Origin of the sequence: Polyangium sp. y55x31, from assembly GCF_029946505.1 — a bacterium.
In the GTDB taxonomy this organism is placed as follows: domain Bacteria; phylum Myxococcota_A; class Polyangia; order Polyangiales; family Polyangiaceae; genus Polyangium.
Map to the genome: position 1 here is coordinate 1 of NZ_JARZHG010000012.1, position 115,343 is coordinate 115,343.

Annotated in this window: 84 protein-coding genes and 1 pseudogene (1 of these 85 running past the window's edge); 43 read left to right on the top strand and 42 right to left on the bottom strand. The window is 66.9% G+C overall.

The window, feature by feature from the left end:
* Nucleotides 1-122: 122 nt before the first annotated feature.
* The 3 genes from QHF84_RS21540 to QHF84_RS21550 form a co-directional block, all read right to left on the bottom strand.
* Complete coding sequence (locus QHF84_RS21540) at nt 123-3,026, bottom strand: hypothetical protein (protein ID WP_281315234.1); 2,904 nt, start codon at nt 3,024-3,026, stop codon at nt 123-125.
* A 182-nt stretch (nt 3,027-3,208) separates the two neighbouring features.
* Nucleotides 3,209-8,305: an AAA family ATPase gene (locus tag QHF84_RS21545; RefSeq protein ID WP_281315235.1), complete on the bottom strand. Its 5,097-nt coding sequence runs from the start codon at nt 8,303-8,305 to the stop codon at nt 3,209-3,211.
* 218 nt (nt 8,306-8,523) lie between these two features.
* Nucleotides 8,524-11,226: a hypothetical protein gene (locus QHF84_RS21550; protein ID WP_281315456.1), complete on the bottom strand. Its 2,703-nt coding sequence runs from the start codon at nt 11,224-11,226 to the stop codon at nt 8,524-8,526.
* Between the two features lie 694 nt (nt 11,227-11,920).
* Between QHF84_RS21550 and QHF84_RS21555 the strand changes: the two genes are divergently transcribed.
* Entirely contained in the window at nt 11,921-12,781 is an 861-nt protein-coding gene (locus tag QHF84_RS21555; protein ID WP_281315236.1) for a metallophosphoesterase, read from the top strand.
* Between the two features lie 194 nt (nt 12,782-12,975).
* On the opposite strand, the gene QHF84_RS50245 is transcribed toward QHF84_RS21555, so the two are convergent.
* The 3 genes and pseudogenes from QHF84_RS50245 to QHF84_RS21565 all read right to left on the bottom strand — a co-directional run bounded on the left by QHF84_RS50245 (nt 12,976) and on the right by QHF84_RS21565 (nt 15,325).
* The gene (locus QHF84_RS50245; protein WP_348652870.1) at nt 12,976-13,548 is read right to left on the bottom strand and encodes a cupin domain-containing protein; all 573 of its coding nucleotides are present in this window, start codon (nt 13,546-13,548) and stop codon (nt 12,976-12,978) included.
* Between the two features lie 12 nt (nt 13,549-13,560).
* A pseudogene (locus tag QHF84_RS50250) lies at nt 13,561-14,160 on the bottom strand (N-acetyltransferase family protein); the annotation flags it as partial.
* Nucleotides 14,078-15,325 carry a hypothetical protein gene (locus tag QHF84_RS21565; protein ID WP_281315238.1) on the bottom strand — a complete coding sequence of 416 codons (1,248 nt, stop codon included), beginning with the start codon at nt 15,323-15,325 and terminating at the stop codon, nt 14,078-14,080. The gene QHF84_RS21565 and the pseudogene QHF84_RS50250, both read right to left, overlap by 83 nt.
* A 399-nt stretch (nt 15,326-15,724) precedes the next feature.
* Between QHF84_RS21565 and QHF84_RS21570 the strand changes: the two genes are divergently transcribed.
* Nucleotides 15,725-16,675, top strand: a complete 951-nt coding sequence (locus tag QHF84_RS21570; RefSeq protein ID WP_281315239.1) for a hypothetical protein — start codon at nt 15,725-15,727, stop codon at nt 16,673-16,675.
* 16 nt (nt 16,676-16,691) lie between these two features.
* On the opposite strand, the gene QHF84_RS21575 is transcribed toward QHF84_RS21570, so the two are convergent.
* From QHF84_RS21575 to QHF84_RS21585, 3 genes are read right to left on the bottom strand one after another with little or no spacing between them, the layout of a single operon-like run.
* Nucleotides 16,692-17,489: a LytTR family DNA-binding domain-containing protein gene (locus QHF84_RS21575; protein ID WP_281315240.1), complete on the bottom strand. Its 798-nt coding sequence runs from the start codon at nt 17,487-17,489 to the stop codon at nt 16,692-16,694.
* A gap of 30 nt (nt 17,490-17,519) precedes the next feature.
* Nucleotides 17,520-18,494, bottom strand: a complete 975-nt coding sequence (locus tag QHF84_RS21580; RefSeq protein ID WP_281315241.1) for a hypothetical protein — start codon at nt 18,492-18,494, stop codon at nt 17,520-17,522.
* Nucleotides 18,491-21,103, bottom strand: coding sequence for a TonB family protein (locus tag QHF84_RS21585; RefSeq protein ID WP_281315242.1), 2,613 nt, complete (start codon nt 21,101-21,103; stop codon nt 18,491-18,493). The genes QHF84_RS21580 and QHF84_RS21585 overlap by 4 nt, the downstream gene beginning before the upstream one ends.
* Before the next feature lie 286 nt (nt 21,104-21,389).
* On the opposite strand from QHF84_RS21585, the gene QHF84_RS21590 reads away from it, so the two are divergent.
* Genes QHF84_RS21590 through QHF84_RS21600 form a run of 3 tightly spaced genes read left to right on the top strand, consistent with a single transcriptional unit; the run spans nt 21,390 to nt 23,517 of the window.
* On the top strand, nt 21,390-22,196 hold the full coding sequence (locus tag QHF84_RS21590) for a MotA/TolQ/ExbB proton channel family protein (RefSeq protein WP_281315243.1): 807 nt from the start codon (nt 21,390-21,392) through the stop codon (nt 22,194-22,196).
* Nucleotides 22,196-22,645 (top strand): biopolymer transporter ExbD, encoded by a 450-nt coding sequence (locus QHF84_RS21595; protein WP_281315244.1) that lies wholly within the window; start codon nt 22,196-22,198, stop codon nt 22,643-22,645. The genes QHF84_RS21590 and QHF84_RS21595 overlap by 1 nt, the downstream gene beginning before the upstream one ends.
* A gap of 11 nt (nt 22,646-22,656) precedes the next feature.
* Nucleotides 22,657-23,517: an energy transducer TonB gene (locus tag QHF84_RS21600; protein ID WP_281315245.1), complete on the top strand. Its 861-nt coding sequence runs from the start codon at nt 22,657-22,659 to the stop codon at nt 23,515-23,517.
* 12 nt (nt 23,518-23,529) lie between these two features.
* Here QHF84_RS21600 and QHF84_RS21605 read toward each other — a convergent pair whose 3' ends face one another.
* From QHF84_RS21605 to QHF84_RS21640, 8 genes are all read right to left on the bottom strand, one after another.
* Entirely contained in the window at nt 23,530-26,046 is a 2,517-nt protein-coding gene (locus QHF84_RS21605) for an MMPL family transporter (RefSeq protein WP_281315246.1), read from the bottom strand.
* Entirely contained in the window at nt 26,030-27,298 is a 1,269-nt protein-coding gene (locus QHF84_RS21610; protein ID WP_281315247.1) for a GtrA family protein, read from the bottom strand. Before QHF84_RS21610 ends, QHF84_RS21605 begins: the two co-directional genes overlap by 17 nt.
* On the bottom strand, nt 27,295-28,224 hold the full coding sequence (locus tag QHF84_RS21615; protein ID WP_281315248.1) for a phosphatase PAP2 family protein: 930 nt from the start codon (nt 28,222-28,224) through the stop codon (nt 27,295-27,297). The genes QHF84_RS21610 and QHF84_RS21615 overlap by 4 nt, the downstream gene beginning before the upstream one ends.
* A gap of 20 nt (nt 28,225-28,244) precedes the next feature.
* On the bottom strand, nt 28,245-29,561 hold the full coding sequence (locus QHF84_RS21620; protein ID WP_281315249.1) for an inositol-3-phosphate synthase: 1,317 nt from the start codon (nt 29,559-29,561) through the stop codon (nt 28,245-28,247).
* Between the two features lie 271 nt (nt 29,562-29,832).
* Nucleotides 29,833-31,029, bottom strand: a complete 1,197-nt coding sequence (locus tag QHF84_RS21625) for a FecR domain-containing protein (RefSeq protein WP_281315250.1) — start codon at nt 31,027-31,029, stop codon at nt 29,833-29,835.
* Complete coding sequence (locus QHF84_RS21630) at nt 31,026-31,607, bottom strand: RNA polymerase sigma factor (RefSeq protein ID WP_281315251.1); 582 nt, start codon at nt 31,605-31,607, stop codon at nt 31,026-31,028. The genes QHF84_RS21625 and QHF84_RS21630 overlap by 4 nt, the downstream gene beginning before the upstream one ends.
* Nucleotides 31,604-32,491 carry a hypothetical protein gene (locus tag QHF84_RS21635; RefSeq protein WP_281315252.1) on the bottom strand — a complete coding sequence of 296 codons (888 nt, stop codon included), beginning with the start codon at nt 32,489-32,491 and terminating at the stop codon, nt 31,604-31,606. The genes QHF84_RS21630 and QHF84_RS21635 overlap by 4 nt, the downstream gene beginning before the upstream one ends.
* A 78-nt stretch (nt 32,492-32,569) precedes the next feature.
* Nucleotides 32,570-32,722 (bottom strand): hypothetical protein, encoded by a 153-nt coding sequence (locus QHF84_RS21640; protein ID WP_281315253.1) that lies wholly within the window; start codon nt 32,720-32,722, stop codon nt 32,570-32,572.
* A 123-nt stretch (nt 32,723-32,845) separates the two neighbouring features.
* Here QHF84_RS21640 and QHF84_RS21645 point away from each other — a divergent pair, with 123 nt between their 5' ends.
* The 3 genes from QHF84_RS21645 to QHF84_RS21655 all read left to right on the top strand — a co-directional run bounded on the left by QHF84_RS21645 (nt 32,846) and on the right by QHF84_RS21655 (nt 36,835).
* Nucleotides 32,846-34,042: an STAS domain-containing protein gene (locus tag QHF84_RS21645; RefSeq protein ID WP_281315254.1), complete on the top strand. Its 1,197-nt coding sequence runs from the start codon at nt 32,846-32,848 to the stop codon at nt 34,040-34,042.
* A gap of 402 nt (nt 34,043-34,444) precedes the next feature.
* Complete coding sequence (locus tag QHF84_RS21650; protein ID WP_281315255.1) at nt 34,445-34,837, top strand: hypothetical protein; 393 nt, start codon at nt 34,445-34,447, stop codon at nt 34,835-34,837.
* Nucleotides 34,838-36,835, top strand: coding sequence for an SMI1/KNR4 family protein (locus tag QHF84_RS21655; protein ID WP_281315256.1), 1,998 nt, complete (start codon nt 34,838-34,840; stop codon nt 36,833-36,835). It abuts the gene before it with no gap.
* Between the two features lie 54 nt (nt 36,836-36,889).
* Here QHF84_RS21655 and QHF84_RS21660 read toward each other — a convergent pair whose 3' ends face one another.
* Nucleotides 36,890-37,432, bottom strand: coding sequence for a PadR family transcriptional regulator (locus tag QHF84_RS21660; RefSeq protein WP_281315257.1), 543 nt, complete (start codon nt 37,430-37,432; stop codon nt 36,890-36,892).
* A gap of 86 nt (nt 37,433-37,518) precedes the next feature.
* On the opposite strand from QHF84_RS21660, the gene QHF84_RS21665 reads away from it, so the two are divergent.
* Both QHF84_RS21665 and QHF84_RS21670 read left to right on the top strand, forming a co-directional pair.
* Entirely contained in the window at nt 37,519-39,045 is a 1,527-nt protein-coding gene (locus tag QHF84_RS21665; protein WP_281315258.1) for a nitrilase-related carbon-nitrogen hydrolase, read from the top strand.
* Between the two features lie 187 nt (nt 39,046-39,232).
* Nucleotides 39,233-43,888 carry a protein kinase gene (locus QHF84_RS21670; RefSeq protein WP_281315259.1) on the top strand — a complete coding sequence of 1,552 codons (4,656 nt, stop codon included), beginning with the start codon at nt 39,233-39,235 and terminating at the stop codon, nt 43,886-43,888.
* A 13-nt stretch (nt 43,889-43,901) separates the two neighbouring features.
* Here the strand turns inward: QHF84_RS21670 and QHF84_RS21675 are convergent, their stop codons facing one another.
* The gene (locus tag QHF84_RS21675) at nt 43,902-44,267 is read right to left on the bottom strand and encodes a thioredoxin domain-containing protein (protein WP_281315260.1); all 366 of its coding nucleotides are present in this window, start codon (nt 44,265-44,267) and stop codon (nt 43,902-43,904) included.
* A gap of 98 nt (nt 44,268-44,365) precedes the next feature.
* On the opposite strand from QHF84_RS21675, the gene QHF84_RS21680 reads away from it, so the two are divergent.
* Nucleotides 44,366-44,926 (top strand): sigma-70 family RNA polymerase sigma factor, encoded by a 561-nt coding sequence (locus tag QHF84_RS21680; RefSeq protein ID WP_281315261.1) that lies wholly within the window; start codon nt 44,366-44,368, stop codon nt 44,924-44,926.
* 73 nt (nt 44,927-44,999) lie between these two features.
* Nucleotides 45,000-45,812 (top strand): hypothetical protein, encoded by an 813-nt coding sequence (locus QHF84_RS21685; RefSeq protein ID WP_281315262.1) that lies wholly within the window; start codon nt 45,000-45,002, stop codon nt 45,810-45,812.
* 43 nt (nt 45,813-45,855) lie between these two features.
* Here the strand turns inward: QHF84_RS21685 and QHF84_RS21690 are convergent, their stop codons facing one another.
* Nucleotides 45,856-46,284 (bottom strand): hypothetical protein, encoded by a 429-nt coding sequence (locus QHF84_RS21690; protein ID WP_281315263.1) that lies wholly within the window; start codon nt 46,282-46,284, stop codon nt 45,856-45,858.
* A gap of 178 nt (nt 46,285-46,462) precedes the next feature.
* Here QHF84_RS21690 and QHF84_RS21695 point away from each other — a divergent pair, with 178 nt between their 5' ends.
* Nucleotides 46,463-47,482: a shewanella-like protein phosphatase gene (locus QHF84_RS21695; protein WP_281315264.1), complete on the top strand. Its 1,020-nt coding sequence runs from the start codon at nt 46,463-46,465 to the stop codon at nt 47,480-47,482.
* Nucleotides 47,483-47,663: 181 nt separating this feature from the next.
* Here the strand turns inward: QHF84_RS21695 and QHF84_RS21700 are convergent, their stop codons facing one another.
* The 3 genes from QHF84_RS21700 to QHF84_RS21710 all read right to left on the bottom strand — a co-directional run bounded on the left by QHF84_RS21700 (nt 47,664) and on the right by QHF84_RS21710 (nt 52,055).
* Complete coding sequence (locus QHF84_RS21700) at nt 47,664-48,383, bottom strand: hypothetical protein (protein ID WP_281315265.1); 720 nt, start codon at nt 48,381-48,383, stop codon at nt 47,664-47,666.
* A gap of 421 nt (nt 48,384-48,804) precedes the next feature.
* A complete protein-coding gene (locus QHF84_RS21705) occupies nt 48,805-49,464 on the bottom strand; it encodes a response regulator transcription factor (RefSeq protein WP_281315266.1) in 660 nt (219 codons plus the stop codon).
* A complete protein-coding gene (locus tag QHF84_RS21710; protein WP_281315267.1) occupies nt 49,461-52,055 on the bottom strand; it encodes a PAS domain S-box protein in 2,595 nt (864 codons plus the stop codon). The genes QHF84_RS21705 and QHF84_RS21710 overlap by 4 nt, the downstream gene beginning before the upstream one ends.
* A 265-nt stretch (nt 52,056-52,320) precedes the next feature.
* Between QHF84_RS21710 and QHF84_RS21715 the strand changes: the two genes are divergently transcribed.
* The 5 genes from QHF84_RS21715 (at nt 52,321) to QHF84_RS21735 (ending at nt 56,904) form a co-directional block, all read left to right on the top strand.
* On the top strand, nt 52,321-52,788 hold the full coding sequence (locus QHF84_RS21715) for a DoxX family protein (RefSeq protein ID WP_281315268.1): 468 nt from the start codon (nt 52,321-52,323) through the stop codon (nt 52,786-52,788).
* A 206-nt stretch (nt 52,789-52,994) separates the two neighbouring features.
* A complete protein-coding gene (locus QHF84_RS21720) occupies nt 52,995-53,672 on the top strand; it encodes a hydrolase (RefSeq protein WP_281315269.1) in 678 nt (225 codons plus the stop codon).
* Between the two features lie 10 nt (nt 53,673-53,682).
* The gene (locus tag QHF84_RS21725; protein WP_281315270.1) at nt 53,683-54,234 is read left to right on the top strand and encodes a hypothetical protein; all 552 of its coding nucleotides are present in this window, start codon (nt 53,683-53,685) and stop codon (nt 54,232-54,234) included.
* Nucleotides 54,231-56,069 carry an amidohydrolase gene (locus QHF84_RS21730; RefSeq protein ID WP_281315271.1) on the top strand — a complete coding sequence of 613 codons (1,839 nt, stop codon included), beginning with the start codon at nt 54,231-54,233 and terminating at the stop codon, nt 56,067-56,069. Before QHF84_RS21725 ends, QHF84_RS21730 begins: the two co-directional genes overlap by 4 nt.
* 13 nt (nt 56,070-56,082) lie before the next feature.
* Nucleotides 56,083-56,904 (top strand): alpha/beta hydrolase, encoded by an 822-nt coding sequence (locus QHF84_RS21735; RefSeq protein ID WP_281315272.1) that lies wholly within the window; start codon nt 56,083-56,085, stop codon nt 56,902-56,904.
* A 9-nt stretch (nt 56,905-56,913) separates the two neighbouring features.
* On the opposite strand, the gene QHF84_RS21740 is transcribed toward QHF84_RS21735, so the two are convergent.
* Entirely contained in the window at nt 56,914-57,864 is a 951-nt protein-coding gene (locus QHF84_RS21740) for a Hint domain-containing protein (protein ID WP_281315273.1), read from the bottom strand.
* Between the two features lie 283 nt (nt 57,865-58,147).
* Here QHF84_RS21740 and QHF84_RS21745 point away from each other — a divergent pair, with 283 nt between their 5' ends.
* Nucleotides 58,148-60,493 carry a hypothetical protein gene (locus QHF84_RS21745; RefSeq protein ID WP_281315274.1) on the top strand — a complete coding sequence of 782 codons (2,346 nt, stop codon included), beginning with the start codon at nt 58,148-58,150 and terminating at the stop codon, nt 60,491-60,493.
* A 51-nt stretch (nt 60,494-60,544) separates the two neighbouring features.
* Here the strand turns inward: QHF84_RS21745 and QHF84_RS21750 are convergent, their stop codons facing one another.
* Both QHF84_RS21750 and QHF84_RS21755 read right to left on the bottom strand, forming a co-directional pair.
* Nucleotides 60,545-61,378 (bottom strand): hypothetical protein, encoded by an 834-nt coding sequence (locus QHF84_RS21750; RefSeq protein WP_281315275.1) that lies wholly within the window; start codon nt 61,376-61,378, stop codon nt 60,545-60,547.
* A gap of 350 nt (nt 61,379-61,728) precedes the next feature.
* Complete coding sequence (locus tag QHF84_RS21755; protein ID WP_281315276.1) at nt 61,729-62,082, bottom strand: DUF5684 domain-containing protein; 354 nt, start codon at nt 62,080-62,082, stop codon at nt 61,729-61,731.
* Between the two features lie 268 nt (nt 62,083-62,350).
* On the opposite strand from QHF84_RS21755, the gene QHF84_RS21760 reads away from it, so the two are divergent.
* The 3 genes from QHF84_RS21760 to QHF84_RS21770 are packed head-to-tail and all read left to right on the top strand — an operon-like array spanning nt 62,351 to nt 69,584.
* On the top strand, nt 62,351-65,977 hold the full coding sequence (locus QHF84_RS21760) for a hypothetical protein (RefSeq protein WP_281315277.1): 3,627 nt from the start codon (nt 62,351-62,353) through the stop codon (nt 65,975-65,977).
* On the top strand, nt 65,974-68,790 hold the full coding sequence (locus QHF84_RS21765; RefSeq protein WP_281315278.1) for a CHAT domain-containing protein: 2,817 nt from the start codon (nt 65,974-65,976) through the stop codon (nt 68,788-68,790). Before QHF84_RS21760 ends, QHF84_RS21765 begins: the two co-directional genes overlap by 4 nt.
* Nucleotides 68,787-69,584 carry a caspase family protein gene (locus QHF84_RS21770; RefSeq protein WP_281315279.1) on the top strand — a complete coding sequence of 266 codons (798 nt, stop codon included), beginning with the start codon at nt 68,787-68,789 and terminating at the stop codon, nt 69,582-69,584. Before QHF84_RS21765 ends, QHF84_RS21770 begins: the two co-directional genes overlap by 4 nt.
* Before the next feature lie 41 nt (nt 69,585-69,625).
* On the opposite strand, the gene QHF84_RS21775 is transcribed toward QHF84_RS21770, so the two are convergent.
* From QHF84_RS21775 to QHF84_RS21790, 4 genes are all read right to left on the bottom strand, one after another.
* Entirely contained in the window at nt 69,626-70,501 is an 876-nt protein-coding gene (locus tag QHF84_RS21775; protein ID WP_281315280.1) for an ATP-grasp domain-containing protein, read from the bottom strand.
* A 211-nt stretch (nt 70,502-70,712) separates the two neighbouring features.
* A complete protein-coding gene (locus QHF84_RS21780) occupies nt 70,713-71,681 on the bottom strand; it encodes an NAD(P)H-binding protein (RefSeq protein WP_281315281.1) in 969 nt (322 codons plus the stop codon).
* 31 nt (nt 71,682-71,712) lie between these two features.
* Complete coding sequence (locus tag QHF84_RS21785; RefSeq protein ID WP_281315282.1) at nt 71,713-72,807, bottom strand: 3-oxoacyl-ACP synthase III family protein; 1,095 nt, start codon at nt 72,805-72,807, stop codon at nt 71,713-71,715.
* 5 nt (nt 72,808-72,812) lie between these two features.
* Nucleotides 72,813-74,462: a thiamine pyrophosphate-binding protein gene (locus tag QHF84_RS21790; protein ID WP_281315283.1), complete on the bottom strand. Its 1,650-nt coding sequence runs from the start codon at nt 74,460-74,462 to the stop codon at nt 72,813-72,815.
* Between the two features lie 405 nt (nt 74,463-74,867).
* Between QHF84_RS21790 and QHF84_RS21795 the strand changes: the two genes are divergently transcribed.
* From QHF84_RS21795 to QHF84_RS21805, 3 genes are read left to right on the top strand one after another with little or no spacing between them, the layout of a single operon-like run.
* A complete protein-coding gene (locus QHF84_RS21795) occupies nt 74,868-75,758 on the top strand; it encodes an alpha/beta hydrolase (protein ID WP_281315284.1) in 891 nt (296 codons plus the stop codon).
* A gap of 24 nt (nt 75,759-75,782) precedes the next feature.
* Complete coding sequence (locus QHF84_RS21800; RefSeq protein WP_281315285.1) at nt 75,783-76,502, top strand: SDR family oxidoreductase; 720 nt, start codon at nt 75,783-75,785, stop codon at nt 76,500-76,502.
* Between the two features lie 25 nt (nt 76,503-76,527).
* Entirely contained in the window at nt 76,528-76,758 is a 231-nt protein-coding gene (locus QHF84_RS21805; RefSeq protein WP_281315286.1) for a 4-oxalocrotonate tautomerase family protein, read from the top strand.
* Between the two features lie 55 nt (nt 76,759-76,813).
* On the opposite strand, the gene QHF84_RS21810 is transcribed toward QHF84_RS21805, so the two are convergent.
* Nucleotides 76,814-77,740: a LysR family transcriptional regulator gene (locus QHF84_RS21810; RefSeq protein WP_281315287.1), complete on the bottom strand. Its 927-nt coding sequence runs from the start codon at nt 77,738-77,740 to the stop codon at nt 76,814-76,816.
* A 282-nt stretch (nt 77,741-78,022) separates the two neighbouring features.
* Here QHF84_RS21810 and QHF84_RS21815 point away from each other — a divergent pair, with 282 nt between their 5' ends.
* The 5 genes from QHF84_RS21815 (at nt 78,023) to QHF84_RS21835 (ending at nt 86,986) form a co-directional block, all read left to right on the top strand.
* Nucleotides 78,023-78,619 (top strand): hypothetical protein, encoded by a 597-nt coding sequence (locus QHF84_RS21815; RefSeq protein ID WP_281315288.1) that lies wholly within the window; start codon nt 78,023-78,025, stop codon nt 78,617-78,619.
* Nucleotides 78,620-78,630: 11 nt separating this feature from the next.
* Nucleotides 78,631-78,789, top strand: coding sequence for a hypothetical protein (locus QHF84_RS21820; RefSeq protein ID WP_281315289.1), 159 nt, complete (start codon nt 78,631-78,633; stop codon nt 78,787-78,789).
* A gap of 65 nt (nt 78,790-78,854) precedes the next feature.
* Nucleotides 78,855-79,676 (top strand): class I SAM-dependent methyltransferase, encoded by an 822-nt coding sequence (locus QHF84_RS21825; RefSeq protein WP_281315290.1) that lies wholly within the window; start codon nt 78,855-78,857, stop codon nt 79,674-79,676.
* A 442-nt stretch (nt 79,677-80,118) separates the two neighbouring features.
* Nucleotides 80,119-82,044 (top strand): glycosyl hydrolase family 8, encoded by a 1,926-nt coding sequence (locus QHF84_RS21830; RefSeq protein WP_281315291.1) that lies wholly within the window; start codon nt 80,119-80,121, stop codon nt 82,042-82,044.
* A gap of 178 nt (nt 82,045-82,222) precedes the next feature.
* On the top strand, nt 82,223-86,986 hold the full coding sequence (locus QHF84_RS21835; RefSeq protein WP_281315292.1) for a pentapeptide repeat-containing protein: 4,764 nt from the start codon (nt 82,223-82,225) through the stop codon (nt 86,984-86,986).
* An 11-nt stretch (nt 86,987-86,997) separates the two neighbouring features.
* On the opposite strand, the gene QHF84_RS21840 is transcribed toward QHF84_RS21835, so the two are convergent.
* From QHF84_RS21840 to QHF84_RS21850, 3 genes are all read right to left on the bottom strand, one after another.
* Entirely contained in the window at nt 86,998-88,683 is a 1,686-nt protein-coding gene (locus QHF84_RS21840) for a hypothetical protein (RefSeq protein ID WP_281315293.1), read from the bottom strand.
* A 121-nt stretch (nt 88,684-88,804) separates the two neighbouring features.
* Nucleotides 88,805-89,575, bottom strand: a complete 771-nt coding sequence (locus QHF84_RS21845; protein WP_281315294.1) for a hypothetical protein — start codon at nt 89,573-89,575, stop codon at nt 88,805-88,807.
* A 202-nt stretch (nt 89,576-89,777) separates the two neighbouring features.
* Nucleotides 89,778-91,466 (bottom strand): sigma-54 dependent transcriptional regulator, encoded by a 1,689-nt coding sequence (locus QHF84_RS21850; RefSeq protein ID WP_281315295.1) that lies wholly within the window; start codon nt 91,464-91,466, stop codon nt 89,778-89,780.
* Between the two features lie 235 nt (nt 91,467-91,701).
* Between QHF84_RS21850 and QHF84_RS21855 the strand changes: the two genes are divergently transcribed.
* Complete coding sequence (locus QHF84_RS21855; protein ID WP_281315296.1) at nt 91,702-92,205, top strand: hypothetical protein; 504 nt, start codon at nt 91,702-91,704, stop codon at nt 92,203-92,205.
* 13 nt (nt 92,206-92,218) lie between these two features.
* Here QHF84_RS21855 and QHF84_RS21860 read toward each other — a convergent pair whose 3' ends face one another.
* Nucleotides 92,219-94,234: a caspase family protein gene (locus QHF84_RS21860; RefSeq protein WP_281315297.1), complete on the bottom strand. Its 2,016-nt coding sequence runs from the start codon at nt 94,232-94,234 to the stop codon at nt 92,219-92,221.
* 237 nt (nt 94,235-94,471) lie between these two features.
* On the opposite strand from QHF84_RS21860, the gene QHF84_RS21865 reads away from it, so the two are divergent.
* Nucleotides 94,472-95,125, top strand: a complete 654-nt coding sequence (locus QHF84_RS21865) for a hypothetical protein (RefSeq protein WP_281315298.1) — start codon at nt 94,472-94,474, stop codon at nt 95,123-95,125.
* A 45-nt stretch (nt 95,126-95,170) separates the two neighbouring features.
* Nucleotides 95,171-98,380: a serine/threonine-protein kinase gene (locus QHF84_RS21870; RefSeq protein ID WP_281315299.1), complete on the top strand. Its 3,210-nt coding sequence runs from the start codon at nt 95,171-95,173 to the stop codon at nt 98,378-98,380.
* Here QHF84_RS21870 and QHF84_RS21875 read toward each other — a convergent pair.
* The 3 genes from QHF84_RS21875 to QHF84_RS21885 form a co-directional block, all read right to left on the bottom strand.
* A complete protein-coding gene (locus tag QHF84_RS21875; protein ID WP_281315300.1) occupies nt 98,375-99,637 on the bottom strand; it encodes a PAS domain-containing protein in 1,263 nt (420 codons plus the stop codon). The two genes, QHF84_RS21870 and QHF84_RS21875, sit on opposite strands and share 6 nt — an antisense overlap.
* Nucleotides 99,638-99,786: 149 nt before the next feature.
* Nucleotides 99,787-100,404 carry a hypothetical protein gene (locus tag QHF84_RS21880; RefSeq protein WP_281315301.1) on the bottom strand — a complete coding sequence of 206 codons (618 nt, stop codon included), beginning with the start codon at nt 100,402-100,404 and terminating at the stop codon, nt 99,787-99,789.
* Between the two features lie 84 nt (nt 100,405-100,488).
* Nucleotides 100,489-101,706, bottom strand: coding sequence for an MFS transporter (locus tag QHF84_RS21885; protein WP_281315302.1), 1,218 nt, complete (start codon nt 101,704-101,706; stop codon nt 100,489-100,491).
* A gap of 96 nt (nt 101,707-101,802) precedes the next feature.
* Here QHF84_RS21885 and QHF84_RS21890 point away from each other — a divergent pair, with 96 nt between their 5' ends.
* From QHF84_RS21890 to QHF84_RS21910, 5 genes are all read left to right on the top strand, one after another.
* Nucleotides 101,803-102,723 (top strand): LysR family transcriptional regulator, encoded by a 921-nt coding sequence (locus QHF84_RS21890; RefSeq protein ID WP_281315303.1) that lies wholly within the window; start codon nt 101,803-101,805, stop codon nt 102,721-102,723.
* 211 nt (nt 102,724-102,934) lie between these two features.
* Nucleotides 102,935-103,387, top strand: a complete 453-nt coding sequence (locus QHF84_RS21895; RefSeq protein ID WP_281315304.1) for an NADAR family protein — start codon at nt 102,935-102,937, stop codon at nt 103,385-103,387.
* 152 nt (nt 103,388-103,539) lie between these two features.
* Nucleotides 103,540-104,853, top strand: coding sequence for a hypothetical protein (locus tag QHF84_RS21900; RefSeq protein WP_281315305.1), 1,314 nt, complete (start codon nt 103,540-103,542; stop codon nt 104,851-104,853).
* A 128-nt stretch (nt 104,854-104,981) separates the two neighbouring features.
* Nucleotides 104,982-106,280 (top strand): DUF2403 domain-containing lipoprotein, encoded by a 1,299-nt coding sequence (locus QHF84_RS21905; RefSeq protein ID WP_281315457.1) that lies wholly within the window; start codon nt 104,982-104,984, stop codon nt 106,278-106,280.
* Nucleotides 106,281-106,353: 73 nt separating this feature from the next.
* Nucleotides 106,354-107,343 carry a glycoside hydrolase family protein gene (locus QHF84_RS21910; RefSeq protein WP_281315306.1) on the top strand — a complete coding sequence of 330 codons (990 nt, stop codon included), beginning with the start codon at nt 106,354-106,356 and terminating at the stop codon, nt 107,341-107,343.
* An 18-nt stretch (nt 107,344-107,361) separates the two neighbouring features.
* Here the strand turns inward: QHF84_RS21910 and QHF84_RS21915 are convergent, their stop codons facing one another.
* On the bottom strand, nt 107,362-108,210 hold the full coding sequence (locus QHF84_RS21915; RefSeq protein WP_281315307.1) for a DUF5050 domain-containing protein: 849 nt from the start codon (nt 108,208-108,210) through the stop codon (nt 107,362-107,364).
* Between the two features lie 277 nt (nt 108,211-108,487).
* Nucleotides 108,488-108,835, bottom strand: coding sequence for a hypothetical protein (locus tag QHF84_RS21920; protein WP_281315308.1), 348 nt, complete (start codon nt 108,833-108,835; stop codon nt 108,488-108,490).
* Nucleotides 108,836-108,972: 137 nt separating this feature from the next.
* Between QHF84_RS21920 and QHF84_RS21925 the strand changes: the two genes are divergently transcribed.
* On the top strand, nt 108,973-109,977 hold the full coding sequence (locus tag QHF84_RS21925) for an LLM class flavin-dependent oxidoreductase (protein ID WP_281315309.1): 1,005 nt from the start codon (nt 108,973-108,975) through the stop codon (nt 109,975-109,977).
* A 5-nt stretch (nt 109,978-109,982) separates the two neighbouring features.
* Here QHF84_RS21925 and QHF84_RS21930 read toward each other — a convergent pair whose 3' ends face one another.
* Nucleotides 109,983-110,615 (bottom strand): hypothetical protein, encoded by a 633-nt coding sequence (locus QHF84_RS21930; RefSeq protein WP_281315310.1) that lies wholly within the window; start codon nt 110,613-110,615, stop codon nt 109,983-109,985.
* A gap of 108 nt (nt 110,616-110,723) precedes the next feature.
* Between QHF84_RS21930 and QHF84_RS21935 the strand changes: the two genes are divergently transcribed.
* Nucleotides 110,724-111,701, top strand: a complete 978-nt coding sequence (locus QHF84_RS21935; protein ID WP_281315311.1) for a DUF4423 domain-containing protein — start codon at nt 110,724-110,726, stop codon at nt 111,699-111,701.
* A 61-nt stretch (nt 111,702-111,762) separates the two neighbouring features.
* Here QHF84_RS21935 and QHF84_RS21940 read toward each other — a convergent pair whose 3' ends face one another.
* Nucleotides 111,763-112,842: an aldo/keto reductase gene (locus QHF84_RS21940; protein WP_281315312.1), complete on the bottom strand. Its 1,080-nt coding sequence runs from the start codon at nt 112,840-112,842 to the stop codon at nt 111,763-111,765.
* 112 nt (nt 112,843-112,954) lie between these two features.
* On the opposite strand from QHF84_RS21940, the gene QHF84_RS21945 reads away from it, so the two are divergent.
* From QHF84_RS21945 to QHF84_RS21955, 3 genes are all read left to right on the top strand, one after another.
* Nucleotides 112,955-113,383: a MarR family transcriptional regulator gene (locus QHF84_RS21945; protein ID WP_281315313.1), complete on the top strand. Its 429-nt coding sequence runs from the start codon at nt 112,955-112,957 to the stop codon at nt 113,381-113,383.
* 97 nt (nt 113,384-113,480) lie between these two features.
* Nucleotides 113,481-114,569 (top strand): isoaspartyl peptidase/L-asparaginase, encoded by a 1,089-nt coding sequence (locus QHF84_RS21950; RefSeq protein WP_281315314.1) that lies wholly within the window; start codon nt 113,481-113,483, stop codon nt 114,567-114,569.
* 82 nt (nt 114,570-114,651) lie between these two features.
* Nucleotides 114,652-115,343: the 5' portion of a hypothetical protein gene (locus tag QHF84_RS21955; protein WP_281315315.1), read on the top strand. 304 nt of this gene lie beyond the right edge of the window; the window shows 692 of its 996 coding nt (coding positions 1-692); the start codon lies at nt 114,652-114,654; its stop codon lies beyond the right edge, outside the window.

Here is a 115,343-nt window from a genome sequence, read left to right on the forward strand (position 1 = left end):
CACCTGCATATGTCGTCAGCAATCAAAAATGTACCGACGACTGGACCGAGCCTCGTTCGATTGATCCTACAAAGTGGGATGTTGGAGCCGATGGACCTACTCGACGGTTTATGAGATGAGTTCTAGCCTCGGCGCGCGCGACGGCGTCGCAGCGGGCGTAGGAGGAGCAGCAATCCGGCGAGCGGCCATGCCGTGCGGGGCCCATCGCCGGCCTGGCGGCATCCGCAACTGCCGTCCTCCTGAATCGCGCCGCCGGCGCCGCCGCCCGACGAGGTTGTGCTGCTCGAAGACGACGTCACGTTGGTACCGCCGGATCCAGCCGATCCTCCTGCGCCGCCCGACCCTCCCAGGCCACCGGTGCCACCCGCGCCGCCGGAGCCGCCATTGCCACCGGCGCCGCCGGAGCCGCCGGAGCCGCCATTGCCACCCGAGCCGCCCGCTCCGCCGTTACCACCCGAGCCGCCGGCTCCGCCATTGCCACCGGCGCCGCCCGCTCCGCCATTGCCACCCGAGCCGCCGGCTCCGCCCGCGCCACCCGCGCCACCTGCACCCGTCGGGTCATTCATGCAGGCGCCGGCAACGCACATCCCGCCCGTGCAGGGCGTGCCGTCCGGCTTGGCAGGATTCGAGCACATGCCGCTCGCGGGAGCGCACGTGCCCGGAAGATGGCATTCGTCGAGCGGCTCGCACGAGACGGGGGACATTCCCGTGCAGACCCCGCTCGCGCACGCGTCCGTCTGCGTGCACGCATTGCCATCGTTGCACGCGCTGCCGTCCGCCTTCGTCGGATTCGAGCACACGCCCGTGGCCGGGTTGCACATGCCTGGCAGATGGCACGGGGACGCCGCCTGGCAAATCACGGCATTGGACCCGACGCAGGCGCCGGCCTGGCACGTATCGGTCTGCGAGCACGCATTGCCGTCGTCGCACGTGGCGCCGTCGGGTTTGGCGGGGTTACTGCACAAGCCGGTGGCGGGGTTGCACGTGCCGGGCTGGTGGCAGGTGTCGAGCGCGGCGCAAACCACCGGATTCGCGCCGGTGCACGCGCCGGCCTGGCACGTATCGGCCTGCGTGCAGGGATTCCCGTCATTGCAGGCGGCCCCGTTCGGCTGGGCCGCGTCCGCCGGACACGTGGTGGCGCTGCCATTGCAGGTCTCGGGGGCGTCACACGCCGACACGGCCGCCCGGCACGTCGTGCCCGCCGCGACCGGGGAGCAGATTCCCTGCGCGCCCGGGACGTTGCATGCCTGGCAATCGCCGGCGACGCCGAAGCCGCAGGACGTATCACAGCAATAGCCGTCGACACAGAGCCCGTTCGGGCAATTCGCCGCGGCAGCGCACGGGACGGGGTTCACCAGGGTGAAGATCTCGGCGCTCGTGGTGTAGCTCGTATTGGGCGGGCTCCCACCGGCCACGAGCACGCCGCCGCTCTGCAGCAACGTCGCCGTGTGGTAGCTCCGGCCGACGTTCATCGAGGCGGTCGTGCTCCACGCGCCGATGTTCGGATCGTAAAGCTCGGCGCTGGCCTTGCCGGCGGCGGCGGTGCCACCGCCCGCGACGAGGACCTTGCCGCCCGGCAGGAGCGCCATGGTCGGCGCGGCGCGGCCGAAGGCCATGGAGCCCGTGAGCGTCCACGAATTGGTGGCCGGATTGTACAGCTCGCAAAACGCGGTATAGCTCGACGTGCCGCAGGTGATCACATTACCATTGTCGAGGCGCACGGCATCGTTGAAAGAATGCGGCACGTTGAGCATGCCCGCGGAGCTCCAGGCATTCGTGGCCGGATCGTAGAGCTCCGCGTTCTGCGTGCCCGTGCCCGAGCCGCCGATGGCGAGGACCTTGCCGTTCGCCAGCGTGACGAGCGCAAACGACGCGCGCGAGTCGACCATCGAGGGGCCCGTCGTCCAGGTATTCGCGACCGGGTCGTAGATCTCGGTGGCCTTCTCGTTCATGGAGTAATAGCCGCCGACGGCGAGGACGCGACCATCGCCGAGGAGCGCCGCGCGGTGCGTCATGCGGTCCATTTTCATCGGCGGTGTCGCGGAAAACGTGCCCGTCGCGGGATTGTAGACTTCGCCGCCCGCGGAGCTGACCTCCCAGAGGCCGCCGGCGATGAGGACCCGGCCATCGGCGAGCCTCGTCGACGTATGGCCGAGGCGCGCCGCGATCATGGAGCCCGTGAAGCTCCAGAGGTTCGCCACAGGGTCGTAAAGCTCCGCGAACTTGGTGGGCAGGTTGCCGGTCGTATACCCGCCGGTGACGAGGACCTTGCCATTCGTGAGCAAGGTGGCCGCGTGGCTGTCGCGCGGGGTGTTCATCGGCGCGACGGTGGTCCACGCCGGATCCACGAAGAGCGCAGCGCCCGGCGGGGCTTTGCCTTCCAGGTGGAGCGCGATCGTCGCGCCGTCGAGCGAGAGGCGCACGCCGACCGGCGTCCCGCCCTCCGCGAAAGCGCGCGGCGCCGTGACGTGCAGGCGCGCGCGGCCCCGCTCATCGAAAAAGTGAATTCCCGAGGCGTCCTGCCGCGCCGTCCCCCCGTCCACGCGCCAGACCGCGAGCGGCACGCCCTCCTGCGCGTGGTCGGCTTCGAGCGCGAGCCACTCCTCCACCCCGGCCGCGCTCCGCGCCCATAACGACGCGCCGCCGCGGCGCGGATATGCCACGGCCGCGTCGACCCCAAATGCGCGGCCCGTGATCCCTTCCTCGCGCACCACGACCTCGAAGCCGTCTTGCGTGCGAAAGTGCACCGCGGCTTCGCCTTCGCGTGGCAGCGTGACGTCCAAATCGTCCCATGTTCCGAGGGACCTCGGCGGCAACCGGCGATACCCGTCCTCGCCGGCCTCGAACGGGGCGGCCGAGAGCACCTCCCGGGCCTGCTCGGGAAACCGCGCTTCGAGCTTCTCGCGGAGCGGCGCGGCCTCCGCTTCGACGCCCTCACCGGAAACCTCGTTCGCCTGCGGTAGCGGGCCGCCTTCATCGCAGGCCGTGGCGAGCGCGCAAAGCGCGATCCCGGACCAGGGCCTCATCCAACGTGCTTTCGTCGTTCGTGTCAGCATTCCATCCTCGTACGGCAGCGTCCCCCCGTCTGGTCTGCGGGGAAGCTACATGGATGGTCGCGACAACGAAAGCCCTTCGCGTGGGAGCCCGATTTCGATGGGTTCCCGGGACGCCGGTCGACGAGGTCTGCGCTCTGCCCGTCGCGGCGTGGTCACCGCCCCCGGAGCCGCGGCGCAGGGGCAGCGGCCGTCGTGCCGCGGACGCGCCGGAGAGCGTATTCCATTCCGCCCTGGAGGGTGCTCATGGTCACGAAGGACCGCAGATCGACGTCGAGCGAAATGAGCGTCTGTGCGGTCCGAGGACCGATGCCCGTGATGAGCGTCTCCGCGCCGAGGAGCCGCAGCGCGGAAGCGACGTCGATGAGCATTCGCGCGGTATGGGTATCGACGTCCTTCATCCCCGTGACGTCGAGGATGACCACGCGCGCGCCCTGGCGCTGGGCGCCATCGAGCGCGACGGCGAGGACCTGCGCGGCGCGCTCGCCATCCACGGTGCCGATGAGGGGCATGACGACGATCTCGCGGGTAATGGGCAAGAGCGGCGTCGACAGCTCCGCGAGCCTATCACGCTGCGCCGCGATGATCTGCGCCTGGAGCGCCTCGCGTTGCTCCTCGACGACGCGGCGCTGGGAGAGCTCGGTCTCGAGGCGGGTATTGGCATCCGTGAGGTCACGATTGAGGAACCTGAGCTCCTCCGTCCTGCGCGCGACCTCGAGCTCGAGCCGCTCATTGGCGCGTTTGACCTCTTCATTGGCGGCACGCGAGCTCTCGAGGAGCCTGGCGATTTCAATGGCGATCGCGGCCTGCGAGGAAAGCAGGGCGAGGAGCTCGACGCGCGCCTCGTTGAAGACGCCGGCGATGGCGCGATTCTCCAGGTAAAGCACGCCGCTCAGCCTGCCTTGGTGCAGGAGCGGCAGGCACAAGATCGATCGTGGATTCTCACGGACGATGTACGGATCGTCCGCGAAGCGCGCGGCGCTCTCCCTGTCGTCGAGGAGCACGGCCTCCTGTGTACGTGACACATAAAGGATGATGCTCCTGGCGCACTCGGCGGCGCCGTCGAGCGGCTCCCCCTCGCCGGTGTCTATGGTCCTGCTCCCTTCCCCGAGCCTCGCGACGATCACGAATTGCCCGTCTCGCGCGAGGATCAAAGCACCTCGCTCGGCGCCCGCGTTGCTGAGGACGAGGTTGGCGAGGCGATCGATGACCTTTGCGAGGTCGGTCTCGCTTGCGATCTCCTGCGCGGCGCGGACGACGAGCGCGGCGTCGCGGAGGGTGCCGGCGCCCGTCTTGCTGAGGAGGGTCCTGCCGAGCTCCGTGAGGCCGGCTGTATTCGTCGTCCCCGTGCTCGACCTCGAACGCGAAACCTCGCGGAGAGAGGGCCAGACGTGCGCGGACTCCGATTCGAGCGAGGCGGCCTTGAGGGGAGCGCCCCAATGCAGGTATGCCCGGTAGGCATTCCGCATGTAGGCGCCCGCGCCCGTGGTGATGCCGGTGCTCAGGAAAAACTTCGCGAAGAGCTCATTGGCCATCGCCTCGAAGTGGGGGGCCTTGTGCTCCTGGCAAAGCGCGATTGCGCTCTCGTAACGCTGCATCGCGCCGGCGACATCGCCTTGTGCCCGCGCCTCCTCGGCGTCGACGAGCGCCTTCAGATGCGCGAAGCTCTTCGGGGACCACCCCGCGAGATCAGCGATCTCTGCCCTGTATCTCGTGAAGAGCTCCTTGCGCCGCGCCGCTTCCTTCGGCTCCTCGGCCGGCGGCAGGACGAGGAGCAGGAGCGCCCGGAAGAAGGAATGGATCTTCGGTTGAATCGTCCCGCCGCCGAACATCAAGGCACGCTCGGCGATCTCCGACGCCTCCCAGGCCTCCGCGTGTTTTCCGTGCACGAGGAGGACGAACGATTTCAACACGCCATAGTGGACATTCGTGCTGCTGGGCTGCTGGCTTTGCAGATCACGGACGAACTTGTCCTCGTCGAAGTTGTCGTCGCTGAACGACGTCGCGTCCCGCGTCTTGCCTGCGAGGCAAGCGATGGCCTGCCGAACGGCGGTCATGGCGGCGTTGTTGCGCGGGATCTTGGTGCGCCGGACGATCGCCAGGTTCTTTTCGGCGAGGTCCAGGACATCGTCGATCTGATCTCCGGCAAAGAGGTTTGCCATCGTCCCGAGGAAGCAGGCGACGCCGAGCATATGAAGCTCGCCGGTCTCCAGGCAGCGTTGCCGCGTGACGGCGAACATCTCCCCCACCTGGCGCATCGGATAACGCATGTGCGCGCAACTGCTCGCGGCGAAGCCGAGCCTCGCGGCCTGCAAGGCGCTCGGGAATTTCGCGTTGATCGCCTCTGCCAATTTGCAGAAAGCCATCCCCTCGTCGACGCGCCCGCGGATCGCCGCGAGCATGTAGCCGACGCAGCTATACGGCAGCGCGACGAGCTCGGTATGACCGTGCACGAGGGCGACGTTGACCGCCCTGAGATTGATGATGGAGAACGCGATCGCGCCGAGGTGGTGCGAGCCGTCGGCGATGGAGTCGAGGATCGACAGGACCGCGCCGATCACGGGGTCTTTCACCTCCGGCGCGTCGATCACGTCCTCGATGCGGCGTCCGCGCAGGTTGGTCGTCACCTGGGCGAGCTCCGCCATCATCATCTGCGGCGACGTGATCTCTTCCATCCGCAGCGGGTGTCCGAGCAGCCCCAGCGTATCCAGGCCGATCTTGACGCCCTCGCCGAATTGCCCGTGGGACATCCGGCTGTATACGCGCTCCCTCTGGATCGCTGCCCGCTCGATGTCGGTCTTCACCCGATGCATGAGCTCCGCGAAGACGGCCTCGGCGCGTTCGGCGTCGCCGCCCAGATATGCACATTGCCCCGCGAGCATGTGCAATTCGAGGCACAGATCATAACGATCGTGCCAATCCTCGTCGCGGAGCAGGCCGATGCCGGCGCGCGCATACGCGGCAGACGCGTGGTAGGCCGTGGACGCCTTGGCTTTTTGGGCGGCCCGCAGGTCGAGCGCCGCGAGGTCGACCCGCTCGGCATGATCCTCCATGCAGGCGGCGCCGATGTTGAGGTGGTGGACGAGCTTGAGGAGATGCTCGTCCAGGGACGACCCTTGAATGTGCCGCTGGAGGAGGCGCCCGATGCCGAGGTGGATCGTCTCTCGCTGCTCGGGCGGGAGGAGAAGATATGCAGCTTGATGGACGCGATCGTGGACGAATCGATAACGGACGTCGAAGCGCGCCGCCGCGTCGCCCGCCTCCGAGCCGCCGAGCCCGACTTCGAGGTACCTGTAGTCACCGTCCAGAGAGACGATGAGCCCGGCCTTCATCGCCTCCCAAATCGCGGCGAGGACATCGTTCGGGGGCTTGTTCGCGACGATGGCCAAGAGCCCATAATCGAACGAATGGCCAATACATGCCGCCAGCACGAGCACCTGCTGCGTCGCCGCCGGGAGCTCCTGCATGCTTTGGATGAGCAGATCGACGACGTTGTCCGTCACGTTCGCCGCGCGGATGGTGTCGACCTCCCATGACCACGCGCCCGTGGATGGGTCGAAGCGGAGGAGGTTCCGTTCGTTCAGCGTGACCAGGAATTGATGCGCGAAAAACGGGTTCCCGTGCGTCTTTTCGTAGACCAGCTCGGCCAAGCTCTCGACCTCGTCGGGCCGGCTCGTGAGCGTGTCGGCGACGAGGTGATGCAACGTCTCACGATCGAGCGGCCCGAGCCGAATGTCGGTGGCCCGGAAGCCGATCTTGCCGAGCTCCCCGACGAGCGAGAGGAGCGGATGGCCCGGCTCGACCTCGTTGTCCCTGTAGGCGCCGATGATCAGCAGGTGCCGGCTGAACGCGTCCGTCAGCAGAATGTGCAAGAGCCGGCGCGAGGCCGGGTCGAGCCATTGAAGGTCATCGAGGAAGAGGACGACGGGGTGCGCCGCGCTCGCGAAGACGTGCAAAAAGTCGAGGAGCGTCAGCTCGAAGCGATTCTTGGCCTGATCCGGCGGCAGGTCCTGCACTTTGGGCAGGTCGCCGACGACGAGCGCGAGCTCCGGCACGAGCTCGGTGAGCAGCGCGCCGTTACCTTTGAGCGCGGAGAGGAGGTCCTCTTTCCATCGCGCGAGCGCCGAGGGTGGCTCCGTCAGGATCTCGCGCATCAATTCCCGGAACGCAGATACGACCGGCGCGAGCGGTACATCGCGGGAGAGCTGATCGAATTTGCCCGAAATGAAATAGCCGCCGTGCCGCGTGATGGTCCTGTGAATCTCACGGACCAGCGCCGACTTGCCGATGCCGGAATAACCCGAGACCAGGACGAGCTCCGGGCCGCGCTGGCGGGCGCGCTCGAACGCCTGGAGGAGCGCCTCGATATCGCGCTCTCGGCCGTACAGGCGCTGCGCGCGCCGCAGCTCGGGCGCCCTGTCCTTCGTGTACAGAGGGAATGCCGCGACGGAGCCGCGCTCCCTCCACTGCCGGAGGCATTCGGCGAGGTCGAACGCGAGGCCCGCGTCGCTCTGGTACCTCTCCTCGGGCGTCTTCGCGAGGAGCTTCATGACGATATCCGAGAGCGGCGCGGGCACGGACGGAGACATCTCGCGCGGCGGCACCGGGTTCCGCGTCAAGTGGGCCTGAATGACGTCCTCGACCTCGCCGTCCGGGAAAGGCACATGGCCGACGAGCATCTCGTACAGAATCACGCCGAGCGAATAGAGGTCCGACCGCGCGTCGACCGCGCGGTTCATGCGACCCGTTTGCTCGGGTGACACATAAAGAGGCGTGCCCTCCAGCGAGCGCGCGCTCGCCGGCGCGTTGAGCTCGCGAGAGATGCGCGCCGAGATGCCGAAATCGATGAGAAAAACCCTCGAGGTGGACATGTCCACCAGGATGTTCCTCGGCGTGATGTCCTTGTGGATGACGCGCCGCTCGTGGATCGCCGCGAGCGCGTTGCATATCGATATCGCGAGGACGAGGACGGTATCGATCGCGAGCTTCCCTCCCTCGAGGATCTCGCGCAGCGTCGGGTAGCCGATGTCCGCCATCACGAGGCGCAGGCCGCGCCCGTGCTCCTCCAGCGCGAGCGCTCTGGGTGTGTCGTCGAGCCCGAGCTCGCGCAGGATCATGAATTCGCGCCGCAGCCGGGCGAGCTCTCGCGCGCTCGGATAGTCGTTCTTCGTCTGCTTCAGGATGACATGCGCCGCTGTGTCGGCTTTCCGCGCCCGATACACGAACGTTTCGGCGCCTTCATAGACGGGCACCACGGAGGTATAGCCGTCGAAAGCATCGGCTGCTGAGGCGGGGAAAGTGGACGGCGCAACCATGTTGCCTCCTCGGAGGAGCTTAGCTTTAAGGAAAGACCCTACCCGAGATGGGGGCGCCTTTGCAAGGGTTCTTTCTACCTGAAATTACGCGCATTCATGCATGTCCAGCATACCACCTCACCGGTGGATGACCGGACGGGCGGCGGCGCGCAGGGTCATTCGTCGCCGTCCCGGGTGCCGTCCTCGTCCCGGTCGATAGCAATTCGCTCACCGGTTCCAGGGGGCGCGCACGTGAACGTCAGCTCGCGCTGGAAGAATTGTGCCAGGTTCAGCAGCGCGCTCTTCGAGATCGTTCCGATCGACTGGTAGCTCGACGTGAACTCATTCGCGCCCACATACAGGAAGCCGATCTCGTGCAGCGCGAAACGGGTCTTTCCGACGAGGTCACATTCGCCAACATCGGCGCGTGATACGAGGAGATCGAGGCGCGCCTTCGCGGCGGCGCTGTTCTGGTTCGTGACGGTGACCTGCTGCCCGACGATCGGCGCCAGGTTGCTGTCGAAGGCCAAGAGGAATTGCTCGACCTGCCTGCGCACCGGGTCGCCTGCCCCCGGAGGGCTCTCGTCGAAGCCGTTGGGGGAAACGGGGGGGCTGTTGGGGAACGATGTCAGATTATCGAACCCGCGTGAGTTCATGAAGCGGAAGATCGTGTCCTCCGATCCATCGTTCGTGAAGCCGAATCCACGCACCTGATCGCCCATGTGCTCGTTGTTCTTGGCGAAGATGTTCGGCACCTGGGCCATGCCGAACATACCGACCTTCTGGTACAGGTTGCGGAGGTGCGGAACCTTCAGGCTTTGCGGCTGCTCGTTGACGACGTATCCGCCGCCGGTGCCAAAAAATCCCGGAATGGGTTCGCCGAACTCGGCATTTGCGGTCGGGTCGAGCCTGTGGCACGTCTCGCAGGTGCCGGAGAGGGCCCCGCCCACCGTGAAGAACTGATCACGCCCCGCTTGCTGGTCCGGCGTGAGCGAGTTGTCGAGGTTTCGAATCGGGTTCGGGGGGTACATGATCTGGAGAGCGAAATCCGCGAACGCCTCCATGTCGTCCTCGGGGATCGGCTCGCTGCGGCCGAGCAAATCGACGAACCCGGCCTGGAATTGGCGGAACGCCTCACGTTCATCGAACGTCCCATCATTTGGCTGCGCGCTCGGCTCGGCGTTGCCTCCGGTGCGATCGCCTCGCCAATGCATGGGGCCATGGTTCGCCATTCCGCGGAGGCTCTGCGTCGTCATCGGCCCCTTCATCGCGGAGAAACCATCAAACGTGGTGAAGAACTTCGGGAACGGACTGGCGATCGGTCCCGGCATGTCGCCGTCCATGATATCCGGGTTGCCGAGATTCCAGGCGAGGCTATCCATGTCGCCGAAGACGTGGCAGCTCGCGCAGGACGCCTCCCCGTTCGCTGAGCTGAAGCGGGCGTCGTACAGGAATTGCCGGCCTTCGACGACGCTCGGAGGCTCGGGGCTGTAGAGCGGGACGCGGCCGGTGACGGTTTTCGTCGTCGTGTTGACGATGGCGATCGAATTGTCGAACCGCGTGAGCACGTAGAGCCGCTTTCTGTACTCGTCGAGGACGAGGCCCGTCGGGCCGACGGGCTCGTCGCCGTCGTCGAGGACGATATGATTCGCGGCGCTCGGAGTGAATGTGTCGTTCTCGAGCGCGGCCGTATCGAAGACGCCGATCTTGCTCGAACCGAGCGCCGCGACGTAGAGCTTCGAGCCATTGCTCGTGATGGCCATCCCTACCGGCGTCGACAGGCTCTTGTCATTCACGGCGTTGGGCACCGACGCGCAGCAGGAATCATAATCGATGTGCTTGTTGAGGTGGCGCGGCGTGGCCGTGCCATTCGATAACACGGAGATACGGGCTTCATGCAGGTGACCGCGGACCGTCGAGCCGGTGAACGTCCCCGGCCCCTCGAACCGCTGGAGGTTGTTCGCCTCGGTATTCGTGACGTAAACCTTCCCGTTCGCGGGGTTGACGATCATGTTGAAGAGGACCGTGCCCACGCCGGTATAATAACCCGCGGTCCCGGCGAGCTGCGCAGGAGGGTTCGCCATGGCGTCGATGACGAAGACGTCCTTGTCGGGGAGGGAGAGCTTGACGGCTGCATCCCAGGGTTTCCCGCTCTCGTCCACCCAGTGATTGCCGTCGTATTTGACGATCAACGCGGTGGGCGGCTGGGGTTCGCCGCTGGCATTGGTGTGCGGCAACGGCATCCCGCCGTTGGCAAGGACGAGGTTCCTATGAATGCTCGTGGTGCGATTGCCCGTGTGGAAACCGGCCGCGTAAACACGTCGCCCGTCCGGGCTCACCGCGAGCGCCCGTGGCGTGTCCGCAAAAAGACGGATGATGTTGAGAGGAGCGCCCCCGAGCGAGCTCGACCCCGGATTCGCCGCGTCGAACACCCAAACATCCGCGCGTCCAATGCCGGGCGTCGTGAGCTGGGGATCAAAAGGAGCGTTTTGGCCGCGGTGGGCCGTGGTGATGAACGCCCGGCTGCGGCTCGGGCCGCCGAACACGATGTCGCGAGGCTCGTCGCCGACGAGCAGCGTACGGACGACACGCGGCGCGAAGGGGGCGGAGACATCCACCACGCTCACGCTGTCAGACAGATGATTGACCACCCAAACCTCGTCGTCGTTGCGCGCCGCGACAGCGACAGGCTCGAGCCCAACCGTTACAGACCCGATATGCAGCAACCCCGAGGGCGTGACATGGAACACCTCGAGCCGGTTGTCAGGGGTGTTCACGGCATAGAGCCGCTGGCCGTTTTGGGAGAGCGCGAGAGGCCGAACTTGGCCGCTTTCAAAAAGTGTGTAGGACGCAGCGCTGGCAGAGCCCACGGACGACATCGCGCCGGAAAGGGCTGCCGCGAAGGCGAGGCAGGTTTTGGTGCGGCGACGTTGCGCCGGCGTGATGACGGCGTGATCGAGCCCAGAGCCATGGGGCTCCCGCACGTTGCGGTCGGTAGACATATCTCCCCTTTCGGCGATGAAGCAATCGCCCAAATTCGGACGATAAATTTCTGCGAGATCGACGCAGCGGAGGTCACCGATTGGTCCACGTCAACGGACCATCGCTCTCTCCTGCCGGTCGGCCGGGGTCACCTATGTGTGCATGTATAAACTACCTGGTCCGTCTGAATTTTCAAGCATCTTTTGTGGGCTGCGTGCACACATAATGGGGACCGACGACGAAGATTCGACGTCAGCGTTGGCACAAGTCTTTCACGGGGCCTGCGTGGTCGCGGAGCGTCAAGAAGAACAAACCGCCTTTTCGGCACGCGTCCCTCGAGCCCGCCCTGCGCCTTCCCTGCCCCATCCGCCTATCGCCCGCGCGAGTCCGCTGGATCACCGGACACCCTCGGGGGGCCCGGCGCTCGTCGTGTCCCGTGAGAGCGCAAGAGGCCGGACGATCCACGCGGCTTCACGACACGCGTCGTCTCGATCCCGTCGCCCGCCCGAGCGAATCCCGTCACGGTCTCCTCGCCAGCGATTTACCCGGGATTCGCAAGTTCGTCGCCGAGCGCCTGCATCATGCCCGGGCATGACATCACGTAGGTTGGTTCATCTCTCCGATTTGCACCTGGGCTCGTCGACGGCCGGCGCCGAGCGCGCCGCGGCGCTCGTGCGTCGCCTCGAGTCCGACGGCATCGATCACGTCGTGGTCACGGGGGATCTCACCCACCAGGGCGAGCACGCCGAGGCGCGACGTTTCCAGGAGGTCTTCGCGCCGCTCCTCCGAAAAGGCCGCGTCACGTTCATCCCCGGCAACCATGATCGCACGGGGGAAGATGCAGGCGGCGAATGGATGCAAGGCCGGCGCGTTCGCGTCGAGGAGCGGCCCGGTCTCTACCTCGTATGCGTGGACTCCACCGCTCCCCACAATCGCTCGTACTTCCAGACGCATGGCGAGCTGTCGCGAGGCGTCCTCATGGAAGTGGACGCGGCGCTCGATGACGCCCCCTCGGGCGCCCTGGTCGCGGTGCTCCTCCACCACCACGTCCTGCCGCTGCCCGAGGATAGCCCGCTCGAATGGCTCATCGCTCGCCTCGGATCCCCCGTCATGGCGGAGCTCTCGCTCGGCGCCGAGCTCGTCGAGCGCATCCGCGGCCGCTCGGACCTCGTGCTCCACGGCCACCGGCACACGCCCCGCGCCTTCGACCTGAGCCGCGCGGGCGAGCGCGGGCTCTGCATCTTCAATGCGGGCAGCTCCACGGAGTTCGGCGGGTACCGCGTCTTCGAGCACGAGAATGGCCGGCTCTCCGGCCGACCGTCCTTTTGCAGCGTGATCCCCCGGGCCGCGACGCGGTTCGTGACGGACAACATGTTCCCCGCGCTCCAGCACCTCGCGCGAAACCTCTACCCGAGCGATTGCCGCGGCAAGGTCGTCCGAGCTGGTGTTTGACGTGCCGGCGCGCGCCCGGCCCTTCGACGGGCGTGTGATTGCAATGAAACCACGTCGCCCTCCAATCGTCGCACGGAGGGTCTATGTCGACCACGACGCGCTCCAGTCATACTTCGCAGCCCACTCCCCCGTGAGCCCGCCCGCGCTCGACCGGATCACCGCGTTGCCTTTATCTCCCCGGCGGGCGCTCACCTCTATTCGGTGCCCGCCCGCCGGCGCCGTAATGCGTCCGGCATTCCGTCGTGGGGGCCGAGCTCGCGCCGAGGGACATCGTGCCATGCGTATTCCCCGACCTCCGCATTTCTCGCCGGATGGAGGGGGTACACGATGCGGTTCCAGCGCTTGTTCGCCTCGCCCACGACCAGAAGCCTCACCACCTCCTCGGTGTTGTTGATGAACGTGTGGGCGATGCCCGTGCCTGCGGGAAACCCGACGGCATCACCGGGCTCGAGGGGGAACAGGTGCCCATCGATCCAAACGTCGGGCCGCCCCTCGATGACGTAGGCAAACTCCTCCTCGTCGCTCTCCGCGTGTGGCCACGACGTGCGTCGCCCCGGCGGAAGCTCTTCGTGATGAATGCCGATGCGCGTCAACCCCACCGCGCGCCCAAGCGGGGATCCAATGCTGAGGAGTTCGTCGCTGCCCGGATAGTGCGAATCATCGGCGCTGCGAACTTCGCGCTGGTGCTTGATGAAAGCGGGGCGCTGTCCGGGCACGACCGAAAGCTGGCCGGCGCGGCCCTCGTCCTGGTCGAGCGCCTTTTCCATCCACACCGAGCTGATGCGTCGCCCGCGCTTGATTGCGTACTCGTCGAAGACGCCGATGGTGCGGAAGCCCAGCCGACCGTGGAGGGCGATGGAGGCCGGGTTTGGCAGGGCAATACCTGCGACCGCGCGGTGTAGCCCTTCGGTGCGGAGCGCGACGAAGAGCGCCTCGTAAAGCGCGCGCCCCACGCCATGGCTGCGGGCGTCGGGGGCCACGTACACGCTCGTCTCGACGGTCTCGCGGAAAGCCGGATGCTCGCGGTAGCGGCTGCTGTAGGCGCAGCCGAGGATCCGACCTGCCGCATCCTCGGCGACCAGGAGCCGATAGGGGCCCGTCTCGCGGTACGTCTCGAACCAGGCCCGCCGCTCCTCGACCTGGTACGGCTGCTCGTCGAACGTGGCGAAGGACTCGCGGATGTAATGATTGAAGATCTCTACGAGCGATTGGAGATCCGCAGGGCGTGCGGGTCGGAGGATGGCCGTCGACATGGCCTGCGTAGGTAACATGCCGGCCCGCGAGGGGCGAGGACGATCACTCCGCGACGCAGGGCATCGCGCGGAGGATACGGACGGCGTTGCTCTTCGTGCCCCTCGCGGCGAAGGCGACGCTGCCATCGGGGTAGGCGCGGAAGGCCTGGTAGCGATTGCCGAGTACGCCGGCGTCGAGAACGGCGCTCACCGCTTCGCCGGTCGTCGCGCTCAGGACCTGGACGAACATCTTTCGATTTCCGTCGTAGGGGATGAGATCCCCCAAGGCGGTCGAGGTCTCCCAGCCGGCGAGGAGGTATTTGTCGCCGTAGTTCGCGAGGTAGGGCGCGCGTGCGTTCTCCCCGGTCTTCCCGGCGATCACGAAGTCTTTGTCGGCCGTCCCGCCGTTGAAATGCAGGAGGTGGACCTCGGCGAAGCCGTTGGCGAGGGCGGGCTGGCCGTCTTGACGGTCGCTCGTCATGGCCCAGTAACCGCCGCTGGGATCGAGGGCGATGTCACTCAAATTCGAGTACGCGAGGTCGATCGGCTTGATCGTGGAGACCGCCGGGGCGTAGGCGATGCGGTTGTTGTTGTCGGTTTTGCAGATCGTGACGTATTTCTTCGCGCCCGGATCCCAGGTGATGCGCTCGTATCCGCTATGGCTGCAACCCCAATCGAACCCGCCCGAGATGAGCTCTCCGGTCGGGGAGACGACCTTCATGCGATCGCCTTGGTGGATATTGATGCAGCCGCCTTGCGAGACGCTGATCGCCGCGCCGAAATAGCCGGCGAAGTTCGTACCGTCCGAGGCGATGCGGCCGTGATGCGCGTACCACCAGATCATGAAGACGTCGGGGCCGGTCTTCCCGGTCGAATAGGGAGGCAGGGCCGCGCTCGAGCTCGTGAGCTTCGTCGCCCAGGACTCGCTGATGCCATCGAAACGCACCATGTACATGTCGTGGCAGGCCACGGGCGGGTTTGGCGGGGTACCGCAGAGGTTCGTCGGCTCGCCGCAGTTGAGCGTCCCGCCTCCCTGGGCGTCGCGCGTGAGGAGCAGGACGCCGCCTTTGTCATCGGCGTAGAGATCGCCGAAATCGTGGGCGTCGATATCGACGAGGTCACCGACGAGCTTGTCGCTCACGTCGAGCTCGGCGACGTGGACCTTCTTGTCGGTCCCCATGAAGGCGAGGCGGGAGCCTCCGGAGGGTTTGGGGGAAATCGCGAGAGGGCGTAGATTTACCTCGTCTTCGTTCTGGTCGATGGCGATGGGGAGCTCGATGTCGGTGATGGTCAGCGTCGGAGTGCTGCACATGCCTTGCGCTGGGTTTCCGGTCGTGCCTCCGCCGGAGCCCGAAGAGCTCGAAGAGCTTGAAGAGGTCCCACCTGTGCCCGAGCTGCTCGAGCTTCCCCCTCCACCGGAGCCATTGCCAGCGCTGCCGCCGCTCGGATCGCCGGGGTTGTTTTCGCCGCCGCAGGCGACGACGAGCGCGAGGGGCAGGGCAAGGAGGAAAGTGGTGGCCGTGAGGGGACGTGCGTGAAAAGAATTTTTCGCTTTCATAGAAGAAGTATCACTTTCAGGGCTTCGAGGGACGAGCCGAAGGCGCGGAGGAAGGATAACCCGCGCCCACACAGAAAGACTCTAGCCGAACGCGTCGGCCAGGTCGCGCGCCTCATGATTGACATGCTGTTCGATGGCGCCGACCATGGGCGCATGATGAGGCGTATCTTGTGCATGGTGCTGTTCGTCGGGGGGCTCGTCCACTGCTCGGCGGGCGAAAACGGGACGACCGGGCCCGGAGGGCAAGGGAGCGGTGCGGGGGGCTCGAACGCGGGCGGAAGCGGTGGCATGAACGCGGGCGGCGGCGGCATGGGAGGCGAAGGAGGCTTCGTCTTTCCGAGCGGCTCGGGGGGCGCGGGCGGGTCATGCACGCCGGCGAGCGCAGTCGAGACGATGTGCGACGGCAAGGACGACGATTGTAATGGTCGCATCGACGACGTGGACGTCGGAAAGGACGGGATCTGCGATTGCTTGCGGATCGGCATCGTCGGCAGCCCGGGGAGCAATCCCTCCTCGAACTTTCAAGCGTGGCTCGCGGCGCGAGGCACGAGCGTGGAGCGGACGCACCAGACGCCCGCGGAGGTCTTCGATGCGGCGTTCCTCGACAAGTACGACGTCATCATCTTCGATAGGCTGGCGCGGACGTACACGGCCGAGGAAGCGAGCGCGCTCGCGGCGTGGGTGGAGACGCGGGGCGGGTTCGTTTCGATGACGGGATATACCGACGCGGACCCTGATTTCTACACGAACACGCTGCTCGCCCCGTTTGGGCTCGCGTATCAGCCCGGTCTGCACTCCGAGCCAGTGACGATGTTCGCGGCGCATCCAGTGACAGCGGGGCTCTCGTCGGTGACGTTCCTCGGCGGATACTTGGTCCAGGACCTCGGCGGGAGCGGCGGCACGAGCGAGGTGATCGGGAGCATCGCGGCGGGGCCCGTGGCGTTCGCGCACGAGCGAGGAAAAGGCCGGGCCGTGGTGTGGGGCGACGAGTGGATCGAGTACGACAGCGAATGGCAATCGCTGCCCGAGATCGAGCAGCTCTGGGTCAACATCATCGCGTGGCTCGGGCCTCAGGATAGCTGCCAGGTGACCGTGCCGAAATGACGGCTCGACGGGGCGATCAGATGCGGCGGAGTCCGGTCGCGCTGGCGAGCAACATCTCGCGCACGGCCTGGGCGCGCTCGCGCGCGACGGGCACGCATACGCCGCGCCGCTCGAGGCCGATGCCCACGCCGACGAAGACCCGCGTCTCTCCCCCGTCCCGCTCGAGCTCTTTGATGTGAGCCGCATTCACGAGCCAGTTGCGGTGGACACGTGTGAGCGCACGGCCGAACGAGGCCTCGATCGCCGATAAGGATAGGTCGAGGTCGAACGTGCCGTGCGCCGTGTGCACCGAAGTGAGCCGGTCGGCCGCCTCGAAGGCCCAGACCTCGTTCTGTTCGAGGAACACGAGGCTTCGTCCGCGGCGCGCGACGATCCGGAGCGGGCTCTGGGGCACGACGAGGCGGCGCCGGGCGGCGAGGCGACGCAGGCATTGCTCGACGCGCTCCTCGGTGAATGGCTTCAAGAGGTAATCGTCGACGCCGAGCTCGAATGCCTCGATCGCATGCTCTTTGAACGCCGTCGCCAGCACGAACATCGGCCGCCGCGGGTTTCGCGCCGAAGCCCGGACGAGATCCAGCCCGGTCTCGTCGTCCCCCTCGAGCGCGATGTCGACGAAGACGACGTCCACTTCGAGCCCGGCGGGAGCCGGCTGCAAGGCCTGGCGCGCCTCGCCGACGCTCGCGACCGCGCCGACGACCTCGGCGAGGTGCGAGCCTTCGAGCAGCTCGACGAGGTAATTACGCGCGGGCCACTCGTCCTCCACGACGAGCACGCGAAATCGAAAGGAATCGACGGTCCCGGAGAGATCGTTCATCGGGCCACCTCGGGGTAGAGAGCGAGCCCTTCATCGGACATGGATTGGGACTTCGAGCCAGGTGATCCCTCCGCGGTTGTCGCGGACCACCGCAAAAAGCACCTCCTCGCCCGCGGCGAGGGGGGCCCGAAGGTCGGCGACCGTCGTCCCTACTTTGCCGCTCTCCGGATCGTAGAGTAGGCGCGTGGAGTTCACCTGCCCTCCCGTGATGTAGTAATCGACCAGGACCCTCTCCTTGCCCATCTTGCCCTCCGCCGTGAAATAGCTGGGGTCCGGCTCCTGGCTCGCTTCGGGGACCGAGATGTCGAGCGGCTTCGCGGGGCATTGCTCGATCTCCGGCATCGCGCAGCGATCCATCGTGATGCCGTCGCTCGGATCGACGGTTTTACCGTCGAAGGTGAGGTGATCGATCACGGGATTGGAATTCGGAAGCATGGGGAAGACGAAGACGCGCGAGAACGCGAACATGAAGTCTTCGGGGCCGAGCTCCTTTTGCTCCGCATCGAAACAGCCGAAAGGGACGGCCTGCGGACCTCTTCCACGTGCGCCGACGTACTCCACGTGCCCGGCGCACGCCATGTTGAAGACGACGAGGGTTTTGTAGAAGGGGGCGCTCCCGGGTCCGGGTGGCCCCGGCATTCCCAGCAGGTCCTCGGGCACTTCGAGCGAAAACGACGTCCCCTCCTTCAGGTGCGGCGTGAGGTCTTCGCCGCGCGGGAACGCGCTCGCAAAGGCGGGATAACATTCGTAAGGCGCGCCCTCCGGCGGATCGGTGCAGACCGTCGGGATCCAGAACATCCGCATGGGCTGCGCCTTCTCCTTTCGGCCATCGAAAGCGAGCACATCGAGGTTCACCATGTCCCCAGGCGTCGCGTAAGGTTTGTCGGCGCGCGTCGCGAGGATACGCACGCTCGACACCTCGTTCTCCGGAGCGAATTCGGGAAAATTGCAGCCCGTCGCCCCGAGCAACCCGATAGCCCCAACGATCCAAGCGTTCTTCTTCATAACTCCCCACGAAGCCCCAGGCTCGGTAGGATGGGCAAGCCGCTCACGTACGACGACTGGGTGTAGTCGTAGTTATAGGTGATCCCCTCGGGGTTCTGGTGGTTGTAGACGTTCTGGATATCGATGTAGGCCGAGAGCTTCCACGAATCGAAGGTCCACGTCTTGTCGAAGCGCACATCGAGCTGGTGGAAGAGCGGGAGCCGCGCGCCGTACGGCGGAGACGCGGTCGCGGCCTGAAAACTGCCGGTCGTCGCGTCATAGGCGCCGCGCGTCGTGGGTGTATAAGGGTTCCCCGAGACGAGGCGGAAACGCGCGCCGAGTCGATACCCACGACCGAAATTGTAGCTCGCGATCGTCGTGAGGACGTGCGTCTGATCATACTGGGAAAGGGCAGACGGCTCCGTCGGCTCGGGGCGGCGCTCGCTCCTCGACAGGGTGTAGGCGATCCATCCGAAGAAGCGCTCGTCGGACTTGTAGCGCAAAAGCCACTCGGTGCCGTAGACGGCCCCCGCCCCGGCGTTCCCTGCCCCGTCCGAAACCAGCCTGTCGAGCTGCTTGTAGAACGCGTTCACGGAGAGCTCCACGCGGGGGCCGAATTCCTGCTCGAATCCGACGTCGTAATGAATGGATCGGTTCGACTTCAGGCCCTCCTGGCCGAAGACGGGATCCGTTTCGAGCGGCCCCGGCGGCTGATAAAAGATGCCGGCGCCCGCCTTGAGCGCCGTGCGGGGGGAGCCGCTCGTCAACTCCTGGCGCAAATTCAAGCGTGGAGAGATGTCCCAGCTCTGGGTCGAGCTCGTGTAATCCAAGCGGAGCCCCGGCACGATACGCATGCCCCGCCAAGGCATGATTTCCCATTCCGTGTACATGCCGCCGAAGAGGCGCTTCCCGGATTGGGTCGTCTCGAGCGGTACGTCCTCGGGTCCGCCCGCGGGGACCCCGGGCGGGCGGGGACGCGGAAAGCGGATGTGCAGGTCGTAGGGGCTGTAAATCATGTCGATGCCGACGTTCGCGCGGACGGATCGCATGACCTTCTGCGAGACCTCGGCGCGCCCGCTGATCGGGAGCTCGGTCGTCGTGAAGCCGAGGGCGCCGAAGCCGATGTCCACCGAGTCCTGCCCGACGGCGGCCGTGACTTTGAGCTCCGTGCTGTCCGTGAGCTTGTGCTCGTAGCGGGCCTGGAGGCGCCAGAAACTCGTATGGGTGCCGATGCCGCTGAAGCTCGTGGCGCCGGCGTTCGGGTTCTCATTGAAGATCTCGAGGCCGTCATCGGACCCGAAAAACAGAAGGCGCAGCGACGCCTTCTGACCGAAGTCCTTTTTGAGCATGACCTGGTAGTCGTAATAACGCGGCGCCGTCGACACGCCCGCGCCGGCGGCCGTGAGGACGGGGCCGAGCCAGCCGTCGAACCACGAGCGGCGGCCAGCGATCAAAAAGGTCACGCCCGTCTTCGGAATCGTCCCCTCGACGAGGAGGCGCGCGTCGATGAGATCGAGCTGCGCCATGCCGTGCAGCCGCCCGTCCTTCTTGGGATCACGGATCCCGACATCGACCATGCCGCCCATCCCGCGCCCATACATCGCGCTGTAGTTCGAGGGATAAAAATTGATCTTGTCGAGCGCCTCCGTCGGCACCACGGAGCTCAGGCCGCCGAAATGGTAGACGATGGGCACGGGTGTGCCGTCGACATAGGTGGTCGTGTCCTGCGGCGCGGACCCGCGAACGATGAGCTGGCCACCGAACGGAGGCGGGCGCGCGACGCCGGGGAGGTTTTGCAGCGACCGCAGCGCATCCCCGTTCGTCCCCGGAATGAGCGCGATTTCTTCCCTCTTGAGCGTGCGTTTCGTGACCTCGCGGGGCGGGCGCTCCCCGCGGACGACGATCTCCTGGACCGGCGGCTCGTCTTCGCTTTCGCTTGCGGCGCCGTTCTCCGCGGGGGCCTTCCGGGGCAAGAGCCTCAATACGACGTGGGTCTCTTCCCCGGGGGTGAGCTCTTCGTCCGCGGATTGGGGTTCATACCCTGGCGCAGATACGACGATGTGCGTCGGGCCGCCCATCACGTTCTCGAGGGTCCAGGACCCGTCTGCGGCCGTCTGCGTCGTGTGCTCGGCGCCGTCGGCGGTCCGCACCGTGATGCTCGCGGGGGCGATCGGCGAGCCTGCCGTCTGGTGCTCGACACGTCCTGTGAGCTTCGGCGGCGGGGGCACGAAGGCATAACGGAATTTGATGCGGGCCGGGATGTTCTTGTCATTGCGCCGGGCCGGTTCGAAGACGAGTTTTTCGGCCGCGGCGACGGCGGCCTCGTCGAATCCGTGGCCTTGGGGTGCTTCGACGGTCGCCTTCCGGACCGCCCCGGATGCGTCGATCTCGAGGATCAGGACGACCGTGACTTCCGCGAAAAACCGCTCTTTGAGCGCTTGATCCGGATATTTCACGCCGGGATCGGTCACGAGCCGCGGCGGGACGACGACCGGTTGCGGCGCGGCGGCGCCGGTCGCGGCGGGCGGCTCGTCGGGCGCCCCTGCGAGCGCATCCCGTGATGCCAGGGACGTCAGGAGGAAAACGGCGGCGGCGCCGCGCCGAAGTGGATGGTCGGAAAGATGTGCCAAGGTTCTCGGTGCAAAGATGCACGCGTGGCCGGCGCGTGGGGCTTCGATCCGACGAGCCGTCGGATCCCTCCGACGAAAACCTTCCCCTGGACCACGAGCGCCATGGGCCCCGCGCCTCGCGAGCGCCACGGCCCGAGCGCGGTGAGCGAAGGCGTTTCGTCCTCCGACGGAGGCCGCTCGTCGGAGGTATCCCGCGGCTCGTCGGATGCACGTCGCGCGGGAACGGCGAGCCGGCATATGGAAAGGCCGGGGCGAAAAGCATCGGCAGGGAAAGGCTTGACGGAAGATGAATCTCATCGAGTGGCTGCAGCGCATCATGGTCGGCTTCGGCGCTGCCTGGGTCATGTGGCTCATGATCGGCCTCAGCGTGGTGAGCGTCGCGATCATCGTCGAACGCACGTGGTTTTTCTGGTCCCTGCGCGACAATGTCGTGGTGCTCGCGCGTGATCTGCGCGGCGCCCTGCTCGACTCGATCGAGTCCGCGCAGAAGCGCATGGCCGCGTCGCCCTCCGCCGAAGCAGCGGTCGTGAGCGCGGGGCTCGTCGAGGCGCATCGCGGGCCGAAGGCCGCGGAGGAAGCCATGGCGGGCGCGCTCGCGCTGCAACGCATGAAGCTCGAAAGGCGCCTCGCCTACCTCGGCACGCTCGGCAACAACGCCCCGTTCATCGGCCTTTTCGGCACCGTCATCGGCGTCGTCGGCGCATTCGACGCGCTCGGCAAGGCCGCCGAGACACCGATGGCGCAGGCAGCTTCCGCGGCGATGGCCCCGCAGCAGGTCATGTCGAGTATTGCCGAAGCGCTCGTCGCCACGGCCGTCGGTCTCGCGGTCGCCATTCCGGCGGTCGCCGCGAACAACGTTTTTCAGCGGGTCATCAAGTCTACGATCGCGAATACCGATGCGCTGACGCGCGTGCTGCTCGCGCACCTGCACGGCGAAAAGGAAGGCGCGCTCGAGGAGGCGGTCTCTGACATCGCCCTCGCCGTGGCCGCGGAGAAGTCCGAGGCGAAACCGGCGAAGACGAATGGCGCGCAGAGCAAGAAGGCGGCGACGAAGGACGTGGACGAGGAAGAGTCCAGCGAGGAGAATGGCTGATGGCCGCTTCGAGCTCGAACAACGAGGACAACATGGTCGAGGGGATCAACGTCACCCCCCTCGTCGACATCACCCTCGTGCTCCTCATCATCTTCATGGTGACGGCGAAGATCATCGTATCGCAAGCCGTGCCGCTCGACCTGCCGAAGGCGGCGCCGGGGCAAGACGTGCAGATGGTCTTCAGCGTCGAGCTCCGCGCGAACGGGGACATGGTCGTCGACGGCAAGAAGCTGCCGAACGACGAAGCCGCGCTCCCGCTCGCAAAGGAGGCGCAAGCCAAGACGCCGGATCTACGCGCCGTCATCCGCGCCGAGTCGGCGGTGCAACACGGGCGCGTGATCCACGCGCTCGATCTGCTCAAGCGCGTGGGCATCACGAAAATCGCATTCGGGGTGACGCCCGTCGCAGCCGACGACGGCAAACCGCCGCCCGTCCCCGCGACCCCATGAGGTGAAAAACGATGAGCTCGGTGGCAGGTAAGTTCGAGCTGGAGGGTGGTGATCCCCTCGCGCATGTGGTTCGTCTCGGCCATCGTGCAGGGCAAACGGGTATGGGGATCGGCCTCGTGTTTGCCCTGACGTCCCACGTGTCGGTGCTGGCCGTGATGCCGCTCTTCGACACGGAAGGCGCCGCCTTCGAGGAGAGCCATGTCGAATACGACATCGCTCTGCCGCCCGAAGAAAAGGAAGAGCCGCGGCCCGAGGAAAAACCGCCGGAGCCTGCACCTGAACCCGAAGCCCCGCCATCTCCAGCGCCGGTGCTCAAGGAGAATACCCCGACGAAGGCGCCCAATCCCGAGTCGCCGCCCCCACCCTCGCAAGCGGCAAAGGTGCTCACGCAGGAGCCCGATCCGGAAGAACCCGTCGACATGACGGGGCAAGGGTTCGTCACGGGCAATGGCGCGGGGCCCGGCTACGGAATGGTGTCAGCCGCGGGGACGGCCTCGGCACCGACGTACAACAAGGGCGCTTCGCTCGACGGCAAGGAAGGCGGCAAAGGAACGGGGCCCGTGACGCCGCCGGCACCGCAAGGGCCCGATTTATCGAAGCCGCCAGGCCTCGCCGGCAGTTCCGCGTGGGATTGTCCTTTCCCGCCCGAGGCCGACGCGGAGCAGATCGATCAGGCCGTCGTGTCGATCGTCGTCACCGTGCGGGCCGACGGCTCGCCGCAATCCGTCAATGTGGTGAGCGATCCGGGGCACGGCTTTGGCCGCGCCGCACGCCTTTGCGCACTTTCGCGCAGGTACACGCCCGCGCTCGATCGATCGGGCACGCCGAGGGTCGCCGCGACGCCGCCGATCCGCGTGCGGTTCACGCGGTAGGCGCCGCGGCGATCAGGACTCGGCTTGGGGGGGCGGCACCGGCGAGGGCTCGGATGGGCGTTCGGCGGCGGTGGCGCCGCGGGAGCGCGCCTTCCATGCGGGGAGAAGAGCGAGCAAGGCCGGAAGCAGCACCACGCACGCGACGAGGTTCACGCCGAGGCCGAGCAGCGAAAGCTTGCCAACGCTGGCGAGGCCTGGGTGCGTGGCCAGCGCGAGCACGCCGAAGCCAAAGCCGTCCGTGAGAATGGCGCCGGTGACGTCCCAGCCCGTGTGTTGCCACACTTTTTCGAGCGGCTCGCCCGCGTCCACACGCGCGAGCAGATGCGCGCCGTCGTCCACGCCAATTCCGAGGAGGATCGGCAGCACGATCATGTTCAAGTAGTTCAGCTCGGCGCCAATGACGGGGAGCAGCGCAATCGTCACCGCAAGGCAGAGCAGGGCCGGCCCGAGCGCGAGCAGCGCGAGCCGGAGACGACCAAGAGTGAGGTACAGCACAAGGAAGACGAGCACGCCGGTGGTCGCGAGGATGCGCGGTGCGTCGCGCTCGATGGTCTCGAGCATGTCGGCGAGCACCATCGTCTCGCCTGCGGCCGCGCGCACCTCGCCACCGGGCAGCTCGATGCGGCGGAGCTGCGAGGCGAGACGCCTGATCGCGGCGGCGTCGCCCATGCTCACCGTGGGGTAGAGCAGCACGAAGTGCACGGGGTCTTCGCCCGGCTTGGGCTCGAAGGTATGGCGCAGCGCGGACGGGAGGTCGGCGGGGCCGAAGGGCTCGGCCGCGGCCATACGCTGGAGGCGTTCGAGCCGGCCACGCGCGTCGGCGTCGAGGCTCTCGGGGCGGATCCGGGAGGTGATCTTGGCGATCTCGCGCAGGAGCGGGCGCTTCGCGTCCTGGCCTTCCGGGAGCAGGTCGGCGCGCGTGGCGATGAGGCCGATGGTGGCGGCTCCGCCGAGCGCGGCCATGCGCGCGCGCACGGCGGAGGAGACCTCGCGCGCCTCGGCCTCGCTGCGGGCGAGCACCACGAGCGGGGTCTGCGAGCGGCCGAGCAGCGCGTTCACCTCGCGGTCGCGGCGGAAGCTCGGGAGGTCGGCGTCGTCGAGGTGGGAGAAGTCGGCGTCGAAGCGGGCGCGGGGGAGCTGGGTGAGCGCGAGGGCGGACGCGGCGACGAGGCCCCAGAAGAGCGCGGGCGCCGCGCGGCGCATGAAGCGCACGCCGGGAAGCGCCACGCCGGCGCGCACGGGCGACAGGCGCGGGGCATGGCGCGCGAGCACGCCGAGCAACGCGGGGAGAAGCGTCAGGTAGGCGAGCAGGACGAGGAGCGTGCCCAGCGCGGCGAGCAGGCCGAACTCGCGGAAGGCGCGGAAGTCCGTCCAGGTGAGGCAGCCGAACGCCGCGGCGGTGGTGAGCGCGGCAGCGAGCGAGACGCGGCCCGCATCGCCGAAGGCGCGACGGATCGCCTCTTCCTCGGCCGCGCCGGCGCGACGCTCCTCCTCGTAACGGCCGAGGAGGTGGACGCCGTGGTCCATGCCGATGCCGACCAGGATGGCGCCGATGAACGCCGTGAGGATGTTGAGCGTCCCGAAGAGCGCGCCCGCGGCCCCGTACGCCAGCGCGAGGCCCGCGTAGAGCGGCGCGAGCACCAGGGCGATGGCGAGCAGGCGCCGGAAATGGAAGGCGAGGTAGGCGATGACCAGGCCGAGCGCGAGCGCGGAGGTCAGCGCGAGGTCGCGCCCGAGCACCGCCTGCAGGTCGACACGTTTCGGGTACCGGCCGGTGAGCTCGACGCGGAGGTCGGGCGCGTAGGCGGAGGGCTCTGCCTCCTGGAGCACGCGCTTCACGTCGGCGACGACCTGCTTCGCGAAGGTGAGGTCGGAGGCCAGCCGGGTCGGGCGGACGAGGATGGCCAGGGTCCGGCCGGTCTCGTCCTCGTGGTACGACCCGCGCCGCGCGCCGCCGTTGTCCTCGAGGCGCTTCTTGTACTTGGCTTCGAGGTCCGCGACGTCGACCGGGGGCGGCTGCTCGTCGTCGAGGTCGAGGTAGGAGCGCTCGATCTCCCAGCGCTGGCGCGCGGCGAGGCGATCCCGGAGCGCCGTGAGGTCGGGCTGGTCGGCGAAGTAGAGGGCGCGGTCTTCGAAAAACTCCGCCGGGAAGCGGTGGTCGACGTACTGCACCGTTTCGAGTTTTTCGAGGCGGGGCGCGATCTCGTCCGCGAAGCGTCGGCGCGTGGCCTGATCCCCGCCCTCGACCAGGAGCACCACGTACCCGACCCCGCCGAAGCGCGCCCGCAGCGCCTCGATGCCCTGCACGCTCGGGTAACTCGGCGGCAGGAGCTGGGTGATGTCGGGGTCGAGCTTGAGCTTCCCGGCGGACCAGGTGCCGAGCGCGGCGGCGAGGGCGACCAGCACGATGGCGAGGGCGGCGTGTCGAAACGCGGCGACCGCCACGCGCGCGAGGGCGGCGCGGATGGCGGCGGGCACGGAGCCGAGGCGCGCGTCCCCGTCCCCGTCGTGATCAGGCGCGGCTGACATCACGCTCCCTCGGGTCGCTCAGGGGGACCTCGTCGGTCGCGTCGTTCGCGGCGGGCGTAACCGGGAACACGTGGTTGCGCAGCAGCGGGTAGTTCCAGGTCGCGAAGACGACGAGGCGCGTGAGGGCCCAGGCGAGGCGGTCGTCCATGGCGGGCAAGAGGAGGAGCACGGCGACGCCGCCGGCATTGAGGGCGGCGCTCGAACCGGAGACGAACACGAAGCGCGCGGCCTGGCTGGTCCGCGGGCCCGCCTCGGCCTCGAAGGCCCACGCGCGCGAGAGCGTGAAGGCCACGACCCCACCCGCCACGCAACCCGCGCCCGTGGCGAGCGGCGGCGGCGCGCCGGTCCCGATCACGAGCACCTGCACCACCACGAAGTCGAGCGCCGTGGCGAGCGCGCTCACGGCGATGGCGCGTGGCAGCGCGCGGCGATCGTCGCGGGGCAGCTTGCCGCCGAGCGAGCGGACGAGGAAGGCGAGCCGCTGGAACGCGGTCGCGTGCGAGGTGAGCGCGATGAGGGTGACGCCGGCGGCCGCGATCCAGTGCGGCGGGCGCGGATCCTCCGGCGAGACGACGGCCTCCAGGATGGGACTGAGCGCGACCGAGAGGCCAAGCACCAGGATACGCTCGGCGCGCTGCATGAAGCCCACGTCCTTCATCTGGGCGCCGAGCGCCTCGCCGCGGGCGCGCACGTACGGGACGAAGAGCGAGCCGGTGAGCGCGAACAAGCACGGCAAGAGCACCCAGCTCTCGCGGTAATACCAGGCGAGGCCCACGAGCACGGCCGACTCGCAGTAACGATCGAGCACCGAGTCGAGCGCGGCGCCGCTCGGCGAAGCCTGCCCGGTGGCGCGCGCCACCCGCCCGTCGAGGTAATCGAGCGCGCCCGCGCTGACGTAAAGCCAACCACCGAGCGCGAAGCGTCCCGCCGCGATGGCGACCCCCCCGCCCGCCGCGAGGCCCACCGCCAGCGTGGTGATGGCGTTCGGAGGCACCCCCGCGGCGGCGAGCCCCTGCCAGAGCGGGCGCATCAGCCAGGCGAAGAAGTGGCGCGCGCGCGCGGTCGTCAGCCCGCCGAGCCCGCGGCCGTCGGCCTCCTCGTCGTGGAAGCGGCCAAAGGCCAGGGTGCGCACGGCATAAGCGGCGAGGCCGATCAGCACGTACGCAATGAGCAGCAGCGCAGGCGCGGCCGCGGTCCAGATGCGCTCTGCGGCCGAGAGGCTGCCGGTGAGCAAGTCGGAGAGCGGGTTCATACCGAGACCTCCGGGGAGGCGCCGTCCTTGCTCGGCGCCGGATCGAGCCGCGCGCGTTGCGCGAGGAGGACCGCGCGATCGGCGGCGAGGGCCACCGCGGCGCCGGCGAGGATGTCGAGGATGTAATGGTGCCGGAGGTACATGGCGGAAAACGCCATGACCGCGGCCCAGAGAGCGGTGAACACGCGCAGTCGGCCGCCGAGCGACCAGGTGGCGAGCGCGGGCAACACCGCATACCCCACGTGAAGCGAGGGCATGGCCCCGAATACGTTGGAGCTGCGGGCATAAAATGCGTGGAAGACGTTCACGCCGAACAGGGCGTCGAAACGCGCTCCCCCGGCGGGATTCGAGGGCGCGTCGAGCACGGCGGGACCTGCGCCGTAGAGATCGACGTACCAGGGCGGCGCCGCGGGCCAGACGATCCAGATCATCCAGCCGAGCAGGCTCGCCGCCGCGAAGCCCCACGAAAGCCGCTGCATGCGCTCTTGATCGCGAAAATACAGGTATGCCCCGACCGCGAAGACCTGGATCAGGTAGAGGAGGTAAACGATGCCCGTGAGCGCATCGAGCGCCGTATGTGTCGCGCGCGCGACGAGCTCCGAGATCGGCACCCTCCCCGCGCTCGTGCTCACGCCGAACAGCGCGCGCTCGGCTTCGTGGAGGTCGCCCACATGGACCTCCCCGCGCAGGTGAATGAACAGGCGCAGGTGGTCGTAGGCGAGCCCGGTGAGGACGAACGGCGCGGCGATCGCCGCAAAACGCCGCGCGCGTGGCCCGGCCCAGGCGAGGACCACGAACAGGCCCACGATGACGAAATGCTCGGGCCGGAGCCCCAGCGTCGCATGAATCCAGAGGAGCAGGAGCGGAGCGCCCCCGAGGGACGCCCACGCCCACCGGCTCCCATCGCCCGTCGGCCGCAGCTTCATCGCTCGCCTCGCCGACGGGATCAGTCGTAGTACTCGTTGCCGAGGTGGGTGATGAGCTCCTCGCCGATCATCCACCGCAGCGTGTTCTTGAGCTTCATCGATTGGATGAAGAGGTCATGCTCCGGATAGAGCTCCGGCGCCGTCATCGGGCTCTTAAAATAGAAGCTCAGCCATTCCTGCGTCCCCCGCATCGACGCGCGCGCCGCGAGGTCGAGCAAGAGCGCCAGATCGAGCACGATGGGCGCCGCGAGGATCGAGTCCCGGCAGAGGAAATTGACCTTGATCTGCATCGGGTAGCCGAGCCACCCGAAGATGTCGAGGTTGTCCCAGCCCTCCTTGGCGTCGCCGCGCGGCGGGTAATACTCGATACGGACCTTGTGGTAGATCTGGCCATAAAGGTCCGGATAACGATTCGGCTGGAGGATTTGCTCGAGCACGCCGAGCTTGGAGACCTCCTTCGTCTTGAAGCTGTTCGGGTCGTCGAGCACCTCGCCGTCGCGATTGCCGAGGATGTTGGTGGAGAACCACCCCTGCAATCCCAGGCTGCGGGCCTTGAGCCCCGGGGCGAGGATGGTCTTCATGAGGGTTTGTCCCGTCTTGAAGTCCTTGCCCGCGATGGGCACGCCCATCTCCCGCGCGAGCTGCCACGCGGCGGGGAAATCGACGCAGAGGTTGGGCGCACCATTGGCGAACGGGACCCGCTCCTTGAGGCAGGCCCACGCATAGATCTGGGAGCTCGAAATACCCGGATCGTCCGCGGCGAGGCCCGCCTCGAAGGCCGCGATGCTCTCGTGCACCGCGCCGGGGGCGATGAAGACCTCGGTGCTGCCGCACCAGATCGCCACGGCGCGCTCGGCCCCGTGGCGGCGAATGAATCCGCGGATGTCTTCGCGGATCTGCTCGACCATCTCGGCCTTGGACCGGGCCGCCTTGACGTGCGTGCCGTGGAGGCGGCGCACGTATTCCGGATAGAAGGCGCCGCGCATGGGCTCGATCTGCGCGAGCTCCGCGGCGACCGCGTCGACGTGGCGCGCTTCGAGCACCTCCGCGTGCCGCGCGACCTCGAGCGCGTTCTCGGGGAAGATGTCCCAGGCGCCGAAGACGAGGTCGTCGAGCGACGCCAAGGGGAAGGCCTCGCGGACGAGCGGGGAGCGGTCGTCGGTGCGTTTGCCGAGGCGAATGGTGCCCATCTGCGTGAGCGAGCCGATCGGCTTGGCGAGCCCCTTGCGCGCGAGGAGCACGCCGGCGATGAAGGTGGTGGCCACGGCGCCGAGGCCGGGGAGCAATACGGCGAGCTTACCGGTGGCGGGGCGGATCGTCTGCGGGCGTTCTCTCACGGCTCTCCTCGATCCTTGGTGACGGGACAACCAGGCACGTTCGATTGCAGGCGGGTGACCGGCCAAGGTTCTCGGCGCGCAGGATGCACGCGCGGCCGGCGCCTCGGAACGTCCATCCGACGAGCCGTTTGATCCCTCCGACGAGCCCATGCATTTGGACCACGAAGTGGATGACCTTCAGGGAGCTTGCTCGACATGCGGGTCGCCTCGTCCGTCTCCCCCCTGCACCTCCTTGCCCGGTCCGCGCCCGACCCTTCGCCAAAAAGCCGCGTCAGTTTCCTGCCATGCGTTGCGCATCGGCGCAATGCGCACCCTTCGGCCGCGCCGCGAGGTATCGCTTGGCCGCCGCGACGGCCTCGGCGATACGGCCGGCGCGTTGAAGTGCGACGGCTCGCAGATAATCCGCCTCGTCGGCCCGCGCGTCCCCCGGGTATGTCGATACGAACTGCTCGAACTTGCCGGCGCTGTCGGTGTAATCGCCTCGACGGAGTGAATCCATCGCGTCGGCAAACGCGCGCGATGCGGCCGAAGGGACGCGCGCGGGCGGCGGAGGAAAAACGGTGAACGCGGGAGGGGGCAGCCATGCCTCGGGGCGCTCCTCCGCGGCGGTGTCGCTCGTGGCCTCGGATGAACGATCCGGCGTCCACCCGTCTCCGCGCACGATCGCGGGGCGCGTCGACATTTTCTCTTTTGCGGGCGCGCTCGGGACGACCGCAGACGACGTGCCGTCCGGCGCGGCCGTCTCCACGGGTTTTTCCTCTTCGGCCGCCTCGTCCGTCACACGCCAGGATCCACCGGCCGGAATCACCGCGGTGAATCCCGCATACTGGACCTCGGCCGTGCCTTGCTCCACGGCCACGCTGCGGATCCGGCCTTCTTTTGCCTCGACACGAAATGCGGTCGCGCGGACCTCGATTTGCGCGTCTTTCGTGCGCACGACGAACCGCTCCCCGGCGCGGACCTGGCTACGCGCCACGTCGAGGGCGCCGTGCTCGAGGATCACCTCGTCGAGCCCCGCGCTTCGATTGCGCGTGAAGCGGGCGTCGTCCGACGGGCGAAAATGCGGTTCGAATGCGCCTTCGAGGCGCGTCGGCGCTGTCATGTGCTGCGCGATTTCGACCCGGTTCGTCGCGGCGCTCCATTGCCCGCCGAAGAAGCCGAGCGCCACCGCGCCGGTCAGCGCTACCGCCGCGAGCAAAAGCCGCGTCTTCTCGAACGAGCCACGTGGAGCCGGAAGCGCCGTCGCGCGCTCCAGGAGGGCGACGCGCGCTCGCTGGTGTGAAAGCGGCGTCGTTTTCTCGCGTGGCGCGCGTATGGCATCGCCAATCCGATGGAGATCACGCGCGAGGCCCGTGCATACGGCGCAACCTTTGAGATGGCGCTCCATCGACGCCGCCTCCTGCGGGCCGAGCCGCCCGTCACGGAGGGCCTCCACGAGATTCATCCACGGGCAGCCCGTAGACGTCATCGCATCCCCCTTTCCAGCGCTCGCCGAAGCTCGGTCCGCGCCTCGTGCAAGCGCCGCCAGACCGTGCCGACCGGCGTGCCGAGGATCCGCGCGACCTCGGGACCGGACATGCCATTGTATTCGACCATCACGAGCACGATCCGTCGCTCTTCGGAGAGGCGCGCGATCGCCGCCTGCAGGAGCGCCTCCTCCTCGGCCTGGTTCACGTGCTCCTCCGGGCTCGGCCGAGATACCGTGGGTGCGGCGCAGAAGGCATCGTAGAGCGCGCGCAGCCGCGCGAACGTGCGCTTGCGCCGCCGGAGGAGCTGCACGGCGATGCCCATCAAAAAGGGCAATGCCGAGGCGCGCCCGTCGAACGAGGCGGCCGCGCGGGTCGCCGTGAGGAACGTCTCCTGCACGAGATCGTCGACGTCGGAGACGTTGGGCGCAGCGCGCAGGAGGAATTGACGTAATGGCTCGTGATAGCGATCAAAAAGGACGCCCAGCGGCCCGAGCTCGCCTTGGGCGATTGCAACGAGCAGCTCCTCGTCGCTGAGCGCGGCGGCATTCGATAGGCGCTTGGGGGCCAGCGTGTTCATGGAATCGCCGCCTCGATCCCGACCCCGAGGCCGAGCGTGTAGCCCGGGAAAGGCACCGACGCCCACACGCGCCCGCTCGGCGCGACTTCGCCGTCGACGGCGATCAAGGCACGGAACGCGCCCGAGATCGGAACGACAACCTGGGCCTCCAGACCGAGCCGAAAATAAACACGCGTATCCTGATCGAACTTCTTGTCGCCTTCGAGGTCCGTCTCCGGCACCACGCTCGTCACGACCGCGAGGGAAGGCCGGAGCGCGGGCCGCAGCTCGACGGATCCCACGGTGAAAGAACGAAATGCCGTGGCGCCGATGCACAGCTCCGCCGTCTGCGGCAGCCCCTCGACGAACGGCATCGAAAAACCATCTTGACGGAGCCAAACCCCGCCCCCCCACGACTGGAACGGCACCGCCGCCGAGAGGGTCGCCCCACCCCAGATCCGATGCGCCGGCCCCGCATAACGGGGCCCGACGAGGGCGCCGAGGAGCACACGCGGTGCTTGCGGCTGCGGCTCCTTCTGCGGCGCGGGAGGCGCCTCGGGGCTCGGAGGAAGCGGTTTGGCGAGGAGCGCCTCGCCGAGCGGACCGACCTCGTCCGGCGAGACGACCTCACGCGTGACGGCATGCCCGTCCGCGTCGACGACGGTGACCTGGGCCGCATCCGCACGGACGACCAGATCGACCTCGCCGCCCACACAACTCCAGGGCTGTCCCGGCGCGCCGGTCGCCTCGACGAGCTCCTCGACCGCGCGTCGCCAGGCCTCGGGCTGCGCAGAGACGTTTGCCCCGGGCCGCGCCGGCGTGCATGGCGGCGGGGGCGCCGCGCTCGCCGCGGTGGGGAGCATCGCCGAGAGGCTCAGGCCGAGAAGCGTGGTGCGCAGCGTCAAGAAACGAGAACTCCACCCCTCCTTGCCCGCTCGTCGGCGGACCCTTCGGGAAAAATTCGCATGGGGGGGCGGGGTGGGTCAAGGGGGGCCCTCTCCGCGCGCCGCCGCGAGGATCCGCTCGGCCTCCTCGTCCGATGAAATCTCCAAAATGCTCTGCCCGACCTGCGCGAGCTGCGGCATTCCCTTGGGCATCGCGCGCAGGCACTTCCGCGCCACCGCGAATCGCAGCACCGACCGGATCACCACCTGCCTTCGAAGTGAGTGGCATTTTTATGTGCCTTCTCTGGGGACGCGTTAGCATGGCGGTCCGAGCGTCCGACCAGGTCGATTTTCAGCAGGAGTGGGTGGAGAGCGATGAGCGAGCGTCCGAAGATCAGCGTGGATGGAGTGGATTTCGAGTGGGACCGAGAAAACGGCCGCATCCTGGTCTGGGGCAACCCGGCGTTGCTCATGTGGATCGAGACGACGCTGGCCGGGCTCATGGTCGGCATCCACAAGATGGTCGGGACCGAGCGCTTCGTGATCGCCGCGGAGCAGGCGGGCCGCGAAAGCATCGAGGGCGAGGTGGCGGCCATCATGCAGCACCGTCAAAGCGTGGAGGACGGGTTCAAGTACCTCGGCACGAGCGCAGCCGCGGTCGGGCACGGCCACTGGGAGCTCGTGCGGATCGACCATGAGAAAAAGGAGGCGTGGTTCCGGGTCCACAATAGCTGGGAAGGCCTCTACCAGAAGGCGCTCGGCGTCACCTGGGGAACCAGCACGATGGCGGGCAAGTTCGGCGCCCACTGCTCGAGAATCTTCGGGACGCACTGTCGGGCCGAGCAGACCGCATTCCTCGCTCGCGGCGACGCCTATGACGAGTTCGTCGTGCGCCCGACGGAGCGCACGATCGAGGACGACCTCGAGGCGCTGATCGGCACGGAGAAGGCCACCAAGGCCGACATCGCCGTTGCCTTCGAGCGCCTGCAACGCGAGGTCGAGGAGCGCCGGCGTGTCGAGGAGGACCTGCGCCGCGAGGTCGAAGAGCGTACGCGCATCGAGGAGGACCTCCGAAGCAAGCTCGACCTCATCCGGCGACAGGAGGAGGCGATCCGCGCGATGTCGACGCCGATCCTCAGGTTGTGGAAGGGCGTCCTGACCATGCCGGTGATCGGGCTCGTCGACAGCACACGCGCCGGGGGGATGATGGAGGCGTTGCTCGAGGAGATCACGCGGACGCAGGCGCGCTTCACGATCCTGGATCTGACGGGCGTCGACGTGATCGACACGGGCGCTGCGAGCCACCTGCTCAGGGTCGTGCAGGCGGCGCGGCTGCTCGGCACGCAATGCCTCGTCTCCGGGATCTCGCCGGGCATGGCGAGCACGGTGGTGAGCCTGGAGCTCGACCTCGGCGCGCTCAAGACGTTCGGGACACTGGAAGCCGCGCTCCGGTATGCGATCAAGCAGGGGCAGGCGGAGGAGATGGAGGCCCCGAAGGGAAGCCGTCGCGGCGCGCGCTCTGCTCCCCTCGACCACGGCCCGCGGACGAGGCAATCCCCGAACGACGATTGACATACCCCCGCAATCCCGAGAAGCACCCGCCGCCGCGCCGTCCACCTTCCCGATCACGAGCGGTCGCAGCATCTTCCCCGGTGGGGTTGACACGCCCCCGGGACCTCGGGATACTCCCACGCAGACGGGCCACCCAAAGTCCGCGCCTGCGAGGCCACCAGAATGGTGCTCGCCATCACCGCAGCCGGCGCCCGCTACGTGAAAGCATCCATCCGTTCTCGGCTCCCCAAAGGTTATCTTTTCGCTCGACAGAACCGCAAAAAGCTCGGCCGCGTCAAAGCCTGGTGGCATCGAACGTGGTGCCCCTGCTGCGGTCCATGGCTGATCGATTCGAGCTGGCATACACCGCTCACGAAGCAGCGCAACTTCGGGCTACGGCTCCACGCGCTCGAATGGCTTCGCATGCTCGCCCCTCTCGATCCGCGGCTCCGCGGGCCGCTCGGCGACGAGGAGGAGCCCGAGGGGTTCATCGCGTGCATCGAGCTCGACGTCGCGTGCGACGGGCGCACCCTGCTCGACTTACTCGTTCAACATGGCTACCGCGCAGAACGGCTCACGGGCGGGCCGGCGGCGGTATTCGTCGTCGAGGCCATCGAGCCCATTGAAATCACGCTCCGGAGAGGCGACGACGCGCCTCTCGACGACGAGCCGGCGTGCGACGCCGTGGTCCTGGCGAAACGGATGAGGTCCTGGCACCCCGGGTCCCAAACGTACATCGACGGGGTGACTTGCGTCGATGATCTGCTGGGACAGGAGAAACGAGACACCTTTACAAAAGACACCACGAGGAGGTAGATGCCGCCCCTTCCTGACGACATGCCGGAGGATCTCATCATGGGTGAAAGCGCGCGAGGACCTTACGACGCCATCGTGGCGAGCATTGACGACGTGCCGGTTGCACGCGTCACGGCGGACGCCCTCATGCGCCTGCCCGCGCACACGCGCGCGTGGCCCATCATCGTGTCGGCCGGAGACGTCGAGAGCTCCGTGGAAAAGGCACTCGAGGGGCTGCCCATCGTTCCGCGCTTCGAGAAAGAAGCCATTGAGGGACTCTCGGACGCCGAGTCCGCGGACCTTCGGGAGATGGCCTCCGCCGTCATCCACCTCCTCTCCGCCGCGCCGGAATCGGGGATCTACCGGACGGAGCTCACGCACGCGTACGTCGTCGGCTCGCTCGTCGCGACGTCGCACGACGAGGTTCGGAAACGCCTCGCCGCCGCGGGTCTCCGCGTCGCATCCCTCGCCGAGGTGCTCGCGACCCTGCCGCGAGAACCGGAGAGCACCGAGGCGGCCGTGGCCTCCGTGGAAAAGACATTCGAGGGGCCGATGCGCGCGTATCTCGCGACCGGGGGTCCCATCTCCGAAGAGCTCCGAAACGCGGAGTCGCTCCCCTGGAACGCGTATCTCACGGGCACGGTCGAGCGATGGAATCCCGAGGTGTCCGGTCGAATCTTCGATCTGTGGCTCGCCACGCGCGACGGAGACATGCTCGGCATCCCGGGATATCTCTCGCTGGAGGAGGACACGAAAGCGCCCGAGCTCGGGTTCGACAGGACGCAGGCGCTCGCCGACGTTCTCGCGGCGCGTGGGCTCTCGCCCGTCCTCTCGGGCCTCATCGCAGCGCGGACGATGCTCGGGCCGTCGTCGAACTACCTGTGCGCGCGATGGCTCGCGAACCCGGCATCGTTCTCCGTCGACGCGCTCGGACTCCCGCTTGCGCAGGCCGCGCTCGCGGCGGCGGTGAGCTCCCTGCTGCGCGGAGCGCCGTCCGTTCGCGCGCGCGTCGAGGCGCTGCTCGCCGAGCACCACCCGGCCTTCGGGCTCGAGGCGTTGAAGGGGCTCCTCGACTACGACGACGGCCATTATGCGAAGCGCCTCGACGACGCGCACCTGATGACGGCCGCGACCGGCGCGAAGCTCGTCGATCTCCTCAACCTCGCGAGCAAGGTCGATGAGCTGCGCGGCAGCGCGGCCAAGGAGCGCTCCGCGAAGTCGTTTGTGCTCGAAACATGGGGGAAGACCCTCACGACCGGCGCGTTCGCGCAGGGCGTCAGCGATGCGCTCGGACGTCTCGACAAGGGCGCGATCGACAGCCAGGTGGTCTGGGAGGCGCTCGCGCGCGGCTTCGAGGCTGCGCCGGACGATCCGCTCGGGATCGGCGACGCGCCGCCCTTCGCGCTGTATCTCATCGTGCGACAGCTCGCGAAGCCGAAGGGCGCCGCCAAAACGAAGCTCGTCGCGTGGTGCGAGGCGCACCCGAACGGCCTCGGAGCGTACACGGAGACGTTCGCGAAAAAGGTCGGCGACGCGAAAAAGCCCGTGCCGCCGCCGTACGATCCTGCCGATCTCGCCGCCCTCCCGCCGCCGCTCGCCAAAGCGTGGAAGTCGGCGCGCGAGAAGAGCTGGAAAGCCGGGGTTCGTCTCCCGGCTGGCGCACCGGCGAAGATCCTCGCCGCCGCCGAAGCGGCGTTCGAGGCGCCTCTGCCCGAGGATGTGCGCTCGTTCTACACCCTGCACGACGGCGCGGGCGAAGACGAGTGCTTCCGTGGCTGCCGCCTCTACGCCATGTCCGAGGCCCTCGAGCAGCGCGCCATGCTGCGCTCGCTCGCGGAGGCGCAGCCGTTTCCGGCCGAGTGGCTCCCGGTCACCGCCGACGGCGCCGGCAATCACGCATGCGTCGTCATGCGCGGGAAAAACGCGGGCGAAGTGTTCGACTTCGACCACGAGACCGGCCCGGGTCGCAAGCTCGCCAAGAGCTTTTCGATCTTCGTCGAGCGCGCCGACTGGGAGTGATCCCATTCGCGAGCGTGGTGAGGACGCGCAGGGCGCGCTCCACGCGGACGCGCCTCACGCACACGCCCGCAGCACCCGCTCACTCTCCTCCGCCCAGCATAACCACGCGCGCTCGCGCGTGATGCCTAGACGCAGCGTCAGATAGATCAACTTCTTCCACCGCGGCATCTCCTCGACCGGCTCCGCATAATGCTTCGCCACGATCGCCTCGTACGTGGCGAGCAGCGCCGCATGGCGTTCGCGCGCGAGCGCGAGCTGGGCACATAGGTCCTCGATGCCGACGAGCTCCGCCGCGAAAAACTTGATCATCAGCGGGTCGGCGACGCGGGGCGGCTCGGGCGGCTCGCGAAACCAGTCGGCGAACGCGCGCCGGCCTTTGGCCGTGATCGTGTACACCTTCTTGTCCGGCTTGCCCTGCTGCTCGACTTCCTTGAACCGCACGAGCCCCGCCTCGGCGAGCGCCGCGAGCTCGCGATACACCTGCTGGTGCGTCGCGCGCCAGTAGAAACCGGCGACCTCGTCGAACTCCTTCGTGATCTCGTAACCCGTGACCGGGCGTGTGCCGACGACGGCCAGGATCAAGTGCTTCAGGGACAAGGCGAGACTCCTCCGATCGACCTACCTATGCACATGGTTGCATATCCCGGCGCCGGATGCTAGGACCTATGCACCAAGGTGCATAGATGGTCGCGACGCCTCCGTTGAAGACGCTTTCCTCCGGGCCCATGCGCTGGGTGATCCTCGCCCTCGGCGCGGCAGCGCTCTGCTTTTCGAACGGCGTTCACGCGAGCGTCGTCGCGGCTTGGGTTGCGCCGGCCTTGATCTTGCGCTTCGTGATGATGTCGCCGGCGCGCTCCGGCTTCGCCGCGACGGCGGTCGTGTGCGGCGTGGCTTCCTTCGTCACGTTCCGCGGCGCCATTCCCATGCCGGACGCGGAGTACGCCGTCACGAGCGTGATCTCCGGCGTGTTCGGCGCAGTCCCTTACTTGCTGCACCGTCTCGCGGCCGCGCGCCTCGGTGCCGTGCCGGGCTCGCTCGTGTTCCCTGCGGCGAACGTCACGCTTCTCTACGTCGTCTCCCTCGGCAGCCCGTTCGGCACGTGGGCGAACGACGCGTACGTCCAGCTCGACTTCCTGCTGCTCTCGGAGCTCGCCTCGGTGACGGGGTTATGGGGCATCCCGTTCCTCGTCGCCTGGTTCGGAAGCGCGGTGCAGGGCCTCTTCGAATCACGCGCGCCCCGCGCCAATCCAGCACTCGTGGCGTTCGGAGCGTGCTTGCTCCTCGCGCTCGGCTACGGCGCCTGGGCTCGCTACACGCCTCTGCCCGCGCGCCAAACCGTTCGCGTCGCGGCGCTCAGCAATCCTTCCACCCTGAGCGACTTCTTCTTCGAAGGCTGCCCCCAGCGCGAGGACATCACCTGCCGCGCCGAAAAAAGCCGCACACGTCTCGACACCCTCTTCACGATGTCCAAGACCGCTGCCGAGAACGGCGCGCGGGTGATCGTCTGGTACGAGGGCGCGGCGCAATACGACGAAGGATTCGAGCCTGAGTTCGTCACGCGCGCAGAGGACTTCACCCGCCGTCACGGCGTCCACCTCGTCGCCGGCGCCCTCCAGGTCCCCCGGGATCCCGGCGCGCGAATGACCAACAAGGCAATGGTCTTCACGCCCGAGGGCCGCCTCGCGTTCGAATACGTGAAGTCGATCCCCGTACCCGGCGAGCCCATCGTCGCGGGCAATGGACAGGTGCAAACGCTCGATACGCCGTACGGACGCCTCGGCGTGATTATCTGCTTCGACGCCGACTTCCCCGCGCTCGGCCGGAAGGCCGCGCAGCAGGGCGTCGATCTATTGCTCGTGCCGGCCAACGATTGGCGCGCGATCACGCCGCTGCACGGAGAGATGACGGTGTTCCGCGCGATCGAAGGCGGCTTCAGCCTCGTGCGGTCGGCAAGCAACGGCCTGTCGATCGCGACCGACGCGCGCGGCGTGCGCCTCGGGTCGAACGATTCCTTCACCTCGCCGGGCGCCATCATGTACGCCGACGCGCCGATCGCGGGGCACATGACCATGTACGCCAGATTCGGCGACGCCTTCGCGGCCCTCTGCGCGCTGTCTCTCGCGGCCCTCATGGCCGGCGCGATCGGGTCGGCTTTTCGGGGGCGGGCGAGGCGCGCCCCGGGATCAGGTGATGGGGTGAACGCCGCTTAAATCGGCGATACCCGGGGGACCCCAAAGGATACGGGCCCCCTTGCACGATTGTTCGTACGCCAAGCGTTGAGGATGACGCGTCGCATCGTGCCCGGGGCCACCGCGCAGAAGCCGAGAAATCGCGCGCGCTCGGTGCTAGCATCGCCCGCTCGGAGCGAGGTTGCGGGGCGGGAAGGCGCGAGCAGCGATGTTTCAGGACGAGAACAGCGGCCCCCCCGAGGCGCATCCCAAGGTCCCGGACCCCGATCTCCCGTTGGCCCCGACGGCCGGCGCGGACTCGTCTGCCAGGCCGGACACCGATGCATCCGCCGGCCCTTTGCAGGCCGGATCCAGCATCAAGCACTACGAGCTCATCCGCAAGCTGGGCGAGGGCGGCATGGGGATCGTGTTCCTCGCCCGCGACACCAAGCTCGGCCGCCTCGTCGCCATCAAGGTCCTCCTCGAGCACAGCGGCCAGGGCGCCGAGCGCTTTCTCGCCGAAGCGCGCGCCACGGCCCGCTGCAAGCACGAGAACATCGTCGTCATCCACGAGGTCAACGAGCACGACGGATACCCGTACATGGTGCTCGAACACCTCGAAGGCCGCACCCTGAGCGCCTTCCTGGCGCAACGCGAGGCCCCCGGCGCGTTCGAGCCCCGCTCCCCCGCGGACACCCGGAGCGGGCGCGTATCGCCGAGCCTCGCCGTCGAGCTCGTCCTGCCCGTGGTGCGCGCGCTCTCCTGCGCGCATCAGCTCGGGATCGTGCACCGCGACCTCAAGCCCGACAACATCTTCCTGACCGCCGCGGGGCACGTCAAAGTGCTCGATTTCGGCATTGCCAAGCGGCTCGAAGCCGAGGAGCTCTCGGCCATCACCGTCTCCCGGCAGCCGCTCCTCAAGGGCGCCGGCCTGACCGAGGACGGAGCGCTCCTCGGCACGCTCCCGTACATGTCGCCCGAGCAATGGCGCGCCGAGGACATCGATGCGCGCAGCGACATCTGGGCCGTGGGCATCATTCTCTTCGAGCTCTGCACCGGCGCGCACCCGCTCGCCCCGGCCACGCTGTTCCAGCTCTCGCAGGTCGAGAACCTCGACGAACCCATGCCCCGCGTGAGCGACAAACGCGCGGACGTGGGCCCGCTCGGCGACGTCATCGATCGCTGCTTGAACAAGCGCAAAGCCGAGCGCTACGGCTCGGCCGAGGAGCTGCTCGCCGCGCTCGAAGCGGTCTTGCCCGGCCGAAAGTCGCTCGCGCAAAACGAGGACGAGAGCCCCTTCGCCGGCCTCTCCGCATTCCAGGAGGCGGACGCTGCGCGCTTCTTCGGCCGCGATCGGGACGTCGCCACCGTCCTCGGACAGCTCCGCCACCAGCCGCTCGTGGCCGTGGCCGGGCCCTCGGGCGCGGGCAAGTCGTCCTTCGTGCGCGCGGGCGTGATCCCGGCCCTGAAGCGCTCGGGCGAACGCTGGGAGGTCTTCCTCCTGCGCCCGGGGCGAAGGCCCCTCGCCGCGCTCGCCGAGGTGCTCCTCCAGATCGCGGCGGCCCCGCCGGCGAGCACCCGGGCGGGCGCGATCGAGCCGAGTGATCCCGATGATCTCGTGGCCAGCCTGCGCACGCAGCCCGGGCTCCTCGGCGCGCGGCTGCGATCGCGCTGCCGTCGGCAGGGAAGCCAGCACCGCATCCTGCTCTTCGTCGATCAATTCGAGGAGCTCTACACCCTGGGGACCGACCCGGGCGAGCGCGCGGCGTTCGCCGCCTGCATCGAGGGCGCGGCCGACGACGCCTCGTCCCCGCTGCGCGTCATTCTCTCCATTCGCTCCGATTTTCTCGATCGCATCACCGAGGATCGAAAGTTGATGACCGAGGTGATCCGCGGCCTCTCGTTCCTGCCGCCCGTGGGGCACGAGGGGCTTCGCGAGGCCTTGACGCGGCCGATCGAGGCCACGGGGTATGCCTTCGAGAGCGAGGAGATGATCGCGGGCATGCTCGGCGCGCTCGAACGCACGCAGAGCCCGCTGCCCCTCCTGCAATTCACGGCGGCGAAGCTCTGGGAGGCGCGCGATCGGGAGCGCCGCCTGCTCACGCGGGACAGCTACGAGCAGCTCGGCGGGGTCGCGGGGGCGCTCTCCACGCATGCGGACGCGGTCCTCTCCGGGCTTTCGTCGCTCGATCAGCGGCTCTGCCGGGCGGTTTTCCTGCGCCTCGTCACGCCCCAGCGCACGCGCGCGGTGGTGAACCTGGAGGAGCTCTACACGCTCGCCGACGATGGACGCGCGGTCGAGCAGGTGGTCCATCACCTCGCCGACGCGCGCCTCCTGCTCATCGAGACCTCCGGCGGGCGCGAGGGCACGACCGTGGAGATCATTCACGAGTCGCTGGTCGAGAGGTGGGCGAAGCTCAAGCAATGGCTCGACGAGAGCGAGCTCGACGCGCAGTTCCTGGCCCGGGTGCGCGCTGCGGCCGAGCAATGGGAGGCGAGCGGAATGGCCGAGGGCCTGCTCTGGCGCGATCGCGCGGCGGAGGAGGCACGCGTTTGGCTCGAACGCCGGCGCGCGGAGGGGCGCGTGGCTTCCGCCATCGGGTTCGGCGGGCGCGAGGAGCGTTATCTCCAGGCCGTCGTCGCGCTCTCCGAGCGCGCGCGACGCATTCGCATTCGGATCGCAGCGGGCGCCATCGCCATCGCCGGTGCCATTGCCCTCCTCGTGTCTCTGCTCGCGAGCCGGGCGAACCGAGAAGCCGCGCGCGCGGACGAAGCAGCGGCGCTCGCCCAGGGCGAGGCCCGGGAAATGCGCAATACCACCCGCATGGCCATGGCGCGCGAGCTCCTGGAGACCGATCCGACGACCGCGCTCGCGCTCCTGCGTGAGGTCGAGCCACCCGGGGTGCCGCGCGGATGGTCTGATCTGGCGCTTTCAGCCTTGCACAGTGGGCTCACGCTCGTGGTGCTCCCCCATCACGACAGTGTCTTTTCCTCGGCGTGGAGCCCCGACGGCAAGCACATCGCCACCGCGTCCCGGGACAAACTCGCGCGCGTGTGGAGCGCGGATGGAACCGGCGAGCCGCTCCTCCTGCGTGGTCACGACAGCGCGGTCAATGCGGTCGCCTGGAGCCCCGACAGCAAACGCGTCGCCTCCGCCTCCGACGACCGGACGGCGCGGGTGTGGAATGCCAACGGCACCGGCGAGCCCCTCGTCCTGCGCGGCCACGAGGATGCGGTGAGCTCGGTGGCCGTGAGCGCCGATGGAAAGCGCATCGTCACCGCGTCGTACGACAGGACGATCCGGGTATGGAATGCCGATGGCACCGGCGAGCCCCTCGTCCTGCGCGGCCACGACAATGGCGTCCTGTGGGCGGATTTCAGCCCCGATGGCAAGCACATCGTCAGCGCCTCCGCGGACAGGACGGTGCGCGTGTGGAATGCCGACGGGTCGGACAAACCATTGATCTTGCGCGGGCACGAGAGCAAGGTGCGTTATGTGTCGTGGAGCCCCGATGGCAAGCGCATCGCCACCGCGTCGGAAGACAAGACCGCGCGGGTGTGGAATGCCGACGGGTCGGGCGAACCTCTGATTTTGCGCGGGCACGAGGGCTGGGTCCGTTCGGCGAAATGGAGCTCCGACGGCAAGCGCATCATCACCACGTCCGACGACAAACGGGCGCGGGTCTACAGCGCCGACGGCGTGGGCGAACCCTGGATCCTGCGTGGTCACGAGGGCTGGGCCCGTGCGGCGGAGTGGAGCCCCGACGGCCGGCGCATCGTGACCGCGTCCTCCGACAGGACCGTGCGAATCTGGGACGCCCGAAGAATAGGAGACCGGCTGGTTTTCCGCGGGCACGAGGGCGCGGTCACGTCCGTGGCTTATGGCCCCGGCGGCGAGCGTATCCTCACCGCGTCGGAGGACGGCACCGCGCGGGTGTGGAATGCCGAGGGGAAAGGCGAGCCGTTGATTCTCCGCGGACACGAGGGCTGGGTCTCCGCGGCTGCATGGAGCACGGATGGCAGGCGCATCGTCACCGCCTCCCAGGACCGGACGGCGCGTGTATGGAATGCCGATGGGTCGGGCGAGCCGGTGGTCCTTCGCGGGCACGAGAGCGCGCTCAATGCGGCGGCATTCAGCCCCGACGGCAAGCGCGTCGTCACCGCCTCCCAGGACCGGACGGCTCGTGTATGGAACGCCGACGGAATGGGAGAACCGCAGGTCCTCCGCGGCCACGAGGGCGAGGTCCGCTGGGCGGCGTGGAGCCCCGACGGCGAGCACATCGTCACCACGTCCTCGGATCGGACCGTGCGCGTGTGGAATGCGCATGGGGCGGGCGAGCCACGGATCCTCCGCGGACACGATCATTGGGTCGAATCGGCGGCCTGGAGCCTCGATGGTAAACGCATCGTCACCGCGTCCGTGGACAGGACGGCGCGTGTATGGGACCTCGCGGGGACGGGCGAGCCGATGGTCTTGGATGGGCACGAGGGCTGGGTTCGTTCGGCGTCGTGGAGCCTGGACGGCAAGCGCATCGCCACCGCCTCCGTGGACAAGACCGTGCGGGTCTGGAACATCGATGGGACCGACGAACCCCTGGTCCTTCGCGGGCACGATGGCTGGGTCTCGTCGGCGTCGTGGAGCCCCGACGGCAAGCGCATCGTCACCGCATCGGACGACCAGACCGTGCAGGTATGGGACGATCTGACGCCGCTCGTCAGCCCCGATGACCCGCACTTATGGGCCGCAACGCCCTACTGCGTATCCGTCGATTGGACGATCAAGCACCTCGGCGTGTCCGAGGACATGGCCCGCGCCGAGTGGCAAACCTGCCAGCGTCGCGTCGAAGCGGCCCGCGCGGCGACCGCCGGCGGCGCCTCACGATGAACGGACGGTCGCGTCACGCGGTCGCGGTCGACAGCCTGAGGTTGCCGGGCGGCAGGTGCGCGTGGACCATCCGCAAGAGTTTTTCCCTGGTCGTCAGGCCGACATGCCGGGCGACCTCCTTCCCGCCCACGAACGCGATGACCGTGGGAAACCCGCGGATCCCGAAACGAGCCGCGAGGCGGGGCTGGTCGTCGCCGTTGACCTCCACGACCTTCAGGTGCCCTGCCCCCTCCGCCGCGATCCCGTGAAGGATCGGCGCGAGAAGGCGGCACGGCGGGCACCAGGTGGCGGTGAAGTCGACGAGCACGGGCACGGCGGCGTTCACCACCTCGGCCTCGAAGGTCTGCTCTGTGACGGATCGGACAGGCGTCGTGGACATGGAGCCTCCTTTCCTCGGGAGGTTTCGAGACGGGCAGTCATTACAGAGAAGATTCTGGTGTAATGTCGGGCGAGCTCGAGACCTCACCATCGGGAACCATGTGCAACGCCGCCACGGAGGATGTCCTGGATCACATCTCGCACCTCGCCCTCACGCGGCGAGCGGCCCTCGCGGCCCTCGCGCGGAAGGAGGGTGTATCGCCCGAGGATGCGGTCGATTGTGTCCAGGAGGGACTCTGCAAGCTGCTCGTGGCCGCGCAGGACGGCTCGGTCCCGGCGGAAGGCGAGGACTGGGCCTCGATCCTCGGGGGCATGGTGCGCAACGCCGCGCGCAACCGGCGACGGCGCCACTTCCTCGCGCGGCCGCACGACGATCTCGACGCGCACCCGCAAACCGGGCGTGAAGGCGCGGCCGCGGACGAGGCGCTCGCGCGCGCCGAGGAGCACGTGCGGCTGCGCGCATGCGTCGAGGAGTTATGCGAGATCCAGAAAGCGGTGGTCACGCTCCGGATGCTCGAAGAACAGCCGGGCGAGGACGTGGCGGAGGCGCTCGGCATCTCGCCGGGATACGTGGCCGTCCTGCTTCACCGCGCCAAAGCGGCGCTGCGCGTGTGCATGACTGGACGCGGCATCGGCGGGGCCACTCTGCAGAGCGCTTGATGACGAGCGCGTAGCGCGGCTTCGGCGGAGCACCTCTGTCACACTCCGCGCCGCCGCTCCGATACGAGCCGTCATGCAGCCCATCGTCGCCTTCCTCCTCGCATCGTTCGCCCTCGTCGCGCCCACGCTTTGCGCTTGCAAGCCGGCGCCCTCGCCGGAGCCAAGGCCGTCGGTGCGTGTCCCGATGCCCGCAAAGGCCGCGCAAACCGAGCCGGAAGCCGCGGCGGTGCCCGCGCCGAACGCCGAGGAGGAGGAGGCGCGCTGCAAGTGTCCCGCAGAGACGAGCGGGACAGCCGAGGCGACCGTGGATGCGGCCGCGGAGGAGGCGGTCGACGCCGAGGACCCGGATGCGCGGACACGAGGCGCGCGGGCGCAACAGGAACTCCCGAGGCCACTCACGACCCGGCTACGCGCTGCGCTGCCGGATCACCACGCCGCCTGTGACGTCGCGCAGTCGGGCCCATGCACCTTGCGCGGGGATCTCGACGGCGACGGCGTCCTCGACGATGTGGTGCTCGTGCGAAGCCGCGCGGGCGCCGGTGGGATGGCCATTCTCTGGGGGAACGGCGCCGCGGAGCTGCTCGGCGGAGGCCGCCGGGGGCAATGCTGGACGAAAACGGAGGTGCCCGACGTCGGGGGTCATCCCGTCGCAACACCGTGCCCGACGGAGATCGACGCTGACCTCGGCTGGCTCGCGCGCTGGGAGCTGCGACCGCGAAAACTCCGGAACGACGTCCCCGTCCTCGTCGGGCAGCGCGGCGCGAGGACCCTCGAATCGCCGGCGCCGGGCGCCCTCGGCGACGGACTGCTGCTCGACGGCGGCGACGCCGCGGCCATCCTCTACCGCACCGCCGGCGGATGGACGTTGATGCACCTCGGGTTTTAGGGTGCCGGGTGCGGTGCGCGGCTCATTGTATGCCGTCCCGCTCTCAGTCACGGGATGCTTCGATCAAGTACCTGCACATGTCCGCGAATTTCGGGAAGCGTTTTGCGATCACGGTCAAAACTGCGACCCTCTGGGCACGCGAGCGGAATGGAAAGGTATCTTGCGAGAGGGCGAGCTCCACGCGAAGTTCATCGGTACCTATCTCCAGCCAGTGGTCCAGGACCCGCAGGATGCAGGCGCCCTCGTCGTCGGTCGAGTAGGTGGCCACACCGAGAAGCAAGGCTCCCTCGTCAGGAGAAAAGATTGCCTTCTCGACTGCGTTTGCAATGCAGTCCGGAAACTCGTCGGATCCGATCTCGTCGATGATTTCCCTCAATGTGTCGGAGAGCGTGGTCAAGTCATAGTCGCGCGCCGACGGATCGAGGCACATGTTGCGCACGGCTTGCCAATGAAATGATTCGTTCTTGCTCATGATCAATCTCTGACGAGGCTCTCGGCGAGCGCGCGGGCATCCGAGCCGCGTGGCAGGTCGAGAGAGCGGATCAACGTTCGTCGCATCGCAGGCGACCAAAGCACGGTGGCGTCGGGCCCACAAGTCTCTCGCTTACCCTTTGGTCGTCCCCCCGGCGCTGTGGTAGACCCGAAGGACGATGCACGCGCGGATCCGCTCGCTCTCCCTATTTGTCCTCGCCTCCGCCCTCGCGGCCTGCGACAAGAGCATCCCGGAGCCGAGTCCCGCGGTCCCCCCGAGCACCTTGGGATCGAAGGCGAACCCCGGCGAAAGCGCCGCCCCCGCGGCGACCGCCGCAGCATCCCCCGAGCCGGTGCAGCGCATTCCCGCACCTGCAAGGATCGTCGCCATCGGTGACCTCCACGGCGACCTCGCGGCGACACGCGCGGCGCTTCGGATGGCCGGGGCGATCGATGAGAAGGATCACTGGGTTGGCAAGGATCTCATGGTCGTGCAGACCGGCGACGAGGTCGATCGCGGCGACGAGGATCGCGACATCATCGATCTGTTCGAGCGCCTCGCCGACGAGGCCCAACGCACGGGCGGCGCCGTGATCGTGCTCAACGGCAACCACGAGGTGATGAACGTCCAGCTCGATCTCCGCTACGTGACCGACGACGCATTCAAGGATTTCGTGGGGCTCGCCGGCGTCACGACCACGGATCCGCGCCTCGAGCGGGTGCCGGAGCCGGCCAAGGCGCGCGCCGCCGCATTCCTTCCTGGCGGCCCGTATGCGAAGAAGCTCGCGAAGCGCAATATGATCGCCGTCGTCGGCGACACGGTCTTCGTTCATGGGGGCATCACGCCCAAGCACGTTCGTTACGGCATCGATCGCATCAATCGCGAGGCGATCGCGTGGATGGACGGCTCCGCGAAGGATTTGCCCGCGCTCATCACCGCGGAGGATGGTCCTGTCTGGCTGCGGCGATACTCGGCGACGACCGGCCCGGACGATTGTCGCGTGCTCAAGGAAACGCTGGCGATGATCCCGGCCAAGCGCATGGTCGTCGGCCACACGGTGCAGCGCGGCGGCATCACCTCCGCGTGCGACGAGCAGGTTTGGCGGATCGACGTCGGGATGTCGAAGTATTATGGCGGCAAACCCGAAGTCCTGGAAATCAAGGGCGCGGAGGTACGACCGCTGCGCGGGGATGGCTGACCCGTCGTTTCCGGCTGCATTGCGTTGGATGCGACAACTTACTTGGCACCCCTGCACCGGGGGTACAACGTCGAGCCTGCGCCTCACGCTTGTCGCGGCCCGCAGTTCTGCGTGACGCGCAGGCCTGCGCCATGCGTCCAGCGGAGCTCGACGTCCGGCGGCTTTTCGGCCGGCCGTCTCGTCAAGGAGCGTAACCGACCTCGAGGTACGACGTAATGCCGAGCCACGCCCCGACCCTGGCGGCGACCGCCGGCTGGTCTTGTTCTTCCGTGCGCTTCACGCGGATCGCGATGACATGGGGCGTACCGCCCGCGCCCGCGAACGCCGACGTCAGCTCCGCATCGACCGTGAAACTGCCGGTATCGGGCACGCGGCAATCGAGCGACACCGGCTGCATCACGCCCATCGTGACGACGAGCAGGGTGATGGGCCCGTCGCCTGTCCCTTCCCATTGAATGGGCAAGGGCTCCCCCGGCTTCAGGGGCGCGGCGGTGATGAACGGAATGGCCGGGGCCTCCATCGAGAACGAAAACGGGAGGAAATCGGCGCCGCCGGGTGCAGAGAACGTGACGGTCTCCCCCGGGGAGAGAGGCTCCGTGCTGTGCTTCTCGTTGAAGCAAGTCTCGCCGGGCTTCGTCGGCGGCGGGAGAATGCTCTCACCGAGGAGCGTGCCCGAGACCGTGATTGGCCCCGCGTCGGCCACGATTCCCGTAGGCTCGGCCAACGGGTCCTCCATGGTCTGGTCCGGAATGCTGAGGACGCAGGGTGGAGGGGATGGCGTGGGATCCACCGGCGCAAGCTCGTGATAACAGGCCGAGGCTCGACTGCTGTATACGAAGGATCCGCCTGGCTGCTGGAAGTGCACCGTCTGCACGCCGACGCCGAGGTGTTTGATCGGCACGCAGGCGCCGTCGACGCACCCCTCATGCGACGCGCACGGGCCGCACGTTGCGATATCACCACCCTGGCCACCCTGGCCGCCCTGCCCTCCCGCGCCACCGCTCCCGGGCTCGGGATTCGAGCCCGGTTCTCCGCAGGCCAGCAGGGCCAAACCGGCCGCCATTCCGAATCCAGAACAAACCACGTCCCACACCGCAGGGAAACGAGCCCGCAGTCCAAAGATGAGCATGAATGTCCTCCTGGATTCTTGGAAGCAATCGTCGTTCCAGCAGGAAAAGCACGCTATTTTCATGGCTTGGTCGCCCTTTGGGACATCGATCGTGCTTTTTTTGACGGCGCCATCACGTTCGCCTCCGGCGTCGGGCGCACGGAGGGGCCTGTGGCGAACCGTCCCACCCGACGACGAAGTGAGCCCCGAGGCGCTACAGCTTGATCAAGCCGAGACGGCTCGCGGTGGCGATGGCTTCCGTCCGGCTGAGCACGTCGAGCTTGCGAAAAATGCTCCGGAGGTGCGATTTCACCGTCGTCTCACCGATGCCGAGCAGCGCGCTGATCTCCTTGTTGCTCTGTCCGCGCGCCAGATACTCGAGCACCTCCACCTCGCGGCTCGTGAGCGCCTCGCGACTCAGGCTCGCGGCGAGCTTTTGCACCAGGGATGCAGGCAGGCACGTCTCCCCACGATGCACCCTGCGAATGCAGTCGAGCAGCTCCTCTCGGCGCGAATCCTTCAAAAGATATCCCTTCGCGCCGGCCTTGACCGCGTTGAGCAGGTCGTTGTCGGTGTCGAACGTGGTGAGGACGATCAAGCGGGCGGAGGCGTCGTTCCTCCGGATCTCCTCGATCGCCGCGACGCCGTCCAGCACGGGCATGCGGATGTCGATCAACGCGATGTCCGGACGACATTGCTCCCACAGCTCCACCACCTGCCGGCCATTGGAGGCCGCGGCCACGACCTCCATGTCGGGTTGGCGGCTGATGATGGCCGAAAGGCCCTCGAGCACCGTGACGTGATCGTCGGCGATGAGCACCCGTATTTTGTACGAGCCCGAAGGGTTCGCTGAAGTCTCGGTGGAGTCTTTCATGGGGTGAAGCCGCTGTAATGGTACGGAGCCGGCAAGGACGCCACGACGGCCGTCCCGCTTCCTTCCGCGCTTCGAATGGTCAATTCGCCGCCCATCAGCTCGACGCGCTCCTTGATCCCGATCAAGCCGAGCCCTTCACTTTGTGCCGCAGGATCAAAACCCACGCCGTCGTCCCGCAGCTCGAATCGGAGCCTTCGTGGCTCGAAGGCGACACGAACGTCGAAATGGCGGGCGCGCGCGTGCCGCAATATGTTCGTCAGCACTTCCTGGCCGATACGCAGCAAGTTCTCTTCCCACTCGTTGCTCAACGGCCAGGGACTGCCCTCCACCGTGAACGCGCCGATCACGGTGGTCCCGCTGGTCATCTTCTTGATCAAATCGTCCATCGCTTCACTGAAATTCTTCTCGGCGAGCGCCTGCGATCGAAGCGCGTGCGCGGAGCGTCGCGCCTCTTGCAGGCTCCCTCGCGCCAGCTCTCGCGCGCGGGCGAGGTGTTTTCCGGCCTCGGGCAGCAAGCCCCTCGACCAGGCATCCTCCGTTGCCTCCAGTTGCACGATTACACCGGTGAATCCTTGCGCCAGCGTGTCGTGGAGATCACGCGCCATACGGTTGCGCTCCGCGGCGATGGCCGCCTCACGGCTTTGTCGGGAGAGCCGCGTGAGCTGAATGGCGAGCATGGCCTGATGGGCAAGCGCACGAGCGAGCTCCATCTCGCTCGCTCGAAAGAGGTTCTTGTGCCGCGACCGGATCCCGATGAAACCGGCGAGCTTTCCGCCGATCAACGTCGGAACCGTCAGCGTGGCCACGACGCCCATCGCCGCCAGCCGCCGGTAGATCGCCGGCACATGGGGATCGTGCGGGGCGTCTCCGTGCCACGGATACCAGGGCGAATTCTCACGGCTGCCGAGCCGAATGCGCGGAGGATCGCAATCGATCTCCCCGATGACGATATCGACGCCGGTGCGGAGCACTTCGCTCCAGACGGGATGGGTCTCCGTGAAAAGCGTGACCCTCTTGCCCAAGGACAGATCCTTCGAGGGGGCGTGCAGCCGATCGTCCTCGAATGTCGCGACCAGGTCCATCTCGCTGGCACCGCTTCGCTCGTACACACTGACGCTTTGCCCGTTCAGCCGTCCGACGATCATGCGCAGGACATGCTCCAGCAATCGTTCGGGATTCGACTCCTGGGCGAGCACATCCAGCGTGCGGGTGAGGGCCGCGAACTGGCCACGAGCGAGGTGCTCCGAGGCCCGCAAGGCTTCCGCGGATTGCCTGATCGAGGTCACGTCGCGCAGCGCCCCCGCCCATTCGACGATCTGGCCCGCGTCGTCGCGCACGGCCGTGGCATAGACCTCCACGTACTTGATGTAGCCGTCGGGCATCACCAGGCGGTGGCCGAAATGAAGATCGTCGCTCTTGCCGGCGAACGCCTGGAGGTAAACGGGGAGGTCCTCGGGGTGGACCCTCGAAGCGACCAGCTCGGGCGTGAGCTTCGTGTCGGGAGGAAGTTCGAAGAGACGATAGGTCTCGTCCGACCAGATGAGCTGGCGTGTCGGGAGAATCCAGGTCGCGCTCCCCGTTTGGGTCAGGCGCTGGGTCCTGGTCAACGAGGCCTCGCTTTTCCTTCGTTCTTCGATTTCGACACGGAACGCCTGGTTGATTCGCTCCAGATCCGCCGTGCGCTCGCGGATCCGCCTCTCGAGCTCCATGTTCAGACGCGCGGAGGCTTCCTCGGCGCGTTTGCGCTCGGTGATATCCATGACCGTGCCGATGAAACGAATCGCTTGGCCATCCGCATTGAAAAAGGCCTGGCCGCGGGCCGTCACCCAGCGCTCCGAGCCGTCTCGCGGATGAATCGTGCGGTACTCCGCGCGATACTCGCCGCCATTCGCGCCGGCGAGCGCTTGCATGACCAAACTGTCCACGCGCGTCCGATCGTCCGGGTGAACACACTTCAAGAACATGTCGTGCGTCACCTCTGCGTCCAGCGGTAGCCCGAAGATCTCCTTCATCCGCTGCGACCAGTCGCCCACATTGCCCAGGTCCGTGGAGTTCCAGACCCACAAGCCGATTCTTCCTGTCTCGATGGCCAACCTCAGACGTTGCTCGCTATCGAGCAGCGTCTGGTTGACCTCCCGCAGGTGCGAGGCCTGTCGCAAAAGCTCCGCGTTCAGTCGTTGCAGCTCTTCTGCGGCGGTCTCCCGTTCGCTGGCATCGGGCAATCGCGCCTGGATTCGCTTCTCCTCGGTGATCTCGCGACAGCTCGCGATGAGCCAATCGCGCTTCGGGCAACCCAGGCGCGAAAGCCGCAGGTCCATGGTCCCTAGCTCGCCGGATGCTCGTCGATACGTGCACGGAACCGAGACCGGCCCCGACGGCTCGACACGACCGAGCGATTCGAGGATCTCGTCACGTGACGCGCTCGTCACGAACTCCCATGGGTACGTCCCGACGATATCGCTCTTCCCACGACCGAGCATTGCGCAAGCCGCGGGATTCGCCTCGACGATCCGCCCGGTCGGTTCGATGAGCAATAGGGCTTCCGCGACGTTTGCAAACAGAAGCTCCAAAAGCTCTTCCCGGTCGGTCACGCGGACGTGCTCGGACGGAGGCGGAGGAGAGCCTGGCCGCGGCGGGACCGCGGGGCTGTTCGCATCATTGTGCATGGACCGCACGCCGTCGCATGTTGGCACATGCTGCCGTGGGAGGGAAGCTCGAATGCGGGCGCGCACGTGGTTTCCGTGGCAAGGCCGCCCCCTTCGAATGGAGGAGTACGAGATCCGCCATTCGAACGAGAAGGACCTCCGCAGCAAGGTCAATAGCGTACCACCCGAGCGATGAGAGAGAATTCCCGCCATGAGTTCCATGGCCGCGCTCCGCGCGCGTTCGCTCGATCTCGGCCTCCTCTTGCTGCGCGTCGGCGCCGCCGCGCTCATTTGGACTTTCCACATGGCCAGGAAGCTCGCCGACTTCTCGCACGAGCTCCGTGAGTTTCCCGACCCGCTCGGCGTCGGCCACGCGGCGAGCTTCGTGATGGCGCTCGGCTCCGAGGGGCTATGTAGCATCCTCGTCGCGCTCGGCTTGGCCACGCGTTTGTCATCGCTCCCCATTGTCTTTACGATGATGATGGTGCTCGTCCTCGGCGCGCGCGGGTTCGAGGGCGCGGACGTCCAGTCGGCCCTCCTCTACGCCCTGCCGTATGTTGCCCTCGTGCTCACGGGCCCAGGACGTTGGTCGCTCGATCATCGTCTGCAGGGCCGCTGGGATCGCCTCGTCGCCCGCCTCGCTCCCCGGGCGTGGGGCCACCACGGAGACGAACGGTGAGATTGCATGTCGGCCATGTCCGAATTCCGACCGACTGTCCATCCTTCGAAAGGAGGAGGGGGCGTTCGTTCGTCGGCAGGACGGAGACGTAGGCCGCACAGTCGATGGCCATCTCGCCAAAGAGAGGTACTCTCGCGCCGCACGCTCGCTCGACAGGCTTTGGCTTGGCGGCTCGAACCATAACCCACATTCCAGGTGCAACGACGATGAACAAATACCATAAGCTCTTTACGCCGGAAGACAGCGCGGTCGTTTTCATCGATCATCAGCCGCAGATGACGTTCGGCGTCGCCAACATCGATCGCGCGACGCTCATCAACAACGTGACGCTGCTCGCGAAAGTCGCGAAGGAGTTCGGTGTTCCCGCCGTCCTCACCGCGGTGGAGACGGAGTCGTTCAGCGGCTACGTCTGGCCGCAGCTCCTCGACGTGTTTCCGGGGCAGCCGGTCGTCGAACGGACCTCGATGAATTCGTGGGACGACGCGGGGTTCCGCGCGGCCATCGAGGCGACGGGCAGAAAGAACATTCTCCTCACCGGCCTCTGGACCGAGGTCTGCGTGACCTGGCCCGCCATCGAAATGCTCGGCGCCGGATACAACATCTACATCGTCGAGGATTGCTGCGGAGCGACCTCGCCGGCCGCCCATGAAGCGGCGCTCTCCCGGATGGTCCAGGCGGGCGCGGTCCGACTGACGACGATCCCCGCGCTCCTCGAATGGCAGCGCGACTGGGCGAAGCGCGAGCACTACAACCAGCTCATGGGCCTCATCAAGCAGCAGGGCGGCGCTTACGGCGTGGGCGTCGAGTATGCCTACACGATGGTCCACAAAGCGCCTCAATCGGCGGTGAAGCCGCAGATCGTCCCCAAGAAGTCCGGTCACTGACGGCAAAGCCATGGCCGAGACCCTTCACATCGCCATCGTCCGGCGCGTCCGGAAGACGCACATCGCGGAATTCGAACGCGCCCTCACCGATTTCGCCAGCCGGTCTCTGGCCGAGCCGGGAGCGAGGGGGGTGCATTGCATCTACCCGCCGCCCGGCTCCGACGTGGCCGAGTACGGCATCCTGCGCAGCTTCGCCAGCGCCGCCGACCGCGACGCATTCTACGAGACGGCCCTCTACAAGGAATGGCTCGATCGAATCGCGCCGATGGTGGAAGGTGAACCGACGTATCGGCGATTGGAGGGCCTCGAAGCCTGGTTTCGCAACACCGCGGAGCCCATGCCGCCGCGATGGAAGATGGCCTTGCTCACCTGGATCGCCGTGTGGCCGGTCAGCATGATCGTCCCGGCGATCCTTCTTCCATTGCTCGGCCCGAATTTCCCGCAAGTCCTCGCCTCCGGCGTCATCGCCGGAGGCATCGTTGCGGTTCTCACGTGGGGCGCCATGCCATTGCTCGTGAAGCTCGCGAATCCGTGGCTTCACCCGGGGAAGAGGAGCTCATGAAGACCACGGCCGATCTCATCCTCCATAACGGACGTATCACCACGCTCGATCCGAGCCATCCCGAAGCGAAGGAGGTGGTCGTCGCGGGCGGCCGGATCGCCGGGGTCGACAATGCCTCGCAGTTCGAGCGCGGGCCCGCGACGAAGGTCGTCGATCTCGGCGGGCGCAGGGTCATTCCGGGGCTCTACGATTCGCACCTCCACGTCATCCGCGGCGGACTGAACTACAACATGGAGCTGCGCTGGGAGGGCGTGCCCTCCCTTGCGCTGGCGCTCGAGATGCTCCGCGAGCAGGCGGCCCGCACACCGGCGCCGCAATGGGTGCGCGTCGTCGGCGGATGGAGCGAGTTCCAGTTCGCCGAGCGGCGGATGCCGACGCTCGACGAGATCAATGCGGCGGCTCCCGACACGCCGGTCTTCGTCCTGCACCTCTACTGCCGGGCGCTGCTCAACCGTGCGGCGCTCCGCGCGTGCGGGTACACGAAGGATACCCCAGACCCGCCCGGCGGCACGATCGTCCGCGACAAGGCGGGCAACCCCACCGGGATGCTCATCGCGAAGCCAAACGCGGCCATTCTTTACGCGACGCTCGCGAAAGGGCCGAAGCTCCCGCCCGAATACCAGTACAACTCGACCCGCCACTTCATGCGGGAGCTCAACCGCCTCGGCGTGACGAGTGTATGCGACGCGGGAGGCGGCTTCCAGAATTATCCGGAAGATTACGAGATCATCCAGCAGCTCCATGAGCGCGGCGAGATGACCTTGCGCATCGCGTACAACCTGTTCACGCAGAAGCCCAGCGGCGAGCTCGAAGATTTCGTGCGCTGGTCGAAGGTCGTGAAGCCGGGCGACGGCGACGACATGCTCCGGTGCAACGGCGCGGGCGAGATGCTCGTCTTCTCCGCGGCGGACTTCGAGGACTTCCTCGAGCCGCGCCCCGACCTCCCCGAGAAGCTCGAATCCGAGCTCGAGCGCGTCGTTCGTTTCCTGGCCGAGAACCGCTGGCCGTTCCGCCTTCATGCGACGTACGACGAATCGATCTCCCGGTTCTTGTCCATCTTCGAAAAGGTCCATCGAGACGTTCCGCTCGACGGGCTGCACTGGTTCTTCGACCATTGCGAGACGATCACCGATCGGAACATCGAACGCGTCAAAGCCCTCGGAGGAGGGATCGCCGTCCAGCACCGGATGGCTTTCCAGGGCGAATACTTCGTCGACCGCTACGGCGCCAGGGCGGCCGAGCGCACGCCTCCCCTTCGGCGAATGCTGGAGCTCGGCGTACCGGTCGGCGCAGGCACGGACGCGACGCGCGTCGCGAGCTACAATCCATTCGTCTCCCTGTACTGGATGACCACGGGAAAGACGCTCGGCGGGCTCTCGCTTTATCCGGAGAAGGCGCGATTGACGAGGGAGGAAGCGCTGCGGCTCTACACCCAGGGCAGCACCTGGATGTCACGGGAAGAAGGGACGCGCGGCGCGATCGCGCCTGGGCAGCTCGCCGATCTGGCGGTGCTGACCGCCGATTACTTCAAGATTCCCGACGAGGAAATCAAGGCGCTCGAATCGGTGCTCACCATCGTCGGTGGCAAACCCGTATATGCCGCCGACGAATTCAAGCCGCTCGATCCGGGGGACCTGCCGGTCATGCCGGACTGGTCACCGGTGAACCGTCATCCTGGAGCCTATCGGCAGCGCTCGCAGGCCGCGCTCCCCGCGGAGCGTCGTTGCATCCAGATACACGCCGAGCGGAGCGGCCAGGCGGCGTTTGGTCTTCCGCGATGGCTGTCGGGGCTCGGCAACCTGTTCGACGGCGCTTGCGAGTGTTTCGCATTCTGAAGGAGTTTGTCGCATGGCAACGATCACGGTCAAGGACGGGACGCAGATCTATTACAAGGACTGGGGCAGCGGGCCGCCGGTCGTCTTCAGCCACGGCTGGCCGCTCAACGGCGATGCCTGGGAGGACCAGATGGTCTTCCTCGCCTCGCACGGTTTCCGGTGCATTGCCCACGATCGCCGCGGTCACGGCCGGTCCAGCCAACCCTGGAACGGCAACGAAATGGACACCTATGCCGACGACCTGAGCGAGCTCATCGAGTCCCTCGACCTCCGAGGCGTCACGCTCGTCGGGCATTCGACCGGCGGCGGCGAGGTGGCGCGTTACCTCGGTCGTCACGGGACGGCGCGTGTCGCCAAGGCGGTCCTCGTGGGCGCCGTGCCGCCGCTCATGCTGAAGACCCCCGCGAATCCCGGCGGCCTGCCGATCGAGACGTTCGACGGCATTCGCGCGGGCGTCCACGCCGATCGCGCGCAGTTCTTCAAGGACCTGACGATCCCGTTTTACGGGGCGAACCGTGAAGGGGCTAAGGTCTCGCAAGGTCTCCGGGACACCTTCTGGCTCCACGGCATGCAGGCCGGCTTCAAGAACGTCCTCGATTGCATCAAGGCGTTCTCGGAGACGGATTTCACCGAGGACCTGAAGAAGATCGACGTGCCGACGCTCATCATCCACGGCGACGACGACCAGATCGTCCCCATCGGCGCGAGCGCGCTCGCTTCTGCCAAGCTCGTGAAGAATGCGCGGCTCGAAATCTACAAGGGCGGATCACACGGGCTCGCGGCGACGGAGAAGGACCGCCTCAACGCCGATCTCCTCGCGTTCCTCCGGAGCTGAGATGGCGGATCAGGGCTCGCATTCCTGGATGCGGAGCCCTCCGTTGCTGATGACGCATCCACAGGCCGCTACGCCCGCGGCTTCGAGGCAATCGCAGCTCGCGGAGCCCAGGCAACTCGGCGGCACGTCGACGCACTTGATCTCCGAATAACCCTCCAGGCAATACTGGGCATCGGACGCGCAGGTACCGTCTCCGCAATTGTACCTTCCCGCCGGAGGCGCGCACGCGCCCTCCCGTTTGTCCACTTCGATTTCCGTCTCGCTGGTGCAGTTATCGACGGCATGCGGCTTCCCGTCGCAGCCGCAAATGGTGCTGAGCGGGCCCACGCCGCAAGTCGCGCGCGCGCACTTCTTGCCGAGGGGAGGGCCGCATACGCCGTCGAAGTCCGGGGCGCAGACCAGGTTCTCCCCACCTATGCAATCCGCATTGCTCAGGCAAGACTGTCCGAGGGGATCGCCCGGGCCGCCTGGCTCATCCTTGTTGTGGACGAGCACGCCCTCGGCGAAGTAGTTGTGCTCGGGGCCGTCGATGCTCAGGTTGAAGACCTCGACCTCGCCTGCGGCGGCCGCGCGGCGGCAGACCGTCACTTCGAGCTCGCGCACATCGCCAGCGCCGAGCCACGCGACGAGCCGCATTCCCTCGCGGACCTCGCGGGCGGGGATCCACGCGCCGCGCTCGGCATCGTAAAACGGGTGCTCGGACGTCACGCCGGCGATGCAGAGCTCTCCGAGAGCGATGTGGAGAATCTCCGGCGCCCGCGCGCGAATGAGCTTCCCGACCTTGCGGACCACGACCTGTCGCGTCTCGACGTCGAAGCTGTAGACCTCGTCGCCCACGGCGAGCTCCTCGATGGAGCGAAAGCCGTGCGGCGTCACAATCCGCGTGCCTCGCACGAAGCACTGCGACAAATAGCAGCTCGCCCCCATCATGCATAAGCTGAAACCGATGCCTTTAATCATGGTATGCATAGAAGCCTCCACGAAGCGTTGAGCTCCTCCCGCCCAACCTTCGCTTTGGACACAGCAACAGATGTGCCGGAATCCATGATGGGTGGCCGCGAGAACCACGCGCGGCATCGCACCCGACCCGCACGGGGGCGGAGGCGGCACGGCGGCTCGTGGTTGCCTGCAACGGGTGAAGGGCTGGAGCCCGCAGCACTGACTACCCAGTTGCCACCTGGCGCGAAAGCGCGACCGGGTTGTCATGGCCGGCCGCCGGTCTCGTGCTAGGGTCGCTCCCCCCATGGATACCCATGCCGCATTGCATGACGCACTCGCCGAATTTTTCACGCTCTTTTCATCGAATTTCCTCCAAGGACAGCGCGAAGTCCCCCCATTCACCGCGAGGCTCGTCGGGACGTCAATCGAAGTGGCCATCCAGGGAGGCAAGGGCGAACCGACCGTGATCCGCCAGCGGGGCTCCGCCCTCTATCTCCTCGCCGGGCGGCTTTGGGCCGAGGTTCGCGCGAGCGAGGGGCACAGCCTGCGTTGCATGTTGCCGACGCTCACCCCCTATCCGCTCAGCTTCTCGACGGAATGGAACAACTGGCAGAACCTCCAAAAGGAAGCGCTGCCCGCAGTGGGACGGATCGCCCTGGCGCTCGATGCGGATGCGCACGAAGAGGCGGTTCTCCTCGTCCGGCACGTCCTCGACGTCGACTCCGGCTATTGGCTCGAGCTCGAGCGCGCCGTGCCAAACGAGCTCCGGAAGGAGGTGCTCGCGAAGCCGTCCGAGCTTGAGGAGCGGACCGATTCGACCTCCTCGCTCGGCGGCCACCTGAGAGTGCTCGCGTCTCACATCGGAAGCAGCGATCCTCGCGAGCGCCTCTTCGTGGCCAAGCACTATCGATACACCACGAAGCACCTCTCGAGCGACAATCACCTCACGTTCCTGAAAAACATCCAGCCTGCGATCGATGCATGGCTGAAAGAGGAGGACGGCGCCGTCTTCGAGACGGCGGTGGGGATCGCCGAAATGCTCGGGTACAAGCTGTTCGAGCGTGGCGCCTACGCCGAGGCCAAGCCGCTCCTGTCGGCGGCGCTCGACGCGGGGATTGCCGGCGCCGAGCTCTTGCGCGCCCGCTGGGAATGCCGGCTCTACCTCGGCGACGAGCGCGCCGCTGCAGAGGACTGGCGCGCGGCCGAGCCAATCGACGATCCGGCGCAAGGCCTCTCCATGGGCTTCTTTTATCGGGGAGACCGGCAGGATCGAAAGGCGATCGGGCTCGCGCGGGTGGCGCGCTCCCTCGGGAAGCTCGCGGGCGGGGAAGACCCGTGCCGCGACCGCCCGAAGACCAAAAAAGCAAAAACCATCTCCGAAGCAGAGCGTTCGTCGCTCCTTGCGAGGGCACGCCGGCTCGCCGACGAGGCAGTCTGCATGATCGACAAGCGCGCGCGGGGGGACGAGGCGCGCGCCCGCACCGGCGAGAAGGTCACGGATCGTGGTTTCGAACCGCGCATTTTCGCGGCGCGGGCCTTGGTCCGCGAAGGACTGGGAGACACCGCCGGCGCGCTCGACGATTATCGCCGGGCGCGGACGCTCGCCATTGCCGCCGGCCTCTCCTGGCAAGGCGACCTCCATGGAGAGGACATCCGGCGCCTCGAACAAGCGGGCAAAGAGAGCGGCGGCGGCGCGATTCCAGAGAGCTTCGACCCCAACTGGTTCCTTGCGAGCGAGCGTAACGAAGACGAACGCAGCCGCGCGGCCGCCGCCTGGTGCGCGCAACCCTGGCGCGTGGTCCCCGACGCTCGCGAGCGCGGCGCGTCGATTCCGATCCCCTTCGCCCTGCTCAAGGCCATCGTCGAGCATTCGGCGGCTCTGTGGAAGCTCGGCGAGGACGACGGCGTGAAACTGCCCGATCGGCTCGCATTCGCGGAGCGGGCCCGACCACTCCTCGATCGCTTCGCCGACCGTCGCGACGCCGACCGCCTGGAGAGCGTGCTCGACGATGCGCACGAAATCGCATTCGATGTCCTGCCCAGGAATAAAAAAGCCGAGCGTGCGCCCTTCTTCGTTTTCCTGCGAGCGCTCGGCGCCGCCGAGACGATCGACGAGGCGCGGGTCCTCTCCGCGCTCGGCGACGAAGCGTGGGGCCGCTTGCGGCGGCGTCTCGAAGCCAAGCTCGACGAGCTCGACCCGCTGCGTGACGTCTTCGACGCGACCGTGCGCGCCGGCGCGCCGATGGAGGCGGTCGCCGCGGCGCTCGCCGCCTACCAGCAGCTCTTCCGGAACCACTGGGAATCCTTCGCCACTCCGCGGCCGGCCTGGGTGAAGCTCGCCCAGCCGCTCGAACGTGCGGACGGCGCGAGGCTCGCCCCGGCGCTCATCGAATGCCTCCGCCGCGAGCAATCCGTGCCGGGTCATTACGGCCTTCTGCGCCTGCCGACGAAATTCCTCTGGCCGCTCTTCTACGCATGGCACCCCTCGACCGAGGCATTCCTGCTCGAGGTGCTCGCGGGAAAACTCGACAATGGCAAGAGCCTCTCCACGACGCAACGCAAGACGCGCCACGAGTGCCTCTCCTGGTTTGCCGCCGAAAAGAAGCTCGAAAAGCTCGGCGCGGCGCTGGCGAAGAGACGCCGGTCGTAAAACCGACCTTCGAGGCCATTTGCCACAAACCCCTGGACAAACGCGCTCGCGTCAACGGACGACGACCGGGGGGGTGGCCTTGGCGAAATCGTGAAGGTAGTCCGCGTCGCGGCAGCTCTGCGCTTCGCACGGTCGGCCGGGGCGCGGCGGGCATTCGCGTGCGAGCTGAGCCTCGATCCACTCGGTATTCGCCCCCCAGAGCCGTGCGCATGCCACGCGATGCCCTGCCGACAGCGGACGATCCGGATTCTCGGGTAGCACACCGGGGGGCAGGACGAACGTCGACGGTCGCGCCGGACAGACGTCCTTCAGCGCCGCGCGCGTCATCGCATCGTCCCAGGCGAATGCCCCGCCGGGGAGCCCGTGCAGCGGCAACTCGGGCCCCGTCTCCCGAAAGCCGATCCCGGAATCACAGTGGTCCGCGACGATATCGAACGGCCCGAAGCTCGTGGCGTCGAGACGCCCGTCACCGTCGAGATCCCTGATATCCTGCACGATGACGCCCGCGAGCGGTCCGTACGGCTCGATGTGCCCGCTTCGGAACGTGAAGACACGACCACGCGAGAATGGTGGTGCCTTGTCGTGTTGCCCTCGCACCATGACGAAGGCCTCGGGGGCTCCATCGCTGTCGAGGTCCATGAAGCGAACGTTCACGCCCGTCCAATCGTCGGGTTCCGCGGAAATTCGCTCGCCGTCGACTTGCACGTTGTCATCTCGCTCGTCCGCGTCGTCGCCTTGCTCCGTGGGGGCAATCGCCGCACGCGCGCTTCCATGAACATGCTCGAGCTGCCACCGGAGCCGTATGTGCCCGCCTTGAATCACCGTGATTCTCGCGAGCGTCACCACCCACGCGCCGTCGGCTCCCTCCGCGCATGCACCAATCACCCTGGGCACATCCCATGGGAAGTGCCCAGGTGTGGACTTCGCACGCTCTGCGTCGAACATCCCACGCGCCCGCTCCATGGCCGCTGGCCGAAGGCTTTCGCAACTCGCGAGCGCCGGCGAGGACGATGAGGTGGAGGGCGATGTCGGAGCGCTCGGGGGCGACCCGCTGCCGACCGAGGATGTGACGACCGCCGCGCCACCCGCGCACGCGGTGCACGCCAAAGCAATCAGGACCGACGAGCAGCGCATCGCTCGGAGATGACGTCGCTCGGCATGGTTGTCAACGTCGGAAATCGAGCCCGGGGTTTTCCTCCCCCCACAAGTGCCCGTCCGGATTTTCGTCTCGGCCATCAAGCCCAAGCGCCGTACCACCGCTCCTCTTTACGGAACGCGAGCAGCGGATAGAAGACGAACGGCAAGACGAGCAGGCCGAGGCCAAAGAGAGAGCCTTTGCGGAAGGCTGCGGCGATCCGGAATGCCATGATGATCGGCACGATGATGTTCACGTAGGGCATCAACATCACCAGCAACCAGAACCCGGACATTCCTGCGATGTCCAGCAGCACGTAGGCATTGTACAGCGGGATGAAACACGCCCAGCCGGGATGGTTTGCCTTCTTGAAGAGCCCCCACATGGTTGCGTACGTCAGCGCGACGACTGCAAAAAAAACCGAGCCGATAAAGATACGCTCGACGTCACCCATGATGAACCCCTTTCCGTTTTGATTCGTGCAGGATCGTCGCCCTCGCAAGCCGCATGCCGGCCGCACGTAGGGCGGGAAGGTTCGTCTCGGGGCTCGCTGACGCGTCAGTCGACCGAGCTGACATCGGGACGGGCGGGCTGACGCGCCATTCGCATCGCGTTCGTCGGCGTCTCACGTTCGCCCAGGGGCCGGGAGCTGATTCTGCGCTGGCACGTTGGCTGCTCGTGACATGCACCAGGAGCGGTTTGGCGTGATGGAAGGGAAGAACATGAGAATCTCGAGAGCAATCCTTCTGCTTGCCCTCTTCGTGCTCACGCAAGCTTGCGGGGCTCCGGGAGCTGGAAAGCCCGCGAGGGTCGGCCCTGGTGCAGCCGTCGCCAAGGTCCGCGTGACGGAGCTGTCGGGCTGCAGCGGTGACAGGTTCCGTATCGACCTCCTCGATGCAATCGGAAAACTCCCGCACGATACGCTCGACGCGCAACGCGAGCAGCTACGGGACTGGGTCTTTACGGTCACGCTGGGGCGCATGGCCGCGCGCACGGGCGCCGATGAGGTGCTCTCCGGCGTCGCGGACGCGCCCCTCGTCCGCGATGACGCGCTCGCGCACGTGCTGCATACACAATCGGGGCCCACGCGCTCGACGTCGACGAAGAGCGGCGGAGCCGTCGTCCTCGTGGAGGCGGCCGACGCGGAGACGATGGCCGCGGAGGTCGCCGAGGCGGTCGATCAGGAGGCGCTCCACCTCGGGAGCATTCCCGCGGAAACCCAGGTGTATCAGTACGTATTCCAGCCCGAGGTGGCGCGCGCGGACGTGTGCGCCATGAAGCCCATTTCGCGGGCAGAGCTGGAAAGCGCGGCGCATCGTCATCGCAAGGCGACCATCACCACGGCTGCGGACCTCGAGCGGTTTCTCGCGGGCGGCGCCGATCTTCTCGCTGCGCAGTGCACCGACGCCGGCCTGGAGGTGACGGGGCGGCAGAGGCCGCGCACCACGCGGACGCCCATCACCGTGGAGCACATCGCCGCGCTCGCGCAGGCGCGTGGCACCCGGTACATTCCTCTCGAGCGTTTTGGTTTTTCTCTCGACAGGGTGTCGAACCGGGCGCAGCTCGACGCGAACGCACGGGAAATCGAGTCGTTGCGCGCGCCCCTCGAGATACAGCCGCCCGACATCCAGATCCTTCACGCCTGGAAACGGCAAAATCCCGGCGTGTCCATGCAGGAGCTGATGATGTCACTGCAGTTCCAGGAGAAATCGCTCGGCAGGCCGGGCTTCTCGCTGGATCCGCACACGAGCGCGTCCTTCGCGGGGAAGGTGCTCGACGACATCATCGAGGTGCTTCCGGATGTCCAGAAGGTGGCGGCGATCCTTCGAGGGCTGGACGAGGAGGAGCGCGCAGAATCGCTGCTCGACCTCGCGAGCTCGACGAACGAGCCTTTCGCGCTCGAAGCGAAAGAGGCGCTCATCGCGGCGCGCAAGAAACTCCAGAAAGCGACCGCCGAGGAGGCCGAGGCGATCCTCTCCGCGAAGCTCCCGACGTCGCGGGGGAACGCCCTCGCCCAGGATCTGATGCAGGTCGTCCGGCGAAAGAGCACGCAGCAGTGCTCGCGTTATGACGGGCCGCTCTTCGGCACCGCGACCGGAATGACGTTCTTTTATACCGATCTCCTCGCGAAGCTCTGGCTCATCGACTGGAACGGGGCCGCTCCGGAGAGCGTTATCGAGGGTTTCCAGAGCGCAATTCACGAGGCGCCGAGCACGACGTTCTGCGATGATACGGGCGGGAAAAACACCCGGATCTGGTTCGGCGTGCGCGAGGAGAGTTTCACGCGGGAGACGTCGGGCGCGGTCCGTTTTGCGCCGATGGCCACCCGGATCTTCGCCAGGAGCTCGAACCTCGGGGCCAGGCACGAGGAGTTCGAGGCGACCGTCGAGTCGAAGCGCTTCGTGCAATGGTGGGACGACCACTTCCCGGAGATCGCTTCCTGGGAGCCCCAGTACGAGGTTCTCAACCAGCTCATGAAGTGGTCCGTCGTGGTCCAGAATGCGGCCGTTGCTGGAAAACACGCGTGTCTGGCTCCACTCGACACGACCCCGGTCCGTGCCGATCACCGGATCGACAAGTGGGTTGCTGAGACGAGCGAATTGCGTTGGCGTGGTCCGGTGAGCCTTCTTCCTCCGCCCAAGGGCGTCGCGAAGAGGTCGGACGATCGGGAGTGCATGCTCCTCTTCGAATCGAGGCGTTTCTCTGCCTGCGGGAACGACACCCGGACCATCGCCGGCGGCGTCAGCGCCGCGACCATGCAGATGGTGCAGGGGAAGCGAACGCGCGTCACCACGACGCCCGCCCAGTTCGGACGCCTGGGGGCGGAGGTGGCGCCCATCGACGCGGGACCCGGGCGCGTTCGATTCGAGTCCGTTCGCGGCAGCGGCGGCCAATTGCAAAACGTCAGCGTCGAGAGCCTTCCGGCAAAGACGAGATTCACCGCCGAGATCGCCACGGATGTATCTCAGGTCGGTATGACGTCCTCGTGGGACCCACGAACGCCGATCAAGCACATCGACAAGTCGGTCGAGATCCAGGGCAAAAAAGCCGTCGCCACGGAGCGCAAGAACGGGCTCCTGAGCGCGGAGCTCCGGACCTCGGATCTGACGGCGGCCGATATCGAGGTCACGCTTACGCCAGGGACCGTGCTCGAGGTGAAGGCGAAGGCGCAAAAGGTCACCGAGCGCATGTCGGCGGACGGTGTCGCTCTCGTCGACGCAGCCGTCGGGCTCATGTTGGCCGATACGATCACGCACCTGGATGACGGATCGATCGTGTGGCGGATCGAAATCGGTGGATCCAAGAAATGGGTGCTCATGGAGTCCGGCGGTGGCAATCGAGGTCCCCCGGCGCGTGGGGTCGAAGCGCGCTTCTCGACGGGCGTGCCCGACGGAGCGCCGCACCGCCCTGGAAGCCCAGAGGCGTCCCGAGGCCCCGTCGCCCAGGTATCGATCCTCGACGACGCGGCCGGCGCTGCGCTCGTGAAAGAGCGGAAAGGCAAGCCCGTCGAGGCCTATGATCCGACGCTCGCCACGGTGAAGGACAAGCTCGCGAGCCAGGATGTCGACGGCGCAATGAAGGCGCTCGACCAGAATCCTTCGTCGAAGGCACGCGCATACGTGCTCGACCACGCGATCGGCGCGGGCAATGACGCGATCATCGGGCGGGTGGTGGATCAGGCCATTCGCAAGGGAGCGTCGCCGGCCGAGCTTTCCGCGCACGGCGAGAAGCTCCAGAAGGAATCCGTCATCCGGGCGCGTAGCGGCCAAGACGCGAGCGTACTCGAGCAGCAGGTCATGAAGCTCGCGATTGCCGAGGCCAGGCTACGAACGCCCGGGCCCGCCGAGGCGTCGCTGCGGGGCGCGGCGAAGGGAGATGCCGCGGTTTATGTTCCTGCGTCCTATCCGGTCATGGCCGAGCTTCCGCCGGCGGTGCACCCGCTGAAAAAGGTCGTTTTGCCCGAGGAAGCGTATGTGACGCGCGCGATCGAGCATGCGGCGCCGCAGCGTTTGCCCGCGGAGATCGAGGTGGGCGGCACCAAGTACAAGCAAACCGCGCCGGGGAAGGACCGGGCCTTCGACTACGGCGCGGTCGGCTCGCCGTTCCGCCTGCTCTTCGGCGTTCGGCGCCCGGTCCGCGTCGTTTTGCGCTGCGACGATCGCGACCCGACGTTCGTCCCCTGCCACGAGCGGCCATCCCCCGAGCAAGTGCAAAGGTACGAGGAGGCCATGAAATGCGATCAGGACGGCGATCGCAGGCTCACGACCGCGCCGGAGCGCGATTGCCTCGATGGCCAGCGCAAGCGCAAGGATGCGGAAGCTTCGGGGTCGAAACAGAAGACGCCATGAACGATACGAGGCAGATGGCCGGGGAACGCGCCTTCAATGCTCTTGCGGCCGCGCTCGACGGTTTCTCCGCGGCGCCTGGTGATACAGGCGCCGCGCGTCGCCTGGAGCCCTTGCTGGATGCACTTTATGCGACCGCGGTGGTCCGCGGCAGGAGCGCGCTTCGCGAGCTCGACGCGCTCCTCGCAAGCAAGGCCGAGGCATTGCCGGCGGTCGACGCCTGGCTCGCGCTGGTGCGCCTCCACCTCGCGCGCCGAAAGCAGCATGGTTTGGAGCTCGCGGCGCTCGATGCCACGCTCGACGGCGCGCCGCCGCGCACGCGATGGCTCGTCGCGTCCGAGGCCGCTCGCGTCGTCTGGCAACGCGAGGGGCCCGCGAGCGCCTGGAACCGAATGCGTCTCCTCGAGCCGGTTCCAGCCGATGAGAGCTGGCAGCAGGACAGTCCCCTGGTCGTCTCTGCCATTCTCACGCGCATCACGCTCGCCGCGGCACGAGGGGCCCGGGACGTACACGACCGGATCTCGGCAGAAGCCCAGGCTTTCTGGCCCGCGGACCATCCCTCGGCCCTGCGCGTCACCATTGCACTGGCGGAGGACACGATTGCGCGGGGGAACTTCCGCGACGCGTTGCGACGCCTGCGTGCCATCGAGGGCGCCGCTCGGGGCGATCTGCGCATGCACCTGCTTAGCGTCAGGCTGCACGCGCTCGTGAGCTCCGGCAGAGGATCGACCCGCCGCGCGCGCGCGACCTACCGCGCATTTCGCGAGGCCGCGCAGGCGCCGTCCGTCCCCGGTTTCGAGCTGCCCTCGGATCAACGGCGCGCATTGGAGGACCGCACGCGGCAAGTCGCGCGCGCCGCCGGTCTCTGCCGCGCTGGCCGGCGTCCGACGACGACGCTATCCCGCCTGCTCCAACGCGAGCGGGAGGCGCGTCGGATCAAGGATCCCGCGCGTCGCATTCCAGCATTGCGACGGGTCATCCGTCGCGCAGAGGTGCTCCTGCTCCGACCCGAGGCCGCGGCGCATCCGGAGGAGCTCGTGCGCCTGAAGCTCCTGTGGTGCAGGCTCGTGGTGGACCTCGACCAGGACGACATGTTCGATACGTGCGAGCGTATCCTCGAGCAGGCCCTCGCGGCCGCCGACCGGCTCGACCTCGATCCATTACGTATGCTCACCCTCGACCAGCGCGCGGTGCTTCGCGCCCGCAAGAGCCCTCCGAACTGGAAAGGCGCTCTCGTGGACAGCACGGGCGCGGCCTCGATTGCGCTGAAGATCCTCGCGGCCAACGCCGATCCTGGCGCGAAGAAGGGAACGGAGCGGTCCCTGCTCGCGAGCCTGTTGCCCGTCATCGACCGGGTCATCGATCTTCATACCGAGGGCGCGTTGCGGATCGCCGCGCGCCACGGCGAACTGCTCTCCATGCCGCTCGGCGCGCCCGAGCCGCACCTCGATGCCGAGACACCACGCGGGAGTTTTCTTCGCTTTGGTCGCATCCTTCACACGTTCGCCGAGCAATCGCAGGCGCTCGCGCTCGCGGAGGCCCGGATCGCCTTCGAGGATGGCCGCACCGTGCCGCACCGATTCGCCGTCGCCGTGCAGGGGGAGGCGCGGATCGTCGTCGACGGCTTCTGTCAAAAGCTCCGCGGCGAGGACGCCGTTTTGCAATATTTCGTCTTCGGCCGGTACATGCTCGTGTTCGCCTACGGCCGCAGCTTCTTCGAATGGCACGTCACGGCCATTCCGGAGTCCGAGGGGAGCTCTCGTTCGGAGCCCGCCCACCGCAGGCTCGACGAGCTTCTTCGCGCGCTCCGCGGGTGGACGCAGGGGGAGAGCCATTCGGAGGATGACGCGGCGCTCGTCGAGCTCCATGCCTTGCTCGTGCCGACCAAGATCGATGAGGCGCTGGCCTTGGCCGGCGTGCGCCACTTGCGGATCGTGCCGCATGACGTCCTCTACCGGATTCCATTCGGCAGGCTCGTCACGCGCAAAGGCCCGCTCCTGCATCGCTTCTCGATGAGCCTGCACCCGACCGGCCAGCTCGCCGCGGAGAGCGCGGAGGCGGGGCGCGCCCGGCTCGAACGGCGGCCCGTCCTCGGGTTCGTCTTTGGTCCGCAGGTGGATTCCGCCGCGGAGGAGGAGCAGGCCATTCGCGCGGGCACTGGCGCCATTGCCTCGCTCGCGCGGGTGGAAGTGGTCGACGGCGCTGCGACGAACCTCGAGGCGCTCCTCGGCCGCGCGCCCGCATTCGAACTGCTGCACTTTCTTTGTCATGGCGACGAAGGAGGGGGCTTCGGGCGATCGCCAGCCCTGCGCCTCGGGATCGAGGAGGATGGGCGCCTCGAATTGCCCCGCGTGCTTCGAATGCCGCTACGCCGGTGCGAGCTCGTGGTCCTCCAGAGCTGCTGGACCGGGTGGATGGACCATCGACGAACCAACCCCGTGCAAGGATTTCCTCAGGCATTCTGCGATGCGGGAGCGGGCGCGGTGATCGCCCCGCTCACGAAGATCCCGCAGGCCCTCGCGCCGCTGTTCGCCGAAGTGCTCTACCGGACGTTACGCTTTTTACCCGCGGAGCAAGCATTGCAGCGCACGATGGCGGTGCTCCGCACCCACGGCGGCGTTCTGGTCGCGCAAAACCCCGAGGCGAGCAGGGTCCTCGCGGAGCATGGTTCCATGGATGCGTTCGAGTATCGTTACATGGGAGCGACGGGGCTCACGCTCGGGGGATTCGTCTCGCGTCTCGTGGGCCGCGTGTCGTTCTGGTGGTGGGAGCGGGGGCTACGCCGGGCCCGAAACAGCAAGGAGAAAGATTCATGATTCATGCCGTCATCGTCGGTATCGACGTGTACCAGGATGGAGCCATCCCCCCGCTTTCCTGCGCTCGGTCCGATGCGCGGGCGCTCCATGGCCTCCTCGAACGGCGCATTCCGTCAAGCGAGCGCAACCTGATGCTTCTCGAAAATGAGCGCGCCACGCGGCGGAACATCATGGCGACGATCGGCGACGAGCTTCCGGGCATCGTCGAGACAGGCGACACGGTATTGCTCTACTTCGCGTGCCATGGCAGCCCGGAGCGACGCTCCGCGCGGGATCGTCGTTCCCTTTACCTCATCCCCCACGACACCGACTATCAGCGAATCTACGCCACCGCAATCGACATGGACCGGGACGTACCCTGCTGGCTCGAACGGCTCTCGGAGGCGGGGGCGAAGCTCGTCGTCCTCCTCCTCGATACGTGCTTCAGCGGCGCCGCGGGGGGGCGCACCTTCACGGGGCCCGTGCTCCGGAATAGCCCAAAAATCCCGGGGTATCTCGAATTCGACGACCCCGACCCCATCAGCTTCCGGGACATCGATCTCGGCCAGGGACAGGCCATCTTCTCCGCTGCGGATGGAGACCAGGTGGCGATGGAAAACCTCGGCCTGGGCCATGGGGTCTTCACGTATCATTTGCTCGACGCTCTCACGAAAAAGCGCGACGGGGCCCGCACGGTCCACCTCGGGATCCTCTACGCAGAGGTTTGTGATGCCGTACGTTCTGCCACGGGCGAACGCCAGGAGCCGGTGCTCAGCACGCGGCTGAAAAATGCGCGCCTTCCTTGCCTGGCGTGAGCCCTTGCGCGTGGGCTCGCGCCTGCCGTCCTTCCGGAGGCTCAACCCAGCACCGCCCGATAGAAGTCGCGCGGATCCATCTGCTCGGGGAAGACCGAACAGCCGCCGTCGTTGATTTCGATCACCGTATACCCACCACGCTCGAGCCGAGCCACGTCCGCCGTGAAGAATGGGGATTCGATGGTTTTCCCGAGATAGGCGAATTGCCGCGGATTCTCGAGCGTCGACTCCACATCGTAATACGGCGCGTGCGCCACCAGCCGCCCCTCCCAGAACACGAGGCGATGCTCGTCGGTCACGCGACGCTGACCAGGCGCCCAGCCGGGCAACGTTGCGAGGTCGAGATATTTTCGTATGACGAACCCCCGCTCGAAGCGGTCCCCACGGAACTCCAAAATCTTCTCGCAAACCTCGACGAAATCATCGTACGTGGCGCCCTCGGGCACGAAGCACGCGCGATGCCAGAGCTCTTTGACCGATTTCACGTGATCCTTCACCACCCACGGCGGCGGCCCGAGCTCCAGGGCCGCCTCCCACGCTTCCCGGATGTCTTCGCCTTCGGTCCACCGCGTGGGCGCGGTTTTATCGTCGAGGAGCGGAACGTAATTGGGCATGTACATCGTCTCGGCGAAGCTCTCGGGATCGACGACGAGCTCCTCGCCGCGATCCTGCATCGCCTCGTACAGGCCGGTGTATTCTTCTTCGCTCAACATCCATCCCCGGTAGAGCCACGTGCGATACCGGGGCTTGGGCAGCCGGCGCAAAGCGCGCTCCGGCTCGCCGTTCACGACGGGGTCGAGCGGAATCGCGAACGACTCGATGCCGAGCTCCTCGGCAGCCAGCACGTCGATCTCGAAGCGATCATCGGCGAACTGAGGGACATGGGGTCTTCCGAAGAGGATGGTGACGTCACTCATGGAGTCCTCCGAGGTGACGCCGCGCCCGGGTTGGGGCGGCGCGGCGGGCCCCTCAAGGTGGGTCCACGTTCGCGAAGAACCAGTCTTGCAAAGATCGATGATTTGCGAGAGGATCGTCTCAACGGGGGACAAAAATCGGGTCCCCGGCCCGCGCGCCGCGTCCGAGTCACGGCGAGAGCGGCTCATGTCGACAGCGAGCCTCGGCGCCGATTCAGGCTCGGCCTCGGCCCAGGAGCGCAAAGCGAAGGTTCAGCAGCATCCGGAACAGCCAGAGCTGCACCTGGAACTTCAGACCGTTGGGAATCGGGAACGACGTCGCGACGATGGTCTTTCCCGACGCGAAATCCGACGCGAAGGTCGCATAGGGCGTCGGCGTGACCCCTAGCCGTTGAAGACCGTCGCCGACATCGGCGAGCTCGCCATCGCGGATCATGCGAAACACCACCTTTGCGTGCTCCCGAGCCATCTCGGGCACGCCGAACATGGCGAATGCGCGATCGAGCATGCGGTCGGATCCGGCGATGTAGGTCACCGGCCTCTGCAAAGCCGACGACAGCAGAGCTGCTTGCTCGCCGAATGTGAGCGAATGAGGACCGGTGACGTCGAAGGCCTTGCCGACGTGCTCGTCCTCGAGGATCGCGTTGACACACGCGCGAGCCACGTCGCGCAAATCGACGAGCGGCGCGCGGCCTTCTCCTGCCGGCAAGATGTACGCACCTGCTTTGCGGATCAGCTCTTCATTGCTGAGAACGAACGTCTGCATGAATCCGTGCGGCCGGACGATGACGTAGTCCATGCCAGATTCCACGAGCTTTTGCTCGATCCGTCCGTGGGCCCGGAGAATGCGGCTTCGTCCGTTCACATTGGCCCTGAACGCCGACAGCTTCACGAGCTTCTCGACCCCTGCGGCGCGGGCAGAGTCGATGAACGCCGCCTCACGCTTTTCCATACGCTCGTTCGGCGTGCAGACGAGATAAGCCTTCTCGATACCCGCAAGAGCAATGGCCAATGTTTTCGGCTCGTCGAAGTCTCCGAGCACGGCGTTCATGCCCTGCCGAGCCAATCGCTCCCTCACCCTGGGGCTGCGAACCATCGCGCGGAAAGGGACGCCCTTCTCGCGCAGTCTTTCTGCGATGAGCGAGCCCGTATTGCCCGATACACCGGTGATGAGAATGCTCATTCCGCGCTCCGCGCCCTACGTCCGATCTGAATCACGTCGTCGGATCGATGGCAACGTCTCCCCACCGCATGACCGCCGCCCCCGCGGTGGACACCGTGCCGACGGTGAACACGAGGGCGACCTTTCCACGCTCGAGGAGCCCGCTCGTCGCCGCCGTGTGCATGTTCACCGGCATCAACGCCGGACCTATGTTCGCGTACCGATCGTAGGTCGAAATCGTCTTGTCGCGGCTGACGCCGAGCGCCTGCACGAAAAAGTCCGCGTACCAGGCCAGCGGCGTGTTGCAGATGAACACGTCGACGTCGTCGAGCTCCATCCCTGCCTTCTCGACCGCCGCGAGGCAGGCATCCCGCACGAAGCGCGAGCTCGTGTCCCGGAGGGCGCGGCCCGAGGATTTACCCGAGCGGATGATCGGCTTGTACCCGAGGCCGTCGACATTTTCGATGCGATACACGAACGCTCCGCACGTCTCGGCGGTGCTGATGGCGTTGACCGCGAGCAGACCGTTCCCCGGCTCCATCGCCGAAACGACGAATGCGCCGACACCATCGCCGAGAAACCAGGTCAGCGTGTCGGACCAGTCGCAAGCCCGCGAATAGATGCACGAGACGACGACGAGCACGTTTCGGTACTGTCCGGTGCTCACCAGCGAGCACGCCATCTGCAGCGACGCGAGCCCTCCGGAGCAGGTCGATTCGACGTTCCAGGCCGGGCGCCCGAGCTCGAGATCCTTCGCGAGGTACGCCGCATTGCCGACGCCGACTCCCTCGGAGGGAAACGATGCGACGAGCATCAGGTCGATGTCTTCCATCGCGAGCCCGGCAGCCCGAACGGCGCGGACAGCGACGTCGCTCTCGAGCGCGAGCTGCGATTCGTCGGGGCCGAGCACGCGGCGCTCGCGTGTGCCCCGGAATGGATCGCCGAGGTAGCTCGTCATGACCGCGTCGAACAACGCGCTGTCGGGGTTCGAATCACGTGTGTGGAACACCTGGGCGAGCGTCTTCTTCTCGAACTCGGCAAAAACGTCTGGCTGCCGTTCACGGAACCAATCGTTCGTTCGCACCGTCTTCGGAAATCCAACCGCGAGGGAGCGGATGCCGGCTGCAAGGGGGGTCGTCGTGATCATGGCTTTCACTCCGTAAACTGCCTGAGCGCTGCGATGCGCTGGCTACCACAAAGGCGCACGTCGGGATCGATACGTACATCGAGAACGGTGGGGCCCTCGCGCAGGTCCCTCAATCCTGCGTTGAGCTCTTCGAACGTCTCCACGACGTGACCGGTCGCTCCCATTGCCTTCGCAATGCCAGCGAAATCGACGAGCTGGGTCGAGAAGTCGGGCGTGCGTCCGTACAGGTCGAGAATGCCGTGGTGGCACATGTTGAGTCGACTATCGTTGATGACGACGAACGTGACGGGCATCTTCCACTGCACCGCCGTCGCGAGCTCGCCTCCGGACATGAGCATGCCGCCGTCGCCGCAAATCGCGTAGGCGCGCCGCTTCTCGTCCTTCGCTCCGAACGCGAGGCCGACAGGCACGCATATTCCCGTGCCCATGGAACCGAAGCCGAGGCAGGTGATGAACGTGCCTTGCTCCCGCACACGCAGGAAATGAAGTGCGACGCTCAGATGCTCGCCCATGTCCGACGTGAAGAACGAATTCGCGGGACAAACCTCGTTCATCGCCTTGACGACGTCGATCGTCGTCAGCCGTCCCGCATCCGACGTAGGTACCGGCTGGGTCTCCAGACGTGGGCTCGGCGCGCGGGCCACGTGCTCGCCTTCGACGGCGAGCATCACGCCAATGACCTTGTCGAGTGGTCCGAGCAGACCGATGTCGACAGGGTAGTTCTTGCCGAACTGCGCCGCATCGATGTCGATCTGGATGAACGTCCTCGACGCCCTGAGCAATGACGACCATGCGTTGGTCGCGAAGTCGTTGAGGCCGGTGCCACAGACGAGGATGACATCCGGCTTCATTTTCAGATAATCGACCACGGATTCATGTCCACCGAAGCCGAACAGCCCGAGGTAACCAGGGTGGTCTTCCGGAAAGGTTCCCTTGCCCTTCGGCGTGACCGCCACCGGGGCGCCCGTCCGGCGGACCAGCTCGAGCAGACGGTTACGATTTTCCCTGCCGCGTGCGCCCGCGCCCGCGAAGATGAGCGGCCGCTCCGCCTGCAAGAGGCTCGACATCGCACGCTCGCAAGCGGCTCGATCGATCTGGAAACCGAGCTCGGGCGTACCGAAGTAGGTCGATGTCGTGACGCCGGCGCTGGCGACGTCGAGCGGTAATGAGACGAACGCCGCGCCCGGCCTGCCGCTCATCATCGTCACCATCGTCTTGCGAAACGTCGCAACCGCGGCGTCGGGTCGCGAGAGTTGAACGGCCGTTTTGCAGACGTGGCGCGCCATTCCGATGGCGTCGAACCCGTACACCGAACCTTCCTGAAGAGCGCCGCGCCCGAAGGAGGCGCGCGGGACCTCGCCGGAAATGACGACGACGGGAATCCCGTCGGCGTTGGCGCTCGCAAGGCCCGTGAGCGCGTTCGTCACACCGGGCCCGGAGGTCGTCAGGGCCACGCTCGGACGCCCTGTCGCAAGCGAATGGCCCATCGCGAGGAACACCGCATTGGCTTCGTGTTTCGCCGTGACGACGCGGATGTCACGCCACTTCTCGAGCTCCGCGTAGAGATAACCGATCGCCCCGCCGGGAATGCCGTATACGGCGTCGACACCGAACTCCTGGAGGACCTCGATCAACTGCGCTGCGACCTTCTTCATCTTGACCTCGACGGCGCGACCTTCCCTGCCCGGACGCGCAAAGCGGTCCGGTCGAGGATGTGCCTCGGCTCGCTCCGTGGCTGTCGTCTGCCGCCCTGCGACAGAGCGTCGGCGAGGGGCGCCTCGGCGACGGCTCTGCCGTTCAGCCTACTCGATCCCCACTTCTACTGTCTACGGACTCTTCCGGAACCGCGACATCGTACGATTGCCTCGCGCACAGGTTGCCCGCTCGCGCGCGTGAGCGGGCCCAGCGGGGCGCTCCATGCTCACCCTTGCGCAAAGTGAAAGAGTGACTTCACCACGGCGTCCATTCTTACGACGATCGACATGAGCTAGATCCGGATCGTCGACGCCGCGACACGTCGACGGTGACCCGGGCCCAAGCGCTCGCGAGGGAGATTCCTCATGTTTTCCACTACTTCGACCACGATTCCCGTCACCCATCACCGGACTGCGACCGTCGAGGGACTCACGATCTTCTACCGCGAGGCCGGACCTGCCGACGCCCCGGTGGTCGTGCTGCTCCACGGCTTTCCGAGCTCGTCGCACATGTACCGCAACCTCATTCCCGCGCTCGCCGACCGCTACCGCGTGATCGCCCCCGACCTGCCGGGTTTCGGCCTGTCCGCGATGCCGCCGCGCGAGGAATTCGAATACAGTTTCGCCAAGTTCGCCGATATCGTCGACGGCCTGCTCCAGCAGCTCGGCGCCGAGCGTTACGCGCTCTATGTCATGGACTACGGCGCGCCGACGGGCTTTCGCCTTGCGCTCGCGCATCCCGGGCGCGTGGCCGCGCTCATCACGCAAAACGGCAATGCCTACGAGGACGGCCTTCAGGCCTTCTGGGATCCGATCAAAGCGCTCTGGGCCGACAATTCGAAGGCCCATCGCGACGCGCTCCGGCACTTCATGACGCCCGAGATCACTAAATTCCAATATGTCGACGGCGTGAAGGACGTGTCGCGGCTCGATCCCGCGGCCTGGCTCTACGACCAGCTCTTCCTGGACCGCCCCGGCAATGTCGAGATCCAGCTCGACCTCTTTTACGATTATCGAAACAATGTCGCGCTTTACCCCAGGTTCCAGGAGTTCTTCCGGACGCACAAGCCGCCGACGCTGATCGCCTGGGGCGCGAACGACAGCATCTTCCCGGCCGAAGGCGCCAGGGCCTTCCTGCGCGACCTGCCCGACGCCGAGCTCCATCTTCTCGACAGCGGCCACTTCGCCTTCGAGGACAAGGCCGACGAGATCGTGCCGCTGCTGCGCGATTTCCTCGCGCGACACCTGCCGGCCTGACCAGATTTCCAAGGAGAGACTGCCATGAACAAGAAAGTCGTCATCATCACGGGCGCTTCGCAAGGCATCGGCGCCGGCCTCGTCGAGGGCTATCGCAAGAAGGGCTTTCGTGTCGTCGCCAACTCGCGCTCGATCAAGCCCGACGCTTTCGGGGGTGATCCCGACGTCCTCGTCGTCGACGGCGACGTCGGGCACCCCGAGACGGCGAGGAAGGTGGTCGACGCCGCCGTCGCCCAATTCGGCCGGGTGGATACGCTCGTCAACAATGCCGGCATCTTCATTGCCAAGCCGTTCACCGAATACACGGCCGAGGACTTCGCGAAGAAGATCAGCGTCAACGTGGCGGGATTCTTCTACGTGACCCAGGCGGCGGTCACCCAATTTCTGAAGCAGGGCGAGGGTGGGCATATCGTCAGCATCACGACCTCACTCGTCGACCAGCCGATCAAGGGCGTGCCCTCGGTGCTCGCATCGCTGACGAAAGGCGGGATCGACGCAGCGACCCGCAGCCTCGCGATCGAATATGCCGCAAACGGCATCCGCGCGAACGTGGTCTCGCCGGGCATCATCAAGACCCCGATGCACGCGCCCGAGACCCACGCGGCCCTCGACGGCCTGCACCCGCTCGGCCGCATGGGCAGGATCGACGAAATCGTCCAGGCCGTCCTTTATCTCGAGGATGCGGGCTTCGTCACGGGCGAGACGCTCCACGTCGACGGCGGCCAGCACGCCGGCCATTGGTGATCAGCACGAGCACGGGAGAACCTTCATGCCATACATCAACGTGAAGTTCACCAAGGGCAGCGCCACGGCCGAGCAAAAGGCCAGGATCATTGCGGGCATGACCCATGTGCTGCGCGACGTGATCGACAAGGCGCCCGAGGCAACCTTCGTCGTCATCGACGAGGTGGAGCATGAAAATTGGGGCATTGGCGGCCTGCCCGTGCTGGAATATTGGCAGAAGACAGGCACATCCGCGTCCGCCGGCGGCAAGCCATGATCTGCCGTCGTGAAACAGTGCAATATGCCGCCCCGCACGTCTGCGCCGGCTCCCTTCAGCCGCCGCCGCAGGCGATCTGACGCCGCGTGAATTCAGCCCTCAGCCGCGGGCCCGCGAAATCGAAGAAGGCGCGCACCTTGGGCACCGAAAGCCGGCCCTCGGGCGTGATCAGATGCACGGGGAGCGGCGCAGGCTCCGCGTCGGCCAGCACGATCCGCAGTTTCCCCGCGGCCACCTCGTCCGCGATCTGATACGAAAAGACGCGTGTGATGCCGTTGCCCTCGACCGCGGACGCCACCGCTGCCTCGACGGTGTTCACCATCAGCCTCGGCTCGATCGCTATGTGTCGCACGGCGCCCGTGGCCTTTTCGGGCGGGAAATTCCAGCTCTCCTGGCCAAAGGAAGTCATCTGGATACAACGATGGCGGACGAGGTCGGTCGGGCTTTTCAGCGATGGCGCCGCGTCGAGATAGGCGGGGGCCGCGCAAAGCACCTTGCGTACCTCGCCGATCCTGGCCGCGATGAAGCTCGAATCGTGCAAGTGCGCAATTCGCAGTCCCACATCGATGCCTTCCTCGACGAGGCTCACCATGCGGTCCAGCAGCAAAAGCCGCGCCCTGACCGCGGATTCTCGTGCCAGGAACGCATCGAGGATCGGGCGCATGATCTTCGCTCCGCTCACCAGCGGCGCGGTCACGGTGAGCAGACCTCTCGGCGCGCCGCGCTCGCTCGCAGCGAGCATGTCGGCTTCCTCCAGATCGACCAGCACACGCCGGCAGGCCGCTGCATAACGCTCGCCCGCCTCGCTCAGATGGATCGAACGCGTGGTGCGGTGGAGTAATTGTACGCCGACATGGTTCTCGAGAAAGGTGATCGCGCGCGTGATCGCCGCCGGCGAGCGGCCGAGTTTGCGCGCCGCCCCCGCAAGGCTCCCCTCGTCCAGCGTCACGACGAAGACGCGCATCGCGTCGATCCGGTCCATGGTCCTTCCTCGAGCATTGCTTGCCCGTCTCGGGCATTCCCCTGACGCCTACCACGCTTCCCGCGCGCCGGGCAACCGCAGCGCTCGACCCCTCGGCGGGCCCCTGCCTCCTTGCGCGACGTAAGCGTGCTGCGGAATGGACACTGCGATGGACGCGGGTTAAGGAGAGTGGATCCTTATTATTGGTGGACGGACGGCTTCGGCGATTTCGATGCCGGGATTCGGTGCTCATTGGTACGGACGGGGCCGGTTCGCAGGGTCGCCGTCCGCGGTGGGGCAAGAATGACACACGCAGACACCGAGCATTTCGCGCGCGAGGAGACCCTCGCGTCGTGCGGCACCTGGGGAATGCACGCGCGCACGAAAAAGCTCGCGTCGCTCGACGAGGTCCTCGCCTACGAGAATCGTGACGTCGTCCAGCGCTTCCTCGAATCGTATCCCATCGATCCGGCGGATGCCGAAGCGCTCTTCACCGAGACGAAGCGATGGCTCTGGTTGATCGGGCAGAAGAGCAAGCTCCGCGGCCGCAAGCGGCTCCTCGTGACGCGGCCGATGGCCGCACTCGACGAGATGTGGCACTGCTTTCTCCTGTTCACGCAGGATTACGTGGCGTTCTGCTTTCGCTTCTTCGGGCAGTTCATCCACCACCAGCCCGTGACCCTGGCCGAGAAGACACGAACACGAAGGCGCATGCAGAGGGATCCGGAGGGATTCACCCGCGCCTTCGCCCGGCAAATGGAGTGGCAATACGGATTCATCGCGGAGCACCTCGGGGAGGAGACGCTCCGCAGGTGGTACGTCGAGCTTCCGTCGAAATATCCCATGGAAACGTTGCAGCGGCTGAATGCGCAATCCGCTGTGGCTGGTCGGCAGCGCTGAAGGAGAGGATCATGAAGAAGCAAAACAAGGTGACCACGAAGAAGGCAGGGAAGAAGGCGCCGGGAAAGAAGGCGCTCATCCAGTCGCTGGTGAAGAAGGACCTCGAGAGCCTCGCGTCCAGCGTCTCCGCGGTGTCGTGCGGCGGCACCACGTGTTGGAACTCGAACTGAACGAAGGCACCTGAATCGAGGAGCCCCCGGGTCTTCCGGGGGCTCCTCCCATGATAGACCGCACCATGGATTCGACAGAGCGGATTCGCGAGACGTACGACAAAGTGGCGCCGACCTATGATCGGGACGAGAACGAGCTCGCGATCGGCCGTCGGCTCTACTGGTTCTTGTACGAGAGCCTCACGTGGAACGCGGTGGCTGCCGTGCTCCCCGAGGGCCGGAGCTTACGCATTCTCGACGCCGGAGGCGGGAGCGGCAAATACGGCGCGCTCTTTGCCGAGCGTGGCCATCACGTCACGGTGCTCGATCTCTCGCCGGGAATGCTCGAGCAGGCCAGGGCCCGCTTCGACCAGCGAGGGCTGCTCACGCGTGGCACCTTCGAGGTGGGGAGCATCCTCTCTTTGCCTTTCGCCGATGGCGCGTTCGATCTGGTATTCTGCGAGGGCGATCCTGTCTCGTACTGCACGTCCCGCTATCGAGAGGCCATCGCGGAGCTTTGCCGGGTCGCAGCCCGAGGGGCGTACGTGGTCCTGGGGGTCGACAATCGACAATCTTATTTCCAGGGCGCCCTGAACGCCGGCAACAAAGCCGAGGCCATGGAGATCCTGCTCACCGGGCGGGCGACCTGTCCGTATGGACTGCCCACCCACGCCTTCACGATTCCCGAGCTCGAGGAAGCGGTGGATGCGGCCGGCGCGGATGTCATCGAGATCTTCGGCAAACCGATGCTCTTTCGCGAGGTGATGGAGGCTCTCACAGCGACGCGTGGACCCGACTTCGATCCATGGGAGGCACGGCAAGAGATCCTCACATTGCAGGAGCGGATCGCGCACGAGGGGTATGCGAGCGCGGGCGGCCACCTCCAGGTGATGGCGCGCCGGCGCTGACAGTTCGCGCGCGAGGGATAACCAGCGTGGCTGTGCGCGACCGTCCCTCTCGATGCTCCTCGATCTCCCCCGCATCCACGAGCTAAAGCGCGAACACGCGCGATTCCTCGAGAACGGCACCCTCCACCCCGAGGCGGCGCTCCGGCGCTATTTCGACACGTTTGTCACGAAGTGCGGCGCTGCGACGGCTCGACGGGGTCGAGCTGCGCGAGGCGTTCGAGTGATCGCAAACCTTTGTACACAAAACGCTTCTCACGCGTCGCAGGGGTGATCGATCCGATCACCCCTGCGATCGAGCCGATCGCAGGCCTCTCACGGCGGCCGCCGATGATTCCCTCGAATTCCCAGCGATCGTGGAGGCTCTCGGCGTGGCACAGGAGCTGCTCTGGTCCACGCCGACGCCGGTCCGGAGCGGGCTGGCCGATCCTCAAGGAGCCTCCCCATGAAGACGAAGCGTGCCCTCTTCCATCTCGCGACGTACAGCCTGCTCGCGGCGACCACGGCCATCGGCTGCGGCGATATGGATGCGACCGAGCTCGACGAGGACGTGTGGGAGTCCGAGGAGAGCCTGCTCATGGCGCCGAGCCAAACCGACGCGGACAGCGCAATCAACAGCGCCTACAGCACGTGGAAGACCAAATACGTCACGTCCTCGGGAGCGGGAGGCTTCTTGCGCGTGCAGCGGCCCGAGAACGCGAACGACACCGTGTCGGAGGGCATCGCGTACGGCATGCTTCTCGCAGCGTACCTGGGCGACAAACCCACGTTCGACGGCCTGTGGGGCTACGCGAAGAGCCACCTCGACGGCAATGGACTCATGCACTGGCAGATCAACGCGAGCAACTCGGTCATCGGCTGGAACGCGGCCACCGACTCCGACGAGGACATGGCGCTCGCGCTCATCGTGGCAGAGAAGGCCTGGGGGGCGACGTACGGGGCCGACGCGAAAACACTGCTCGGGCGCATTTTGCAGCACGAGGTGGAGAGCGGGACGAACGTACTCAAGCCCGGGGACGCGTGGGGTGGATCCTCCGTGACGAACCCAAGCTATTTCGCGCCCGGCTATTACAGGGCATTCAAGGCCTACACGGGCGAGGCGCGGTGGGAGAGCGTGGCCGCGTCGTGTTATCAGATCATCGCGAACCTGAATGCGAACACGGGCGCCGGCACCACGGGCCTCTTGCCCGATTGGACGACCGCGGCGGGCAATCCGGCCTCGGGAATGGGCTTCGACTACAGGTACGACGCGGCGCGCGTGCCGTGGCGCCTCGCGGTCGACGCCGTCTGGTACGGGACGCCCCAGGCGATCGCGCAGCTCGACAAGCTGAACACGTTCTGGAAGAGCGTGGGCGTCGGGAACATCAAAGACGGGTATACCGTGTCCGGAAATCTCATCGGGCAATGGCACAACGCTACGTTCGTGGGAATGGCGGCGGCCGGTGCAGCCGTGTCGCCCGACGCGGCCTTCAAGTCGGCGCTGTGGAACGAGACGAAGAATTTCCAAAGCGAGAATTATTATAACGACTCGCTCCGCGTGCTCGCGCTTCTTTTCATGGGCGACCGGATGCCGAACCCGGTGGGCGGGAGCTCGCCGCCGCCTTCCCAGAACGCGGCGCCATCGGTGAACGTCACCGCCCCCTCGAACGGGGGCAGCTTCACGGCGCCCGCTAGCATTTCGATCCAAGCGTCGGCGAGTGACAGCGACGGGACGGTGAGCAAGGTGGAGTTCTTCGCGGGCGCGGTGAAGCTCGGGGAAGACACGACAGCCCCGTATTCGTATACGTGGAGCAACGTCGCGGCGGGCTCGTACGCAATCACGGCCAAGGCGACCGACAACGCGGGCGCGACGACGACGTCGAGCGTGGTGGCCGTGACGGTGAACGACCCTGGCCAGCCGCCGCCGAGCGGGGGCGGCTCGCTGTCGGTGCAATACCGGGCGGGGGACACGAACGCGAGCGATAACCAGATCAGGCCGCATCTCAATATCGTGAACGCCGGGGCGAGCAGCGTGCCGCTGAGCGAGCTCAAGATCCGGTACTGGTACACGAGCGACGGCGCGAACGGACAGCAATCGGCGTGCGACTACGCCGTGGTCGGGAGCTCGAACGTGACGCGGCAATTCACGGCCGTGAGCCCCGCGCGGACGGGGGCCGACACGTACATCGAGGTGGGCTTCACGTCAGCGGCGGGCAGCGTCGCGGCCGGCGGGCAGAGCGGCGAGATTCAGCTTCGGTTCAACAAGGACAACTGGTCCAATTACAACGAGGCGAATGATTACTCGTGCGATCCGACGAAGACGAGCTTCGCGAATCACGCGAAGGTGACGCTCTACAGGAACGGCGCGCTCGTCTGGGGGACGGAGCCGTAATCGCGCGCCTCGGCGTGCCACGTCGGCCGTGAAGGCCAGGACACACGCCTGGCCCTGACGATCTCGAAACACCCTCCTCATCTTTGCACTTCTTTGGTACGCTCCCGCGACGGCGCGCGGGGAGTCGTCCGAGGTCGGTCGTGAGCCGAGCGCGGCATCTCCCCTCGTGCCCATCGCCATGCCCTCCAAAATTCGGATCCTCTTCCTCGGGGCGAACCCTTCCGATACCACGCGCCTGGCGCTCGGGCGGGAGGTCCGCGAAATCATGCAGCGCCTTCGCGGCACGCACGAGGGCGAGCGCTTCGAGATCGTGCAGGAGTGGGCCGTTCGTGTCGGCGATCTTCAAGCGGCGCTGCTAAGGCACAGGCCGCAGATCGTCCACTTTTCCGGGCACGGTCGAGGCGACCGGGGCGTGAGCTCGTCCGATTCGGTCGGCATCGGCCGGGAGATGTTGCCCGTCGAAGAGTCTCTGGAAGGCGAAATCCTGGTCGAGGACGATGCGGGGAGAGCCAAGCCGATCCCTGCGTCTGCATTGGCAAACCTTTTCGGAATCGTGGGCGGTGTTCGTTGTGTCGTGCTGAACGCCTGCCATTCCGCCGCCCAGGCGGAGGCGATCCGGCAACACGTGGATGCCGTCGTCAGCATGAGGCGATCGATCCAGGACGCGGCAGCCATCAGTTTTGCATGGGCCTTCTACCAAGGGCTCGGGTTCGGCGCTTCGCTGAACCAGGCGTTCGAGCTGGGCAAGAATCAGATCGAGCTGGCCGGATTCGGGGATGGGGAGGTGCCGAGATTGCTGACACGAGAGTTCCCGATCCGTGCAGGCGTTGTCCTCACCGACGTGCGTCCCAGGGCGAGCCGCGACGTGGAGGAGGACCACGTCGATCCGTTCCTCGCGAATGTCGAGCGTGTGGCACGCTTACGCCACGCGGGGGCGCGCATCACGCGCCGCGAGGGACCGGCGCCGTGGGCAGGTACGCTCGACATCGAGGTGCAGGAGGGAGCGATCTTCGAGCTTCGTGTCGTCAGCGCCGTCGACAGGCCGATCACGGAAGAGCTCTTGTCGCAGTACATCACGGACGTGGTGCAGCCGCTCCGGCAGCGAGATCCCTACGGAGGAAAACCCACGCTGGTTCACGCGGGGGCGCCCGCCGCTTATGCCTTTCAGACGGAGGCAGCTCGCCGCGGTGTGCTCCTCAAGAGCTTCTCGGAGTACCAGGGCCTTCTCGATTTTCGACTTTACCTCGAACGACAAACAGAGCGCCTGGAGAGCGACGCCATTTATCCCCCGTGGCTTTACGTCGATCAGCCCGCGCGCGTGAGCCTCGCGGGGGCTCGCGAGGAGAGACGGGTCGAAAGCGCGCTCGCGACCTTGTGGCAGGAGCTCGACACGCCCCTTCATCCACGGTTTGCCCTCGTGCTTGGCGATTTCGGTGCCGGCAAGACGTTCCTGCTCCACGAGCTCGCGCGCCGCATGGCTACGGAGAAGCATCCGCTCGTCCCGGTGCTGGTCGAGATGAGCAAGCTCGAGAAGGCGCAGACGCTGAAGACCCTACTCGCTCAGCATTTCGCGGCGACGGACATGGCCGGCTTCGATTTCGCAGCGTTCCAGTACATGCTCGCCGAGGGGCGGATCGCGCTCCTGTTCGACGGCTTCGACGAGCTCGCATTGCGTCTGCCCTACGACCGAGCGGTCCAGCATTTCGAGACGGTCTTGCAGGCGGCGCACGGGCTCGCGAAGGTGGTCGTGACGAGCAGGCGGCAACATTTCTTGACCGACCACGACGTCAAACGCGCACTGGCGGAGCACGCCGAGCGGACGCAGGGCTATCGGTTTTTCCTCCTGGAGCGCTTCGAGGAGCCGCAGATCCGGAGGTTCCTGCAAAACACCTTGCAGGATCCGGCCGAGGCCGACGAGCGTTACCGACAGCTCGACAACGTGAAGGATCTGCTCGGGCTCTCCCACAACCCGCGCATGCTGGGGTTCATCGCGAAGATCGACAAAGAGAAGCTCCGGCGGGCAGAGGAGAACGACGAGGAGGTCACGGCGGCGAAGCTCTACGAGTGGCTCGTCGATCAGTGGCTCGATTTCGAGTACGAGCGGGCGAACCCGCCCGGAGCGCCGCGAGGCGTGTCGCGAAGAGCTTTGCGATCGGTGATGTCCGACCTCGCGCTGCTATTGTGGGATCGGCCCGTCAAGACGGTCGAGATTCACGAGATTCGCGAGTGCGTGGTGTCGAGGATGCGGGCGCTCGGGGAGCCGGCGCTCGACGCGGGGATCCTGGAGCATCTCTTCGGGTCGGGGTCGCTCTTCGTACGGGATCGGGACGGCGTGTTCCAGTTCGTGCATCGCTCCGTGCTGGAATGGCTGGTCGCGGACGTTGCGGCGCGAGAGGTCATGGGGAGAAAAGACTCCCAGGCGCTCGCGCTCGACGAGATGAGCGAGCTCATGGCGGATTTCTTCGCCTCGATGGTGGGGAAAGACGCCGCGCTGGAGTGGGCATCGAGCAAGCTGTCCGGCGCGGCCGAGGGGCACGCCAAGAAAAACGCGGCGCTTTTGCTGAAGCGGATCGAGAAAACATGGGGGCCGCTGCCGGAGGTGGAGGTCCCCGTGACGATGGACCTCGAAGGCCAGGATTTGCGGGGCGGCGATTATTCGGGGTCCGATTGGAGCGAGGCGAACCTCGCGCGGGCCGACCTGCGGGGCGCGACGCTCGTGGGGGCGAAGTTGTGGGGGGCTTCGCTCGCCTCCGCAAACCTGTCTCGGGCGGACCTGCGGGGCGCGGATCTTTCGAGGGTGGACCTCACTGCGGCGGAGCTATCGTTCGTTCGGGCGGTCAGCGCGGACTTGACGATGGCGGGGCCCATCGAGCCGGCGCGATGGCGGGGGGCGAACCTGCTCGGGGCGAAGGGGATCGAAAACGAATGGCTGGACCCCCTGGTCGAGCAAGGCGCCGTTCCGCCTTCTTTGCGACGGGTCGAGCCCATGTGGATGTCTGCTTCCGCGTGCTTGAGCATCGCATTTTCCGCGGATGGGTCGATGCTCGCCGCGGCGCACGTCGATGGGGCGGTATGGCTGGTGGATGCGAGGCGAGGAAAGGTTCTGCGGGTCCTGCTCGGGCACACCGGAGAGGCTCGAGCGGTGGCGTTCTCCCCGGATGGCAGGAGGCTCGCGTCCGGCTCGTCCGACAAGACCATTCGGGTCTGGCAAGTCTCGACCGGCCGCATTTCGAGTGTCCTCGAAGGGCACGCGGGTGCGGTGAACAGCGTCGCGTTCGCCCCCGACGGCAAGGTGCTCGTCTCCGGCTCCGAGGACAAGAGCATTCGTCTCTGGAATGTCGGCTTCGGGCGTCCAGCAGGCGTATTTCAATGGCTTGGAGGGGCGGTCACGAGCATCGTATTCTCGCCGGATGGGAGGACCCTCGCCTCCGGTTCGTCGGATAAGCTCGTCGGGTTGTGGGACTTCGTGACGATCGGGACGAGCGCTCTGATCGCCGCTTTCCGGGGACATACGGACGCAGTCAGGAGCATCGCGTTCGCGCCGGATGGTAAGAGACTCGCGTCGGGCTCGGCTGACAAGACCATTCGACTCTGGGACGTCGAGACGCGGCGCGAACTACGCGTTCTTCACGGGCATACGAGAGCGGTCGTGTGCGTCGCATTTGCCCCTGACGGCAAGAGTCTCGCGTCGGGTTCGTCCGACCATACCGCTCGGCTCTGGAACGTCGAGACGGGACGCGAAACGGGTCGTATCGCGGATCAGGATAATTCGGTGATGAGCGTCGCCTTTGCGCCCGATGGCGCGACGCTCGCCGTCGGTTCGTGGGATGCGTCCCTTCGGCTATGGGACGTTCGGACGGGGCGCCGGATGCACGTCTTCGAGGGGCGCCCACACGCGGTGACGAGCATCGCGTTCGCGCCCGAGGGCCGGATCCTCGCATCGGGTTCGGATGACAAGACGGTTCGGCTCTGGGATCTGGCGACGGGGCGCCCTCTACGCACCCTCAAGGGGCACCTCTTATCGGTGAAGAGCGTCGCGTTCGCACCCGATGGTAGGACCCTCGCATCGGTCTCGGATGACAACCTCATTCGACTGTGGGACGTCGAAAAGCCTGGTGTTTTCCGTGCCCTCGTGGGACATGGCAACGCCGTGGCGAGCGTCGCGTTCGCCCCGGATGGCAGGATGCTCGCCACGGCTTCCTATGACGACTCCGTGCGACTCTGGGACGTTGCCACGGGCCGCGAGATCCGCACGTTCGAGAGTCATGAAAAGCCGGTGACGAGCGTCGCATTTGCGCCGGACGGCAGGACGCTGGCCTCGAGCTCGAGTGACTTGACCATTCTAATCTGGGATCTCTTGAAGAGACATACGACACGCATCTTCGCGGGGCACACGGACGTGGTGACGAGCGTCGTCTTTGCCCCGGATGGCAATACGCTCGTCTCCGCTTCCCAGGATAAAACGGTGCGATTGTGGAATGTCTCGACGGGGCTCGAAGACCGGGTCTTCGAGGGGCACACGGATTTCGTGACGAGCATCGCAATTACGCCAGACGGAAAGACCATCGCCTCCGGTTCGTCGGACAACACGCTCAGGCTCTGGGACGTCGTGACCGGTGAAGAAATAGGTATTCTGAAGCGACACACGTCTCCGGTGACGAGCGTTTCGTTCTCCCCCGACGGCGAAACCCTCGCATCTGCCTCTGAAGACGGCACCATCCACCTTTGGGACCCATCCACGGCCCGCTGCCTCGCCATTCTCCTCGCCGCCCCCGAAGGCTGGGTCGCCTTCAGCCCCGACGGCCGCTACAAGCTCGGCGGCGACATCGGCGGCTCCTTCTGGCACGTCGCCGGGCTCTGCCGATTCGAGCCCGGCGAACTCGACGAATACCTCGACCTCCGCCTCCCCGACGACGTGCCCTTCCTCCCCGCCAAACCCTGAAAGCCCCGCCCTCACGGCATTCGGCCGAGCGCCGCGCGCCCCGCATCCACGAAAATCCCCACCCAGCGCTCGACCTCGTCGCGCGGTACGCCCATCCGCGAGGCCATCGTCGCAGCAGTCGCCGTGCCCCGGAGCACCGCGAGCACGGCGTCTTCCCTGCGCACACTCTCCTCCGTGCTCGTCGATCCCGCCCCTCCTGGCGCCCCATATCGAATGCCCGCCGGACATCGCGCGATGGGGAGCCGCGCGGCCGGGTCGCCGAGCAGCACGTAGGCCGAAAGATCCTGGCGCTGCATCCAGAGGTTGGCACGACGTACCCGGCTCGCCTGGTCCTCCACGAAATCGGAAGCGAGGCTCGCTCGATGCGCGCGCTCCTCATAAGAGATCGCGATCTCCGTGCTCACCGAACGGAAAAACCGCGCGAGCTCGTGGTGCGCCACGCCGAACCGATGTCCGTGCACGAAGGCCTGCAGGATCCCCTGGAAACGCTCGGCGCGGCTCTTCGGGACGAGGCCTCCGCCCTCGATGTCGTAGTCGAGGAAGCTCCAGGTCCAGGCGAGATCCACATGCCCCACGACGGCGAGCGGCCCCTCGGGGTTCGCGAGCGCGGCCTGCGGCAGGGCCGCGACGAAGGGCGGATCGCCGCCGCGAGGCAATGCGGCGAGGACCTGGTCCGCCGCGCTCCCGATGACGCCGAGATCGTGGAGCCTGCGGAGCCAAGGAAAATACGCGCTACGCAAAGGCGTACCGGCACCATAACAAGCGAACATGAACCAGACGCCGCCGGGCAAAAAGGGCCCGCGGCGAATGTCGTTCGCCGTGAGGAGGTCCCCCTCGCGGCCGAGGACCATCGCGCCCTGGTGGGCATATTGCTCCTCGAGAGATCGCCATCCGGCTCTCGGAATCCCCGCCCCGTGGCTCATCGTGAAGAGCATCCCCGCGCGCGTGCGTGCCGCCTCGCGGAGCAAAACGCCGGCGGCGCTCGACGTGTCGAGCGTGGTGCCCGCGGGATCCGTCGGGATCTCGACGACTTCCTCCGTATCGAACGTGCCCGCTGCCTTGCCCTGCCGTGCGATTTCGAGGGCTGGCTGCACGAGGTGACGATCTCCCTCGCACATCGCCCGCGAGCCGTCCAGCACCGCATGATAAAGCGCCCGCGCGCGCGGCACCTCCATCACGTCCGCCCAGCGGAGCGCCTTGTCGACGTAGGCCTCGTATCCGCGGTCGTCCCTGAATGCGAGTCGACCGACGAACGCCTCGCCGCCGAGCATCCGTTGCAGGTCCCACGAAATCAGCTCGGGGCCTCCGAGCAGGAGGAGATATCGAGGCCGCGCAGCCTCGCGCCGACGAACGGCGTCGCGATATTCCTTTTGAATCCAGGCCCCGGCCGCGACGGGATCCATTCCGGGATCCACGCGATACACGAGCGCCTCCTCCCCCTGTTCTTCCTCGCGCTTTTTTTGGAGCGGCGCGAGGAGCGAGAGCAGGCGGTCGCCGGCGGGGCCTTTGGGGACGACGAGGGCCCAGCGCTGCTCCGGCAGCGCGTCCGGCGGCGCGTGGACGTTGGCCAGGCGCTGCGGCGCCTCGGGCGGCGCGTCGAGCCCGGGCGCGTCGAGGGTCGCGGCGAGCGGGAGGCCTCCGTCGAGGACGGGGCGTTGATCATCGGCGTGGGCGAGGAAGAGCTCGAGTTCGTTCACGGGGCCCTCGAATGGCGACGTATCGTCGTCGAGATGGGCTTCGCGCGCAACCTCCTCGTGGGGGCCCGCGGGAGCCCGATGCTCGAGCGCCCGCGGCCCCCCATTACACGGAAGCCGCACATCAGCCGCAGAAGCCGCTCCACGACGACATGATGCCCGGAGGCGAAACCGACGCCGCGGACGAGCAGCTCGCGCCGTAGGTGCCGCTCTTCGTCACGCCATACGTCCACGGGGTCGAGCAGACGACGCGCGACGAAGAATAGACCGGGGAGCAGCCGAAGTTCGTGCAAGCTTGCGCCGAGACCGTGAACGTCTCACAGCCGCCGGTGCACGAGACCTGCGCGAGCGCCGCCGCGCCGTAGTACCCCGAGACGGACGAGCTCGGGCCGGTATAAAAACCGATGTCGCACGAGACCGTCAGCGACGCAGGGGCGGCCGCGATGTTCTTCGCGGTCTCCTGGAGGTTCGCGAGCTGCTCCTGGAGACGCTCGATCGCGTCATTCACGGCCGGCTCCTCCTCCGCCTGCGAGGCGCGCCGCGCCTGGAGGTCCGAGAGCTCCTTCTCGGCTCGCTCGATCGCCCACGCGTGCCCCTCGGCGCCGGCGATGATGCGGTTTTCGCCCTCCCGCTCTCCGCTCTCCCAGACGCCCGGCGCGAGCTCCTTCCACGCCGCATTGGGCACGAGCGCGAGCGAATCGCCCGCCCGCTCGAGTTGCATTTCGTTCCGCTCGGGGAGGGACAGCGCGCCGCTCTCGTCGACGAGGGCCTCCGTCGCGCTGTCGATCGCCTCGTCGGGCTCCGAGGAAGCCATACACCCGGCCATCACGACGCTGCCGGCGACGAGGGCCACGGAGAGGAAACGGACGGCGAAGATCGAATTTGCATTGCTCATGGCTGGACTCCCTTTGTTTTTGGTTCGGCCCCGTTTGCGGCCGTGTACCCTCCTATCTGCAGCGACCGTGCCAGGCCTGCCGTGCGTCCCCACCTCCCCTTTTCATGCGAGCGAGGGCCGTGACGCCGCGTGCTGACGCGTCAGGAGTCGAAATGACGTCTGCCGAGGGGATTGGCGCGTCAGCGCGCGCTGACGCGTGGAGTCAGCCGAGGCCGAGCTCGCGCACGCGGCGCAGGAGCGCCCGCTCGGAGACCTCGAGCCGCTCGGCCATCCGCGCGAGATCACCGCCGAGCTCACGGTGGCATTGGGAGATCTCCTGCTCCGTGAGGTCCCCCGCGGTGCGAACCCCAGGGAATCGCTCGCTGAGCATGTATATGGATGCACGCGAAATGCCGAGTTTTTCCGCGGTGGCGGCGAGGTCCCAGCGACACGCGCGCAAGGCCTCGCGGAGCTCGGCCTCGGTGACGTCGGCGGGCTTTCGCCGAACGGCAGGACGTGAAGCCGACGCGACGTCGTCGTTCGAGGCCTTGGCCGCGGCCGGCGGATCGGATACGTGCACGTGCGGAGGATCCTGCGGCGCCGGCTCGATCGGCCGCGGCCTCTCCGACTCTCGTGGAGGTTGCCGCACGAGCAGCCGCTCGACGGCGGGCGTGATCTCCGCGCGATGGCGCCCCCGATTGCCGATGACGATCTGACGAACGACGTTCCGGAGCTGCCGCACGTTGCCCGGCCAGTCGTAATCGGCGAGGCGCGCGACGAGGGACGCGGGGAGCCACGGCTTCGCGTCACTGGCAGCGGGCGCCAGGCGGTGCGATTCCCCGATCTCCGCGAGCTCCTCGCGGAAAAACCGTACGAGGAGGCGCCCGATGTCGTCCCGGCGATCGCGCAGCGGCGGAATCCATATCTCGTATGCCGCGAGCCGGTTGAGCAGCGGCGCGCGAAACGACCCCGTCGCGACCTTTCCTTCGAGATCGGCGTCTGTCGCGGCGATGACACGCACGTCGATTTTCCGTAGCTGCGTGGCGCCTACGGTCTGGATCTCTCCCGTCTCCAGCGTACGCAGCAGCGCGACCTGCAGCTCGACCGGAGCCTCGCCGATCTCGTCGAGGAAAAGCGTGCCGCCGTGCGCCTGCTCGAAATACCCGACCCGACGCCTGTCCGCTCCGGTGTATGCGCCCCTCTCCGCGCCAAAGAGCTCGGCGACGGCGAGCGAAGGCGTAATGGCGCCCAGGTTGACCGGGACGAACGGCTTGTCGCGCCGCAGGCTCGCCCGGTGAATCGCGCGGGCGACGAGCTCCTTGCCGCTGCCGGTCTCCCCACGAAGCAGGACAGGAAGATTGAGGTCGGCGACGCTGTGGATGTCCCAGAGTACGCGGCGGAGGCCGTCGCTCGCGCCGACGAGCTCGCGGGCATCGTCGCTTGCGCCCCCGTCGGGGACGTACTCGGCCGTGCTCACCCGATGTGCGAGAAGGACAATCCTATGGCCGAACTCGAGCACGACCCCGCGCGCGAGCTCCTTGGCGGAGAGCGTGGCGCTGCCGAGGATCCTTTGACCACCAAGGTTCAACGCCGTGCCGCAGTCGCCGATATCGATGCGAAGGCCGCCGTCGGGAGTGGCCGTGAAGTGGATGGGCTTGCGGCTGAGATGTTCGTCGCCGAGGTCGGCGCCGCCGCCGGGGGTGGCAGGAGGCGCGAACACAGGCACGGTGCGGGAGAGGGCGAACGGCCGACCGGGCGAACCGTCGACGAGGGCGCGATCCCCCACGCGGTCGAGGACCGGGTGGTAGAGGATGGTCAACGCAAGGGCGGGAGCGTCGTCGCCGGCTGCGGTGGCGGTTCCGCGGCCCACGAGCGTGGTGCGGTTGAATCCGGTATTCCTGCCAGTAGGCATGCACTGCCGATGGTAAGACGGGGCGTGCTGCGGGGGCAAGGGGAAGAGGCGCCCTCGAACCATCTCCGACGCGTCAGCCCGACCCTCCGATGTCAGCTCCGTCCACGGACGCGTCAGCGAGCTTCTGGAGGCGCCTCCTCGCGTGGTTCAGCTTCGAAAAACCGTCACGACCTGCCAGGCACGGAACCTGCTCGAGGGGTGACCACAACGACAACCCCTTCTTCGAGAGGTATCCATGCTCCACGACATTCGCAATCCGATGCTGCTCCTCTGTGCCTCCTTCGCCGCGCTGACGACGGGTTGCGGCACGACCGCCACCATTTCGCGGTTCAACCAGCCCGAGATCGAGGGAAAGATCGTCTCCGCCGACGACGGCATCCTCGTGGTCGAGACCCGGGCGGGAAATGATTCGATTGCGCTCCTGAGCGTCACGGACATCGATCATCCTGGAAACGTGGCCAGCACGATCGGCACCGTGCTCACCGGTTATGGAATCGCGAACATCGCGATTGGCGTAGAGGATTGCGAGAGGGGCGGGGCCGCATACTGTCTGGGCGTGTTTCTGCCGGCGGCGATCGGTGTTCCGCTGATGGCTTGGGGCTTCGCGACGTGGGGCCGATCCGTCGCGGCCGCGAGCCCGAGCTCGAAGCGCGATGACGTGAGCTTCACGGTATTGCCGACGGCGGCGATTCAAAAGAACGACAAGTTTCTGGGCGTGAACGCGACGGTCACGTACTGAACCGCCCTCGCCCTCATGCCCCTGCGATGCCCCGCACGATCTCCACCGTCACGAGCGTCGCCGTCCACCGCTCCGCGAGCTCGTCCTCATCCGGCATCATCTCCCTGCACGTCGTGCGGATCGCCTCCGCGAACGATTCTTTGACCCGCAAGGAACCGAGGTCCACCTCCGGCGACGCCGTTCCCACGACGATGAGCCGCTCCACATTGGATTCCCGCCCGGCCGACACCCGGCACGGAAACGGCCGCCCGAGGTGCCCCCGGAGCCAAAACGTCTGCCGACGCCATGGCGCGATTTCGAGCTGCGTCGTTCCGAGGATCTCCACCTTCCCGCTCGAAGAGCAATTGAGCACGTGCGCATAGATCGGCTCGCGCGAGCGGTTCTCCACGGAAAAACACACCGGCTGCCCGTCGATCAGCCGATGACGATAGCGCCCGCCGGGGGCCGGCTCCGCCTCGGGGAGCGGCGGATCCGCGAGCTCCTCCGGATCGAGCCTCCCCACGTCCCGCGCGTCGAGCACCCGCACGCGCAGCACGCCCGGCCAATCGCGGCATCGACGCGCGAGGCGCAGCGGCAAGTTGTATCGCGCGTAATGCAGGAGCGCTCGGGCGAGCGCCGCGTGATCCCCTGCAGGCCCCCAGGCGAGCGGCGCCTGATCCCCGAATGCACCCGCGCCGAATCCGTGCACGTCGTCGCCGACCCAGAAGCGCCCATCCGGCGCGCGCCCCACGACCGCCTCGACTTCGCGCCCGCCATGCGCAGAGACGGGCACGACCGAGAACGGCGCCTCGAGCTCCAGCCACCGCGAAAGATCGGCGTCGAACGGGTCGAGCCCCACGACCAAGGCGTCTCCTTTTCCGGGTGCGACGAGGCGTCCCCGCGCCGCCTCGCCGAGCACGAATGCGGAGCCCACGGGCGAGGCCAGCGCCGACGACACGGTCGCGCTCTCGATCCGCAGGAGCCCGCGCCGGGCGGCGAGATCCTCCGGGGAATGGAGCGGCGGGAAAAACTCCGGCGTTGGCCCGTACACCGCGACCTTGGCCCCCACGCCGAGCCCTACCAATGTGCCCGCATGAATACGATAACGCTCGCCCTCCTGGGTGATCACATGCCCGGGATCCTGCCTCCGAAACGGCCCTCCGAACAGGCGCCGCTCGGACCGACCGAGGAGGCACGGGTGCTGGCCCGGAAATGCAGCGGTGATTCGCGCTCGCAGCTCCTGCCAGAGATCCACCCATCGCAAGGCGCGGAGCCTCTCGTCGGGCTCCGCGGCCATCAGGTCGAGCAGCCCGGCAGTGAATGCGCCATGCCGAACACCACCCGCGCTTTTCCCCTCGCAGGCGGCTTCACCCGATTGCGCGGACGCGACGACCAAGAAGCCTGGATCCGAGGGGTCGAGTGACGAAAAGAGCCCCGCGTCGGCCTCGCCGCCGCTCCGCGTGGCGACCGAGGGGAGCATCGGCGGCTCTTCGATCGAGCAAAACCGAACGGCGCTCTCGCGCGAACGCAGCGCGCTGCGCGTCGCGCCCGCGGAGCAGCAGCAATCGAGGATGACCGTGAGATCGTCGGTCCGGGCGGCGATGCGACGCAATACATCGTTGAGCCAGTGGTCGAACAAGAGCTCCCCGCCCGCGAGCGCGTCGACCGGGACGAGCGCCTCGCGCGCGGTCCGCGTGCCCCGCGGGAGCACCTGCGTGCCGTGTCCCGAATAATGAATGAAGACCCGATCGCCCCGACGAACCGCCTCCCCTGCGAGCGCTTCGAGCGCGGCGCGCAGGTTCTCCGACGTCGGTTCGCGTTCCGGGAGGCGCGGTCGCCTCGATGAACCCGGGTGAGCCGCCACGAGCTTCGTGATCGCATCGGGCGGGACCGAAAGACGATCGAGAAGGAGCGCCTCCAGTGCGTCGACATCGTTGGCGCAGCCGTAGAGCGGATCGACGCGCGAATATGCGTCGATGCCGACGAGCAGGACGTGGAAGCGGGGCGCCTCGCTGGAGTCACCCTCTGGCGTTCGGCCGAATACGGTCATTTGCGATCGATGGAAGCAAAGGACGAGCCCCCCGTAAAGGAGGAGGCGGCGTCAATCGACAGTGGCCTGACACACATCTCCATCGTTTGGACGTCAAACATCGACCGCTGACGCGTCAGCGGTGGCCACTCGGACTGCGTTCCTTCGTGACAATCCCGGCACGAACGCTGCATGATGGTCCGAACAGACTCGCCGCGCGACGCAGACGCGGCCACGTCCTGAACTGGAGGGAAGGACATGACGACGACGGGCCTGCTCGATCTCGGCGCGACCGAGATCGTCGAACGAAGGACGGGGGAACTCCTCGGCTACGCATTCACCGTGGCGAGCGGCAAGGGACAGCTCCAGCGCTGGCTCTTGTTCCGGCACCCGCAGAACGAGCTCGAAATCCGGCCGCCCGCCGCATCCATGGCAAACTGGTCCCTCGCGGACTGGCAGGCGAACGTGCCCAGCCTGTGGCGACCGAATGGGTTTTACGTATGGGCACAGGCGGACGTGTATCGGCACGGTGAATCGAACACCGACGTGACCTGGACCGTGATCCCGGCCGCCTCGGACCTTCCGAAGCCCACGTTCCCCGAGCGCCCCGGGGGCAACTACCAGCTCGATTACACGGGCAAGGTCATCGACGTGCTTCAGGAAAATTGGCGCGGCCGCGCGTTCGTCGTCCGCGGCTTGACGCAAGAATCGAGCATCGAGTACTGGTCGCTGCCGGCGCGATATCAGCCGGCAGGCAGCACGGGTGCCACGGCCGTCTCGGTCGGCCAGGAGGAAGCTTCCTCGCTCGCTTCGTTCGTCGAGCACTGCAACAGGACGTGGAGCTCCGGCAGCGCGTTCGTCATCACCGGCTGCGTCAACCACCACGCCGCCGCGGCGCCCTTCGCACCCTGACACGGCCCCGTTGCGTCGGCCGCCGCGGGCAAGTACCCTCGGGGTATGTCCGCGGGGGTCGACGCAGCCGCGACGCGCACGGAGAACGAGCCTCTCGAAGAGGCCTCGTTTGCCGAGGTTCGGGCCGAAGAAAAAGCTCCGACGGAGCTCCTCTCCACCGCCCCCGCCGATCTGCCAGAGCCTTCCGAAGCCGCCGACGCGAACGTCGACGAAACGGGACGCGTCCTCGAAGGTCGCTACACCCTCGTCCGGAAAATCGGCGGCGGCGCGCACGGCGACGTCTGGGCTGCCGACGATCGCATCCTCGGCGAGCGCGTCGCGCTCAAGTGGATGCGCGTGGCCCACGGATCCATGCTGGCCCGGATCCGGCGCGAGATCACGACGCTGCGCATGCTGCGTTTTCCCGGCGTGGTGCGGCTCATCGACGACGGCGTCGCCGATGGAAGGCCTTTCCTCGTGATGGAGCTCGTCGAAGGCCGGCCTTTCCCGGGCGCCGATCAGCCCCCCGGCGCGCCTCGTCGCATGGCATGGCAAACCCTCGCGGGTCCGGCGCTCGCGCTCCTGGAAGCCCTCTCGCACGTCCACGCCGCGGGCGTCGTGCACAGGGACCTCAAGCCCGAAAATGTCCTCGTGCGCCCCGACGGGCGCCCCGTCGTGCTCGATTTCGGCATTTCGCAGTTGCAGGCGCCGGGCTCCGAACGCCTGACGGGCGCAGGGCAGCTCGTCGGAACGCCGCTTTATGTCGCGCCCGAGCAGATCCTCGGTCGTAGCGTGGATGCGCGGACGGACCTCTACGCCATCGGCGTGATGCTCTACGAATCGCTCACGTGCCGCGTGCCCCACGAAGCGCCGGACGTCCCTTCGATGTTACGTGCCCGCCTCGTGAAGCCGGCACCACACGTGCAAGAGCTCGCGCCGGATCTGCCTGCCGTCGTGGCTCGGGTCATCGATCGTTTGCTCGCTACACGAGTCGAGGATCGATTCGGCTCTGCTGCGGAGGTGCTGGCAGCGCTTCGAGGCGAATCGATGAACGCTTCCGCGACGCTCCCCTGGCTCGGGAGCCAAAGTACCGTGCACGAAGTCGTCGATGCCGTGCAGGCAGGGCGCTCCGTCGACATCGTCGGCCCGCGCGGCTCGGGACGATCGCGTTACATGCACGAGGCCGCCGATGTGCTCGCGGCCAGAGGTCGGTCTGTTTTGTGGACGCGTCCTTCCCGGGCACCCCTCGGAAGCGTCCTACCCTTTTTGGGGGAACCCCCCGGCGAAGCCGAGCTGCGGCTCGAAGGCGCGCTCGCGTGGGCAAACGACGCGCTGTCGAGGGCGCTCGCCGAACGAGCCGTCCTCTTCGCCGACGACGCAGAGCAACTCGATCCCTGGTCCGCGTCGATCCTCGCCCGACATCGAAAAGGCCCGGGCGTGATCGTCCGCGCCCTCGTCTCGCCGCCTCCCGGGGCGTCGCCTGACGAGATTGTGGAGGTGCCGCCGCTCGACGAAGCCGCGCTCGCGCCACTGTTTGCTGGCCCTGACAAACTCTTTCATTTGCGGGAGGACGCAGCGCGGGCGTTGTGGGAGCGGACCGACGGGCTTCCCGCGCGAATCGAGGCGGAGCTCCTCACGTGGACGCGCCTCGGCCTCGCGCGCCGCGAGGGCTCGCTGTTCGCGGTCGATCGTGACGCCCTGAGCCGGCTTTACGCGGGGCTCGTGGTCATTCCGAGCGCGACCACGACGACGCACGGCCTCGACGACACGCTGCACGCCGAGGAGACGCTACGCTGGCTCTCGCTCGCCGGTCGCCCCATGACCATCCTGCAGCTCGCGCATGTCATGCAATACGCGCCCTGGCGTATCGAGGCAGCGTGTGATTCGCTCGTGACCCTCGGGGCAGCGAGGCGACGCGGGCACGAATGCTTCGAGGGGCGCGGGCGCGTGGATTTGCCCTGGAACGAGCAGCAACGTATCGAAGCGCATCGAGCCATCGCCGCCGTCCTTTTGCCCGGCGACGAGGGACGGCTCCATCACCTGCTCGCCGCGGGGCTCGCCCGAGAGGGCGCGCGAGAAGCAGCCGTCGCCGCGCGGCGATACGCGGTCGAAGGGGATCTGGGCGCCGCGACGGCGGCGCTCGCCGAGGGTCTGCGCGCGGCTCGTGAACAGCGCACCGCGCAAGACGAATTGGAAATTTTGGCCACATGGGCGAAGGTCGCCTTTGCGCAGTACACGCCGCGCGCGCTCGATCGGGTGCTCTACGAGCTCACGCGCGCGCACGCACGCGGCCCGGTGCTCGATCGGCTCGAATCCTTGCTCCGCGCGGCGCTCGCGGCGCCGGGGGCAGGCGGGCTCAATGCCCTCGAAATGGCGGATGACATCGAGCCGTTTCAGGATCCGGAGCTCGAGCGGCGACGGCATCGAATACGCATCACGGCGGTGGCGGCCCGCGCGTCGGCTTCGCTCCTCGCGGAGGTGCTCGAGGAGGTGGAGACATGGGCGGAGGAGAGCGATCATCCGCTCGCCCGGCTCAGCCTCGCCGAGGGGCGCGCGCTCCAGCGATACCACGAGGGTCGTTTTCAGGAAGCCGCGTCGCTCCATGCCCAGGCCGCGACGCTCGAGCCGTGGAAGACGGGGCGCATCTCGTTGACGCTCAACAGCGCTTCCGCATTGCTGGAGGCATTCCGCCACGCCGAGGCCGCCGAGCGCGCCACGGAGGCGCGGGCGCTCGCAGCGCAATGCCGGGACCCCTACTGGGAAGGGCGCGCCGAATGGTTGATTCGCGCTGCGCACTATCGAATGGGAAAACTCCCGGGCCCCGATTTCGAGTTCGTCGACGCCGTCGCCCGGGTGGGCGCGCTGGACCTGGAAGCGCTGGTTTGCCTGAACGAGGCCGCGGCGGCCATGCGCGCGGGGATGCTGGGTGAAGGCGCGGCGCTCGCGAAGCGGGCGGCCTCGGTATGGCACGGGATGGGACGGCCCTTCGCGACGATGCTGGCCCGCGCGCTCGCCATTACGTGCGGCGAGATCCCGGATGCGGGCGAGGTCGAGGCGCTCGCCGAACGGGCGGTGGCATGCAAAGGCCCAGGCCTCGGGATCCAGGCGCTTGGTCTCCTGGGTCGCGTGTTCCCTGCCATGAGAGGTCAATGGCAGCACGCCGTCGAGGGACTCGTGCGGGACATCCCGAGGACGCACTGGGATCGGTGGATGGATGTGCTCTCCGTGAACGAATCGCTGGAGGGAACGGTCGAACGGCCTGGCGAGACGTCATGAGCCGGCGCCGCGCCGAGGCGAGGAGGTCCGTCCCTTTCCTCGCACCGCGTATGCAATGCCGTCCTGCAGCGACGCGAGCGTGCGCACGCCACCGAGATCGGCGCCGAGGTCGACCAGCGCCTGCGCCACGGCGGGCCGGATTCCGGTCATGATCACTTCTGCGCCGAGAAGCTTTGCCGCCCGCGCGGCGCGCACGAGCACCTCGGCCACGTGCGTGTCGACCGTGCTCACGCCGGTCACGTCGACGACCACGATATGCGCCCCGCGGGCCTCCACCCCGCGCAGCATCGTCTCCACGAAATGCGCGGCGCGCACCTCGTCGATGGCCCCGATGAGCGGAATGGCCACGGCCTCGTCCGTGAGCGGGACGAGCGGCGTCCCAATCTCCTGGATGGCCAGGCGCTGCGCCTCGATGACCTGCTCCTGGAGCCGCCGCTGCTCCTGGGCCGCGCGCCTCTGTTCGGTCACGTCGCGCCCATAAACTGCGAGGCGCGCGAGCGATCCATCACCGCTCCGCACCGGATACGCGGTCACCTCGAACCAGCGCTCGTCCCGCGCGGCGTCGAAGCGCGCCGGGGTGCCGCTGCTCCGCACCTCCTCCACCAAAGAGGCGCGACGGGCAGGCTCATCGAGCGGGAACACGTCGCGCATCCCGGCCACCTCCGTCGGGGTGCACCCGAGCCACCCCGCGGCCGCTTGATTGGCCATGATGACCACACCGTCGAGATCCACGAGCAGGAGCAGATCCGTCGAAGCGTCGAGCATGGCCTGCGCGCGCGCCTGGCTCTCGTGCACCCGCTGCTCGGCCCTGCGCTCGGCCGTCACGTTCGTCGCGATGCCACCGATCCAGCGAATGGTCCCCTCGGCGTCGCGGACGGGGAACTTGATGGATTGGTACACCTGGATGCCATTTTCCGACGGACCAGATTCCTCTGCAACGATGGCTTCTCCCTTCGCGGCGACGAGGCGATTGTTTTCCCTCCACGAAGCGAAAACCTCGGGAGGAAAGAACTCTCTTGCGTTGTGCCCGACGATCTCGGAGATTTTGCTGCGGCCCATGAAGGACGCGCAGGCGTGGTTGGTGTGACTGTACGTGTCCTCGAGATCCATCACGAAGATGAGCGCCGGGACGTGGTCGATGACCGTCTGCATGACGCGATCTCGTTGCCGGACGGTCTCCTCGAGCTCGGCCACACGCTTGCGCAGCACATCGTTCTCGAGCGTCAACCTCTCGATGGTTTCCATCTCGTTCGTCATCACGTCTCCCCAGAGGATGAACCTTACCAGGCCTTTCCCTGACGCAACAGAGCGGAAACGTCCCGAGGGTGATTGCGGCAAAGCGGGCCATGTCGACCCGTACACGCGCCAGGTCCTGGTGGACGTGGGGGATGGGCGCGGGTGAGAAATCAGGTGAGCTCGAACGAGGCGTTGTCGAGGGCGCGATTGTTGCCGTGGTCGTTGAGCCGCCGGCGCGCATAAAAATGCCAGCCGTCGGGGCGGCGCCAGCCGACCACGGTGACCACCGTATTGCCCACGTTCTCTCCGGTCCGGAACCCTGTCCCCCGGTACTCGGTGGCCCCGTAGATGACGTTGAGAGGCGCGCCGATGCCACGCAGCTCGATGGCCCGCCGCGCGTACTGGAGGCTGTTGTTCAGCGCATTCAGGTGCTCGACGTTGACCGCGTGCCGGTTGATGCCGTAGGCCGCGAACTGGCAGCCGGTGATGGTATCCGTGAAGAAATAATCCGCGTGATTCGTGAGGATGATGTTGCGCCGCTGGTTGGGCGTCGAGCACAGGTAATACGCCTTGACCGGCGACTCCGAGACGAGCGCGCTGAAGCCGGTCGGCGCCGGCTCGAGGGAGATCGTGTTCGCGTTCAGCCGCCGGAGGTCGAAGTAGCCCACCGAGTGCTGATCGAGCACGTACCTCGTGCCGAGGAGGTTCTGCGAGGAGTTGATGTCCCAGCACTGGTCGAGCACCTGGACAGGATTGGCCTTGAATTGCCCATTGAGACCGCCGCTCATCGAGACACCTCCGTACGCCCCGATGCTATTCCCTCGGGCCGTCGCGCGTCAACTACGCCGCATGTGTGGCACGCGATCCGGCGCTCACGCCTGCACCGTTCGACGGAACATCCGCACGGCCAGCGCGGCGGTGGAGGCCGCCGTCGCCTGCACGACCACGCCCATCCAACCCCATTGCGCCAGCGCCAAACTACCGACCGCGGCGCCCGCGGCCATGCCGATGAACATGCCGGTGAAGAGCAGCGCGTTCAGGCGGCTGCGCGCGCCGGGCTCGATTCCATAAACCAGGGTTTGGTGCGCGACCAGCGTGGCCTGGACGCCGAAATCGAAACCAATCGCGGCGACGACGATGAGGCCCAATTGCGCCGCGGCCGGCAGCAGGGGTGAAAGCGCCATGGTCGCGAACGATACCGCGGTCAATCCCGCGCCGAGGCGCGTGACGAGCTCCGGTCCACGTCGGTCGGCCAAACGCCCGGCCAGCGGTGCGGCCAGCGCGCCGGCCGCGCCGGCCAGCCCGAAAGCACCGGCGGCAGCGCTGCCCAGGTGGAAGGTGCCGTGCAGCATGACCGCGAGCGTCGACCAGAAGGCACCAAAGCCGAACGCCAGCAATCCCTGTGCGAGCGTCGCCTGGCGCAATGCCGGGTAACGGCGCCACAACGCAACCAGCGAACCCATCAACGCGCGGTAATCGAGCTGGGTCGTGGGGTGAAAGCGCGGCAAACCCCGCCAGGCGACCACGCCGATCAGCGCAATGCTCGCCGAGGCGGCGACGTACACGGCGCGCCAGCCATGATGCTCGGCCACGAAGCCGCTGACCACGCGCGATAGCAGGATCCCGAGGAGCAACCCGGTCATGACCGTGCCCACGACCTTTCCGCGCTGCGATTCCGGCGCCAGGGTCGCGGCGGCCGGCACGATGTCCTGCGCCAGCGTCGCCATGAGCCCGACGGCCAGGCTGGCCCCGAGCAACCACGCAATCCCCGGGGCGAAGCCGCAAACCAGCAGCGAAAGCGAAAGCAACGCCGCCTTGACCAGAATGATGCTCCGCCGGTCATAGCGGTCGCCGAGCGGGGCGAGCAGCAGGATCCCCAGGGCATACCCGAGCTGCGTCGCCGTGGGCACCAGGCCCACCAGCCGGTCGCCGGCCTGGAGGTCTGGACCGAGCACCCCCAGCATCGGCTGGCTGTAATAGAGCGACGCGACGCTCAGCCCGGCGCCGCTGGCGAGCAGAAGCACCAGCGAACGTGAGAGCCCGGGCTGGCTGGGAATGGCGGCGACATGCGTTACCTGAATAGCGGACATGGGGGACGCCTCTTCGGTTGACGGTGGAGCCATCGTACGAGCCGTCTCGAAGACGTGGTAGGTGCCTCCTGCGTAGACTTGATATACGCTCCACGCATGACCAACCCAGACATGACCGGCATGGACCGGATCGGCCTGATGCAGACCTTCGTGCGCATCGTCGAGGCCGGCAGCCTCTCGGCCGCGGCCGCGCAACTGGGGACCAGCCAGCCCACCGTGAGCCGGCGCCTGCAGGCGCTCGAGCGCGCCCTGGGCCTCAAGCTGCTGCAACGCTCGACGCATGCCATGAAGCTCACCGACGATGGCGCGCGCTGCTTCGCGCACGCCAAGACGCTCCTCGATAGCTGGCAGGCGATGACCGCCGACCTGCGCGGGGCCAAGGACGCGCCGGAGGGCCATCTACGGGTCCTGGTTCCGCACGCATTCGGGCAGGACCGGCTGATCGCGCCGCTGCTCACGTACCTGAAGCATCATCCGCAGGTCACGGTCGAATGGCTGCTCCACGATCGGCGCCCCGATTTCATCGCCGAGGGCATCGACTGCGCCGTGCAGGTCGGCGCGGTGGACGATCCCTCCGTCGTGGCCGTTCGGTTGGCCGAGGTGCCGCGCATCGTGGTGGCCGCCCCGGCATTGTTCCGCAAACGGCCATTTCCGCGGGAGCCCGATGATCTCGCGGCGCTGCCGTGGCTCGCGCTCCAGACCTATTATCGCAACGAAGTGGCGCTGACGCGAAAGGCCGACGGCGTCACCCGACGCTTCGCGATCCGGCCCCGCCTGAGCACCGATAGCCTGTATGCGTTGCGCAATGCGATCCTGGCGGGGCTCGGGGCCGGAATCGTCTCCGCGTGGATGGTGAACGACGATCTGGAGCAGGGACGACTTCTGCACCTGGCACCCGATTGGGAAGCGCCGCGGCTGCCTGTACACCTGGTTTATCCTTACGCGCGGTTTTACCCGGCCCGACTGCGCGTGTTCCTGGAGGCCATGCGCGAGGCGGTGCCGACCATCGCCGGATAGATGGCTCTGCATGCGGCCGCGGCGGACCCGCCTCATCCGCATCAACACCCCCTTCGAACTGGGCATACGCAGGCGCTTTTGACCGCTCCGCAGATCTGCGTGCACCGATTGGCAAGTGGAGCCGGACTCGGCTAACCTGCCGGTCCCATCGGCGGGCGCTGCGCACGCACGGCAGAGGCCCGCTCGAGACGCCCACCGGAACCCAGAGCGCATGACGCCCGTCATTCATTTTTACAGCGTCCAAGATGCCTACGGCGAGTTCTCCAACTTCGCGCCCTACCCCATCCTCCTGGACAAGAAACGCTGGCCGACGTCGGAGCATTATTTTCAGGCCCAGAAGTTTCTCGACCCCAAAGTGCAGGAACGCATTCGCGGCGCATCCACGCCGATGCTGGCTGCGCGCCTTGGGCGTGACCGAAAACAACGACTTCGCGCCGACTGGGAATCCGTGAAGGTTTCCGTGATGCGTCGGGCCGTGGAAGCGAAGTTTCGACAACATGGCGACCTGGCCGTGCTTCTCCTCTCCACCGCTGACGCCAACATCGTCGAGCACACCGACGCCGACGCATTCTGGGGAGACGGTGGCGACGGCTCGGGCAGGAACATGCTCGGACGTATCCTCATGGACGTTCGTACGATTTTGCAGACGGAACGACGGAAGTAAGCCCCCGCTCTCTTCAGCGTTTGCGGTAGTAAATTCCGGATTTTGATCGACATCACCCTTGACTTCACGAATCCATTTAGGCCCACTATCCACATACGCCTGCCCACTGACCGACGCTCGTCCGGAACGACCCCTCACAGAAGGAACACAGGATGAAGCGACCCCTGACTCATCCATTCGCTCCTGCTCGTGCCGCAGCGCTCGCGCTCCTCGTCGTGCTCACCGGCTGCTCCAGCGGCGAGAACAAGGACGCCTCCTCCTCGGGCTCGACGACCCCGCCTCCGTCGAACGGCAACAACGATCCGCCGCCGCCCGTCGTCGAGGGCGCCAATTGCGACAACGGGGAGTTCGAGGTCCGCTCCATCGGGACGACCGAGCTCGAAGGCGAGACCTACAAAGTCGTCATCGCCACGCCGTGCGAGTACGTCCTGTCCCACGTTCAGGGAAAGAAAAATTTTCCCGTCGAGGAGCGCGAGACGTTCTACGTGGCCGACAGCCATTTCGAGATCCCGTACATCCCCGGCGTCATGGACAACGTCGCTTATACGCCCGGCGAGAAGAACAAGGGATGGGCGACCGGCATGGATGTCGAGGCCGAGGTGAAGAAGCTCGGCGCGCTTCCCGTCCTCTACCACGTCATTCCTGGGTACGAATACGGCTACTTCACCGAGTACGACGACGATCTCGGCGACATCTTCGGCGCATTCCGGCCCACCTGGCGGTTCGTCAAGAATGGAAACGACGTCAGCCTGCTCTTCTTCGCGCCGCCCGACACCGAATGGCCGCGCCACCGCGGTGGATGGAATCCGCGGGAGATCAACCAGGAGATCGGCTTCGGCTTCCTCGTCGACACCGACGGCAAGGTCTACGTCCCGAAGGGCGTCCCGCTCGGGCGACAGGAATGGAACGACGAGCTGCGCTGCGTCGTCATCAACAAGGCAAAGCAGCCCGTGCCGGTGACGCGCACGCAGTTCCCCGGCGACGAGTCCTACTACATGGCCGAGACCCTCATGCCGGGATACGCGAGCATCAGCTCGCCGGGGCACCTCTACTGGGGCCACAAGGGCAAACGCATGATCGACGTCGCCAAGTGGGACGGCACCTTGCCCGGCAATTTCGACAAACCGTTCATCTGGGGCTGCAGCCCCGACGGCTACAACGTCGGCCACGCCGAGGGCTTCACCTGGCCGGAGCTCCGCGAGAAGATGCGCGACGAATACCTGGCCGGCAACATCGATGCGATCCCCAAGGAAAACCTCTATCGCATCAAGGTGTACCGGAAGGACGATGCGAACGGCGCCGCCGAGCTCCAGGGCGAGCTCTTCTACGAGTGGGACGGCGACGAGTGGCTCCCCCGCGCCACGGGCGACAAGCTCATCACGATCGACGAGGCCCGGTCGACGTACCGCATCAGCGGGCACCTGGGCGACGGCCAGCGCGCATTCATCGTGATCGAAGATCTCTGATCGCGGCGGACAGCAAGCTCGTCGCAACCATGCTCGGTGTCAATCGCCGCGCAGCGCGAACATGCTAAATCAGCGAACGTGATTCGACGTTTCAATCACGCCATCGCCTCCAAAGGGAAAATTCCATGATGACGAAGCTCTCTCGGCTGTTCGTGCACGCTGCTCTCGCGATCCTCGCATGCGCCTGCGGAAGCGCGGGCGGTGACGGAACGGGGGGCCAAGGGGGCACCGGGGGAAGCGGCGGGAGCGGCTCGTCGTCGTCGTCGACGATGGGCGCGGGCCCGGGTCCAGGCTCCGGCGGAGGCGGAGGCCTGGGCCCGCACCCCACGGAGCCGAGCACACCCACGCGCGGCGGGACGATGACCTTCACCAATGTCGGCGCGCCCGGATGGTGGCCGCGTCGTATCGATCGCGAGGCGGGCGATCCGGCCTGTACCTACAAGGACGGGACGGATACCTGGGGCGGGCATTGCTGCATGAAAGAGCAGCACACGACGAGCACCACGCTCGCGCCCTTCGACGAGGAAATGACCCTCATCATGAAGGCCATCCGCCTGAAGCAGCTCGCCGTCTATCAGCCTGCCGAAGGCGCGTCTTCCTGGTCGATGGTCTCCTCCTGGGACGCGCAGAGCGGCCACGGATCGAACCTCGTCGTCACCGAAGGGCAGATGACGTCCTCCGACTTCACGGGCGACCTCACCAAGAAGGATTGCGTGAACTACTTCATGCAAGAAGCGCAGTTTCCGTGTGGGGACGGGAAGGATTATTATTGCCCCAATGATCCGGGCATCAACCACCTCGGCTGGTCAGGCTCGAAGCTCATCGTCTTCCTCGCCTCGATGATGTTCGACGACGCGGACGTGAAGAAATGCGACGGTGATGGGCAAGGCCACCCGGGCCCGTGGGTCGCGTTCGTCGCGTCCGAGCTGATCCGCGACGGCGGCCGCAAGTGGAACGGGCTCTGCAATTGTTACTCGAAGACGGGCTCGGTCGGCGACGGCTGCGGCGAGATCAACGTCTTCGAGGTCGTGCTCGACAACAATCAATACTCTAACCGCGAATTCATGAGCACCGGCGTGCGCTCGTACCAGGCCGGTCACGTCGGCGGCAACGTCTGCGGGGAGGGCTGCGATCGCGACGCCTTCGCCGACGATGTCGAGGTCGTCGACGCCTGCGCGAAAAAGGCCTACACGAGCGGCCCCGAGATCGAAGCCGGCGGCGGCGCGGACGGCTGCCCCGTGTGGCGACGCCCCATCGGCGATCGGTATTTCATGATTCTCCTCGACGAGAAGCAGCGGGAAATCCAGGTCGCGGTCATCCACCCCGACAAGATCCCCGCCCAAGCCGCCGAGATGCTCCCGACGCTCCCCGGCGCCCTGTCCCGCGATACGATCGACGCGCTTCTCTCGATGCGCTTGCCCGAGTGATCGATACCCAAACGGAGGCGACATGCCCATGATCCATGACACACGGAATCGTTGGTTGACGGGCGCGGCAGCCATGGCAGCGCTCGTCGTATTGGCCTCGTGCGGCTCGAGCGAGCCATCACAGGGCTCGGGCAGCGGCGGCACCGGCGCGTCGACGGGCGAGGGTGCGAGCTCCGGCGGGACTGGCGGCACCGGCGGGACTGGCGGCACCGGCGGGGACGGCGGAACCGGCGGGGATGGCGGAGCCGGCGGAACCGGCGGCGGACCGCCGAACCATCCCACCGGCTGCAAGCGCGGTGTCGCTTATGGTTACCATTCGAAGGCGGACATGCAGGTGCTCTCGCCGGCGGTATCGTGGTGGTACAACTGGGCGCACGTGCCGGACGAGGGCGTGAAGCCCGACATCTACAAGATGCTCGGCGTCGAATACGTTCCCATGGTGTGGGGCGGCGGCGGGCTCGACAGCAATCGCGCCGCGGAGATCGCCGCCGAGATCCCCGACGGGGTGAACTTTTTGCTCGGCTTCAACGAGCCGAATTTCGGCGAGCAGGCCAATATGTCGGCGGCCCAAGCCGCAGCGCTCTGGCCCCACGTGGAGGCGATTGCCGACGCGCGTGGCCTCGCGCTGGTATCACCCGCCGTGAACTTCTGCGGAGGATCGTGCCAGGAGACGGATCCGTTCAAATACCTCGACGAGTTTTTCGCCGCGTGCGAGGGGTGCCGCGTCGATTACATCGGCATCCACATCTACACGGCCTGCCAGGGCGACGGGAACAACAAGGCCCGGTGGCTCATCAACCACATCGAGACCTACAAGACGCGGTTCGACAAGCCGTTCTGGCTGACCGAATTCGCCTGCGACAATGCAGGCTCGCTCGCCGAGCAAAGAGACTTCATGGTCGACGCGCTCGAGTACCTGGAGAACGAGCCGCGCATCGCGCGATACGCGTGGTTCTCCGGTCGCCCCGACAACGTGGCGAATGCGAGCCTGCTGGGAGCCGACGGCGTGCTGACGGAGCTCGGCCAGGCGTACGTGGACGCGCCTCAGAAACCCTGCAACTGATTCAGCGTTCGTCCTGCGTCATTTGCAGCTCACGGTGACGCCCGCGCCCGTCACCCGGGCGGTCCAGTACACGTGCGCGGCATCCACCGCCACGTCGAACGCACTGATCCTCGGACCACGCGCCACATCGGCCACGTCGCCGCCCTCCTTGGGTACACGAATGACGCCACGTTCGGCGTCCGAGCCGCCATCCTTGCCGCGCAGCGTGACATAAACGTTCTCGCCGTCGAGCGCGAGGCTCACGGGATCGGCGAGGTCCTTGGCCAGCACGATCGGCGTGCCGCCGGCCTTCGGGGCCTTCATCAGCGTGCCGGCCGAGGGTTCGACCCAGTAGACGTTTGTCCCGTCCACCTCGAGCTCGTGGGAAAAATAGTGGTATGCGACGGGGGTGGGAGGCGCGATCTCTTCGATCTCGCCTCCTGCCTTGGGCACGCGCACGGTGCGGCCCGATAGATCCTCCACATTGCCGATGGTGCGCACGTAGACGTACGCGTCGTCGACCGCGATGGAGTCCGGGTTCGAAATCGACGCGAGGGATTCGATCTTGGACATGTCCTTGGGTGTCCGGAAGAGGCCTGCCACGGAGGTGAAATACACGCTGTCCTCATCCACCGCGACCGCGCTGATCGCGTCCTGCGCGAGGACCAACGTCGCGCCGCCGTCCTTGTTCACCCGTACGAGCTTCTCGGCGTAATCCACGACGTACAGCGCCTCGTCATCCATCGCCAGCGTGTACGCCGACTTGAAATCCTGCGCGAGGCGCTCTGGCGAGGCGCCGCCCGGGTCCGCTCGCCATACCGAGCCGTCGCGGGTCCAGTAGACGCCGCTCGCATCCGCGACGATACCGTTTACCGCGTTCTCCTCCACGTCCTCGTTGAATGTAACCAGAGGGCATCCACCGGGGCCGTAGTCCGTATCCGATGGCTCATTCGTTGCTGGGGCCGGGTCGCTGCACCCGGCGACGAACAGGGTCACCAACATCCACGAAATGGTACGCATTTTTTCCTCCTGGAAGAAAGCGGGCCGGCACCCTGCACGCAACGTGCCACCGCTTCTTCCTCGGGAAATAGGGTCCAACTATGAATGGTTGTTCACGACGGTGTGTGCGAAAGGGTCATTCCGGCACGCAAAGGAAGCCTGCTTCTCACACCATCGCGCAGAAATCCCACCCTTCTCGCAGCATGCGCGCCAGAAAGCGCAGCCAATAATCATCGGGAAGATCCTCTTCGGCGTAGGATGCCAGCGCCGTCCGAAGCCTGACGCACTTACGGCGTGCATCCGCCAGCGGGAGGTCGCGCTCCAGTTCCACGTCCTCGTAGAATGGCCAGTGCTCGGGCGGAATGCCGAGGTGCCGCGCGGCACATTCTCTCAGCTCGCGGATCGAGCTCCAGGACATGTTGGTCGAATCGATCGGCGCGCCCGAGATTTCCATGGTCCCATCGCCGGCATCCATCAAATGCAATCCTTTGCCGATGATCAGCGTGGCACCCATGGCCGCGCAGCGTATCGACGTGGGGTCGACGCGACAAGGCTCTCGACGCTTCGGTCCGCCTGCGGCCCGTACCGATCGTTCTGTCGTGAGCTTGCCGGGTCGCTGGCGTTTCGCCTTCGGGCTCCTATCCTTCGCGCATGGTTCCTCTTTCCGTTCTCGACCTCTCGCCCATCGTGCAAGGCGGCAGCGCGTCCCAGGCCCTCCACAACACACTGGACCTCGCTCGGCACGTGGAACGCTGGGGATATCGACGCTTCTGGCTGGCCGAGCACCACAACATGCCCGGCATCGCCAGCGCGGCGACCGCGGTCGTGATGGGCCACGTGGCCTCGGGTACATCGACCATTCGCGTCGGCGCGGGCGGCATCATGCTGCCAAACCATGCGCCGCTCGTGATCGCCGAGCAGTTCGGCACGCTCGAAGCGCTTTACCCCGGCCGCATCGAACTCGGCCTCGGCCGGGCGCCGGGCACGGATCAGGTCACCGCCCGCGCGCTCCGGCGCACCCTCGAAAGCGACCCCGACGCCTTCCCGCAGGACGTCGTGGAGCTGATGGCTTATTTTCGGGAGCCCGAACCGGGGCAAAGGGTGCGAGCCGTCCCGGGAATGGGGCTCCACGTGCCGATCTGGATCCTCGGTTCGAGCCTCTTCGGCGCACAGCTCGCGGCCGCGCTCGGCCTGCCCTACGCGTTCGCCTCCCATTTCGCGCCGGCCGCCATGATGCAGGCCATCCAGGTGTATCGGAGCCGATTCAAGCCCTCGGAGCAGCTCGACCGGCCCTACGTCATGCTGGGCCTGAACGTCTTCGCGGCTCCCACCGACGAGGAGGCGCGTTTCTTGATGACCTCGCTCCAGCAATCGTTTTTGCAGTTGCGGACCGGCAACCCGGGCCCGCTGCCGCCGCCGGTCGAATTTTTCGAGCGCCGGCTCTCCCCTGCGGAGCACGTGATGCTCGATCAAGCCTTGTCGTGCTCGGTGGTCGGTTCGCCGGAAGCGGTTCGGAAGGGACTACGCGCATTCGTGGACCGCACCGGGGCGGACGAGCTCATGGTGACGTCGCACGTGTACGATCACGCGGCGCGGCTGCGTTCGTTCGAGATTGCGGCAGAGGCGCGGGACGAGCTCGCCCGCGCGGACGCCTGACGTTCTCAAAAGGTGCCGACGTCGCCGAGCAGCGAGCCATTCTCGGTCAGGTACACATGGCCCCGAGGCGTCGACGCGCCCGTCTCCCAGCGCGATTCGACGACGAGCTCGAAGGAGTTGCTGCACCTCGAGCAACTGTCCCCCGACATACCGCCGGGATACACATCGGGGAACGGGTTCGTATCGAAGGAGAAGGCCAAACGGAGATCCGCGGCCCCGTCGTCGCCCCGATAAAGCGCCCCGCGTTGCTCATGATCGAGAATACCGTCGGCGCTCGATAGCTGCCCGAGCACGAGGACCTGCAAATACTGGTCAGCGCATTCGCTGGTGCGATCGATGTGCTGCACCACCGGCGAGCTCTCGGTGTCGGCCGCGAGGGACCAGCTCACGGCGCTCTTCGTGCCGTTGGCCCACGCCACTTCGAAGGTCCCGGACCCGCCCGTCGCGTCGATGGCCTCCTGGCCGCTCACGCCGAGGGGCGTCGGGTCGGTCAAACCATGCTCGACGCGCGGTTCCCCTCCCGACATTGCCGGCAAGGAATCGCAGGGATCGGCGCCGATCTCCCCCGTCTGTCCCCCGGTGCTCGTGCACCCCATGAGCAGCCCCACCAAAGCCCAGCAAGCAAGTCGTGCGTTCATCGAAGCCTCCTTCGCCCTCCACTTGCCGCAGCCGAGGGACCGGCGCAAGCGCTGCATAGCGCACAAACGCATTATCTATCGTGCCGATCTGCTATCCTGTGTGCATATATGCGATACAAGAAGGCGCACTACGACGAAATCGCAAAGGATTTCTGCCGAGCGCTCCGCGGCCGGCGCTCGCAGCGGCAACTGAGCGGCCGGCTCGGGTACGGCACGAACGTCGCCTTCGGCTGGGAGTCCGGGCGGCGGTTTCCCACGCTCCCCACCCTGCTACGCGTCGCGGCATACAACGGCGTCGACGTCCATCGCGCGCTCGCGGAGTTCGTCCGCCAAGAACCGGCCCTCGGCGCGGGCGTCGCCGTCTCCGACCCGGCTCTCACGGCCACGTTCTTTCAGATCATCAAGGGGGGCTTGAGCAACGCCGAGATCGGCTCTCGAATCGGGCGCAGCGCGTCCCAGGTATCACGCTTCATGGCGGGCACGTCCCAGCCGCGGCTCCCCGACGTGCTCGCCATCGTCGACGCGACCACCGACCGGCTCCTCGATTTTCTCGCCCTTTTCGTCCCCCCGAACGAGTTGCCCTCGGTGGCGCGTGATTTCCTTGTGCTGGAGGAGCGCCGTCGCATTGCGACCGAGCTGCCCTGGTCGCACGCCGTCCTGCGCGTCCTCGAGCTCGCCAGTTATGATGCCCTCCCCGGCCATGACGACGCCTGGGTCGCCGCGCGCCTCGGGCTCGCGGAGGACGAGGTGCGCGCGTGCCTCGAAGCCTTATCGCGGGCGGGCCTTTTGCAATGGTGCGGCGCGCGGTACGTCGCCACGGCCGAGACGGTCGACATGACCCGAGGCCCCGCCGAGCCACGACAACGATTGAAAGCGCACTGGCTCGACGTCGCCGCGCGCCGGCAGCGTCGCGGCGACCCGGGCCTTTATTCGTACAATTTGATCAGCGTCGCGCGCCGTGACCTCGAACGACTGCGGGCTTTGCACGTGCGATATTTCCACGAGCTTCGCCAGATCGTATCGGACTCGCGCGAGCCCGATTGCGTCGCGCTGGTGGCGATGCAGCTCCTCGAGCTCGGCGCGTGAGGCATACAGGCGACATGGGCGGCGCCGGCGGCCGCCCATGTGTTTCATCCGGCCGCCTTCGTCAGTAATGATCCCCCTTCTTCGTCACGCCGAAGGGGATGAGCTGCGAGGTTTTTCCGTTGATCGTCGTCCCGCCGGCCTGGATGTGCCGCGCCAGTTCGATGAAATCGGCCGGGAAGTTCAGCGTCGGCTTGGTGGCTGCATCGAGCGCCGCCGTTTGCTCCGGCGTGAGCTTCAGCTCGAGCGCCTTCAGGTTGTCGTCGAGCTGCGCCAAGGTGCGCGCGCCGATGATCGTAGACGCCACCGTCGGGCGGGCCTGCACCCAGGCGAGGGCGACGCGGGCGACGGTGGTATCGAGCTCCTTGGCGATCCGTTCGAGCTCGTCGATCACCACGTAGCTCTTCTCGTCGAGGTAGGTCGTGGCCCACGGACGCGACTCCGGCTTGAGGCCGTTCTTCCGCGTGTATTTGCCGCTCAGGATCCCGCTCCTCAAGGGGGACCACGGCGTCACGCCCAATCCGAACTCCTCGGCCATGGGGAGGAGCTCCCCTTCGACCGTGCGCTCGAGGAGCGAGTATTCGATCTGCAGCCCGATGAACGGCGACCACCCACGGAAATGGGCGAGGACCTGGGCCTGCGCCACCTTCCACGCGGGGGTATCGGACACGCCGATGTAGCGGACCTTCCCCGCCCGGATGAGATCGTGGAGCGCCGCCATCGTCTCCTCGATTGGCGTCAGCGTGTCCCAGTTGTGCAGCCAGTAAAGATCGATGTAGTCGGTGCGCAGCCGGCGGAGCGACTGCTCGCAGGCGGCGATGATCGACTTCCGGTTCGAGCCGCCGCCGTTGGGATCACCGACGTACAGGTTCGCGCTGAACTTCGTGGCGATCACCAGCCGGTCGCGCTTGTCCCGGTCGTGGGCGATGTGATCACCGATGATCTTCTCCGAATGGCCCTTCGTATAAAGGTTCGCCGTGTCGATGAAGTTGCCCCCGAGCTCGATGTAGCGGTCGAGGATGGCTTCGGAGTCCTTGACACTGCTCCCCCAGCCGAGGTCTTCTCCGAACGTCATGGCGCCGAGGCAGAAGGGGCTCACCCGCAGACCGGAGCGACCAAGCGTGACATAATGATCGAGCGGCATCGCATCTCCTCCCAGAATAGTTCCGTGTCAGAACAGTTCCGCTTCCGAACAGTTCAAGGTTGAACTACTAATAACGCCGCCCGTACCGTTGTCAAGCGGGAAGCAGGAGAACATGGGAAAACCTTCACCCGGGGAGCTCTGGACGCTGAACTTCGAGCTGACCACGGGGGTCATGGCCGAGGTGGAGCCCGAGGTGCGCGAGCAGGGGCTCGAGATGAAGGAGTTTTTCCTTCTCGGAAAGCTCGACGACCATCCCTACCCGGCCGACCTCGCGCGCGCGCTGATCACGCCCAAGCCGACGATCACCTTCATGGTGAAGCGGCTGGAGTCGGTCGGGTTCGTGCAGCGCCAGACGGAGGCGGACGACCTGCGGCGGTTTCGCCTGACGCTCACCCCGTCCGGGCGCAAGGCGATGGAAGCAGCCCGCGCGATCCTCGACGATGCCTTCGGGCGAAGGCTCGCACGGCTCTCGGCGAGCGAACGCGCCGAACTCGCGCGGCTCCTCGGGCTCTTGGCGGAGAAGCAGGCTCCTCGACGCTGATGGCGCGGGCCGCGCGCGCCTCGCATCAAAGCGCTCGAAGCATTGCGGCCGGCCAAACCGTGGCTGCATGCGCGCAGGGAATGATGTACACCCACGCATGATTGCTGTGCGCCTCCGCTCCCTCGCGGCGATTGCCCTGGGTGCCCTGTTCCCGTCGCTCGGCTGCTCGCCTGCTTTGCCGAGCCCCCGCCCGGACGTCGAAACGACGAACGCCCCCCGCCCAGCGCCTCGCTGGGGGATTGCCATTCATGGAGGCGCGGGCGTCCTGGATCGCGCCTCACTCTCGCCCGAACGCGAGGCCGAGACGCGCGCGGTCCTCGCGGCGTCGCTCGAAGCGGGGCACGGGATCCTCGCGAAGGGGGGCAGCAGCCTCGACGCCGTCACGGCGGCCATTCGTATCCTCGAAGATTCGCCCCTCTTCAATGCCGGCAAGGGCGCGGTCTTCACGCACGAGGGCACGAACGAGCTCGACGCGGCTCTCATGAATGGCCACACGCGCGAGGCAGGCGCGGTGGCCGGGCTGCGCCACGTGCGAAACCCCATCACGCTCGCGCGATCCGTGATGGAGAAGTCACCTCACGTGATGATGATCGGCGAGGGCGCCGAACGTTTCGCCGAGCAAGAGGGGCTCGAGCTCGTGCCGGAGCGTTATTTTTACACGGAGGAGCGCTGGCAGGCGCTCCAGCGGGCCCTCGCGGCCGAGAAAAAGGCGCCTCCGCCGCAGGGCAAGCCGCAGGGCTTCTGGGAGAGCCCCGCGGGGCGTGATCACAAATTCGGCACCGTAGGCGCGGTGGCGCTCGATCAGGCGGGTCACCTCGCGGCGGGGACGTCGACGGGCGGGATGACGAACAAGCGGTTCGGGCGCGTCGGGGATTCGCCGATCATCGGAGCGGGGACCTACGCGGACGAGGGCTGCGCGGTGTCGGCGACGGGGCACGGGGAATATTTCATTCGATACACGGTGGCCCGCGACGTGTGCGCGCGGGTCGATTATGCAGGAATGACGATCGGGGCGGCAGCGGATCGGGTGGTGATGGACATTCTGGTGAAGGCCGGAGGCGAGGGGGGCCTCATCGCCATGGACGCACAGGGAAACGTGGCCATGCCGTTCAATTCGAAGGGGATGTACCGCGGATACATGGGGGCGGACGGGATCACGTCCGTGTCGATCTTCCGGGATCGGTGAGACGCGGCCCGCGGCCGAGCGCCCCCGGCCGCCATGTGCGGCGCCGCGTGACGGCGCGTGATTCGTGCCTAGACTGCTCTCCATGAGGCTTGTCGGACAGATCCACGTGACGCTCCGGGGCGAGGTTATCCATCGGGAGCCGAGTTTCTGGGAGAAAATCAAGCAACGGCTCGGCGGCTCGCCCGACCTCGCCACGGACCGCGTGCGCGTGGCGTTCGAGGCGAGCTCGCTCGTCGATGCGATCAAGCGCGCGCTCGTGAGCTTGGGATTCGACAACGCCGTGTCGCTCGTGGTCGACGACACCGTCGTTTTCCAGGACACGGACAGCAAGGCGGGCGATTTGCCGGATCTCATGCTCGCGATGTCCGAGCACACGTCGCTGTTCGGCAGTGGATTCCGGGAGCTCAGGCTGGCGCTCGAGCACGAGGAGGCCGGCTTGCACCTGCTCGTGGAGACGCGGGCATTCACCGAGCACCACGCGGGAGAACCTTCGGCGTACGTCTCGATCGGCGGCCGGCTCACGGAGCTCGAACCGCGGCGCGGCGAGTCCGCGGAGGACTACCGAAATCGTGTCACGCCGCTCGTCGCGGACAGCACGCGCCTCGACGGCGCGCGGCTCCAGTTCGAATCGTTCGTGGCGCGCCTCGAGGGCGCCTTGCGGGCCACGATGCCCGAGGCGATCATCTCGCAAAAGCGCGCCGAGGCGCTCGTCGTGCGGCCGTCTCGTGAGCCGGCGCAGGAGACGAAGCTCGAACCTTCGAACCCTGCTTACGA

Coding starts and splice junctions, on each gene's coding strand:
- QHF84_RS21875 (WP_281315300.1), bottom strand. CDS start 99,637: ATGACGAACGAGATGGAAACCATCGAGAGGTTGACGCTCGAGAACGAT.
- QHF84_RS21600 (WP_281315245.1), top strand. CDS start 22,657: ATGAGCTCGGTGGCAGGTAAGTTCGAGCTGGAGGGTGGTGATCCCCTC.
- QHF84_RS21690 (WP_281315263.1), bottom strand. CDS start 46,284: ATGAGCAAGAACGAATCATTTCATTGGCAAGCCGTGCGCAACATGTGC.
- QHF84_RS21910 (WP_281315306.1), top strand. CDS start 106,354: ATGGCAGCGCTCGTCGTATTGGCCTCGTGCGGCTCGAGCGAGCCATCA.
- QHF84_RS21935 (WP_281315311.1), top strand. CDS start 110,724: ATGCGATACAAGAAGGCGCACTACGACGAAATCGCAAAGGATTTCTGC.
- QHF84_RS21715 (WP_281315268.1), top strand. CDS start 52,321: ATGAGTTCCATGGCCGCGCTCCGCGCGCGTTCGCTCGATCTCGGCCTC.
- QHF84_RS21650 (WP_281315255.1), top strand. CDS start 34,445: ATGCTCGCCCCTCTCGATCCGCGGCTCCGCGGGCCGCTCGGCGACGAG.
- QHF84_RS21540 (WP_281315234.1), bottom strand. CDS start 3,026: ATGAGGCCCTGGTCCGGGATCGCGCTTTGCGCGCTCGCCACGGCCTGC.
- QHF84_RS21800 (WP_281315285.1), top strand. CDS start 75,783: ATGAACAAGAAAGTCGTCATCATCACGGGCGCTTCGCAAGGCATCGGC.
- QHF84_RS21940 (WP_281315312.1), bottom strand. CDS start 112,842: ATGCCGCTCGATCATTATGTCACGCTTGGTCGCTCCGGTCTGCGGGTG.
- QHF84_RS21925 (WP_281315309.1), top strand. CDS start 108,973: ATGGTTCCTCTTTCCGTTCTCGACCTCTCGCCCATCGTGCAAGGCGGC.
- QHF84_RS21850 (WP_281315295.1), bottom strand. CDS start 91,466: ATGCCTACTGGCAGGAATACCGGATTCAACCGCACCACGCTCGTGGGC.
- QHF84_RS21705 (WP_281315266.1), bottom strand. CDS start 49,464: ATGAAAGACTCCACCGAGACTTCAGCGAACCCTTCGGGCTCGTACAAA.
- QHF84_RS21950 (WP_281315314.1), top strand. CDS start 113,481: ATGATTGCTGTGCGCCTCCGCTCCCTCGCGGCGATTGCCCTGGGTGCC.
- QHF84_RS21680 (WP_281315261.1), top strand. CDS start 44,366: ATGTGCAACGCCGCCACGGAGGATGTCCTGGATCACATCTCGCACCTC.
- QHF84_RS21670 (WP_281315259.1), top strand. CDS start 39,233: ATGTTTCAGGACGAGAACAGCGGCCCCCCCGAGGCGCATCCCAAGGTC.
- QHF84_RS21885 (WP_281315302.1), bottom strand. CDS start 101,706: ATGTCCGCTATTCAGGTAACGCATGTCGCCGCCATTCCCAGCCAGCCC.
- QHF84_RS21805 (WP_281315286.1), top strand. CDS start 76,528: ATGCCATACATCAACGTGAAGTTCACCAAGGGCAGCGCCACGGCCGAG.
- QHF84_RS21595 (WP_281315244.1), top strand. CDS start 22,196: ATGGCCGCTTCGAGCTCGAACAACGAGGACAACATGGTCGAGGGGATC.
- QHF84_RS21760 (WP_281315277.1), top strand. CDS start 62,351: ATGAGAATCTCGAGAGCAATCCTTCTGCTTGCCCTCTTCGTGCTCACG.
- QHF84_RS21845 (WP_281315294.1), bottom strand. CDS start 89,575: ATGAGCAATGCAAATTCGATCTTCGCCGTCCGTTTCCTCTCCGTGGCC.
- QHF84_RS21550 (WP_281315456.1), bottom strand. CDS start 11,226: ATGTCGTCCGTGGGCTCTGCCAGCGCTGCGTCCTACACACTTTTTGAA.
- QHF84_RS21890 (WP_281315303.1), top strand. CDS start 101,803: ATGACCAACCCAGACATGACCGGCATGGACCGGATCGGCCTGATGCAG.
- QHF84_RS50245 (WP_348652870.1), bottom strand. CDS start 13,548: ATGGAAAAGGCGCTCGACCAGGACGAGGGCCGCGCCGGCCAGCTTTCG.
- QHF84_RS21740 (WP_281315273.1), bottom strand. CDS start 57,864: ATGATTAAAGGCATCGGTTTCAGCTTATGCATGATGGGGGCGAGCTGC.
- QHF84_RS21735 (WP_281315272.1), top strand. CDS start 56,083: ATGGCAACGATCACGGTCAAGGACGGGACGCAGATCTATTACAAGGAC.
- QHF84_RS21785 (WP_281315282.1), bottom strand. CDS start 72,807: ATGATCACGACGACCCCCCTTGCAGCCGGCATCCGCTCCCTCGCGGTT.
- QHF84_RS21695 (WP_281315264.1), top strand. CDS start 46,463: ATGCACGCGCGGATCCGCTCGCTCTCCCTATTTGTCCTCGCCTCCGCC.
- QHF84_RS21755 (WP_281315276.1), bottom strand. CDS start 62,082: ATGGGTGACGTCGAGCGTATCTTTATCGGCTCGGTTTTTTTTGCAGTC.
- QHF84_RS21605 (WP_281315246.1), bottom strand. CDS start 26,046: ATGTCAGCCGCGCCTGATCACGACGGGGACGGGGACGCGCGCCTCGGC.
- QHF84_RS21895 (WP_281315304.1), top strand. CDS start 102,935: ATGACGCCCGTCATTCATTTTTACAGCGTCCAAGATGCCTACGGCGAG.
- QHF84_RS21675 (WP_281315260.1), bottom strand. CDS start 44,267: ATGTCCACGACGCCTGTCCGATCCGTCACAGAGCAGACCTTCGAGGCC.
- QHF84_RS21815 (WP_281315288.1), top strand. CDS start 78,023: ATGACACACGCAGACACCGAGCATTTCGCGCGCGAGGAGACCCTCGCG.
- QHF84_RS21920 (WP_281315308.1), bottom strand. CDS start 108,835: ATGGGTGCCACGCTGATCATCGGCAAAGGATTGCATTTGATGGATGCC.
- QHF84_RS21860 (WP_281315297.1), bottom strand. CDS start 94,234: ATGACCGTATTCGGCCGAACGCCAGAGGGTGACTCCAGCGAGGCGCCC.
- QHF84_RS21730 (WP_281315271.1), top strand. CDS start 54,231: ATGAAGACCACGGCCGATCTCATCCTCCATAACGGACGTATCACCACG.
- QHF84_RS21945 (WP_281315313.1), top strand. CDS start 112,955: ATGGGAAAACCTTCACCCGGGGAGCTCTGGACGCTGAACTTCGAGCTG.
- QHF84_RS21930 (WP_281315310.1), bottom strand. CDS start 110,615: ATGAACGCACGACTTGCTTGCTGGGCTTTGGTGGGGCTGCTCATGGGG.
- QHF84_RS21615 (WP_281315248.1), bottom strand. CDS start 28,224: ATGAAGCTGCGGCCGACGGGCGATGGGAGCCGGTGGGCGTGGGCGTCC.
- QHF84_RS21580 (WP_281315241.1), bottom strand. CDS start 18,494: ATGAAGAAGAACGCTTGGATCGTTGGGGCTATCGGGTTGCTCGGGGCG.
- QHF84_RS21685 (WP_281315262.1), top strand. CDS start 45,000: ATGCAGCCCATCGTCGCCTTCCTCCTCGCATCGTTCGCCCTCGTCGCG.
- QHF84_RS21855 (WP_281315296.1), top strand. CDS start 91,702: ATGCTCCACGACATTCGCAATCCGATGCTGCTCCTCTGTGCCTCCTTC.
- QHF84_RS21865 (WP_281315298.1), top strand. CDS start 94,472: ATGACGACGACGGGCCTGCTCGATCTCGGCGCGACCGAGATCGTCGAA.
- QHF84_RS21790 (WP_281315283.1), bottom strand. CDS start 74,462: ATGAAGAAGGTCGCAGCGCAGTTGATCGAGGTCCTCCAGGAGTTCGGT.
- QHF84_RS21630 (WP_281315251.1), bottom strand. CDS start 31,607: ATGAACACGCTGGCCCCCAAGCGCCTATCGAATGCCGCCGCGCTCAGC.
- QHF84_RS21655 (WP_281315256.1), top strand. CDS start 34,838: ATGCCGCCCCTTCCTGACGACATGCCGGAGGATCTCATCATGGGTGAA.
- QHF84_RS21780 (WP_281315281.1), bottom strand. CDS start 71,681: ATGAGCATTCTCATCACCGGTGTATCGGGCAATACGGGCTCGCTCATC.
- QHF84_RS21900 (WP_281315305.1), top strand. CDS start 103,540: ATGAAGCGACCCCTGACTCATCCATTCGCTCCTGCTCGTGCCGCAGCG.
- QHF84_RS21555 (WP_281315236.1), top strand. CDS start 11,921: ATGACATCACGTAGGTTGGTTCATCTCTCCGATTTGCACCTGGGCTCG.
- QHF84_RS21720 (WP_281315269.1), top strand. CDS start 52,995: ATGAACAAATACCATAAGCTCTTTACGCCGGAAGACAGCGCGGTCGTT.
- QHF84_RS21830 (WP_281315291.1), top strand. CDS start 80,119: ATGAAGACGAAGCGTGCCCTCTTCCATCTCGCGACGTACAGCCTGCTC.
- QHF84_RS21770 (WP_281315279.1), top strand. CDS start 68,787: ATGATTCATGCCGTCATCGTCGGTATCGACGTGTACCAGGATGGAGCC.
- QHF84_RS21590 (WP_281315243.1), top strand. CDS start 21,390: ATGAATCTCATCGAGTGGCTGCAGCGCATCATGGTCGGCTTCGGCGCT.
- QHF84_RS21835 (WP_281315292.1), top strand. CDS start 82,223: ATGCCCTCCAAAATTCGGATCCTCTTCCTCGGGGCGAACCCTTCCGAT.
- QHF84_RS21665 (WP_281315258.1), top strand. CDS start 37,519: ATGGTCGCGACGCCTCCGTTGAAGACGCTTTCCTCCGGGCCCATGCGC.
- QHF84_RS21625 (WP_281315250.1), bottom strand. CDS start 31,029: ATGACGTCTACGGGCTGCCCGTGGATGAATCTCGTGGAGGCCCTCCGT.
- QHF84_RS21765 (WP_281315278.1), top strand. CDS start 65,974: ATGAACGATACGAGGCAGATGGCCGGGGAACGCGCCTTCAATGCTCTT.
- QHF84_RS21725 (WP_281315270.1), top strand. CDS start 53,683: ATGGCCGAGACCCTTCACATCGCCATCGTCCGGCGCGTCCGGAAGACG.
- QHF84_RS21795 (WP_281315284.1), top strand. CDS start 74,868: ATGTTTTCCACTACTTCGACCACGATTCCCGTCACCCATCACCGGACT.
- QHF84_RS21645 (WP_281315254.1), top strand. CDS start 32,846: ATGAGCGAGCGTCCGAAGATCAGCGTGGATGGAGTGGATTTCGAGTGG.
- QHF84_RS21810 (WP_281315287.1), bottom strand. CDS start 77,740: ATGGACCGGATCGACGCGATGCGCGTCTTCGTCGTGACGCTGGACGAG.
- QHF84_RS21880 (WP_281315301.1), bottom strand. CDS start 100,404: ATGAGCGGCGGTCTCAATGGGCAATTCAAGGCCAATCCTGTCCAGGTG.
- QHF84_RS21905 (WP_281315457.1), top strand. CDS start 104,982: ATGACGAAGCTCTCTCGGCTGTTCGTGCACGCTGCTCTCGCGATCCTC.
- QHF84_RS21820 (WP_281315289.1), top strand. CDS start 78,631: ATGAAGAAGCAAAACAAGGTGACCACGAAGAAGGCAGGGAAGAAGGCG.
- QHF84_RS21565 (WP_281315238.1), bottom strand. CDS start 15,325: ATGTGCAGCACTCCGACGCTGACCATCACCGACATCGAGCTCCCCATC.
- QHF84_RS21825 (WP_281315290.1), top strand. CDS start 78,855: ATGGATTCGACAGAGCGGATTCGCGAGACGTACGACAAAGTGGCGCCG.
- QHF84_RS21570 (WP_281315239.1), top strand. CDS start 15,725: ATGATGAGGCGTATCTTGTGCATGGTGCTGTTCGTCGGGGGGCTCGTC.
- QHF84_RS21575 (WP_281315240.1), bottom strand. CDS start 17,489: ATGAACGATCTCTCCGGGACCGTCGATTCCTTTCGATTTCGCGTGCTC.
- QHF84_RS21610 (WP_281315247.1), bottom strand. CDS start 27,298: ATGAACCCGCTCTCCGACTTGCTCACCGGCAGCCTCTCGGCCGCAGAG.
- QHF84_RS21775 (WP_281315280.1), bottom strand. CDS start 70,501: ATGAGTGACGTCACCATCCTCTTCGGAAGACCCCATGTCCCTCAGTTC.
- QHF84_RS21745 (WP_281315274.1), top strand. CDS start 58,148: ATGGATACCCATGCCGCATTGCATGACGCACTCGCCGAATTTTTCACG.
- QHF84_RS21870 (WP_281315299.1), top strand. CDS start 95,171: ATGTCCGCGGGGGTCGACGCAGCCGCGACGCGCACGGAGAACGAGCCT.